The sequence below is a fragment of the Adlercreutzia sp. CNCM I-6207 genome (genome assembly GCF_977072305.1).
This window is the reverse complement of record NZ_CDRVLZ010000001.1, coordinates 1-115343: the sequence shown is the minus strand read 5'-3', so window position 1 is coordinate 115343 and position 115343 is coordinate 1. Positions and strand designations below refer to the sequence as shown.

The following is a 115343-nucleotide window of genomic DNA, read 5'->3' as shown; positions in this document are numbered from 1 at the left end:
CGGGCACGCCCTTTCCGACGCGAACCTCTCCTTCAACCTGCTGTTCACTGCGCAGCCCCACGTATTCGTCAGCGACAAGCACCCCTTGGCCTCGCGCACCGAGGTGACCGTGGAAGATCTGGAGGACTACCCCCGCTACGCCTTCGAGCAGGGGGCAAACAACTCGTTCTTCTACTCCGAGGAGCCCCTGGCCGAGCTGCCCCACACAAAGTGCATCTCCGTGAGCGACCGCGGCACCCTCTCGAACCTGCTCGCTCACCACAACGGCTACACCATTTCCACCGGCGTGCTCTCCAGCGAGATGTACACCGGCATCGCCAGCGTGCCCCTGCAGACCAAAGAGCTCATGCGCGTGGGCTACATCGTTCACAACGAGCGACAGCTGTCGCCTCTGGCCCAAAGTTACATCGAGAAGCTGAGCCTGTTCGTAGAAGGCTACCAAATCGGCCTCGCGGGGTTGTAGCCCAAAGCAGCAGCAGACAGCATCCGCAGCCCCTGTCTCCTTTCGGGCGGGCTAGAAAGCCCGGACGATGGTGCCGCCGCCGAGGACGATGTCGCCTTCATAGAGGACGGCGGCCTGGCCTGGGGCGGCGGCGCGCTGGGGCTCGTCGAAGGTGACGGTCAGCTCGTCGGGGCCGGTCTGCTCGGCGACCGCTGGCACGGGCCGCTGGCGGTAGTGGGTCTTCACCTGCACCTCGCGCGGGCCTTCCAAAACGCCTCCGCTGATGAGATTCACATCGCAGGCCACTACTCCTGAGCTGAGCAGCTCGTCTTTGAAGCCGACGATAAGCTGGTTGGCAAACGCATCTTTCCCCAGCACGTACAGCGGCTCGCGCGCCGCCACACCGATGCCCTTGCGTTGCCCGATGGTGTAGCGGATGAGCCCTGCATGCTCCCCGAGAACACGTCCTTCCCGGTTCACAATCTCGCCCGGTTCAAAAGCAGTAGCAACCGAAGTTTTCTTCGCACCTGTCTCCGTAGGAGCGGACCTTGGTTCGCCCTTGCCCGCGAGTCCTAAGGGCGTGCACAAGGTTTCTCCCTCACAACGACACGCCCGGCACCATGCTTCAATGAATCCCGTGTAGTCGCCGTCGGGAACGAAGCAGATATCCTGGCTCTCGGGCTTTTCCGCTGTGACGAAGCCGTGGGCGCGGGCCAGCTCGCGCACCTCGTCCTTCGTCAGCTCGCCCAGAGGAAACAGCATGTGGGCGAGCGTGTCCTGGGTGAGGTGGTACAGCACGTAGCTTTGATCCTTAGCAGGGTCACTCGCCCGCAGAAGCTGCCAGCACCCGGTCGCCTCGTCCCAGCGGCGCCGGGCGTAGTGTCCCGTGGCCACGTAATCGAGCCCCAGCTGGCGCCGGCGCTTTTGCAGCGCCTCGAATTTCAGGAACCGGTTGCAGGCGATGCAGGGGTTGGGCGTGCGGCCCTCGAGATAGGCCCCGCAGAACGGGTTCACCACCGCCGCATCGAAACGATCGCGCAGATTGAAGGCATCGTGGGGAATGCCGAGACGCCGGCACACTGCCCGCGCATCTTCCACATCGCGCGCCGACCCACACGTCGACCCTTCGCCTTTCCCGGCGTCGCCCAAAACCTCGCCACCGCGTAGCACCATCGTCGCACCGCGCACGTCGTAGCCCGCCTGCTGCAAGAGCAACGCGCACACGGAGCTGTCGACGCCTCCCGACATCGCCGCCATCACGCTGGCCGCCCCGGGCGCCGCGGCCGTTCCTCTGTCATTTCCGAAAGTCATGGGGCGCATCATAGCACAGCATGGAGCATCTCTCTTCTCTCCCTGCTCCATCGCGCTCCGTCCGCGTCTTCGCCTTCCACCTTCCCCTCGCTCACCGCCCTGTGGAGCGCGAGACAGGCATCCCCGCCCGTGCCCACTGCCAATCGTGCTACGCTGGAACCATGCAGGGGTACCGCCCCGACAAAGCGAGCCAAACCCATGGCCACCTCGTCGATGCGGTTGAGAGGGCGCTTGCCCAACCCTTCGAACCTGTCAGCTAACACTGTCGTAGGGAGCATGCTCACCAAGCACAAGGGGCGCTTCCTGCAGGGAGCGTCTTTCTTTTTGGCACGCCCGCAGGCCAGCGCTTCAGCTTCCGGAAAGGAATCGTCATGACCGAACCTTCCACCTGCGCCATCAGCGCACCTGCAGACGCTTGCGCGTCCCGCAGCACCCGAACCGAGGCAGAGCTTCGGGCGCTCATGGCCCGCGCCGTGCACGAGGTGCGCGAGACGAACCCGCTGGCGCCTTCCATCACCAACACCGTGACCCAGAACTTCGTCGCCAACGCCCAGCTGGCCGTCGGCGGCTCGGCGGCCATGGTGTATTTGCCCGACGAGGGCGAATGCGTCGCAGCCCTGGGAGGGGCCGTGTACATTAACCTGGGGACCCTGCTGCCCGTCTACGAGCAAACGGTTCCCGCCACGGCGCGCGCCTGCGCGGGGGCGGGCAAGCCTTGGGTGCTCGATCCGGTGGGCATCGGCATCGGCAGCCTGCGCACCCAGCTCATCGAGGCTGTGCGCGAGAATCCCCCCGCTATCCTGCGCGGCAACGCCTCGGAGATCATCGCCGTGGCTGAGCTGTGGGGACTCGGGGACGACGCGGCCGAAGACGCTTCCGGCGACGGTCCCCGCGGAGTGGACAGTACCGACTCTGTGGACGCCGCCGAGCGCGCCGCCGTGGCGTGCGCCCGCTTCACGGGAGGGGCCGTGGCCGTCTCCGGCACTACCGACCTTGTCACCGACGGCGCCCAGGTGGCGCGCCTTTCCGGCGGATCGCCCCTCATGACCTGCATCACCGGCTCCGGCTGCTCGCTGGGGGGCGTGTGCGCGGTCTACGCCTGCGTGGCCGATCCCTTCGTGGCGGCGCTCGCCGCAACGGCCGCCTACAACCTGGCCGGCCTGCGCGCTGCCGAAACCTACAACGGCTCCGGCAGCTTCCAAGTCGCCTTCCTCGACGCCCTCTACAACCTCACCGCCGAGGAAGTGGCCGAGGCACCTCTGGCGCTTGCCAGCGCATCAGCCGCGTAAGCCGAGAAACAAAAGGAGATTCCTATGAACACGCTTGTTGCCGTTGCCATCGCCCCCTTCGGCGTGGGAGACGAGCTGGCCCCCTACGTGGCGGAGGCCATTCGCGTCATCCGCGACTCCGGGCTGCCCCACCGCACTACCTCTATGTTCACCGAGATCGAGGGCGAATGGGACGAGGTCATGGCCGTCGTGCGCGACGCCACCATGCGCCTCGCCGACCAGGGCATCCGCACCGAGGTAATCCTGAAGGCCGACATCCGCCCGGAGCACAGCGACACCCTGCACACCAAGGTCGAGAAGGTGGAGGCACTGCTGACCGATTAGGGGTTCGTCCACAACTTTCCATCATCTGCATGGAGGCCCTTGCGCTTTCGCGTTGGCCCGCTATGATGCTTCCCGAAATACGACACGAAGCGAAAGAGGTTCCATGCTCCGCAAAATTATTCACATCGACGAGGACAAGTGCACCGGCTGCGGCCTGTGCGTCGACGCGTGCCACGAGGGCGCCATCGCCATGGTCGACGGCAAGGCGCGCCTGGTGCGCGACGACTATTGCGACGGGCTGGGCGACTGCCTGCCGGCCTGCCCCACCGACGCCATCTCCTTCGTCGAGCGGGAAGCCGCTCCCTACGACGAGGCTGCCGTGGCGGCACACCTGGGCGCCCGCAACGGCGGCGCGACGGCTGGCAGCGTTCCGGCCGCGGCCGAGTACCGCAGCGGCTGTCCCGGCTCGGCCGCCCGCACCCTCATCGACGACGCTCCGAAGCCGGCGCCGTCGCCTGCGCACCAGGGCGGATGCCCCGGTTCCCGCAGCCGCTCCCTGAACGGCGCCTCGGCACCGGCCCCCACGCCGGCCGGCCGCGCCGCTGCTCCGGCCGCTGCCGGCGCCACCGACGCGCTTTCCGCCGTGGCCGCCGCTCTGCCGAACCGCTTGGCTCAGTGGCCGTGCCAGATCAAGCTCGTACCGGCGCAGGCCCCCTACTACCAGGGCCGCGGGCTGCTTATCGCCGCCGACTGCACCGCGTTTGCCTGCGCCAGCTTCCACGAGCGCTTCATGAGCGGCAACGTCACCATCATCGGCTGCCCCAAGCTGGACGAGGGCTCCTACACCGACAAGCTCGCCGCCATCATCGCCGCCAACGACATCACCTCGGTCACCGTCGCCCGCATGGAGGTGCCCTGCTGCGGCGGCCTCGAGCGCGCCGCCGCCGAGGCCTGCGCCCAGTCGGGCAAGGACATCCCCTTCGAGGTAATCACCTTCGCCGTCAACGGCGACGTCATCGATTAGCTAAGGTCGCCCCAAACACCCATGGCAACGTCCTCGACCAGGATCGCGTCCGGCCGCCATCGCAACGGCGAAAAACTCGAAACCCGCTGTGACGGCCGGATTAGTCCAGCTCGGCCATAACTGCCTCGGAAACGATCCCGGCCACCTCCGGGATCGTTTCTTCTTTTACGGAGGAAAAGCTCATCACAAAAGCGGGGCGACGCCGACTCGTCCCGCGGTCGTTGAACCGATAGCGGCTCAACGGCGCCAAGCGCACGCCACGAACCGCGGCGCGCCGAGCCACGCGTTCCTCGAAGGCCACGCTGTCTCCTTCGGCGCTTTTCGCGCCTTCGCCCCTTTCGTCGCCTGCGCCGATTCCGACTTCCATGAGAAAGTGCAGCCCGGCGCCCACGTTGGCGAAACGTAGGCAGCTGCCAGCCGGGGACGCCGCAAGCGCCTCCGTCAGCGCACCCAGCAGCCGTCGGTAGCGCGTCCTCTGGCGATTGACATGGCGCTCGTAGTCGCCCGATTCCATGAACCGCGCCAATGTCAGCTGCTCGAGCGCGCCCACCGTGCAGGTATAGAAACCAAGCTTGTCGCGAAACCGCTCGGCCAGCTCTTCGGGCAACACCACGTACCCAATGCGGAAAGCACCTCCGAGCGTCTTCGAGAACGTGTTCGCGTAAATCACGCGGCCAGCCCCATCGAGGGTCGCGAGCGTCGGCACGGGACGTCCCGCCATGCGGAACTCACAGTCGAAGTCATCTTCGATAAGATAGCGCGACCGGGTCTCAAGCATCCCGCCGACTTTCCCACTCCCGCACTCGTCCACCAAGGCGTTTTCCGGATCCCACTTAGCCTCAGAGGGCCGGCTGGGCCCATCACTGACGCGTGGCGCCAGAACGCTCTCTGACTTTTCCGAGGTGCCGTAAGCCCATTCCACCAGCGCGCGCCGACGCGACACCGGCACCGTGATGCCGGTGGGAAACTGGTGCGAAGGGGTGCAATGCAGCACGTCGATGCCAGCGCGCTCAAGAACCTCCAACGACGGTCCCTCCTCGTCGAGGGCGATCGGCCGCACCGCCACATCGTTCGACCGGTAAATACTCGCAAGCCGCGGATAGCCGGGGTCTTCCACACCGTATACCAGGTCGCGGCCGAGCAGCTGCACGAGCAGACCATAAAGCGACTGGGCACCGGAACCGATCACGATCTGGTCGGGATGCACCTCCATGCCGCGAAAGCCCCGCAGATGCGCCGCGATGGCCGCCCGCAACCGAGGCGATCCCTGGGGCCCCGCGGCTTCCAGCACCGTGCGCTCGCTCTCGTCGGCCAGCACGCGCCGCAACGTCCGCGCCCACGCCGCATAGGGAAACACCCCTTCCGGCGCCGTCGCCCCTGTGAAGTCGGCGAGCCATTTGCGCCCGACATCATTCTGGCCGCACCAAGATGCCCCGCATCCGGCCCTGCCGTCCTCGATACCCCCGTTGCTTCGGATTTTCGCCTCATACCCACGGGGGCCTGATTCGCCCCGGAGCCCCAAATGCACCCCCAAAACATCCCCTTCGCCACAAGCTATACAAAAGGACTCGTCTTTTGTGGCAAGTTTTTCGAGGGTTTCGACGTCATCGTTTCCCGAAACCCCCATTTTGGCTACGCCGAGCGCGCTTTTGCCCTCGAAACCGGCTTTGGAAGGCGATTTCACGGTTTCACGCGTCGAAACCCTCGAAAAACTTGCCAAATTCGGGCCGATTTCCTGCACATAGAAGCCGCTGCGGGGCACGGCGCGCACATAGCCCTCGGCCACCAGCTGGTCTAAGGCCCCCTCTACGGTGACGACGCTCACTCCCAAATGCTTCGCGAACGCCCGCTTGGAAGGGAGACGCGCGCCGGCCGCAAGAGCACCCGACTCGATGTCGGCTCGAAGCGCCCGGTAAAGCTGCTCGTACAGGCTCGTCTCCCCTCCGCGATTTAGCACATACGTGAGCATCGCTTTCCCTTCCTCCTCCTGCAGCACGCTTTGAACGAGCTGCTCCTTTACGACCACCTGGTCTTCTGCCAGATCGCCAGCTCGTCGGCTCTTTGCGAAACCGAGGCCACTTCCAACTGACCTTATTAAAACTTCCCAAATTGAATATAACACTAAGCTCAGTTATCCCTTACCCTTCCGCTCATATCTTTTGCGAAAGGAAGGATCCTCATGACCGAAACCGCCCCCGCCGCTAACCAGGCCGGCAACCCCGCTACTCCCATCACCTCTGCTGAGCGCGTAGCCCTCAACCGCCAGCTCGCCCAAATGCTGAAAGGCGGCGTCATCATGGACGTCACCACCCCCGAGCAGGCCCGCATCGCCGAGGCCGCCGGAGCCGCGGCCGTTATGGCGCTCGAGCGCATCCCCGCCGACATCCGCGCGGCCGGCGGCGTTTCCCGCATGAGCGACCCGGCCATGATCAAGGGCATCCAGGCGGCCGTTTCCATCCCCATCATGGCGAAATGCCGCATCGGGCACTTCGCCGAGGCACAGATCCTCCAGGCCATCGACATCGACTACATCGACGAATCCGAAGTGCTCTCGCCGGCTGACGACACCTACCACATCGACAAGACCGTCTTCGCCGTCCCCTTCGTCTGCGGCGCCCGCGACCTCGGCGAGGCCCTGCGCCGCATTGCCGAGGGCGCCACGATGATCCGCACCAAAGGCGAGCCGGGCACCGGCGACGTCGTGCAGGCCGTGCGCCACATGCGCCGGATGAACGCTGAAATCCGCCGCATCCAGAACCTGCGCGACGATGAGCTGTTCGAAGCGGCGAAGGAGCTGCAAGTGCCGGTGGAGCTGCTGCGCGAGGTGCACGAGGCCGGCAAGCTGCCCGTCGTGAACTTCGCCGCCGGCGGCATCGCCACCCCGGCCGACGCGGCCCTTATGATGCAGCTGGGCGCCGAGGGCGTCTTCGTGGGCAGCGGTATCTTCAAGTCGGGCGACCCGGCCCGACGCGCCGAGGCCATCGTAAAGGCCACCACGAACTTCAACGATCCTGAGATGCTCGCCGCCTTGTCCGAAGACCTCGGCGAAGCCATGGTGGGCATCAACGAGCAGGAGATCCAGATCATCATGGAAGAGCGGGGGCAGTAGAACCCATGTCCCCAACCATCGCCGTTCTCGCCCTGCAAGGCGCTTTCATCGAGCACGAGCAGCGCCTGCAATCCCTCGGCTGCACCACCATCGAGCTGCGCCAGGCCGCCGACCTCGCCCGTCCCTTCGACGGCCTGGTGCTCCCCGGCGGCGAGTCCACCGTACAGGCGAAGCTGCTGCATGACCTGGGAATGTTCGAACCGCTGCGCCAACGCATCGCCGAGGGCCTCCCCGCCCTCGGCACCTGCGCCGGCCTCATCCTGCTCGCCGACCATTTCCGCACCCTGCCCGTCACCGTGCGCCGCAACGCCTACGGCCGCCAACTCGGCAGCTTCCACGCCGAGGGTCGCTGGGAAGAAGGGGCGAAGGGGACAGAAGAAGCCGCGGGAGCAACCTGCGTCGCAGACGCGAAGGACTACTCGAGCAACAGCGCCACACTCGCTTCCGAGCCGGTTCCCCTCACCTTCATTCGCGCCCCGCGCATCGAAGCTACCGGCCCCGGCGTCGAGCCCCTCGTCACCCTGAACGACGCACCGGTAGCCGTGCGCCACCGCAACCAGATCGCCGCCGCCTTCCACCCCGAACTCGACGACGACAACCGCCTCTACGAAGCGCTCCTCGCGCCTTTGAAGCGCGCCTACTGAACCAACCGATAGACGGCGCCCGGGCCGCGCGACGGCCCCAGCCGTTCCACAAGAGACTTGTCCATCAGCCGATTGAGCGCGCGGCTGATCGTTGCCTTCGACTTACCCAATGCGTCCATAAGAATCCGCGAGCTCACCGGTGCGGGCGCCTCTTCCAAGAAGTCGACGATGTCGCACTCCACCGTACCCGGCGCCAGCACATGAATGGTATGGAAGCGACCTGTTTCGTCTGACCACTCCGTGACGGATCGCACGATCTTCCCGCCCGCAGCGCCCTCAGGCAGCCGAACGCCACCGCGCCCGCCACCCCCCGCGCGGCCGCCGAACCCGAACCCGAACCGCCCTGCCTCCGCGCCAGCGCCGGCCTTGTATAGCGCCACCTCGAAAGCGGTGATGTGGTCAATGGCTACCGGTTCCGGCATATTCGCCTCGCGCAAGCTGGCCCGAATCTGGAAGTAACCCGTGCCCTTGTTCTCCACCACGCTGCCCACCTCGGCAAACCCCTCGGCATAGGGGGTGGCGCGCAGGATGTTGGCCAGTGCCTGGTTGCGCGGGAAGGAAACGCCAAGCTCGCCCAAACGGTCGACCGTCATAGCCCGGCACAAACCGCCTGGACTCAATATCTCAATGCGGTCGCCGTACATAGTCACCTGAACCTGAGAGGCGCACCCGTCCGGCGAGTAATCGCGGTGCATGAGCGCGTTGGCCACCGCCTCGCGCACGGCCGTCTCGGGATACTCGAGTCTATCGATGCGAAACGCCCCCTCCACCTTCGACGAGACGCGCACGTTGCGTCGCAGCGCCACCATCAGCTCCGATATCATCACGGGGATGGGCCCGACGATCTCGCGAGAATCGAGAAAACGCAGCCCCTCGGCGCTCACATCGGCCTTCGACGTCCCCGGGATCACCGTAAACGAAAGGCAGGCCCGCGGGAAATAACGCTGCGGAAAGCGCCCGAGCGCCATAAGTCCCGCCAATGTGGGTCGCACAATCCCCTCCCCGTCACGAGCCGTCACGCAGAGCGCCTCAAGCAGCTCCTCGTCGCTCATGCCCTTGAACGCTCGCGGCGAATCGGCACGCTGTCGGCGCATGAAGCCCTCCAGAAGCTCTTCGTCAAAGTCGCCCATCGCAGCCCCTTCGACCACTTCGCGATCGTATCGCGGCGGCCGACGCCCCTCCAGCAGGCGGTCCACCTCGTAGGGGCTCAGCCTCCGATCACCATCCCCCACACGCACATAGGAGCCGTCATGCATTGCGCGCGACTTGACGAAGCAGGGCTTAAGCTCGGGCGGCAGTTCGGGCACCGTGGCCACCACCACAGGCGATCCTTCGAACTCGACAATCTCGACTGACGCCCGCACGGGCGGCTCCATCTTCTCGCCGCACATCTGGGCAAGCGCGTCGGCCACAGCACGCGCCTTGAAGCCCGGAACACCTTGGAACCCCGCTCGCTCCGCGAGCCCCAGAATCACCACGCCACCCGACGTGTTCGAAAACGCGCTCAGCGTCTCCGCCATGCTTTTCGGAAGCCCCTGAGAAGCCGCTTTCACCTCTACCCGCTCGGTGTCGGTGCCAAGACGTCGGGCGAGACCAATATAGCTCTCCAGATCGAAATCGTACACGCCCATAGCCCACCCCCGCAAATAGTTTCAAGAAGTCTCATCAGTATGCAACAACTTGAGACTATTTGCAACAACGCTTGTATTTGTTGGTGCGCGCAAACCCAACATTGTGCAAGACCCCTGCTCAGAGAATTCAAATCATGATTTGACTGTAACATCTGCGGGACCGACATCACCGGCAACACCTCCGCCCATGCGAAAGAACACATGAAGGCCGGTGAAGGATCTGGGCATCATAGTGAAATCCGTCAGATAGTCACCGGCTACAACACGGTTAGCCATAAGAAAGAGGGACATTGGGAAACGAGGGTTGTCGGCGGTCGTTGGGAATAGACGTTAGGCAGGGGTCATTAAGGATGCGCTTGATATTGCTGTCAAGCCCTGATAGACGATTTGTCCGTTTATCAGCCACAGTTGCTTAGATGCCGGCAGAGCATGAAACAATTTCTGCCAGTAGGCGTCATTTCGCGATGCGCATCTTTTATATCCAATAGGCTGCATGGGTATCGCTAACCCACACAGCCTATTGGCGCCCAATCTCTCTAACGTACTTATCTGCGACTATTGAATCTTCTGCGACCGACATAGAGCAGCAAAGAAGCCAGTCCTATAGCAGAAGCGCAAAAGAGAATCAGAGCAATACGCACAGGCAAGCCTAAGCTGTCACTTGTTTCTGCCAAAAAGCCTAAAGAGCTAGCAGGCTTATCAGTATCAGTGACGGAGTTCGCGTTATCTGTCTGACCCGAATTGATTTCCTGGTTACCTCCTGATGCCTCAGGTGCATCCGAACCACCGTTATTCCCTTGGCCACCGTTCATGCTTCCGCTATTGCCCTGATTGGTTCCACCGTTGTCTCCGCCTCCCTGCTCGCCACCACCTGACGGATCGCGTCCGTCATCGGTTACGCTCACGGCAAGATTCAATCTCTCGCTGTATTCATCAAAAGGCATCCCCTCTTTATATGCGGCGATTCGATACTTCGTATCTCCCGTAACACTGATAGGTCCGGTGTAAACGCGTCGCGTCCCGTTTGCATCGCAGGGGCAGGTGTCGTCGGTGGTGTAGTAGATGGTCGCTCCTTCGGTGGTGGTTGTCAGGGTTAGCTTCGAACCTTTCGGTACCGTCACGCTGTTCTCTTTTGGAGCCAACGCATCGAACGTGTTCGTTCCGATGGTTGCGGTGGGCCGCACGGGTTGCGCTGCATCAGAAGTGGTGCGAATCGCCAGCTCCTTGGAAAGCGACGTGCCAGTTGCCGCAAGGGTGAGCGCCGTCATTCCGGGAAGGTCACCATAGAGCGAGAACGATGTCTTGCCCTCGGAATCCGTCATGCCAGTTGCGATGCCCTCGCCAGAAGCGTCCAAGGCGCTGATACCGTCGAGCGCCGCGATGCTGGGCGCATCCACCTGTGCCGTCACCGGCTGGTTCGCCACAGGGGTGCCGTCCGAATAGCGCACGTAGGCCACAACTTGGACAGGTTCAGGAGCATCGCTTTGCAAGACGACGGCATTCTCATAGTTCGCAACGAGCTGCGCCGGACGTTTCTCGACGGTGAGCGTCTTCGACCATGACCCGAACAGATCGCCCAACGAACACTCCGTATAGCTCTTCGCACCGTTCAGCTTCACCGAAACACTTGCTCCTTCGGACAAGGGTTCTTGCGGGTAGATGCGCAGGACCTTGGCAAGCGCTCCTCCTCCGTCGGCCTCGCTGGCGTCTTTCGAGTCGACCCATTCAAGACGGGCGCTCTCGCCATCCACGAGGGCGCTCGTTCCTGCTCCCTCATCGGCTTTCATGTATTGGCTGAATTCCAGCTCTATATATTCGGGGCAGGCATTCGCAGCTACAACGCTTGGTGCCTGCGTTGACTTCAAACCTACCTTCAGCCCGGTTCGGATGGGGAGCACCGAAAGCCAGTCCGTCCTTGCTACGTCATACCCTTCTTTGGCGACCCTCACCTGATAGAAGCCGGTTGGCGTATCCCATTGGAAGGCTCCGTCTGCGCCCGTGGTCAGCGTGCCCTCCTGCTCGTAGTCTTCGGCATTCCATTTCCGTGCATTGCGGCCGTTTGCATCGTCTGCAACATAGATGGTCGCCTTGGCACCTTCTACGGGATTACTATCCAGCGCCTCATATACGATGCCCGACGGGTCGATGATCACATTTGACCCGATGCCGTAGAACTTGTCCCAGTCGATGATGTTCCTGACATCGTCGCTGCCATTGTTCTTCTTAGGAACTTCCTTGCAAACGCTCTTCCTGTAAGCGGTTGCCTGCTCATAGGCGTTCTTTGCCTTGTCGAGGTAGTGCGCGCGCAGCAGGTGAATCGAGGTGGATCCTGCATCGATCGCCAACGAGGCCTTGCTCACCACGCCGCCAGCAGTGCTAGCCCCCTCCGTCACTACAGAGCTGCTCCCCATGGTTGCGACAAGGATGATCGTCGATCCCACCGTGTTCCAATAACCGGTCATTACATCGGTGTAGTTATGGTCGTCCTCGTTCTCCATGAGCTCTCGGTACTTCTCGGCCGCATCGCGTTCGGCGTAGAGCGCCTTGAGGCAGTTCTGGCATGCTCCATCGCAAGGGTTGCGCTTCTTGTAATAGAGAATCCATTGGTTTATGGATTCGATGTCGGCTTCAAGGACGCCTAAGGCATCCATGTTGTCTAACCATGAGTCCATGGCGAATCTCAACCCCACACCACTTCCGATGACGCCGACGCCGCCCAGAACCTGATTGACATTCGTGCACTTTGAGATTTCATTGGCCACCTCTTCTGTCTCCTTAGCCCACATCTGGCTCTTCGCCCAGGCTTTCACCATGGGCGTGATCCTCTCAGGCGGAACGTCCTTGAGGATGCGGCGCGCAAGCACGTTGTCGAGCACACTCTTTGCGCCCTCGTCGATCACGCCGCTCACCATGTCAATCCCCATACCAAAACCATCCAACCCGGCGGCTTTGAGTGCATCCACCTTGGCGGAGCGCATATGGTCATCTTTCTCCTTATGTTCTGAGAAATCGACCTTGTAGGTGTTCTGCTTCTTTGCGTTCGGATCCGTAGCTCCTTGGGGTGCGCTTTCCGTCACCAAGCACGAATAGCCCGTGTAGACGCCTTCCGTCTTGCCGTCAGCACTGTTCTTCTGCGAGTCGGTGACGTAGAGCTCGGCTTCGAGGCGGCCGTCTTCCAAGGTCTGGACTTGGACGCCCTTTGCGCTGTCGCCTTCGGAAACCTTGACGACGCCGCCTAGCTTGTCCTGAAGGCAGTTGTCCATCAGGGCCGACGGTGAGCCCGATGCGCTCACCTTGCCGATGCCCGCGCTCGTTCCCATGGCATCCAGGCTGTTTCGTATGGAGCGGTTCGTCAGCTTTCCGCACGCATAGTTGTTGTCTATGGACTCCTTCATCCTGTGGAAGAAATCCTTCACTTCCTTGATCGTTGCGGCATCCTGACCCGCATACCACCCATCTATCTCCGCATCAGTCGGAATCGAGTACTCGCCGATATCCGGGTCTTCTCCCGTGAAGTAGGGGTCGTCGATCGCAGCAATCCAGGTGTCGTCCGCATCTATGGGTGCACGGAGGCTGTCTAGGCTGATATCCGCGCGCTGCGCCTCAATCTCAGCCAGTGAAGCCTGCGCCTCCGCTTCGGTGAGCGTGCCTTCTTTGACACGCTGCTTTATCTCATTTTCGAACGCCTGTAAGGACGCATCTATTCCTTCGCAGGTTTTGCTCAGCTCGCTGCCGCTGGACGACGTGTCTCCGAACAGATTCTCCAAGTAGAGGTATCTGTCCTTGGCTTCCTGTTCGGCGCGCTTCTTGATGCGCTCCTTGAAGTCCTCGTCGTCCACGTTCGACGCATAGGCCAAGGCGAAGTTGTTGAACGTATAGGTCTGCGGGATGAAGAGCTCCTCGGCATCCAATTCGGAGATACTGAAAGACCCCGAGTCGGGATTGTCTGCCAGCAGCTGCAGATAAGTTTCGTCCACGTACTCGCCGACAAAGCGCGTATATTGCTCGTCGCTTGATTTCTTTGTAAGCGGGATGGCGACCGTCCTGTCGTCCTGCATGACCGCATACATCCATAAGGTGTCGCCGGCGTTGATCTCGTTGCCTGCTTTCTTCACGGTGACATCGAACGTCCAGTAAGCGCACGATTTCCGGGCAAGCTGGTGATGGATGGTCAGGCATTTGTCGCTCTCCTTGCCGTCGGCGATGAGATCCTGCGTCCGGCCTTCATTCGTCACCTTAAACGACCAGATCTGTGCCTGGGGTCGGTAGGTGCAGTCCGCATAGGAAGAGAAAGTGGCTCCTTCTGTGGTAGCAGTTGCATCCACCTTCACACGGTCTCCGTAAAGAAGGGAATCCGTTAGGCCTTCCGGCAGGTCGAAGCCTACCGTTGCTTTGCCCTTGCTGTTCGTGGTAACCGATTCGCCGACGTTTTGCCCGTTGATGGAAAGCTGTGCGGTTGCGCCCGGACTTGCATAGACGATGGCGTTATTGCCCTTCTGGCCCACATAGCCGGACGGCACCTCAACGCTCATCCCAAGGGATGCGAACGAAAGATTGCCCGCAGGCACCGTGGCCCCAGAAGCCGAAAGGGAGAATGGCATCGAATATACCCGTTCCTTCGTCGGTGTCAATGCGATGGATATCACCCCGGAGGTGGCACCAGAAGGGATCTTCACGGAAAGAGCGCCTTCTCTCGATGTGCATTCGAGGGTCTCGCCCGTATCCAACGCGGCTGATGCGTCGCTGTAATCGTTTCGGGGAATGTCAAACGTGAGGGTCGCATCCATGGATCGGTCGAATTCGTAGCTGATCTGAAAGATTGCTTCGCAGTCGACGACAACGGAGCTTTGAGGCATCTTCGCAGTGACGGACTTCACGCCGATCGATGCCAGGGCATCCTCCGCCTTGAAATCGGGAACGCTAAGCGCAAGTGCGCTGGTAGCTTCGTCTTCGATGCGAATGTCCTCACTGGCATAGGGAAACGCGAGTCGCTTGATCACGCCTAGGTGAGAGGCGCTTACATTCAGTGAGGGCTTGAATGCCACTATCGTGTAATCGCCTGCCTTCAGTTTGCCGGTATCGAAATGCCAGGCGGGATTCTCTTGGCCGTCAGGCCAATACACTTGCGCATAACCATCCTGGATGCACCGGGCATTGCTTGCAGTGCCGTCGAACACCAGCACGCGGCTCGTCCCTTCGAAGGCGGCGTTGAGCGAGATGGTCGCACTGCCCCAGCGCGGAAGGACGGCGGCGAACTCTCCCGCTTCTTCGTTGAAAGTTGCAGTTGCAGGGGAAAGAGCGAGCGACTCTGCAGGGGTCACTTCAAGGGAAAGCTCGGCGAGGGCGGCAGGATCGTTGGCGAGCGATTCGGACAAGATGAGTTGACCGCGCTGCACCAAGTAATCGTCGGTGGCGCTCTCACCCGTCAGGTTTTTCCCTGGCTTGAGCTCTGCGCCGTTGCGCTTCAACGTAAACGAAAGGCTGTTCCAATTGGATACGGGAGCATATTCGGGATTGCCGCCGGTATCGCTGCTTCCCGTTTTGCATCGCAGGCTTATGGGATAGACCCGCTGAACCGCCAGTTTCGAAAAACCGGTTATCGTGCCCGCGTCCCAATCGCCCGTCATCTGTCCAGCGGGACGCAGCAGCTCCTTGTCGTAATACCCTGGCATCGTTATGGTGATGAGCGTTTCTACAGCAGGTTTTAAGCCTTCTGCCGTGAAGGCGCCGTCATCCGCAACGTTTGCTTGATAGGTGGAATCACCCTGCTGCACGATAACCTTCACGTCGGTTGTCGCGACACCCTCGGGAAGGTCGAGTTTACCCGTGACCTTCACGGTATTGACGTCGTCGTCGAGCCAAACCCAATTGATTCCTTTTCCTTTCTCTAGCTGTGAGAGCTTCCAGGGGTCTGACTCCGTTCCGTCTGTGCGCTTCTTGTAGGCATAGACAGTGGATCCATCATCGCAGGGTGCGTATAAGCTGTCTGCGTCATAGACACCATTGCGCGCGAGGCACACATCCGGGTTGTCGATGCGCAATTTGACGGCACCGCATGAGCAGAATGCCGAGTAGAGGTACTTGAGAGATGACGGCAACACGATAAGCTCCTGCGAGGAAAGCCCTGTGCAGTCGGTAAATGCATCGTAGAGGCACTCTATGCCGCTGCCGTCTGGGGAAGTCTCAAATGCAACGGAGGTAAGGTCACCTTTCCTACCTGCCGTGAAGGCGCCCTCTTCGATCTCCTTGACGAAGCTGGGGAATGTGACACTTTTAAGATGTTGGTAGTTGAATGCAAACATAGGGATATAGACGTCGTAGCTTCCGTCGAGCACAGCTGCTATGTCCATCGATTCAAGGCCGCCGTCCCCATAGAGCATGACCACGTCGCGGGTTTGCCCATCGACCGTATGCTCATAGCCCTTGTTGAGATAGGCATACACTTCGGCATCATGCAGTGGGTCCGGCGCTTGCCAGCCGCAATCGAACGACCAGCCCGGATCGTTCCAGTAGCCGTTGTCCTGCACGAGCGTTCCTACCCACATCTTCTTACCGGAGCAAGAGGCGGACGTCTTCCATAGGAGCGACTTGTCCAACTCGGGGTAGTTTTCGCATTCATAGTTGTCCAGCGTGGCAAGGTTCTGGGCATCCACGCCGCTCGCAAACGGGTTGGGGCCTGGTTCTGTGGACGCTTCTGTGACTGGCTGGCTATCTTCGGCGCCTTCTGCCACATCAGCATCATCCGAAGAGACAGTAGACCGGTCCGAAGCATCCTCATCCGGAACCTCTTCGTCGGAAACGGATGCGCCATCAAGCAATATGTTGCTGGAGACTGAAAGCGCATCATCGGGCACATCGACTTCAGAATCGCTCACAGGGAGCAGTGCCGCCTGAACGTCTTCGCTCGCGACTGCGTCCACCCGACTTGAATCTTCGGCAAATCCGACGATGGGACACATGGTCACAACCAGTGCCAAGGAGAGTGCGACGGCACAAGCTTTTGCAAAAGGAGATTTTGCTGTCTTGCCTTTTCTGGGCATGGCGTTTTCTATCTTTCTCTTGGTGAGGGATCCCGTTCATTCTCCGAAATCGAGGAACGAGGCACAATAGAGTTGCCAGGTTCGGCAATTGCCAAAACGGAAATCGTACGCTAGGGGGCGCATTTCCTGAGTACCATAGTCATTGCAACCTGCAAGCAACGAGAAAGCGCGAAATGAAGTTTCACGAACAACTGAATGCATATATCGAGCAGATCGACTGCATGGCGAAAGAGGTGAGCGAGCAGTCGGGAGTATCCGCCGCCACTCTGAGCCGATATCGTACGGGGTCGAGGCTCCCCGATACGGAATCCGACGCCTTTGAGAATCTCTGCTCTGCGATCGCCGAGCTGGCACGGCAGAAGCAGCTTGGCGATATAACCGCGGAATCAGTGCGTGAGCAGTTCATGCAGTCATCCGACCTTCGCCCCCGCGACGCCGATCGGCTCCTCGAGAACTTCGACCTCCTCCTTGCAACGCTCGATGTGGGCATCAGCAAGCTCTGTCGCCATATAAACTACGATGCCTCGACCGTGTTCCGCTTTCGCAATGGCTCGCGCCGTCCATCGGATCCCGAAAAGTTCGCATCGTCGGTGGCGGAGTACGTGGCGCGAGAATGGGACTCTGCTCGCGATAGAGCCGTGCTGGCGCATCTGCTAGGTTGCACTGAAGAGGAGCTAGCGGAAAGCTCCGTTCGGTACGAAAAGCTGATGGAGTGGCTGTTCGACGATCGCGACCATAGGGATCATCCCGTGTCGGATTTCCTGTTCAAGCTCGACGAGTTCAACCTGAACGACTACATCAAGGCCATCCACTTCGACGAACTGAAAGTTCCTTCCGTGCCGTTCCAAATGCCCACATCGAAGACGTACTTCGGTCTCGACCAGATGATGGAAAGCGAACTTGATTTCCTGAAGGCCACCGTGATCTCCAAATCAACCGAGCCGGTGATCATGTACAGCGACATGCCCATGGGAGAGATGGCGAAGGATCCGGAATTCCCGAAGAAGTGGATGTTCGGCATGGCCATGATGCTGAAAAAGGGGCTTCACCTGAATCAGATCCATGACTTGAACCGGTCCTTCGAGGATATGATGCTGGGACTTGAGAGCTGGATCCCCATGTACATGACGGGCCAGATTTCTCCGTTCTATCTCAAAGAGCCGTCGAATAACGTTTTTCTGCATCTTCTGAAGGTTTCCGGAGCCGCTGCCCTTTGCGGTGAGGCCATTGTGGGCCACCATGCCGAGGGAAGATACTATTTGACCAAATCGAGGAAGGAGTTGGGGTACTATACGGCGCGAGCCCAGGAGCTGCTGAGCGCTGCGCGACCCTTGATGGATATCTACCGCATCGACAACAAGAACGAGTTCAACGCTTTTTTGCAGGTCGATTCAGAAACAATCGGGAAGCGCAGGAGCATCCTCTCTTCGCTGCCGCTCTACACCATCGATGCGTCCCTTCTGGTGGAGATGCTTGCAAGGTCTGGATTCGATGGAGAAGAGGCGGCCGGCATTGCCGATGCCGCCTCTTCGGCTCGTCGGCGCGTCGTGCATATTCTTGAGACTAGCGAGATCCATGTCGAGATACCGCTGCTTACCAGAGAGGAGTTCGAGGTCTATCCGTTGAACCTCGACCTTTCGAACGCATTCTGCGAGAAGGGCGTCGCGTACACGTACGAGCAGTACCTTGCGCACCTGGAGGATACCGACCGTTTCGCAGCGGATCATCCTCGGTATCAGGTAGAGAAAACTTCTTCACAGACGTTCAGGAACCTACAGATCAGCATTCACGAAGGCAGGTGGGCTATGGTGTCGAAAGAGCTTGTACCATCAATACACTTCGTCATACACCACCCAAAACTAAGACGTGCGATAGAGGAGTTTATTCCGCCTGTGGTCGAGAAATAGCCTCTGCCGCTGTTGTCTGAAGCAAATCGCGCAAACTGCTGGCAGGACTGCCATTATATTCATCGACTATGAGGCTATCGTCCTTTCGCCATATGGCCTCAATCTTGCTATTGTTTGCGTCTATATCATCAGAATCAGGAGCCTGGTAATCGGAAAGCCCGCATGACATTAGAACACATCTAATGTCATTACAGTTGCCTTATTCGTTCGAAAGTAATTGGGCTTCGATGCCAGCCTCTCTGCAAGGTGACGTTAGATGTATTCTAATGTCATTCCAAGGCGGAGGAATACTTCCTATGTTGCATCCTGGGCATCCTCTTTGCTTGGAAGGCGCCTTGCGTAATAGCGGAACACCTCGTCGTAATGGTCTTCCACGAACTTTTCCACCAAAATAGATGTCTCTGTTTTAGTAGTAGCTCGGTTCGCTTTGCTGTAATCTTCATTGTCTTGCTGTGTTTCGCCGTGCGACATTCCTGAACCTCACCTCCTATTACGCATAACGCGAAGAGCGCACCCTATGGGCGGCTCTTTTTCGAAAAATTTTTCATTAGGTCGTGAATCCCAAGATTCGATTAGATGTTCTAGGGCTCTTGGAACGGCGCAGGGAGGCACAACATGTCATAACTGATATGACACGGTTAGCCCTGCGAAGAAGGACATTGAGAAATGCTGGTTATCGACGTCCATTGGGAGTGATTTGGAATCCTCTCGCGTATCAATGCGATGTAATAATTGCTCATTATCACGAGCAACTCCGAACTATGAAATATAATTTTCCAGAAATATGAGTAACTCAAGTTTGGTGAATGGCTATAGTGATTTACGAAATTCTCGGAAGCGCTCAACGATGCGCCAGGCAATTTCGCAGTATATCAAGCCCATCAAACACAGTCAGCAGATGCAGATCCTTGAACAATGCAAGACAAAAGCATATAATTGTCTTACTATTAGTAAAGGAGGTCGGTCCTATGGCAACTGCTTCTGTAACGGTGAGAGTCGACGAAGATACCAAGCGCGCCGCAGCTAACATCGTGGAAGATTTCGGCTTCGATCTCTCATCAGTCACGCGCGCGTTCTACCGTCAGATCGTACGCGAGCAGCGCATTCCCCTCACGCTTGAATATCCAACGCCTAATCTCGAGTCTCGCGAGGCAATAAGGGAAACGAAAGAACTCATCGCATCGGGAGATCCGGGCTACGCCACCGTATCAGAAATGTTCGAGGCGATGGGAGCATAGCGGTGCTGAGAGCCAATTACACCCCGCGCTTCCAGAAAGACGTTAAGCGCCTTAAGAAGAAGCACGTAGCGCTAGATCCTCTGAAAGAAGTCGTGGAATTGGTGGTCGCCGATACCCCAGATAGCCGATCAGAACTTGTTCGCCGGCATAATATGCATCGGCTCAAAGGCGAGTGGTCGGGAAGCATGGAATGCCATGTCGCAAACGCTGGCGACTGGTTGCTTGTTTGGGCGCAGACCGACGATCAGGCGTACTTTCAGAGAACCGGTGGCCACGACGATCTGTTCAGTGGATAGGAAGTGCTTTAGGATTGTGCAATCCACCAGGCAATATTGTTTTTCTGAGCTTACTCAGACCCTGTTCTCGCATTTTTCTGAACCGGAATTAACCTCATGTTCACACTTTTCTGAACTTGGAACATTAGCGAGCTAGTGCTATGCTCACTCCCCCTCGCAAACCGGAAAAGCCTCATCGTAGTCGGGGTCGTCCTCGCGGCGCACGAATTCGTAGAGAAGGCGGCGCGTGGCGGGCAGCTCTTTCTTCTTCAGTTGGTGTTCCCACAGCACGAGCACCTTCCAGCCGGCCGCCTCTAGCGCCGCCAGGTTTTGCTCGTCGCGCTCGACGTTGCGGGCGAACTTAGCCTCCCAGTAATCGAGGTTCTTCTTGGGCACCGACAGGCTGCACACGGGACACCGATGCCAGAAGCAGCCGCGGATCTCGATGGCGAGCTTGCGCCCCACGAACGCCACGTCCGGACGCCCGGGCGCTTTCCTCCAATCGCAGCGGTAGCCGGGAAAGCCCATCTCGCGCAGCATGCGGCGCACGAGCACCTCCGGCTTCGTGTCGCGCCGCTTGTTGCCCTGCATCGATTTGTGAGTGGCCGCCGACACAACCCCGAAATCGTAGCGGTTCGTCTTCGATAAGCGCACGCGAGATTCAGCGCCCTCCTCGCCTTCTGCAGAGTCTTCGTCGGCAGCCGCCGCTAAGACTTGCTCCCTCGCCTCGATTGCGCGATCAGTCACGCCGTCGGGAGCATCGCCCGCATCGCCCTGCGCAATCGTCTCTTTCGTTTTCTCTGTTGGCTTTTTCATGGCCGTTATTATAGCGCCTGCGCCTTCCCGCTTGCGGAACCCTGAACACTCCAATTAAGAAAGCGTAAGGTGTGCGTCTTTTTGCAAATGCTGTCACGCGGCGCGCAACCCAAGCGCTACCATGGGAGCCCCCCATCGGCTCGCCAGTCGCAACTGGCGCATTCCAGCGGCAATCACACGTCGCCGGAGCCGGCCGCCCCAAAAGCGAACCGAGCCCCAAGCGACAACGCAGCAGCCGAAGGCAAGCCAAACGAAACACCGAACCCAGGAAGGAGGAGGCCCCATGACGAACGCGCCATTCGCGCTCGACCGTCGCGAGTTCATCGCGCTCGCCGGCGGATTGGCCGCCGTGCTCGTCGTCGGCGACGGTGCCTATTTCTCCTCCCGCAGGTCGGCCGCCCACGCCCAGCCTGTACCTTCCGAATCCGGTACCCTGACCCAACCCGAAACGCCGCTTAACGGCACGATCGCCTCACCCAACACAGAGACAGCAGCGGCCGCCACGACCTCTCCCGAGACCGAGTCAGCAGCCGCGACCAATACCGAAATGCCTCCGACGACGCTTGAAGACCTACCCTGGAACCTGCGCCTCGTGAACCGCGACCATCCCCTCGCCGCCGACTTCGCGCCTAGCAATCTGGCCGAGTTGCCCGACGCAAGCTGGGTGGAGCCCCACGTCAACCACCGAGTGGATGCCCGCATCGTCGAAGATCTCACAGCCATGCTCACGGCTGCCGAAGCCGCCGGCACACATCCCATCATCTGCTCCTCTTTCCGCACCTACGACTACCAGGAGAATCTCTTCGAAAACCGCATCGAGCGAGCCGAGCGCGAGGAGCATCTGGAAGGCACCGAAGCCGAGGAGGCCGCCGCATTCTGGGTTGCCCCACCGGGCGCCAGCGAGCACCAAACCGGTCTCGCCGTCGACATCGTGGACGCTGACTACCTGGAACTGGACGAAGGCCAGGAATCCACGGCCACCCAGCAGTGGCTCATGGCCCACTGCACCGAGTACGGCTTCATCCTGCGCTACCCCACGGACAAAAGCGCCACAACCGGCATCGGCTACGAGCCCTGGCACTACCGCTACGTCGGCAAAGAGGCCGCCTCCGACATAGCGGAAAGCGGTCTCTGCCTCGAAGAGTGGCTCGTCGAAACGTACCACGTCCAGGCCTGAAGCCGCTCCGCTCCTTTTCCGCAACTGCACCCTTCCGCAGCCGCCCTCTCCGAAACCTGCCCTCTCCGAAACCGCGAAACAAAAATGCCGAGCCGTCCCACAAGAAAGGCGGCCCTAAGGCCGCCTTTTGCAAGGAGTGGGTATCGCAAGAACTTACAGCATCCAGGGCTGAACAATCGTGATCGGCACCGCCGCGCTCACGATGAGCAGACGCAGCATGAAGCCGCCGACGAGCACGCCCGCATCCGACAGCGCGCTGATCATCTGGCCCGTGCGCGAGGTCTCGAACTCGTGCTTGGCCAGCCACAGCATCCAGCATTCCAGAATCGTCGGGAGCACCAGGCCCACGATGACGAACAGCAGCCAGAACGCGACGGCCCAATTGCCCGACACCAGCGACATCACGCTCTCCCAGCCGGCGGGGCTCGGGTTGAACGCCGTGATGAACAGCAGCGCAGCAACCAACACGAACTCGATGACGGGCAGCCAGAAGTGGAACTTCTTCATGACGACCACCTCGTTGAACTCATCGGGCGCATAGAACACGCCGACGAGCAGCACCGCGGCCATGCCGGTGGACACGGCGGACACCAGGAACAGAATCGGCAGAAGCGCGCTGTTCCACAGGGGGAATCCCTGGCACACGCCAAGCAGGCAGCCGGTGTAAATGGCGACGCACAGGCCCATGACGAGCCCCACGCAATCGAGCCACATCGGCACCTCGCGCTTCATCAAATCAAGCACCAGCACGATGAGCGCGACGACCACGAACACCGCCAGAAACACCACGCCCCAGGTCATTACCGATCCGAAGTTCGTAAGCAGAAGCGCGAAGCGCAGCGGATGAGCAAAGCCCGCGGCAGCGTCGAACATCAACAAGCACAGACCGATGATAACCACGATCGGCGCGATAAGGCGTCCGACGCGCATGAGGCGCTTGCAATCCGGATGGCGGTAGCGGACGAACACTGCCGTTGCGAACGCGCCGCCGCCCAAGCCGGCCAGGAAGAGGTACCACGCGATGATGGCGCCCCAGATGGGTTCGTAGATCATGTCAATCACCTCACGTAATAGATCTTGGCGCGGGTCAGATCGCCGGCGATGGGGGCCGCACCCGTGCGCGCGATTTCCTTGGAAATCTCGCTATCGGAATCGTCCAGATCCCCGAAGATGCGAGCACCGGTCAGGCAGGCATCGACGCACGAGCACATCTTCGTGCCGTTCTCATAGGAAGAAAGCGTGCAGAAGCGGCACTTGTCCACCTCGCCCGTCTTCGAATTGCGCGTGCGCACCTGATAGGGGCAGGCAGCCATGCAGTACAGACAACCGATGCACCGGCCGTGATCCACTTCGACGATGCCGTCGGAGCCCATGTGCGCGGCTCCGGTGGGGCACACGCTCGCGCACGGCGCGTCCTCGCAGTGCATGCACTGCAGCGGGATGTGTTCCACGGTCACGTTGGGGTACTTGCCCACTTCACGCTCTTCAAAGCGGATGAACGACTCATCGGGAAGCAGGTCGTTCTGGCGCTGGCAAGCCGTGCGGCAGGCATAGCAGCCGATGCACTTCTTGGTATTGATGAGCATTCCGTAGCGTGCCATCATTCACCTACTTTCTGCACGGAAACCAACGTCTCCTGCGTCATGGCCGAGCCATAGGCCGGTTCCATGTGGAAGGGAACGAAGTCCATGAAGTTCAAGCCAACCCCATAGGCCGTGCGCTGATCGGGAGACTTGCAGCCATAGTGCGAGGGCATGTAGATGGCCGTCGGGTTAATGCGCTCGGTCACCTTCACCTTGATGGGGCCCTCGGCCATCGTGTTCGACAGAATGACCTCGTCACCATCCGCGATGCCCAGACGCTCGGCCACCTCAGCGTTGATCCAGATGCGGTCGAGGCCGTAGGACTTCGTGATGTCCATCAAAGGCTCGCAGTTGGCGGTCTGCGTATGCGTGTGGATGGCCTGCTTGCCGCCGATGAGGCGGAACTCGCCGACGGTCTCGTTCGGCATCACCTGGGGCTCGACCCACACCGGGCACGCGGACAATCCAGCCGCCTCGCACGCCTCGCTCGTGAACTGAATCTTGCCCGTCGGGGTCTTCCACTCGGGAACCTTGCCGTAGGCATAGGCCTTCTCGGGGAACGAGATCGTGCCGACCTGGCGCAGCTCATCGAGGCTCGTGCCCACGCTGCGCAGCTGCGCGTCGGCCAGCTCGTCAACGGTGAACGGGAAGTACTGCCCCACGCCGCACGCCTCGGCCAGCTGCGTGAAAATCACGTCCACCGGACGCGTGTTGGGGTGAATCACCTCGAGCACCTGATCGCGCAGGGAAACAACCGGCACGCGTCCGCCCACGAACTCGGGCAGCTCGCGACGCTCCAGGTAGCTGCACTCGGGCAGCACGTAGTCGGCCAGCATCGCGGTTTCCGACATCTGCACGTCGACGACGACCATCAGATCGAGGTTCGCGAAGTCCTCTGCCAGCTGGGCGGGGTTGGAATAGCCGGCCGCCATGTTCGAGTTGTAGAAGAACAGGCCCTTGACCTTGCCCTCCTTCGCCATCTCGGCGACGTAGAGGTTGGTGCCCATGGAAGAGAGCGCCAGCGGGTACTCCTCGGCGCCCCACATCTTCGCCTCGACCTTCGGCACCTCGGGGAACTTCGCCGGATCGAGATCGCCCGCCTTCACGCTGGGGAGGAACAGCGCCCCGCCGGGCTGGTTCCAGCAGCCCAGAAGCGTGTTGAACAGGCAGAGCGCTCGCGCCGTCTCGCCCGAGTTCGCGTACGAGCACCCGAAGGCACCGCGCCAGCTCGGCTCGATGGAGGCCGCAGGGGCCGCCTCGGCGAACTCGAGCGCCAGCCGTTCGATATCGGCAGCGGGAATGCCCGTGATGCCCTCGGCCCATTCCGGCGTGTAGCCCGCAATGGCGCTCGCCCACTCGTCGAATCCGACACTGTTGGCCGCCACGTACTCGGCATCGTAGAGATCGCGATTAATAAGCACGTTGGACATGGCCAAGATGAGCGCCAGGTCGGTGCCAGGGTTGATGGGCACCCACTCGTCAGCGAAAGCGATGCTGTTGTTCAGGCGCGGATCCACCAGCACGATGTGCGCGCCGTTCTCGTGCGCCTGCTGCAGCGCGGCCACCGAGCTGGGCCGGATGGCGTCGGCATAGCTGCGGCCGATGAACATCGTCATCTTCGAGTTGGCCACATCCGATTCGAAGTTGGCCGCCCCGATGGCCTGCGTGAACCCGGACTCCTTGGAGAGGTTGCAGGCGGCGCCGTGCGTGTACACGTTGGGGCTGCCGAGCGCGTTCATGAAGCGCTTCGTGTAGTACTTGCCCGACGGGCGCGGATCCTGCACCATGGCAAGCGCCTCGGGGCCGTACTGCGCGATGATATCGTTCACCTTCTGGCCGATCTCGCTGAGCGCCTGATCCCATCCTATTACTTCGAATTCGCCGTTTTCGTTCTTCTTCATCGGGTCGGTGAGTCGATCGGGCGAATAGGCGATCTGGGAATAGCCGTACCCGCGCGCGCACAACTTGCCCTGCGCGTTCGGATGGGCCTCATCCCCAATGAGCTTCGTGAGCTCGCCGTCTACGACGTAGGCGTAATAACCGCACTTGCTCGAGCAGGAATTGCACAGCGAGTGCACCACTTCGGTTCGCTTATCCGTCTCGGCATCAGCATCGGCTTCGCCGCGAACCGACAAGCTCACAAGGCCCGCGCCGGCGGCCACGGCAGCCACCCCGGCGCTTCCAACTAAAAAGCTGCGCCGTGTTAAAGCGTGTCCTGACATAATGGTCCTTCTCTCTATCGTTTAAGCCTCGACGATGGTGACCGTGGAAACCACGCCCTCGTCGATGGCCTTCTGGGCAATATCCTCCCAATCGATGAACTTGATGGCGCCGTTGGGGCACTGCTCGGCACAGCGACCGCAGGAGATGCACTTGGTCGACGTGCCGGTCTGGGCGTTGATGTGGGGCATGTTCCAAGGGCAGGCGGCAGAGCACATGCCACAGCCGATGCACACGTCCTCGTCGACAACGCGAGCGCCGGTCTCCTCATCGGAGTGGATGGCATGGACGGGGCAGTACTTGGCGCACTGCGGATCGACGCACTGCTTGCAGGAGGCGACCGTGAACTGGCAGTTGCCGAAGATGCCGTCGTTGGTATCGACGCCGGAACCGAAATTGTAGTTGTCCCACACGCGCACGCGGGCGATGGACTGCTGGGTCGCGCCGTCGTTCTTCAGGGTGCACATCATCTCGCAGCGCTGGCAGCCGGAGCAGCGAGCGCGGTCGGTGACGATCATTTTCGTAGGAGTGGTGCGCAGCTCGATGCGGCCCGAGGCAATGGAGGCGGTGGTCACGCCCCAGGAGGCGAGCACGCCGCCGACCACCAGGCCGGCAACGCCGCAACCGGTCATGGCGAGCACGGTGCGACGGGTAAAGAAGGGCTGCTTCTTCTCGGAGGCCGGCGCAGAGCCGGGCTCGGTAGCGGACACCGGGGCCGCGGGCGGCTGCTCGGTGGCCACGGTTTCATTTTTCTGGGTGTCAGACATTTGAACTCCCCCTTGTAACTTCATGCTTGTCTCAGAGAGAACTCAAGATCGCGACGCCACGCAACAGAGGGCATCATAGTCATGAATGAAGAAGCTGTGTACCCTCTTTGAGGGGGATTACCGAACGTTTGATTTCTCCTCACCCGACCGTAGAGGAGCCGTCATGTTTCCGTTGAAAAAGATCCCCTCATTGAGGGGAGGGGGACAAAATTGCCCTCCCTTATACTCGTACGCGACGATTACTCCAGATCGACGACCTAGTACCACGCAACATGAGTACACGAAGAGATTTGGAGCTTCATCATGGCTGATTCAAAATTGGATCCCAACAAGTCCTATGGCTGGACCGGTAAGATCCTCCGCGTCAACCTGACCGACAAAACCGTTTCTGTCTCGCCCACCGACCCTTATAAAGAGTATTTGGGCGGCATGGGAATAGCCAACAAGATCATGTACGACGAAGTGCCCGCCGGCACCGATCCGCTCTCCCCAGAGAACAAGATCGTGTTCGCCGTCGGCCCTCTGACCGCCACCGGTGTCCCCCTGGCGGGCCGCACCACCATCGCCTCTCTTTCCACCTATACCACCGATCATCAAGTTGTTGACGCCCACACCGGCGGCATGATCGGTGCGGCCATCAAGAAGGCCGGCTGGGATGCCATCGTCATCGAGGGCGCTTCCGACGAACCGGTTTACCTGAAGATCGACGATGACGACATTGAGATCAAGCCCGCCGATCAAGTGTGGGGCCAGGGCACCCGCGCCACCACCGAGGCGCTCTCGCGCAAGGAGGGCACCGACTTCTGCGTGGCCACCATCGGCCCTGCCGGCGAGAACCTGCTGCCCTATGCCTGCATCATCAATTCCCGCAACCATTCCGCCGGCGCTGGAGCCGCCGCCGTCATGGGCTCGAAGAAATTGAAGGCGCTCGTCGTGCGCGGTAGCCAGCCCATCTACGTGGCCGACCCGCAAGAGGTGGCCGACCTGTCCGACTACATGCTGCGCGAGATCGTCGGCTCCAACAACAACCACGTCGTACCTTCCACCCAGCAGGAGTGGGCCGAGTATTTCGACAAGGGCAGCCGCTGGACGGCCCAGAAGGGACTGACCTGGGCGCTGGCCGAAGGCGGCCCCATCGACACCGGCGAGCCGAAGCCCGGCGAGATCAACACCGTGGGCTACCGCTGCATGAAAGCCTTCAAAGACGAAGGCCCAGAAGCCGAGAAGTACACCATCAAGATGGACGGCTGCCACAGTTGCCCCATCCATTGCTACTCCGACTTGCGTGTGCCGGCCTCGGCGGCCAACGGCGGCTACGAGATCACGGGCAACACCTGCGTGCCGAACTTCCCGTTCACCAACTACATGATCAAGATTTTAGGCGACAACACTTCCGTTGAAGCCGGCAGTGAAGACGCCCTCATCTGGGATCAGGTATTCGGCTCCACCATGGACGATTTGGGCCTGTGGTGCAACTACGGGCAGATCTACCGCGACATCGCCCACTGCTATGCTACGGGCCTGCTCCAGAAGGTGCTGCCCCCCGAGGAGTACGCGGAAATCAATTGGGAGGGCTTCAAGAATAACGACCCCTCCATGGTGCCGCCCCTTCTGGCGAAGATCGCCGCCAACGACTCGGAGATCGCCTACATCGGCCACGGCCCCATCGTCTGGACCGAGCGTTGGAACGATCCAGACTGGTGGAACACCCCCGCTTCCACGCTCATCAACGTGCGCGGCTGGCCGGTGCACCATGCCCATGAGTGCTTCGGACAGGTGGGCCTGCTCTATAACATGGTCTTCAACCGCGACGACATGATCCACTCTGCCGTGAACTTCCAGGGCTGCGGCTTGCCCTTCGAGCTTAAGCAGCAGATCGCGGCCGAAGTGTGGGGCGACGCGAGCGCCATCGATCCGGACAAGAACTACACCCCCATGAATGAGTATAAAGCGAACTTCGCCTGGTGGTCCATCGTCACCGACGTGCTGCACGACTCGCTCACGCTGTGCAACTGGGTATGGCCCATGACGATGAGCCCCACGAAGGCTCGCGACTATCGCGGCGACCTGGATCTGGAGGCCAAATTCATGAAGGCCGTCACCGGCGAAGACGTGACGACGGAAGACCTGTACAAGATGGGTGCGAAAATCACCACGCTGCAGAGAGCCAACACCGCGCGCGGCATGGTGGGTGCCAACGGGCAAATGGGTACCAATGACTTCCGCAACGTGCACGACGTCGTTACCGAGTGGCCCTTCACCATGGATCCGGACATCGAGGTGTTCACCGAGGGCACCAACAAGATGGACAAAGAGGATTTCCAAACGGCCCTCACCATGATGTACGAATGCTTTGGCTGGGATCCCGAGCTGGGCTGCCCGACGGCCGAGTGCCTGGACTACTACGACATGCCCGACGTGAAGGAAGACCTCGCCGCCCTCGGCCTGCTTCCCGACGCCTAGGGAGATGCGCAGAGCGAAACCAATCTGCGCTGAAGGCTGATCCGTAGGGGGCGACCTCGGTCGCCCCTCCCAAGCGGCATCACCTCACCTGATAGCCGACCCCTTCTAACGCGAGCTCCGAAGGAGCTCCCCCTTCGTGAAAGGAGCCCCCGCAAACCGGTTGCGGGGGCTCCTTTTTTGCACGCACCCGTAGCACGAGGCGTGTTTTTGCCATCAGAGAAGAGCGCCTACGACATTTTTGCCTCTCGGGCTGCGGGTCGTCTTCGCCCGAACAACAAGCCCGATGCCCTGAACAGGTATTTCTTGTTCTTTTGGAAAGTTAGTCGCCTAAAACACCGCAGCCCGACCCACAAAAATGTCCAACTCATCTGAAAAGCGCGACAAAAATACGGGTCGAGCTACGGTTTCGACAGCGCAGCTCACAGACTGAACCGCCGAGGCTTGGGCAGGCAAGTCTTACACGTTGCGAATGCGCTCGACGGCGTCCCACTCGGCGAGGGCCTGGGCGCGGCGAGGAGTCAAATACGTCGTGGAATAGAAGTAGACGTCGCCGTTGGAAGCCTCCACGCGCTCGATGTCGTCGGCGCGACCCTGCGCGCGGGCCTCAGCGAAGGCCGCCTCCACCGCTTCGGCCTTCATGCGAAACGGGTCGTTGGCCAAGCTCTCCCGCGCCATGGGGCGGGGGTAGACCGACGACTCCTCGCGCACGCATTCGATGAAGGTGGCCACGGGGTCGTCCTCAGCGGCGAGGAACGCCCAGCGGGCGTAGGCGTCGGTCATGGCCGAATCGTCGTAGAGGTAGTAGCTCTCGGCACCCATGAGCAGGCGGATGTGCGCGAACTCGGGATGCGGGTCTTCCTCGGGAATCTGGTTGGAAGTCTCCTGGGGCGGGGCTGGCGGGTACCCTGATTCGCTCAAACAGTCCTCGCTCTGCGAAACAGCCCACTGGGCTGTTTCGTTCGCTGCGGAACTCGCTCGGTCAGGGCACCCGCCAGCCCCTCGGACGTCTTCTTCTGTCGCGGAGCTCGCCCGATCGACGCACTCAGCCTCTCCGCTCGGCTTCGCCTTCGCCGATCGCTCCGTCCCAACCTCTGCCGCATCCGCTGAGACGGCTTTGCGTTTGAAGGGGGATGCGCCCACGGGGCGGCCGTTGGAGGAGGAGAAGGCGGACTTCACGTGCTTGTTGGCGGCGCGGCGAGGTGCGCCTCCGGCATCGGGGCCCTCCACGTCGCCCGCATCGCGCGAGCCGTTGGGATCGCCGAATTCCATAAGCGCATCGTAGACGGCCATTTCCAAGTCTTCGGGCATCATCGACGGGGGCACCAGACCGGCAGCCTCCCATTCGCAGGGACACGATAGGAGGCTTTCCCGCGAGGCCGCGCGCACCACGTCAAGCACTGCCAGAATGGCCTCCCGACGCGCCTGCTCGGGGTCGAGGGCGTCATCTGCGACCTCACCATCGGCCGCTGCACCCGCAGTGGCCAGAGCCTCGCCATGGGGCAGCGCGTCGGCGATGTCCTCGCCGGCCGCCTGGGCGCGGGCCAACTCAATCACCGCAGCGCGGATCTCGTCTTCCTCGCGCACGGCTACTCACCGTCCATGGCCGCCACAAACAGGTCGGTGCGCGTATCGCGCAGCGAGCAGTGCTCGCACATCAGGCAGGCGACACTGTAGGAGTCGCAGGGCACCACCGCATCAAGCTCGGCCAGACCGGCCCCCTCCCGTGCGAGGAAGTCGCCGATGAGCGCTCGCACCGCCTCCACGGAGAACGTCAGTGTGTTCGCCTTTCCAGCGGGAACGCCGCCCACGGCCTCCCGCACATCCTCGATCGTGAGAGCCAGCGCCTCGTCGAAGGTGCGCCCCTCGATCATCGAGCAGGTGGCGCTCGCACACCCCGTCATCGCCAGGCATCCGCGCGTCTTGAAGCCGGCGGCCTCGATGACGCGCGTCTCGGGATTGATGCGTCCGAACAAGCGGAACGCCACCTCGCCGCGCTTCGACTTACCGACCATCGCCTGGGCGTTCATCCCCTCGGGGCGACCGCCGTTGTGGTAGTCGGCCACAATGGCCAGAAGCTTGTCCGAGTATCCGGCCACTTCGTCGTCCACTTCGGTTTGGTACACATCGGCCGTGCGCAGCAGCACTTTCTGCTTCGGCTCGTGGTATATGTCGCGACCCTCGCTCATGGGCTCCTCCTCTTCTTCGATTGTCCACCTGCAAGATTACCAGAACCTCCGCTGCGCCCCTCCCCTTTTTCAGGCGATGTCAGATTGCGGAAACGTAACGGCTCCCTCGGCAGATTCGCCGCAGCCAAGATTCCCCGCGCACAAGTCGGAAAAAGAGCTATGATGGGGAATCGCGGGAAAGCCATGATGGAACATGCATCGGGCGAAAGGGGGATTCATGAGCGTTGTCGTGAGCGGACTTCTAAGCCGCGCGAAGGCCTTTTGGCCCATGCTCGCAGGCATCATCTGCGCACGCACGGCTCTCATCGTGGCGTGCTACGGCAGCTACGCCTCCACTGACGACGGCATCTTCACCGACGGCTCCATGTTTGTCACCTGCGCGCTCTTCATCGTAGCGTTGCTCATCTTCTCGCGGTCTCGCCGCGAGCTCGGTGCTACCGCCGTGCAGTGGATCATGGTGGGAAGCATCATCGTCGCCGCCGGAGCCTCCATGGCGCTCTCCCTGCTCGACAGCACCGACCAAACTCTTGCGGCCACGGCTTTCGCCCTCAGCATTGCCAGCACCCTGGCCCTGTCGCTGTGCATGTTCTACTGGCTGCGCTGCCTGCGCGGCACCGACGAAGTGACGGCCGCCCTGTTCGTGTTCTCGGCCTTCTTTATCAGCGTCGGCATCGTTTACCTGCTCTCATTTCTGCCCACCCGGGCGCAGAACATCATCGGCATGGCGCTCATCGTGGCTCAGTTCGCCTTCCTCGGCCCGGCCGGCCTGCGCGCCGAGCACCCCACGGAGCGGCCGCACCGCCGGGCCCGTACCTTCTTCACCTTCGCCCGCAGCAACATCCAGGACTCCCGATTCCTCGCCGCCTGCGCCGTCGGCATGGCGCTTCTGGGATTCGTCGACGGCTTTCTCCGTGGCTACCCCGACGGGCTGCCCATCTCCTTCACCTGGGGCTCGCGACTGGCCTACGCCCTGTGCTCCATGCTGATATGCGCCCTGCTCATGTTCCTCGTCGTGCGCCGCCGCGAGCGCGTCATGACCGTGGACGCGTTTATCACCATGGCACTTCTGGCCTCTCTCAGCCTCGTTCTGTTCGGTGCTTTCCCTTATCGCTGGGAAATCGGAGCCGTGGCCGTCAACACGTTGAACATCGTCATTTGCGCCTACTGCTGGTACGTCATCATCGCCTTCACCAGCTTCGGAACCCGCGACCCCTACGTATACGCCATGGGCGGCTGGGTGATCTGTTTCGGCTCGCGTTCCCTCGCCCGCATGCTGCTGTACTTCACTTACCCGTTGGCCGGCAACGATTTGCTCATCAACTCGCTGCTTGGGGCTCTTGTCCTCATTTCCACCCAAGTGGTTCTCGTGCAGTTCATGCACGCCGAGCGCGGCGAGTCGTCCGCAGAGAACGATCGTCTGGAAGCCGAGAACGAGCGGGTCACGCGCCAAGCCGAAGCCGATGCGGCCGAGTCGGCAGCGGCGCTGGCCAAAGCTGAGCAAACGCTGCAGAGCGTCGTGTTCAACGCCGCGAAGCGCGAGGCTTCCGCCCAGCAAACAGCCTCCGAGGCTCTGAAGGCTGCCGAGGCACGCCAGTGCATCCGCTGCAACGAGGAATGCGCCGCTATCCGGGAGCAGCTTCTCCAGATCGACCCCTCCTCGATCTCTCTCGCCTCCGCCCCTTCGTCTTCCCCCTCGGCGACGATGCCATCGCCTCTCGCCTCTTCAGCCTCGGCCGCCTTGGAGCCATCCCCTATCCCTTCCCCGTTCTCCATGGGCGAGCTGTCCGACTCCATGCGCCGCAACGTTGAGCGCATGGGCGAGCACTTCCTGCTCACCAGCCGCGAGATGGATGTGCTCACCCTTTACGCGCTGGGTCACACACAGAAGAAGGTGGCCGAAGAGCTGTTCATCACCCCCGCCACCGCCCACAGCCACATCAAGCGCATCTACAGCAAGTGCGGCATGCACTCGCGCCAGGAAATCCTCGAGTACCTCAATTCTTACGGAAACTGAGGCCGAACGTTGGAAGAGAAACGACCCCAAGCCCCGAATCGTACCGGCGAGCCGATCGCGCCGCAACGCTCGAGCGCCCCACAGGAAGCCGCTCTCTACCTGCGCTGGCTCGGCATTCTCTGCGCCATCATGGCCGCCTTCTGCCTCGGCGTCTTCGCCATCGGCTACAAAGACCCCAGCGTAGGCCGCGTGGCGACCCTCGCCGGTCTCATCGTCGCCAGCGCCGGCTTCTTCTGGCTCGCCCACCGCAAATCGGGCAAGTAGTTTTACCTCGAGAGATGGCGAAAGGCGTCTAGAGCGTCGCTCCCACTTCCCTGAGCACCTTTAGAATGCGCTGGAAATGATGTCAGCAGAAAACGCACCTCCGAAACAGCTGCCCAGCGCGCTGGCGTGAACTGCGTTAGCGAAGTGAAACTCGATTAAACCTCGTAGCTCTCCTTCAGGGCTTTGAATGCGGGCATCGAGCGTTCGATGGTGTCGCGGGCGATGCAGTAGGACAGCCGCACCCAGCCGCCGACGCCGAAGCTGTCCGAGGGAACGATGAGCAGCTCGTACTCCTTCGCGCGATCCGAGAACGCCTGGGCGTCCTCTTCCAGGGCGCGCACCCACAGGTAGAAGGCGCCGTCCGGCTCCACGTACTCGTAGCCGAGCGCGGAGAGTCCCTCGGTCAGGGCCGTACGGTTCTCCGCGTAGGCGGCCACGTCCGACGGCTCCCCCACGCAGCGGGCCGCCACGCGCTGCAGCAGCACCGGCGCGCACACGTAGCCGAGCGCCCGTCCCGCGCCCGCCACGGCCACCGCCACCGCATCGCCGTCGTCGGCGCTATCCGAAACGTATACCCATCCGATGCGTTCGCCGGGCAGCGAGAGCGCCTTGGAGTAGGAGTAGCACACGATAGTGCGGGCATAAAGCGACGGCACCCAGGGCACTTCGATGCCGTAGGTGATCTCGCGGTAGGGCTCGTCGCTGATGAGGTACAGCGGACGTCCCAGCGCTTCCTCACGCTCGCGCAGCATGACCGCCAGGGCCTCAAGGCTCTCGCGGGTGTACACGGCGCCCACCGGGTTGTTCGGCGTGTTGATAATCACGGCACTCGTCTTCGGCCCGATGGCCGCGCGCAGCGCCTCGATGTCGGGCTGGAAGCTCGGAACCGCCGCCGGCACTTCCACGATGGTACAGCCGGCCGCCTCGATCCAGGTGCGGTACTCGGGGAAGTACGGCGACACCACGACCACCTCGTCGCCAGGTTGGGTCACAGCGGCAATGGATGAAGCCAAGGCCGCCGCGGCACCGGCCGTCAGGTAAAGATGGCCCGGCGTCGCCGTCGTGTCGTAGCGATTGGACAGATACGCCGCGATGGCCTCCTTCACCTCGGGCAGACCCGCCGCGGGCGAATAGGCGTGAAGGGTCACCGGATCCATGTCCAGAAGCTCCAGCATGGTTTCGCGCACCAAATCGGGCGCCGGCACCGAAGGGTTGCCGATCGAGAAATCGAACACGTTCTCGGCGCCGATCTCGGCCTTGCGCGCCATCCCGTAGGCAAACAGCTCGCGGATGGCACTCGGCTCATCGCCCAGCCCGTACATCTTCTCGTTGATCATGGCAGTCCTTTCGCACACTCTCGCCAGCCGCCGCGCGCGGGGACTGGCCCTCATTGGCCCTAAGCCCAGTCGGATTCTCAGTTCCCCCTCAGGATACTACAACGGCGCCCTCCCCCAGGCTCGCTTCCGCCGAGCCGACCACAGCGGCCCCCAGCTGGACGATCTTCTCCTGCAAGCCAGGATGAGCGCGGAACGCGAAGGCGCGTCCTTCCTGTTCTCGCACCAAATACCCCTCGCGCTCCAGCCCCAGAAAATCGGCCCGGGCGGTGCCGTAGGCGATGCGGAAGCTGCGCTGATGCGGCGCGATGCGCAAAAGAGCCCCGGGTTCGCGGCACAGCGCCACCAGGATGGATTTCTGGCGCGCATTGATATGGGACTCGAAGATGCGCTCGATCTGCTCGTTGAGCTGCTCGAGATAGGTGATGGAAACCGCCAGCCGCTCCAGCTCGCGCAGGTACAGACACACATTCAACTCGAAATAGGGCGTGAAATCGAAGCCGAAACCGTAGTCGGTCGACCACGACTCGAACACCGCCTCGTAGCGGGCCGCATCCACCGGCGCCTCCGCCAAGGTCGGATCGAAGCCCTCCGGTATCCAGCTGAGCACGGGAAAACCCCACTTCAACGCCAGGATATTCCGCAAAAGCAGTCCCACGAGCACGTTCAGGCGCGGCAGCACGTTGAAGTAGCGGAAGAACCAGCTGATGTTGAGCAGCCGCAATACGGGACCGAAACGCATGTCGTCCCCTGCGGCACAGGCCCGCTGGCACACCAGATCCATCAGCACCTGGGACTCCGGGGGCGCCAAGCGCGGATCCAACGGCGCGAGCACCCGCTCGGGCAGCTCGGACAAATCCACCCCCTCGGAAAGCTCGTAGTACAGCGTCTCGATGAGCCCGTGGGTCACCGCGCGCCGCGCCAAGCTGTCGCAATCGCTCGAAAGACGAAAGTAGTTGGCCACCAACTGATCGAGAGACGTCAGCGGGGGCGCCCCCGCGAACAGCTCGTGCACCCGCTCCTCGTCCACCGCGATGCCCTCGTCCGCCAGGCCGCGCACCAGCGTGCGCTCGATGAAGCGCGTCACGAACGGCGACCCTTGCATGTCCTTGAGCGATCGCGCCAGCGAGGAGTCCTCCTTCGAGCGCACCTCCAGCATCTCGGTGTTGAACGACAGCGAACTGGTCGTGACCATCCACATGTCGGCCGTGCGCTCCGGATCCTCAGGGATGAACACGGCGGCCTGCTTGCGCACGGCGAGCAGGATGCGCCAGATATCCTCCTTCGAGTAGCCCTCGGGAAGATCGTAGTCGTCCAAGTCGTCGAAGAGCAGAATGCCCACGTCCACCGCCGTGCGCAGCTCGTGGAAAATGGGCAGGCTCATAAAGGCCACCAGCTCATCCACGGAGAGTCGCTTCGGCATCGCCTCCGTCTTTCCCCGCATCGCAGACTTTCCCGCCATCGCGCCGCCTTTCCTTGAGCTTGCCCTCTCGCTCCCATTCTATCAGCTTCGGAATCTCCTATTATCAGAAGTTGATCTTAAAGATAGTTATAATTGAGAATGTTATTATTATTTTGTACCAAAGTTATTATCAGAAATTTAGATATTGATAATTGAAGAGCGGGCCTTTATAGTGAGGTCAGCGAATACGCGAGCGACCAGAGGAGGCCCATTATGGGAGACTGGCCCATCATCATCCGCTAATTCCAGGGCGCAAACCGCCCGAATTCCCTGCGGCTGCCCTCCGCAGGACTCTCTGAGGTGAGAACCCCGCTGCGAAAGCCCTTGAAACGCAGCGGGGTTTCTTGCGTCTTGACACTTGTCAGAGCTTAAAGCCCTCGACAACGTCTATAAGCTCCTGTTGAGAATGAACCCCCAACTTCACGTAGATATTCTTGGTGTGAAAGCGAGCCGTGTTCAGCGATATGACGAGCTTCTCACGAATGACACCCACCGTGCGCCCCTGGGCCAAAAGCGCAAACACCTCTCCCTCCCTCGGCGTGAGTCCATACTCGGCGCCCACCGCTGCGCACTTCTCCTCGATCGAGGCCACCCCAGCAAACATCCCGGACGACATCTCCCTACCAGGTCGTGTCGCTTCCGCACCTTCGCCGCAAGTTCCATCGCGGCGCCCACGCACCTCCATCACGGCCGGAGGTCGCAGAGGCTCCGGCGACCGGATGGCCCCGATAGCCTCGACGAAGCTCACATTCTTCAAAACGATGAAGCAGAACGCCACGAACACCATAGCGCTCGCGAAGCTCGTCCACACGAGCGCCTCCTCGGTCCAGCCGAGCAGCGTCATGGCGCTGTTGCCAAGCACAGCACCGACGCCCACCCCCGACCAGTACAACGCCAGCATGAGCGCCGCCGTGGGCAGCGCCGTCACGCGGTTGCGCCCGGCGATGCTCCCCACGAGCAGGACGAGCAGCAGGTTGAAACAGGAGGCCCCTGCGTCAATGAGCGTGTTCGAAGCCGAGGCGACACCCCCCGACACCACCCGATCGCTCGGCTGCAGAAACATGCCGGCGATGATGAGCAAAGCGCACAGGGCAAACAGGCCGTCGGCGTTGGGCATACGCCCCCGCGCCAGGTACATCACGAGAATCACCGCGAGCGGTATGAAGGCCACCGGCAGGGCCGGCGCGTCGTTGAAGGGGCCGGGCAGTGCTATCACGAGACCTTGGGCGATGCTGAACACGAAGATGGTCACGAACAGCAAATGGCCCGTCGGCAGAAACGACTGGGGATTCGCCACGGCCATCTCGGCCTGCGGCTCAGAACGCGCGGCCTCCTGCAGCGGACGGGCGACAAGCGGCCGCACGCAGAGGAAGAGCACCACGAAGCAGCCGGCGTTGGCCGCCACGGCGGCCGTCGGCCCAAGCGCGCTCGCCCAGGGCTGCAGCAGGTAGGCGCACAGGCACGCCGTCATGGCCACCACGGGCCGCCGCGCCGCCTCCAGCTGCGCGAAGGCCACATAGGCCAGCACGAACAGCCACGCCTCGGCAAGGGAATCCAGCAACGAGCCGACCAGCAGTAGACCGGGGCTCGCCCAGGCGAAGCCGCAGCTGTCCAGCACAAGATAGCCCGTCACCGACACCAGGGCGATGCCGTTGAACAAGCGCGGATGCAGACATCCGGGGCGATGGCGCGCCACGACCACGAGGGCCGCGAGCACCACGACCCCGAACAGGGTCGCCCATTCGCGCACCCACGGATCAATGGACACCAAGCCCGGGTAAATGCTGCCATTGGTAGCCAGGAAGCTGAACAGGGCACAGGCGATGGCCGCGGCCACCCGCACTGAAGCCGCCATTCGGGCGCTCTCGCCCGATCTTGCGGAGGAAACCCCCGCCTCGCCTGCCGGCCGCACCTCGTCTACCATAACACCCCTCTTTGTCGCGCGCGCTAATCTGGCCGGCCCATCCTACCACGGAAGCCCCATCTGCGCCCCGCATTCTGAATGTGGGATGTCCCACCCTGCACCTTTTCCGACGAATTGCGAAAAACCGCCCCGACGATGTGGGGCGCCATCGATGCTTGAGCTCTAAGGTAGTAGCCAGAGAGACATCCACCATGCGGTCGGCGCCCGTCGCGGGACCGGCCCCGAACGAAGGAGGGTTCACCATGACCGATTCATCCGGACTTTCCCGCCGCGGCTTTCTGCAGGCCGGCATGCTGGCCGGGGCCGGGGCGCTTGCCGCCGGGGCGCTTGCCGGCTGCGCGCCGCGCCCCCAGGAAACCCCGCACCCCGAAACCGCCTCGCAAGAGGCCCACACCTACTGGCTCGGCGAAGAACCCGCTGTGGCCGATGCCGACATTGTGGACACCCGCGACACCGACTTCCTCATCATCGGCGCCGGCAACGCCGGTATGATGGCCGCCGGCACCGCGAGCGACCTCGGCCTCGACTTCATTGTAGCCGAGAAGGGCACGAGCGTGGGCGACACCCGCGAGTACGTGGGCGCCATCAACTCCAAGTACGCCCTGGAAGTGGCCGATCCAGTCGATGAGATGAGGGTGCTCAACGAGCTGACGCGCTATGCTTCGGGCCGCGTGGACCAGCGCGTCATCAAGACCTGGCTTCGCGAGGGCAAGGAGATGATCGAGTGGATCACCCCCATCATGGAGGCCAACGGAAAGACCCTCGGCGTCACCCCCATGGAGGCCGATCATCCCGCTGGCGGCACCTACTACTTCGCCCCCACCATCGAGCACTTCTTCAACCCCACTTACGAATACCCCATGCGCAACGACATCCTGGAGTGGCACATCCAGGAGGCCGGGCACGAGATCAGCTACAACTACGACCTCGTGAAGCTCGACCACGACGGCAACCGCGTCACCGGCGCCGTGTTCGCCACGCCCGAGGGCCTCGTGCGCGTAAACGCCGCCAAGGGCACGCTGCTGGCCACCGGCGGCTACGCAGCCAACCCCGAGATGATCCGCGCGAACTTGCCGCTCGTCCCCGCCTGCTGTACCGCCGCTAGCTACTCGCCGCGCTGCGACGGTTACGGCCTGCGGGCAGGACTTTGGGCCGGTGGCATAAAGGACGTGAACGGCGCGCCAGTCATCTTCGATCGCGGCGCCGTGCCCGCCGGCGTGGACTGCGGCTATGTGACCGACGCCGATGGGCGCGAGCACTTCCCCGCCACCCACTACCAGCTTAACATCGGCAGCCAGCCCTTCCTGAAGGTGAACCGCAAGGGCGAGCGCTTCGTGAACGAAAGCCTGCCCTATGACACCCTGTGCAATGCGGCCAGCTACCAGCCCGGCGGCGTATGGTGCCAGATCTTCGACGGCAACGCCGTAGACGACATCCTGCGCTTCGGCACCACGGGCTGCGCCGCCTACACCACCGCCTTCATGCAGATGGGCATGCCGCTCGACGACTTCATCGCCATGGATGGCGGCACAGGTCTCATGCAGAAGGCCGACAGCCTGGACGAGCTGGCCGTGCTGCTCGGCTTTGAAGGCGAAGCGAAACAGCGCCTCATGGACACCATCGCTCACTACAACGACATCGTGGAGTCGGGCGTCGATACCGACTACGGCAAGGAGCCCCACCGCCTCTCGAAGATTATCGAGCCGCCCTTCTACGGCTGCTGGTTCGGGGGTGCGTTGCTTACTACCTTGGACGGCCTGCGCATCAACGAGGACATGCAGGTGCTCACCGCTGACGGCTCGGTGATCGAGGGATTCTATGCCGCCGGCGACGTGTCTGGCTGCTTCTACTCCGACAACTACCCCGAGTACATCGTGGCCTGCGCTTGCGGCCGCACCTGCACCGAGGGCCGTCATGTGGCCCGTCTGCTGGCCGGCGACCTCGCCTAGCCCCTAGCCCACCTGCTGAAAGGAGCGATTACCATGAGCGAAGAGAAGAACCCCACGACGGCCTCGGCCACCGAGCACGACCCCGTTATCGCCGGCACACCCGAGGCCGCCGGCGCCTCCCCTGCCCCCAAGCGCCGTGGACGGCGCACCGCCGTGGTGGCGGCCGTGGTGGCGGCCATCCTCGTGGTGGCTGGGGTCGGCATGTGGGTCTGGCACGAGCAGCCCAGCTTCTGCGGCGCCATCTGCCACACCCCCATGGACAACTACTTGACCACCTACGAATCCGACCTAAACAGCCCCGCCACCGACAAGTGGGGCAACGAGGTGGCCGATCCGCGCACCATGCTCGCCGCCTATCACGGCAAGCTCGGCAACGACTGCATGGACTGCCACGTGCCCACGCTCAGCGAGCAGATCGGCGAGGGCGCAGCCTGGGTCGCCGGCAACTACAACTTCCCGCTCGTCGAGCGTACCGCCAGCGAGCTGACGAAGGCATCGGGCCGCGACGCCGACGAGCTGTGCCTGAACGAGGCCTGCCACAACCTCACCCGCGACGATCTGTATGAGAAGACCGCTGACATGGGCACCTACAACCCCCATTGGGCCCATCACGAAGAGCTGGAATGCACCACCTGTCACAAGGCCCATCGCGCTTCGGTCATGTACTGCACTCAGTGCCACGCCCAGGCCGAGGTGCCTGAAGGGTGGCTCTCCATGAGGGAGTCCAATGAGCTTAGCGGCGTGAAAGCTCCCGTCGCGGATTAGGGGCGAAGCCATCTAAAACAAGCAATTCCGGCACTGCGTTTTATCTGGGGAAATGCTGCATATTCCCAGGTAGAAGAACCGCTTGCGCAGTGCCCGAAAACCGTGTTTTAGCCGCATCGGTTCCCGAAACGCGAGTTTTATTCACGCCGGATCCGGAAAGCACGTCTCAGCGGCACAGCGGCACGGCTGCGCAGCCGCACGGCATCCACGGCCACAAACGAAGGGCCTCCCGCAGGAGGCCCTTCGTTTGTCGCTGCAAGGCAGCACAAGCTTACTTCACGTCGTCCAGCTTCTTGCCGGAATGGTCGTGGGTCATGCACATGGCGATGAACGCGACAACTGCGATGGCCACCATGTACCAGGCCGGCGCGATGGCGTTGCCCGTGAGGTCGATCAACCAGAACGAGATGAACGAGGCCGAGCCGCCGAAGATGGCGTTCGCCAGATTGAACGAGAGGGCAAAGCCGGAGTAGCGCACATCGGTCGGGAACGTCTCGGTGAGATAGCTGGCCAGCGTGCCGTCGTTGATGGTGAGCAGAAGGCACATGAACAGCTCGACGATCAGAATGATCCAGAAATTCATCGTGCCGAGCAGCATGAACGCCGGAACCGTGAACACGATGAAGCCCACGCAGGCGCCGATGAGCATCTTCTTGCGGCCCACCTTGTCGGAGATGCGGCCGGATAGGAAGATGAAGGCGATGTAGACGACGAGCACGATGGTGGTGATGGTCGACGCGTCGCTCGGCGGGTAGTTCAGCGTCGTCTCCAAGTAGTTCGGGAGGTACGTGAGCACCGCATAGAATCCCACGGCATTCAGCACGCAGGCGCCGAACGAGATGAGCAGCACCTTGAGATGCTTGGTGAACAGCGTGCGGATGGGATGCTCCACCTTCTCGCCCATTTCCTTCATGCGCTCCTGCATTTGGGCATATACCGGGGAATCCTCGAGATGGGTACGGATGTAATGGGTGATGTAGCCCAAGGGAAGCGCCAGCCAGAACGGGATGCGCCAGCCCCAATCGACGACGAAGGCCGAGTCGGCTCCCCAGACGGAGAACATGAACGTGGCCAGAAGCGAGCCCACGAGCAGGCCTGTTGCCGTGGAGGCGGGCACCATCGAGCAGTAGAACCCGCGATGATTGTGCGGCGCGTACTCCGCGATGAAGGTGGCAGCGCCAGCGTACTCGCCTGCCGCCGAGAACGACTGCACCATGCGCAGCAGCAGAAGCAGCAGCGGCGCGCCCACGCCGATAACGGCATAGCCGGGCAAGCATCCGATCAGGAACGTAGCGCCGCTCATGAGGAGAATAGATACCGACAGGGCCCACTTGCGACCCTTCTTGTCGCCCATGTTGCCCCAGAAAATCGCGCCGATGGGGCGCACGAGGAACGAGAGCGCGAACACGCCGAACGTGCTCATCACTGCCACCGCGTGGTCTTCCGCGGGGAAGAACACCATGGCGATAACCGTGGCCAGATACGAATAACTTGCGTAGTCGAACCATTCGATGAAGTTACCGAGGAAGGAAGACCCCGTCACCTTGCGCAGGACGGCATGTTTCTCTGCTTCGGTCGCCTCAGCGTACGTCGTTGCCGGCCGTACCGCTTCCTTAGTGCTAGATGCCATGGTAATCACCCAACCCCAAGCGCTCCGTTGTAAAAGTTCCGGTCATGGCTTCTCCTTTCAATAAGGCCCTGACTTAAGCGTTTACCTTACCATAGGAATCAATTTATGCAGGCGGGATTAGCAAAATAGTTAGTCGCACAAATCCGCTTTTTCCATTTTGACCTGGAATCTTGCCGAAAAAGAAGGGAGCTTGATCCAACTTATGACAACGAGGACGCGCAAAAAAGGAGCCCGCACGATGCGGGCTCCTTGCACAGATGCCGTAGGCTGATGCGAAATGCTTACTTCCACATCTCGGGGCGCACGAGGGTGGGATCCTCGACGCGGTTCGGGAAGTAGTCGAGGCACTCGCCCTCGCGGTAGACGTCGGCGGTGGAGCAGTGCAGGCCGCCGCCGAACGGGTAGGCGTCGCGCAGGTCGCAGGGGATGACGTTCATGCCCAGCTTGTCCATCTGCTCCTGCTGGTAGACCTCGGAGGCCTCCACGATGACGGTCTTCGGGTCGAGGACCAGGCAGTTCATGGACAGCCACACGGAGGAGTAGCACAGCGCCGGCGGCTCGGTGTGCGCGGGCTGGGCGGCCTCGACGATCTGCCAGTCGTTGGCCTCGAAGATGGCGCGCTGCGGCTCGGGCAGCGGGCGGTGCGGGTTGTTGATGATCAGGCCCGGGCGCAGCGGCACGAAGGTCGCGTCGATGTGGATCGGGTAGGGGTCGCCGGGGAAGTTCACGGCGTGCACGCGGTACTCGGGGTAGTAGCGCTGGAACCAGTCCATGGCGGCGCGGTTGGTGGTCAGGCCGTGCTGGATGAACAGGTCCTTGCCCATGCGCATCACGTCGGCGGCGTCCCACATCGGCTCGACCTCGGTGGTCACGAAGTCCTTAGCAGCCGTACGCTCGAGACGCTCCTCCAGGGAGATCTTCTCGTCGTAGTAGTTGTGCTTGTAGGAGCGGTCGGTCAGGCGCGGGCGGGGGGCCTGGGTCCACTTGAAGTCGGGATCCTGCTCGAAGTACTCCTCCATGAGCGGCCAGTAGGCGAGATACTCATAGTAGCGGCAGCGGAAGGAGTTGGCGGCGGCCATGATCTCGTTGCCGATGGTCAGCAGGATGTCGCGCGGAGGCATGCAGGTCATCATGGAGTCGTTGCGGAAGTCCGGGGTGCCGATGGCCTGGTTCCACTGCAGAGGCGTCGGGCGGTCGACGACGACGCCGCGGTCCTCGAGGATCTTCACGAGGTTCTCGAGGCACTCGTTGCCGCGAGCCACGGTGTCGGAGGGACGCAGGCCCCACATGCCGCGCATCTCGGAGTCAACCGGCACCTTCTCAGAGGTGGCGGGCTCCTCCGGCGGGATGACGGAGTTGTCGCAGCGGCCGACGATGACGCGCTTCAGCGGATCCCAGTCGTTCCAAGAGCTGACGATCTTTGCCATAACATGTGCTCCTATCTCATAGGCACTCTTCCGTCTCTTTTGAGACTAGGGGCACTATATCATTTTTTGCACGTGCACAAAACCCTTTTACCGAAGAAAGTTTTCAATTTCCCAAAAAATCATTGTCATCTCGTCAATCACTGGGTTAAGGCCTTTTTGTGCAAGTGCTTCGGTCATCAAGAAATAGGGATGCTGCTCTAGCCGAGCGGAGTTGCTGCCGTAGCTGAGCGCGAGACGCTGTTCTTGCCGAGCGGAAGATGCCGCCCTAGCCGAGCGCGACGGCGGAATCCAGCAGCATGCGCGCGATCTCGCGCACGTCGTACCCTTCGGAAATGGCCTTGACCGCTCCCCCGTCCACCAGGGCGACCACTAGCGACGGCGTCAGACTGACACCGGCGCGAACAAGAATGCGGTTCACGGCCGCGTCCAGCGCCTCGCGACCCTTGCGGTAGGCCTCGGTAACGACGGGGGCCTCGGAGGCGGCGATGAGCTGAGCGTAATGGGAGGGCATGGAAACCGTGTCATCGGGAAGGCAGGCCTCCAGCAGAAGGTCGACCAAGCGCTCGCGGCATTCCTCGGGATCGAGGGCGTCAGCCGCCTGGGCCACCTTCTCGGCGCGCGCGATCCACAGTTCAATGTTGTAGCAGCCGGCCTCGTAGAGAAGCTCGGTAACGGAATCGAAGTAGTAACCGACCGAAGAAGAGGCCGCACCGGCCCATTCTGCCACTTTGCGGTAGGTAACGGCCTCGGGACCACGCTCGCGAAGCAGGGCGGCCGCAGCCAGCACCAGCGAGGTTCGCGTAATCTGAGCTTTCAGGGATTTGGGCTTGGACAACGGCTTAGTCATGAGAGACTCGCTTCCTTATTGATTACTTGGCGTGACTCTACCAGAAAATGCCCAACAATGAAACCCCAGATGAGAGTTATTTTCTGGAAATATTTGGAGTGCCATCAAAGTTTCGCTTCATTGTGCAAGTGCACAAGCAAGCGGCAGCCAGGCGACCCTCCCCGATCGCCCGGCTGCCGCAGAAATTGTCGCTTCCCGACTACTGGATCTCGGTCAGCTTCTTCTTGGAGTTGTCGTGGGTCATGCACATGGCGATGAACGCGACTACAGAGATGGCCACCATGTACCAGGCCGGCGCAATGGCGTTGCCCGTCGCCTCGATGAGGGCGATGGAGATAAACGACGCCGAGCCGCCGAAGATGGCGTTGGCGAAGTTAAAGGACAGCGCGAACCCGGAGTAGCGCACCTCGGTGGGGAACGTCTCGGACAGATAGCTCGACAACGTGCCGTCGTTGATGGTGAGCAGAAGGCACATGACGAGCTCCACGATCAGGATGATCGCGAAGTTCTGCGAGTTCAACAGGTAGAACGCCGGCACCGTAAACACGATGAAACCCACGCAGGCGATGATGAGCATCTTCTTGCGGCCCACCTTGTCGGAGATGCGGCCCGAAAGGAAGATGAAGGCGATGTAGGCCACCAGGCAGATCGTCGTGATGAGCGACGAGGAGCCGGCGTCGTAGCCCACGGTGTCCTGCAGGTAGTTGGGCAGGTAGGTGAGCACGGCGTAGAAACCCACGGCGTTCAGCATGCAAGCGCCGAAGGACACGAGCAGAGGCCGCAGGTGCTTGGTGAGCAGAAGCTTGATGGGTTTGTCGTCGGACTCGCCCTTCGCCTCCAGCTTCTCCTGCATCTCCTGGTACACCGGCGAGTCGGACACGCGAGTACGAATGTAGTGCGTGATGAGTCCGAGGGGACCCGCCAGAAGGAACGGGATGCGCCAGCCCCACTCGGTCACGAAGGACGAGTCGTGGCCCCAGGTCATGAACATGAACGTGGCGAGCGCGGAGCCGATGAGCAGGCCCGTGGCCGTCGAGGCGGGCACGAGCGAGCAGTACAGGCCGCGGTGGTTGGACGGCGCGTACTCGGCCAGGAAGGTGGCCGCGCCGGCGTACTCACCGGAAGCCGAGAACGACTGCACCATGCGCAGGCACAGAAGCAGGATCGGCGCCAGGATGCCCACGGCCTCGAAGGTGGGCAGAAGGCCGATCACGAAAGTGGCCGCCGACATCATGAGGATGGAGGTGGCCAGCGCCCACTTGCGGCCCTTCTTGTCGCCCATGTGCCCCCAGAAGAAGGCACCCACCGGACGCATGAGGAAGGACAACGCGAACACGCCGAAGGTCTCCAGCAGCGCCACCGTGGGATCGCCCGGAGGCATGAGCACGAGCGCGATGACCGTCGCGAAGTAGGAATAGGACGCGTAGTCGAACCATTCAATGAAGTTCCCGAGGAAGGAGGAGACCGCCACGCGCCTCAGTGTCGCGTGTTCCTCGCTATCGCGCTGGACTGCAACCACTGTTTCGCTAGACGCCATGGAAATCACCCAGATCCTTTCCGAACCCCTTTTTATTTTGTGTTTTCCGCATCGGGAAACACCCCCTTTAGAAACGAGGGAGGCCCGGCATCCGTGTCTCGCAGATGCGCGAACCTCCCCATCTTCGTGCAAGCTGGCACATCCCGGGGTCGGGAGGTTACACCTCGTGCCAGCCAGCACACGTGCCGCACCTTTTGGGCCGTGCGCGCCCTTAATGCGCCGAGGCCGCGCGAGAGCTTCGCACGGCCCCAGTTACATCCTAGTAGTCGCCCATGTAGTCAACTTGGGCCTTGCTGGCACGCAGCACGAACGCCTTCTCGGCCTTCTTGCCGCCGGCAGCCAGCTTGGAGAGCACCACGCGCTTCAGACGCGGATACGGATTCATGCCATACCACGCGAAGGCGGTGCCCCCGGTGTAGCACTCCACGATGCTGTGCACGGGAAGCGAGGCATCGCGCTCGGCATCGAGCTTGAGGTACTCGGCGATCTCGTCGGCGCACACATCGCGGATTACTTCCACGCTGATCTCGAGGTCGCGGGCCAGCTGCTTGAGCTGGTACTCCACCTCGGCCTCGTCGGCATGGGGGAAATAGGTCACGTCGTAGGTGACGGCAGAGAGCCCGGACGCCTTGGCGAAGGCGATGAACTTCTCCAGCGACACCATCTGCACATGCTCCTCGGTGCGCTCGGCGATGTCGAGCTCAGCGGGGAAGCCGGCCACGCCGTTCTGAGCGAACACAGCCTCCAGCTGCTCTTCGGTCATCGCGGGCTCGAACTCCACCGACGAGGCGATGTGCGTCAGGTTCTTAGTCATCTTCATAAGAAGCCTCTTCCTATACGGCAGTCATTTCTGACGCGCTGCTTACAGACCCTCGATGTCCTCTTGCTCGGCAATGCGGGCGGTGAGGTTCTCGGCGATCTCCTGCTGCTGCTTCGCTTTGCGCTCGGCCACCATGCCCTTGACGGACGGGATGGCGCCACCGGCGATGATCATGAGACCACCGATGATGGTGTTCACGGTCAGCGCCTCGCCGAAGACGACCAGGCCCACGAAGATGGCCACGGGCACCTCCCAGTAGGCGATGGTACCGTAGTCAGCAGCCGGCAGGTTGCGGCCGGCGACCAAGAGAAAGCCCAGAGCGATAGGACCGCAGATGATCCACAGCAGCACCGCACCGATCCAGTTGAAGGTGGTGAAGTGCACGGACAGCGCCCAGTTCTCCATGCCGGGCTGAGAGCCCAGGGAGTTCAGGATGATGGTGATGAGGCCGGCGCCCAGCACGGCGAAGATGAAGTTCCACACGCCGCGGGCCGTGGTGTCGGCGTCCTTGCGGTAGCCGTTGAAGAACATCGACAGGCCGTAGAACAGGCCAGACAGAAGGCCGAAGGCGTCGCCCACGCCCTTCTGCGGGAACTCGGGCGTCGAGGTCTCGAGGCTGAAATCAAGGCCAAAGACCTGACCGCCCACGCCGAAGCCGAGCAGACCCTCGCCGAACAACATGCCGATGAACACGACGAGCAGGCAGATCCACTGCAGGCCGCTCATGGGCTCCTTGCGGAAGATGCGGGCCGCCAACACGCAGATCACCGGGCCGGTGTAGATGAACAGTACGGCATTGGCAACGGTCGTGAGCAGCGTCGAGGTCACGTAGCATGCCAAGGACATACCAATCATCAAACCGCCGAGAGCGATGGCGGGAGTGAGCTTGAGCTCCTTGAAGGTCTTCACCTTGTGGGTGGCGACCATCAGGATGACGAAGAACAGCACGCCCATGCCCATGCGGCCGCAGGCCATGAGAGCGCCAATGGAGTCGCCGGCGTTCAGGCCCATGGTGCCATCGAACATATCCGTTCGCGTGGCCCAGCGGCTGAACAGGGGCACGAGGCCCATGCCGGTTGCAGAGATGAGCATGGCAATGGTACCCCACCCGGTCTTCATCTGATAGCCCTCGGTGGCGTTGGTGTTTTCCTGTGCCATAATCCCTCCTTTTTCTTTCCTCTGAGGTGAGATAGGTTGAATGGAACGTCCCCTCGCCCTTAAGAGAGGCGCCCCGGACACGGAACATGCCCTTAGTTCCGTGAAACAAAGAAAGGGAACAGGCCGCGCCTTTGCGTTGAAACCTGTTCCCCTTTCTTTTCTAACTTGTGCTTCTCAGGCAGCTGCCCTTAGCTGCTGATCGGCGATTCTAGCTCTCAGGCTGCTTTTCGAGCCCAGGAGCCCACGATAAGCGTCGTGCTTACTTCCACATCTCGGGGCGCACGAGGGTGGGATCCTCGACGCGGTTCGGGAAGTAGTCGAGGCACTCGCCCTCGCGGTAGACGTCGGCGGTGGAGCAGTGCAGGCCGCCGCCGAACGGGTAGGCGTCGCGCAGGTCGCAGGGGATGACGTTCATGCCCAGCTTGTCCATCTGCTCCTGCTGATGCACCTCGGAGGCCTCCACGATGACGGTCTTCGGGTCGAGGACCAGGCAGTTCATGGACAGCCACACGGAGGAGTAGCACAGCGCCGGCGGCTCGGTGTGCGCGGGCTGGGCGGCCTCGACGATCTGCCAGTCGTTGGCCTCGAAGATGGCGCGCTGCGGCTCGGGCAGCGGGCGGTGCGGGTTGTTGATGATCAGGCCCGGGCGCAGCGGCACGAAGGTCGCGTCGATGTGGATCGGGTAGGGGTCGCCGGGGAAGTTCACGGCGTGCACGCGGTACTCGGGGTAGTAGCGCTGGAACCAGTCCATGGCGGCGCGGTTGGTGGTCAGGCCGTGCTGGATGAACAGGTCCTTGCCCATGCGCATCACGTCGGCGGCGTCCCACATCGGCTCGACCTCGGTGGTCACGAAGTCCTTGTTGGCGGTGCGCACCAGGCGCTCCTCAAGGGTGATCTTCTCGTCGTAGTAGTTGTGCTTGTAGGAGCGGTCGGTCAGGCGGGGACGGGGGGCCTGGGTCCACTTGAAGTCGGGATCCTGCTCGAAGTACTCCTCCATGAGGGGCCAGTAGGCCAGGTACTCAAAGTAGCGGCAGCGGAAGGAGTTGGCGGCGGCCATGATCTCGTTGCCGATGGTCAGCAGGATGTCGCGCGGAGGCATGCAGGTCATCATGGAGTCGTTGCGGAAGTCCGGCGTGCCGATGGCCTGGTTCCACTGCAGCGGGGTCGGGCGGTCAACGACGACGCCGCGGTCCTCGAGGATCTTCACGAGGTTCTCGAGGCACTCGTTGCCGCGCTCGACGGTCTCCAGCGGACGGAGGCCCCACATGCCGCGCATCTCGGAATCGACGGGCACCTTCTCAGAGGTGGCGGGCTCCTCCGGCGGGATGACGGAGTTGTCGCAGCGGCCGACGATGACGCGCTTCAGCGGATCCCAGTCGTTCCAAGAGCTGACGATTTTAGCCATGGTTCATTCCTTTCTTGAGCACGCCCTAACCGTGCTCGCGACGATGAGGAATAATTACTATCGACAAAACCGATGAGCTGATCGGTCGGCTTTATCGATGGGTTCAATATAGCACCATTTTTGTTCACCTGCAAGAAAAAATTTCCCAGTTGAGCAACTATTTTTTTTGTTGACCTGTTGTGCATACGAGCAGAATAGGAAGAGCGCGTTCTCCACCTTCGCGGAGAACGCGCTCTTTTAATACATTAAGTTAATGTCAAGGGGCGCCTATCGCACTCCCCCTGACAGGTTGCGCATCGGTGCCTAGTCGGCGACGATGACGGTGCCCGTCTCGCCGCGCAGGCCGGCGGCCGCGCACTCGAGCGACGTGATGAGCGCCTTGCCCTCGGGGTAGGCCTCGACGTACTCGATGCAGGCCTCGACCTTCGGGAGCATCGAGCCGGGGGCGAACTGGCCCTGGGCGATGTACTCGCGGGCCTGGGACACGGTCATCTCGGAGATCTGCTCCTGCTCGGGCGTGTTGAAGTTGATGCACACCTTCTCCACGGCGGTCAGGATGATCAGCATGTCGGCACCGAGCTCGGCGGCCATGAGGGCGCTGGAGCGGTCCTTGTCGATGACCGCGGGGGTCCCGACGTAGCCGTTCTCGGTCTCGAAGACCGGCACCCCGCCGCCGCCGGTGGACACGACCACGTAGCCGTCCTCCACCAGGTCGCGCACGGCGTCGAACTCCACGATGCGCTTGGGGATCGGGGAGGCGACCACCTGGCGCCAGCCGCGGCCGGCGTCCTCCTTGACGGTGATGCCCATGGCCTCGGCCTTGGCCTTGGCGGTCTCCTCGTCCATGAACGCGCCCACGGGCTTGGTGGGGTTCTGGAACGCGGGGTCGTCCTCGTCGACGACGGTCTGGGTCACGATGCAGGCGGTCGAGCGCATGATGTCGCGGGACTTCAGGTCGTTCAGGATGGCCTGGGACAGCTGGTAGCCGATGTAGCCCTGGGACATGGCGCCGGCCTCGGGGAAGGGCATGTCCGGGGTCTTGTCGTCGTTGGCCGCCGCGTAGGCGAAGGCGTTGTTGATCATGCCGACCTGCGGGCCGTTGCCGTGGGAGACGACGACGTTGGTGCCGTCCTGGATCATGTCCACGATGTGCTTGGCGGTGTTCCGCACGAGCTCGAGCTGCTCCTGCGGGGTGTTGCCGAGGGCGTTGCCGCCCAGGGCGATGACAGCGGTCTTGCCGTTGCCCTTTTCGTAAGCCATAGATTTCACCTCAATCTTTCGGTGAACCAGCCAATCTCGCTTCTAGGTTGCATGTAAGAGAGACGAGACTGCGGTTCCAAACGGAACATAACATGCAACGGATGTGATTCTAGGTTTCAGGGCGATGACGACGCCGCGCAGAAGCATTCCGTTGTCAAATCGTAGGGGCGGAGCGCTTGTCCCCGCCCACTACTTCCAGCAGGGGCGAGCGCTCTCACTCGCCCCGATAAAGCATGTTCTGGGCAGATTAGCCGCAGAGGGTGGCGTACATGACGGCCTTGATGGTGTGCATGCGGTTCTCGGCCTCATCGAACACCTTGGAAGCGCGGGACTCGAACACCTCGTCCTCGACCTCCATCTCGGTGACGCCGAAGCGCTCGGCGATGTCGGCGCCGATGGTGGTGTTGGTGTCGTGGAAGGCCGGCAGGCAGTGCAGGAAGATGGCGCCCTCGTTGGCCATGGCCATGACTTCCTTGGTCACGCGGAACTTCTCGAGATGCTTGATGCGCTCGGCCCACACCTCGTCGGGCTCGCCCATGGACACCCACACGTCGGTGTAGATGACGTCGGCGCCGGTGCAGGCGTCCTTCACGTCGTCGGTGCACTTCACGGTGCAGCCGTTCTCGGCGGCGATGGCCTCGCAGGTCTTCACGAGCTCGGCGTCGGGCATGTTCTCCTTCGGGCCGCAGGCCACGAAGTTCATGCCGAGCTTGGAGCACACGACCATCAGCGAGCGGGCCACGTTGTTGGCGGCGTCGCCCATGAACACGAGGGTCTTGCCCTTGATGTCGTAGTTGAAGTTCTCCTGCACGGTGAGGATGTCGGCGAGCATCTGGGTGGGATGCCACTCGGTGGTCAGGCCGTTCCACACGGGCACGCCGGCGTTCTCGGCCAGATCCTCCACGTCGGTCTGGGCGAAGCCGCGGAACTCGATGCCGTCGTAGAAGCGGCCGAGCACGCGGGCGGTGTCCTCGATGGACTCCTTCTTGCCCATCTGGGAGGAACCGGGATCAAGGTAGGTCACGCCCATGCCGAGATCCATGGCGCCGACCTCGAAGGCGCAGCGGGTGCGCGTGGAGGTCTTCTGGAACAGCAGCACGATGTTCTTGCCCTCGAGGTAGCGGTGCGGGGTGCCGGTGCGCTTGAGATCCTTGAAGTTCTTGGAGAGCTTCAGCAGGTACTCGATCTCCTCGGTGGAGAAGTCGAGCAGGCGGAGGAACGGACGACCGCTGAGATTGATAGGCATGTTCTGTTTCCTTTCCCTTGAAAGAGACATTTGTATCGCGCGGGGCCCCCGAGAACCGGGGAACCCGCGCCTCTTTTACGGCCCAGCGCTGGCTGGCTAGACTGGGCCGGAAAAGACGGACGAAAGAGCGCTCCTTGGCGGAGCGGGCGCCTTGCGGCTTACAGGGCCTCGCGCCAGGCCGGCATGGACATGCAGCGCGGGCCGCCACGACCGCGGGAGAGCTCGGCCGAGGGCATCTCCAGGCAGTTGATGCCCTGCTTGTACAGCACGTCGTTGGTGACGTTGTTGCGCTGGTACACCACCACGGTGCCGGGGCGCACGCACAGGGTGTTGGAGCCGTCGTTCCACTGCTCGCGCTCGGCCGCGATGCGGTCGCCGCCACCGCAGGGAATGAGCTTCACGGCCTGGCCGACGTACTCGGAGAGCACCTTCTCGAGATCCTCGTTGCGCTCGCGGATCTTCGTGCCACCCTTGCCGTCCGGGGTGATCTCGAACACGGTGAGCGGACCCATGATGCCGGGATGGATGGTGAACTTGTCGTAGTCGATCTGGGTGAACACCGTGTCCAGGTGCATGAAGGCGCGGGAGGACGGGATGTTGAAGGCCAGAATCGTGTCGATGGTCGAGGTCTCGTCATTGAACACGTTGTGGGCGATGGCGTCGATGGCGTCGGGCTCGGTGCGCTGGGAGATGCCGATGGCCAGCACATGCTCGTTGATGTTCAGGATGTCGCCGCCCTCGATGTGGAAGGTGTCGTTGCGATCGTAGTAGGTCGGCGTGCCGGCGAAGTCCGGATGATACTTGAAGATGTAGTCGCCGTAGATGGTCTCGCGGTTGCGCGTCACCGAGTACATGCGGTTGATGGACACGCCGTTGCCGATCATCGCGAACGGATCGCGGGTGAAGTACAGGTTCGGCATCGGGGCGCACACGAGCTTCGTGCGGTCGGACACCATGTCCACGAGCAGGTTGGTGTGCTGCTGCGGCAGCTCCTGCAGGTTGATGCCCGCCATGGTCTTCATGACCATGTCCTTGGTGCCGGCGTACTCGCTATTGATGTAATCCTTGATGATCTGGGTGTACAGGTCGGTGCGGATGCCCGCCTCGTAGATCCACTGGTCGAGGAACTTCTCGCGCAGGGCCGGGTCGGTGTCCAGGGCCTCGGCCATAAGGTCCTCCAGATAGACGACCTCCACGCCCTCCTCGCGCAGAATGCCCGCGAAGGCGTCGTGCTCGGCCTGAGCGACCTCCAAGAACGGGATGTCGTCGAACAGCAGCTCCTCCAGCGTGTTCGGGGTGAGGTTCAAAAGCTCGTTCCCCGGGCGATGAAGGATAACCTTCTTGAGGTTGCCGATCTCGCTCTTGACGTTTACTCCTTGCATGTGACTCTCCAATCCGGCGGTTTTGAGATCCGCCATCATAGTTGAGAAGCTGCGGGCGCGTTTCAGCCCTCAGCCCATCGCGGTCGGCGCGATGGATGCACCCAATGTCTCAGAATCCGAGCCAGGGGGAAGAGGTAAAGCGGTATTAGATGAGGGTTTAACTTGTCATTACCAACCCTCTGCCAACCTTACACCCTTAGTAAACGCCCCTTGCTACGCCTCCTTCGCCCCAGGTCAAGCGTGCGACCCGAAGCTTCTGCATCGGATACCTTCCTCGCGCATCGACGGTGTTTCATTTTCGGCGCCTTAACAGTTACAGCCGAGGTCACAATTCGTCGATGGCCCTAAAGTATCATCATTTTTGTTCACATGCAATAAAAAAGTTCCAATCGTTTAGGGATTCAATCAAATTTCACGAATGCACAAGATAGCGCTGCCATCCTCTTGAGTTCACTCAAGCTTAGAAGACGATCTCTTTTTAATTATTTCACCAGTTAAATTGCGTGTTTCCAAATTGGTTCATCTCTTATGCACTCTTATTGACATTATGATTCAACTTGTCAACTAGCAGAGCATGCATCATCTCAAAGCTCTTGCTTTCATCTTTTTCCAGTCCACAACTACAAATTTCGTAGTGCAGATGAACAATTTTACTTCATGACGTATACTGCATCTGAAAACCAGGCTGCCCTTCACGGGTCGGCCGGCCGCTCCGTCGCTCGCCTTCGGAAGGAGACGTACCATGGCAACTTACTGCCCTGCCGATCGAATCCTCGTTACCACTGCCTTGTTCACGGGTGCTTCCGACGAGCCCGCACCGGGGGCCGTGGCCATCGGGGGCGACCGCATTCTCTGGGCCGGGCCCCTCGAAACCATGCCCGAAGCTCTGCGCGGCGACGCTACTGAAGTCATCGATTACGGCGACGCCCTTATCATGCCGGGCTTTCACGACGCCCACCTTCATTACTTCCATTCCGCGCTGTACCTCTCCCCTCTGGCCGAGCGCTTCGTGGGCGAAAACGAGGCCGATGCCGTGGCGCGGCTGGCGCCTCTGGCTGCCCGGCGTCCTGCCGACTCATGGCTGCTTACCCAAGGCTGGCGCGACTACCTGTGGAATCCCGCCGGCATGCCGAGCCGCGCGTCACTGGATGCGGCCTACCCCACACGTCCCGTGGCCATGTACTCCGGGGACGCCCACACGCTGTGGCTGAACAGCTGCGCGCTGGAACGCCTGGGCATCACGGAGGAGAGCGAGCCGCCCGCCGGTGGCAGCTATGACAAAGATGCCGACGGGCGCCTTACGGGCATCGTGCGCGAGGCAGCGGCCATGGAGCTCATGCCGCGCATCGTGGCGGAGTTCTCGCGCGAGGAGCTGCTGGACGCCTACCGCTCCTTCGAGCGGTACTTGAACGAGCACGGCATCACGGGGGTGTGCGACGTGTCGCTCATGGCCATGCCCGGCCTCGATTTCGTGCGGGACGACCTGTTCGGCGCCTTGGAAGAGGCCGGCGAGCTCACCGTGCGCGTGTCCATGTTCCCCACGCTCTTGGAAGACCGCAGCCGTCTGGCCGCCCTGCAGGCTGCCCACACGGGGCCGCTCCTTTCGGCTCGGGGCTTCAAGCAGTTCTTCGATGGCGTTTCCAGCCAGCACACCGCCTGGGTTCACGACCCCTACACCAACGCTCGCTTCGAGGGCGACTGCGGGCGCCCCACCGTGGGCGCCGAAGTGATGGAGGCGCTCGTGGCCCCGGCCGCGGCCGAAGGGTCGCCCGTGCGCATCCACGCCATCGGCGACGAGGCCATCCACCGCTGCCTCGACATCTTCGAAGCGCACCCCGCCCCCGCCCCCGCCCATCACGCCATCGAGCATTTGGAGAACTTCCAACCCAACGACATCGCGCGACTTGCGCGGGCAGACATCATCGCCAGCGTGCAGCCCCGCCACATCACCCTGGATCCCGGCGGCCCGGAGCGCGATTTGGGGCCCGAGCGCGTCCCTTATATGTGGCCCTTCCGCACGCTTTTGGATTCCGGCGCCACCCTGGCCTTCGGCACCGACTCCCCCGTTACCGATATCGATCCCATCGACGCTGTCTACACCGCCGTCACCCGCCGCGACGCCGATACCCACGAGCCGCTTGGGGGCTGGCTGCCCGAGGAGCGCATCACTCTGGCCGAGGCCCTGCGCGCCTACACCGCCGGCAGCGCCGCCGCCGCCCAGCGCGCCGACGAACTGGGACAGCTGGCCCCGGGCATGTTCGCCGACATAACGGTACTCTCCCCCAACCCCTTCAAGCTGGCTCCCGACGACCTGCAGCAGGCAAAGGTACAAGCCACCTACGTCGCCGGCAAGAAGGCGTACGAGCGATAAGATCACGCCTCTTTAGGCTAAAATGCGCCGATTCCGTATTTTAGCCTAGGCCATCGCCCTCCAGGGCCTTCGAGAGCTGCCAGAGCTCTTCCATTTCCTCCATGGAGAGGTCTTCCACGCGACGGCCCTGGCCGGCGGCGGCGCCTTCCATGAAGGCCCAGCGGGTACGGAACTTGCCGCAGGTGGCGCGCAGGGCCTCCTCGGCCTGGACGCCCATCTTGCGGGCTACGTTCACGAGCGAGAACAGCACGTCGCCCATCTCCAGCTCCACCGCTGCCGCGGCCGCGGGATCGGCCGCGGCATCCACCTTGCCATTGGACGACTTCGGCGCGGCGGCGTAGGCGGCCTTAAGCTCGGCGACCTCCTCGTCCACCTTGGCCCACACGTCGTCCACCGTTTCCCACTCGAAACCGGCCGAGGCCGCCTTCCGCGAGATCTTCTGCGCCTGTTTCAGCGCCGGGAAGCTCTTCGGCACGCCGTCGAGCAGCCCCTGGGGCGCGTCGGCCGCAGCGTCGGCGGACTCCTTCTCGGCCATCTTTATCTGATCCCATACGTCCAGCACCTCGTTGGCGTCGCCTGCCACCACGTCACCGAACACATGGGGATGCCGGCGCACGATCTTCGCGTTCACGTCGCGGCACACGTCGTCGATGGTGAACTCGCCGGCATCCGCGGCAATCTGCGACTGCAGCACCACCTGAAGCAGCACGTCGCCGAGCTCTTCGCGCATGTGCGGCACGTCGTCGGCCTCGATGGCATCCACGGCCTCGTAGGCCTCTTCCACCATGTTGCCGGAGATGCTCTTGTGGGTCTGCTCCTTGTCCCAGGGGCACCCGTCCGGCGAACGCAGCGCCTCGATGGTGGCCACGAACTCGTTGAAGGCGGGGTGCTCGGTCGGCTGCACCTCGGCTACCAGCTTCTCAGTCACAGTATTGCTCCCTTCGATTGCAGGTTTCCGCAGCATTATAGCGCTCCTGCTTTCGCGCGCCCCTCCAACGTCTTCGAGCAGCGCCTTCCCTCCCCTTTTTCGCAGTTTCTCAAGAAGCTTGAGCAGCCGCATTCGAGCTATTTCGTCACCAAATCCCCATTTCGGAGCCTTAAAAGCGCACATTTTTCTGCAAAAACGCGACATTAGCGGGAAAAGGGGTGTACAACCTGCGGTTTTCTATTATGATCGTGTAGCTAAAAACGGAGAAACGCTGGTACCGAAGCCTTCTGGTACCAGCGTTCTTCGAGTGAAGGCCCTGTTAGAAGGGCACCGACTAGAGAAAGAGAAGTGATATGCCCGCACCTACCATGACCCCTGAGCAGCGCGCCGCCGCCCTCGAGAAGGCTCGCGTCGTTCGCGCCAAGCGCTCCGAGATCACCAACAAGCTCGCCATGGGTCTCACCACCCCGGCCGAGGTTCTCGATCAGATCGACGACCCGATCATCGGCCGCATGAAGGTCAAGGCTTTCGTGAACGCCCTGCCCGGCTTCGGCAAGGTGAAGACCGAGAAGCTCATGGAGGAACTGGGCATTCCGGCCGAGCGTCGTCTGCAGGGCCTCGGCTCCAACCAGATGGCCGCCCTGAAGGCCGCCCTTTCCTAAGTCTCAACCGAGGCAATCTTGCAAGCGCCCGCCTATAATAGACGGGCGCTTTTGTTTTGGAAGGAACCGGCATGCCCCTTATCTATGTAGACACATTGGAAGACCCACGGCTCGATGCGTTCGCGCGGCTGACCGAGGCTCAGCTGCGCAGCAAGCTGGAGCCGGAGCGGGCGCTGTTCATCGCCGAGTCGCAGAAGGTGATCGAGCGTGCCTTCGAAGGCGGTATGGAACCGATCTCGCTTCTCATGGAAGAGAAGTGGCTGCCCTCCATGGCGCCGCTTATCGAGCGAATGGAAAAGCGCACGAGCGAGCAGACCAGCGGCGAGGGGCTGCCGGTGTTCATGGCGCCCCATGACGAGCTCGAGCGGCTCACCGGCTTCGAGCTGACGCGCGGCGCCCTGGGGGCCTTCCGACGCCCCGCGCTTCCGCCCGTTGCCGACGTGCTGCGCGAGGCGCGCCTGGTAGCGGTGCTGGAGGACATCACGAACCACACGAACGTGGGGGCCATCTTCCGCAGCGCGGCCGCCCTCGGAGTAGACGCCGTACTCGTCAGCCCCGCCTGCTACGACCCGCTGTACCGCCGGGCCGTGCGCGTTTCCATGGGCACAGTCTTCCAAGTGCCGTGGACCCGCATCGGCGACGCAGACGTACCGAACCGCCCCGGCTGCGGCACCTGGAGCGATGAGGGCATCGCCGAGCTGCACGAGCACGGCTTCACCTGCGCCGCCATGGCGCTCTCCGACGACTCGATGACCCCCGACGAGCTGAACGCGCGCCTGACCGAGCGCGAGGCCGCCGGCGGCGCGCTCGCGAAGCTGGCGCTGCTGTTCGGCACCGAGGGCGAGGGGCTCTCCCCCGCCACCATTGCGCGGTGCGATTACACCGTGCGCATCCCCATGGCCCACGGCGTCGACTCCCTGAACGTGGCCGCTTCCAGCGCCGTGGCCTTCTACGCCTTCCGGCAGCTGAGCCAGCTAGGGAGGTAGGGCACAATGAGATCCTTCAATCCTCGTTCGGCGGCCCCCGTTCAAGACAACACAGGGAAAGCAAGCACCCCCATCGCCCAAAACGATTCGCAGTTGAACAGCGACCCCACCGACCAGAGCGCGACAAACAGGAAGATCGGCAAGGACAGCGCAAGTCTGCAAAAAGTGCCGCGAAGGGTCACCGTGGCTACCTGGGTCGTGCGCCTCTGTTTCGCCTTCGTGTTCGTCGTGAACGTGCAGTGCGCCCTGGGGTTCGCGCTCACACCTGAAGCCTACATGAGCGCCTACGAGCTCGCCGGCGTTCCGGGGCGCGTGGCCACCCAGGGCATCGGCATCGCCTTCCTCATGTGGAACTGCACCTACCCGCCGGTCATCTGGCAACCATGCCGCCATCGCGCCTTGGCCGGCGTCGTGCTGGCTCAGCAAATCGTGGGGCTAGTCGGCGAGTCGCTCATCCGCGCCACCCTGCCCGTCGGCCACGATCTCCTCGCCAGCAGCGTCGACCTGTTCATCACCTTCGACGGGGCGGCCCTGCTCCTGATGAGCGCCTCGTGGGGATTCTTGCTTCTGCTTGAAAGGCGCGTAAAACAATCTGCCCTCCGGCAAAAGACCGAAATTTCGAGTTGTTAGACATTCGGAAAGCGCCTTCGACCCATTTCCTTCGCCTTACCTGCCCAATGCCCGATAAAATCAACGTTATTCGCTAAAATGGAGCCTTGTTCGGATGGTGCGGCGCTAAGGTACTCCGCAAGCCGAACCCTCGACATCTAACAACTCGAAATTCTTGCTCCGAAACCGGGAAAGGATCGCGCGAAGGCGATCCTTTCCAAGAGAGAGGAGGGAGTCTCGAGTTGTTTCAGTTCAGCGGCGCCGAGCATCGACTTCGCTACTTCATCAGCTCGCTCACGGCCTGGGCGAAGGCGAGCGGGTTGTCGGGCATGACGCCTTCCACGAGGAGCGCCTGGTCGAACAGGATGCCGGCGTAGGTGCGCACCTTGTCGTCGTCGCCGGCCTCATGGGCCGCGCGCAGGGCTTCGAACACCGGGTGCTTGGCGTTCATCTCCAGCACGAGGTGCAAATCGGGCAGCCCCTCGGCACCGGGCTGGCTCTTCAGCACCTGCACCATGGCCAGCGACACACCGCCCTCGCTCGTGACCACAGCCGGCGCATCGGTAAGGCGGGTGGAAACAACCACGCGCTCCACCTTTTCGCCCAGCGCCTCGCGCATCACGTCGAAGAGCTCAGCGTTGCTCTCGGTGGCCTCCTCGGCCTCCTTCTTTTCTTCATCGGTGGTAAGTCCCAAGTCCTCGGAGCCCACGTTCTTGATGAAGTAGGGCTGCTTGTTCTCCTCGTCGCCATCCACCGCGTGCTCACCGTAGGTGCCCATGGCCATCATGCAGAACTCGTCCACGTCCTGGTCGCACAGCAGCACGTCGTAGCCCTTGGCCAAAACCGTGGTCACGAGCGGCATGGCGGCCAAACGCTCCAGCGAATCGCCCGCGGCGTAGAAGATGGAATCGGCGCCGGCGGGAGCCGCGGCCAGGTACTCGTCCAGGGTGATCATCTTCTGCTCCTTGGCGGAGTAGAACAGAAGCAGGTCGCCGAGCGTGTCCTTGGCCATCCCGTAGCTCTGGTAGATACCGAACTTCAGCGTGCGGCCGAACTGCTCGAAGAACTTCTCGTAGGCCTCGCGGTCATCGTCGCGCATATTGGCCAGGTCGGCCTTGATCTTCTTCTCGAGGCGGCGGGCGATGGCGCGCAATTGTCCGTTGTGCTGCAGCGTCTCGCGGGAGATGTTCAGCGTGAGGTCGGAGGAGTCAACCACACCGCGCACGAAGCCGAAGTAGTCGGGCAGAAGCTCCTCGCACTTGTCCATGATGAGCACGTTGGAGGAGTACAGGGCAAGCCCGCGCTTGTAGTCCTTCGAATACATATCCCACGGCGCGCGGCTCGGCACGAACATGAGGGCGTCGTAGTTGAGCGACCCTTCCGCGTGCACGGAAATAGTACGGGCCGGGTTTTCGAAGTCGTGGAAGTCGGTCTTGTAGAACTCGTCGTACTCCTCCTGGGAGACCTCGGACTTCTTGCGCTTCCAGATGGGGATCATGGAGTTGATGGTCTCCACCTCGGTGTAGCTCTCCCACGTCGGCGCGGCCGGTTCCTCGCCCTCAGCCGGCTCGGGCGCCTCAACCTTGCGACTCTTCGTCACTTCCATCTTGATGGGATAGCGCACGTAGTTGCTGTAGCGCTTGATGAGCTGGGTGAGCCCGTGCTCGCTGGCGAAGGTGCCGAAGGACTCGTCGGCGGTGTCGTCCTTCAGGTACACGATGACGTCGGTGCCGTGCTCGGCACGCTCGGCCGGCTTGATGTCGTAGCCGTCGATGCCGTCGGATTCCCAGGCCCAGGCCTCGTCGCTTCCGATGGCGCGGGAGACGACGCGCACCTTCTTGCCCACCATGAAGGCGGAGTAGAAGCCGACGCCGAACTGGCCGATGATGTCCACGTCGGTGAGGTCGTCGAGCCCCTTCGCCTCGCCGGGCTCGGAATCGGCAGCGGCCTCGGCCTGGGCGGCCTTGAACTCGAAGGAATCGGAATGGGCGATGGTGCCCAGGTTCTTGTCCAGCTCGTCTTTGGTCATGCCGATGCCGTTGTCGGACACGGTGACGGTGCGCTCGTCGGCGGAAAAGCCCACCGTGATGGCCAAGTCGTCGCGGCCCACGGCCACCTCGGGGTCGGTGAGGCTGCGGAAGTACAGCTTGTCCACGGCATCCGACGCGTTGGAGATGAGCTCGCGCAGGAAAATCTCGCGGTTGGTGTAGATGGAGTTAATCATGAGGTCGAGCAGCTTCTTGCTCTCTGTCTTGAACTTGCGCATAGGTTCTTGTCCTTCTTGCCTAGGGTCGGAAGACGCATAACCGCCTCAGTGTAGGTCGCGCGCCGGCGGTATCTCGCGGTGCGTTCGGTCTGTACGTCAGTCGTTGACCGGCGGCGACAAAAGCGTTAGCAGTCTCCCTTATCGAGTGCCAACACCACATTCTACGCAGAAGGAAACCTAAGTCAATACCTATCAAGTTTTCTTTAAGTTTGGACGAGGGAAGCCTCTCAAAATGAGGTTTCAATTTTGAGAGGAAAGACAAGGGAGCATCCTATCAAAATTGAAACCTCATTTTGATAGTGGCGTTCGCCTCCTACAAGCGCTTCGAGCAAACAGGGGAGATCGCCTTCCGCTCCCTGTGCAACATCGCTATCAGTTCCCCCTAAATCCGGGCCACCAAGTCCTCAGGCGATGGGAGCACGCTGGCGTAGGCCGCAGGCAGTTCATCGCCCAGACGGTACTCACTCACACCAATGGATGTGCCCCCAACCAGCTCTATTTTGCACACAGTGTGTGCAAAATAGCTTCGACAACTATAGCCCCCGTCCTAAAGCTGAACCTCGCCGTAGTCGAGGCTGTGCTCTTCGCGCATGATGTTAAGCCACGCATCCGGGGACACCGCCGGAACCGTTGATCGCGCGAATCCCTTGGCGTCGCGAGTGATGAGATAGTCGGCCCCCACCCTCTCGGCGGCAAGGGCAATCAGGCAATCCTCGAGGTCGTCCCAGCCGAGACGCGCCGCTCTCTCAAGGGAGGCGCCCGTAAGATCTACCGGCTCAATCACCGTGAGAGCTTTCAGAATCGCCGCCTGCAGCCGCGCCGAATCAACATAGCGGCTCAGGACGTAGAAGGCATCGACGACAGACTGGGAAGGAACCCACAGCCGAGCATCACCAAAGAACCCGGCGATGACTACTTTCTGAGCTGAGAGGAAAAACGGCTCCTTGCGGCCCAGGTAGTCGATGAGCACATTGGTATCAAGCAAGAGATTCATAGCGCCCTCGCTTTCCATCCCTCACAAGAGCGCGATAATCGCCATCGGGCGCCTCTCCCCTCCAATCGACATCGAGTGTCGAAGCGGCCAGAAAGGCATCTAACTCCTCCCGGCTCGGCCGAGAAGAAGGAGCAGTCGTCGGCAGCTCCCGTCTCTCAAGAAGATAGTCGAAAGCACTGTTGATAAGATCGGACGTGTTCGCCCCCAGAGAAGCCAGCACGCCCTTCGAGGCATCTTTCTTCGCCTGCGGAACCCGCGCACTCACAAGAACACTTTCTGCCATAACAACCTCCCATCGAATATGTTATACGTATAACATATTCGATGGGAGACGGTCAAGGGCAGAGGGGATCTAATCGCAAGCTCCCTAAGGCCCAGCATCTAGCGCTCGCGGTCGATGAGGTCGATGAGCTCCTGGCGAGAGTGGACGTCGGCTTTCACGTAGATATGGCGAATGTGGGACTTCGCCGTGTTGAAGGAGATGGTGAGGTTCTGGGCGATGTAGTCGATGGAGCGGCCGCGCACGAGAAGATCGAACACGTCGCGCTCCCGGGGCGAGAGCCCGTAGCGCTCGGCCACCGCATCGCAGCGCATCCGGTAGTGACCTGGCCGACGCTCTCCCAGCGCAACATCGCCCGGGCCGCTATCGGGAAGAGCAACGCCAGCCCCGCCGGCTCCTCTAGGCTCTACCGCATCATCTCCGTCGCCTTCGCCGCCATCCGCCGCGTCGCTGCAATTGTGAGCCGTCCCACATCCGACGGAGCCCACTCCTTCTGCAGACACCCCCTCGGCAGACGCCCCCAGTGTTGACAGGCCCTCAGCCGCCATTCCGGCCGCCCTACCCGACGGGCGCTCTTCCGGACGCAGCGCGTCGCCGATCAGGCGGTCGTTCAGCACCAGCATGGAGACTACCAAAAGCGCGAAGACCATGGCCACCGAGATAACCTCCAAGGACAAGCTGCCGTCGCCCTGGCTGCGCACGATTTCCAAACCCGCCAGCCAACCGAAGGTCGTCCCCAAAGCCGAGGCCCCGCGGCCCAAGCCGAACACCAATATCGGGGAAAGCCGCGACGAGTAGGCCACATAGGCCAGCAGACACCAGATCACCAGCACGAAGCAGTTGTAGGCCACCGTAATGAACTGGCTGCCGAAACCCGTTCCGCCCAGGAGGGGTGTCACGAGAATGCCGGCCGCCACGGCAATGATGATGGGATAGTACAGGCGGCTCACATCGAACTGGCGGCGCAGCAGCCCCACCACCACGAACAGCACCCCGGCCACTACCGCAGTGCTGAAGATGATGAGCGCGCCGTCGGCGTTCAGCGAGCTGATGGAGGAATGGGGCACGGAAAACCCGCGCGAGACGCCCACCACGACGGAGAAGACCGCCACGGCCACGAGCAGCCTCACGAAGAACCTCCGCAGGGGAACCGGGCCCTCGGGGCGTCCGCCCTCGCCCTCATCCGACCATTCGGGATTAGTCAGCGTGGAGACCACGGCCAGAACGGGAAGAAGGGCCGTGAACACCATGCCCACCGGATCAGGCAGCCCCACGGCCATGAAGTAGATCATGGCGGCGAACACGAAGGACGCCGCCGTGTACATGGCAGCCTCGCGCGCCGGCGCCTTCGAGTAGACGACGCCGAACCTCAGCACGATGACCGACGTGCCCGCGCCGGTCAGTGCAGCGCTCACGATAAGGTAGAGGTTCGCATCGGCGCCCAGGCTGGACGATGCGTAGGTGCCCACCGTGGCCGCGCCCACCACCACCGCCACCGCAATGAGGAGCAGGTTGCTGCCCACGAGCCGCCGCGTGAGAGGACGCACGAGCGAGAGCAGGACGAGGGCGACGCCCAGGACAAGCGTCGAGACCAGATAGGTGAGGGAAATGGTGTCAGGGGGCAAGTCGGAGGCGGCGGAGGGGAACACGAGCACGTTGCTGTTGTACGACACCCAGATCCACGCGTAGTAAAAGCCGAAGCCCACCAGCTTAAGGGCGGGCCACTGCTCCTCTATGGTCATGCCGAGGCGGGTCGGCGCCAACTCGCTGTTGGACGCGAACGCCTCCTGATTATCACCGAACCGCTTGAGCATGCGCTTCCCCCATAATCGGCGGCCCGCCGTCCCCAAGGCCGCACTGTCAACTGAAGAACGGGCGTCGCCGTCCCATTCGTTCCACGGCTCATATTGTATACCCTCGGCTATTGGCACAACATTCCCCCTGTTCGAATTCTCACGGCGGCTGAATCGGCTCCCTCCGCCCCTCTCCTAGCCCTCAGCGCCCACGGCATCCTCATCGGCCTCTTGCGCCGCCGAGGCGACGGGCAGCCCGGCCTTCTCCGTGCGTGCCAAGAGCGGGAAGCTGATGGCATGGGCCGGGCAGGCGTCCCTGCACTCGCCGCACTTGGTGCACTCCGCCAGGGAAACCGACGCTTCGGGATGATGCAGGTCAATCCCCTCGGGGCACACGTCGGCGCACCGCGAGCAGCTGGCGCCCGAGCAATGCAGGCAGGACTCGGCGGCCACCGTCGGACGGAACGTGCGGTTCAACCGCGCCATGAGGCCCAGCAGGGCGCCCAGGGGGCAGAAGCGGTGGCACCATTTTCGCAAGAGCACGATCTCCGCCACGAGGATGACGGGGAACACCACGAGCGACAGCGTCGCCTCGCTGAACTGGAGCAGGCGCCAAAGGGCGATGAAGGTGGCCACGGAAAGGCCCACGGGGCAGATGAGGCAGAACACCGGGAACCCGAAGGCGGCCGTGGTGAGCACCGTGGCCCCGAGCACCCAGTTGCGCGAGTCGTTGGCCCCGTCGCGCTCGGCCGGCGTCGGCTTGTCGGCCTTCCGCTCCTTGATGCCGAAGACCCGGCGCAGCAAGGGCACGGGACAGCCCCAAGCGCAGAAGGCACGACCCGCCAGGGCCACGAGAACCGCAACGATGACCAGGCCGATCAGCAGCGGCGGCACGATGGTGCGCGAGGCGATGGCAGCCTCAACGGCCCCCAACGGGCAGATGGCGGCGATGTCGCCAATGCCCCAGGCCGACGGCGTTCCCGTGCCCGTATGCACGGCGAGTCCCACGCCGACCAGGCCCAAAAGGCCGACGGCGGCTATAGTGCGCTTCGTCTTCAACTTCATGGGCCTACACCCCCATCTCGCTGCCGTCTTCCACCACCGTGCGCCCGAGCTGGCCGGCTGCCTCGGGAGGCACCACCACGATGCCCCGCCGCGTACCGCCGGCAAAGGTCCCGTACACGAGCGCCGTGCACTCGAACTCGCACTGGCCGCAGCCGTTGCACGCGTCGCCGTCCACCACCGGATGGCCGTCGACGAAGGCCAGCGCGTCGAAGGCGCAGGAGTCCTCGCAGACCGTGCAGCCCTGGAAATAGGACAGGCAGCGGTCCTTCTGCACCACCGCCACGCCCAGCTTCTCGGCCGTCTCGTCGAAGGATCTCAGCGCGCCGGTGGGGCACACCTCGATGCACTTGCCGCAAAAATCGCAGTAGCCCTTGTGGAAGTCGAGCACCGGCGTGCGCGCCCGCAGAAAGCCGTCGCCCACCGAGGCCACGGCCACTGCTCCCGTGGGGCAAGCGCTGCGGCAGCGATCGCACTTGAGGCAGGCGGCCGCAAGGGCGCGCTCGTCCTGGCCGCCCGGCGGACGCAACAGCTCGCCCTCCCCCGCAAAGGCCACGCCGGCCCCGCCCACGCCCGCGCCCACGGCGCAGACCGCTGCCAGGCCGACGAAGCTGCGGCGCGTCATGGCGGTCATGACGCCACCGCGCCTTCCGCGGCGGATGGAGTGCCCTCGCAGGCGCCATCCCAGGCCGGGCGAATCTCATCCACTGCGGCACCGAGGGAGAGCGCCGCGGCGACCTCGTCGAAGAAGGCCGCCTCCGATTCCACGTACCCGCGCGTCATCTGGGCGACGCCGCGGTAGAAATCGGTCTCGGCGAACTCGTCCACGGCCTCGCACAGAGCCGGCAGCCAGTTCTGCTGATGGTGCACGAAGAAGCTGCGGGCCAGCGACACCGCGTCCGCCAGCGACACCGCGTCATCCCCGTCAAGGGCCTCGTTCGCGCGGTCCGCGAGGACTGCGGCGAACTGCAGCTCGAAGCCGAGATGGTCTTCGGGGGTCGTGTTGTCGGCAGGCAGATCGAGGCCGCCCCGCCGGTAGTAGGTCACCGCGCCGTCGCGGGCATCCTGCATGAGGATGCGCTCCTCGCTCGTGAACACCGACTCGTAGGGCGGCGCCAGAATGCGGTCGTAGCTGCCGGCGCCGAGGAACACGCGCGCGTAGTCGACGGCCAGCTCCTGGCGGGTGCCGCCGTGGCGATGGCGAAGATACTCCTTGATGGCGCGCAGCCCCTCGTCGATGGCCGTGCCATCGCCGGCAATCTCGATATGGGCGAATGCCTCGATCTGCTCGTCGGTGAGCTCGTACAGGTACAAGCTGGCAAGGAATCGGCAGAAGGCGGCGCGCGTCTCATTGGCCTCGCGCATTTCCTGGATGGCAGCCCCGTCGAGGGCGATGCGGTTGGTCTGGTCCATAGGGCAACTCCTTGGGAAGGGCCGCCCGGCCGGGAGGGGAAGACCGGGCGGCGGGAACAGTGAGGCTAGATGCTCACACCGAACAGCGACATCAGCGCGATGGACGCGGTCCACATGAGCACGCGGTAGGCGACCGCCCCGATGAACGCGCCGACGACGGCCACGATGGCCAAAGACAGCGCGCCCTCGGTCTTCTTCATGCCGGCCACGCCGCAGGCCGCGGGCACAACGCCGCCGCAGACAACGACGCCGACCCAGAACAAGATCGCGGAGTCCCCGCCCACGATGCCGGCCAGAAGGCCGTAGGCCAGGGAGGTCACCAACGCCGCGGCCGCGCCGACGAGCGTCTCGGTGGCCGCGAAGGACAGGGCAGCGCCCTCTTCCCTACGGGCGGCGCACAGGAGGTACCACAGGGCCGTGCCCGCAGCGAGCGCCGTGCCCAGGTAGCCCAAGGGCAGCGCAACAGTGTTCCAGGCCAGCTGCGAGGACATCATGTAGGAGGAACCGCACGCATAACTGAAGACGGCGGCCATGGCCACGGCGACGACACCGAGGCCCTTGAGCACCCCTTCGGAGGCGCCGCGCCGATACAGCACGAGGAACGCGACGGCAACCACGACGTCGATGCCGAGGAGCACGGCCTCCAGGAAAATGCCCGGAGCCGGGTGCGCCAGCACGGCCATGATGCGATCGACGTGGGACAGATGGGTCGCCGAGGCGATGCCGCCCACGATGATGAGGACGATGCCCGTGACGACCGCCGGCACAACCGTTTTCTTGGCCAGGCCCTTAAAGGCGTCGAGGCCGGCGCAGGCGACAAGCCACGCCCCCGCCCCCGACAGGGCGGTGAACAGAACGAGGGACCATTGAATTTCCATGGGTGCTCCTTACTCGGCCACCGGGTAGGCAGCCGTATGCGGATGATCGGCCGGCGCGATGCGATCCTGCCATTGGCCGATCATGCTCGTCATGATGTAACGGGTCGCAGGGTGGTTGCCCACGTCCTGCAGGGTGTGGATGTCGCCTTCGGAATACTTGGCCAGCTCCTTGGAGGCGTCGGAGTCAGGGTCGTCCAAATCGCCATAGAAGCGGGCGCCGGCCGCGCAGCTCTTCACGCAGGCAGGCAGCTTGTCCTGGGAGGTGAGATGCCCGCACAGCGTGCACTTCTCGGCGCACTTCTCAGCCGCGTTCCACGAGCGCACGCCGTAGGGGCAGGCCATCATGCAGTACTTGCAGCCGATGCACTTCTCCTTGTCCACCAACACGACGTTGTTCCCGTCGCGGTAGCTGGCGCCCGTGGGGCACACCGACACGCACGGGGCGTTCTCGCACTGCTGGCACATGGTCGGCAGCGCGTAGCGGGTCATGTCGGGATACTCCCCCACCGGGCCCACGGTGAACACCTTCGACCAGCGCTCGCCCAAGGCGACGCCATTCTCCATCTTGCATGCCACCTCGCACCCGAAGCATCCGGTGCAGCGGTCCAGGTTCACAACAATGCAATTACGCGCCATAGTCAAACACATCCTCGGTCTTGTCGCTGGGAGCGGGCATCCAGGGCTGGAACTGCTCGGGTTCGATCCACACGCTCTTCAGGATCTCGTCGTCGCTCGGACTTACCTTCACCTGGAAGCCGCGCAGGGTGTAGGTGCCGTACTCGGGGTTGTAGGGCGGGTCGTTCTTGGTGAGCACGTTGATGTTCATCACCTTGTAGGCCTGGGCCGGGTCGTCGGAATCCAGCAGCTCGGGAGCCCAGAAGCGCTCCTGGTACACGACGCCCTTGGCGATGGCGGTGGTGACGCGGGCCTTGCCGTGGGTCTTGCCGCGGCGGCTCTCGATGTTCACCCACTGGCCGTCGGCGATGCCGTACTTCTCGGCGTCCTCGGGGTGGATCCACATCTCCGGCACCGGGTAGATCTCGCGCAGATAGGGAATGTTGCGCAGGGTGCCGTGGTGGTACATGGGCAGTCGGCCCTCGGTGAGCACGAGCGGGTACTCGGTGTCGGTCAGGGGCGACTCGGCCGGCTCCACGTAGTAGCACAGAGGCTCGTAGTCGGCGCTGGCCGGCGGCAGCACGAGCGGCGCCTCCTCGGCGCACTGGGACCACGGGGCACCGGTGCGGCCCAAGATGATGTTGGACTCGCAGTACACTTCCAGCTTCTTCGACGGCGTGCCGAAGCCCTTGGGCTTGCCGGGATTCTCCTCGTCGTCGGCGAGGTAGGTCTGGTAGGTGCGGTACTCCTCGGGCGTGGCCCACTCGATGACGCCCTTCTCGCAGGCCTCGTCCCAGGTCATATCCAGCTTGTTCAGATGCTGCAGCTGCTTTTCGTACTCGTTCTTGTAGAACGGCGTGGTCATGCAGGCCACCTCGTCGAAGGCCTTGGGGCAGTGGGTGTTGCCGAGCTCCGCGCACTTCTGCACGATCTGGGTCCAGATGATGCCCTCTTCCACGGTCTCGAACAAGTGCGTGACCGCCTGGCGCATGACGATGGTGTTCAGCTGCGGAATGGTGAGGTTCGTCTCCAGCCACTCGGTGGTGGGCAGAAGCAGGTCGGCGCAGAGCACCGAGAACGCCGTCGGGTACATGAAGCACTGCACGATGTAGTCGAGGTTCGGCACGATCTCATCGAGGCAGGAGGAGTTGCCGAGCACCACGTGCTTGTTGCCGGAGCGCTCGATCCATATGTGGATCTGGTAGGGGTCGCCGTCCTTCATGGCCTTGAACACCGAGGGGATGTGCGCCATGTCCCAGCACAAGATGCCCTTGTGCTCGATGGTGCCGCAGCGCTTCATGACCTTCTCCTTGGAGAGCAGGCGGGGCGTGTTGCCCAGCTGGTCCTTGCAGGGGGCCGGCGCGAACTTCTGCAGCATGGTGCCGGGCTTCTCCACATTGCCCATGAGGAACTCGAGGTTCAGCGCGCCCAGGGCACACTGCTGGGACTGCACATACTGGTCGATGCACACGCCCTGCATGATGCCGGACTGGCCATTCGGGTCGGTGTAGATCTCAAGGGCGCGCTCGATCTGCTCGGGATCGAGCCAGCAGACCTCGGCGCCCTTCTCAAGCGTCCACTCCTCGCAGGACTCCTTCAGAAGCTGGCCGCCCGTGGCGCACTGCATGCCGTTGACCTCGTAGGTGCCGAACAGCGCCGGGGAGAGTCCCTCGTTCATGGGGAACTCCACGACCACCGGGGCGTTCTTCTCGGGATCCCATACCACGTAGTCGGCATCGGTGCCGGGCAGGCCCGCCTCGGTCGCCTTCAGCGTGAGGCGCGTCTCGGGGTTGATGAGGTAGGGCATGTTCGTCCAGGTGCGGCAGAATTCCGCATCGTACTTCTCGTTCTCGAGGATCCAGCGGGTCCAGGTGAGCAAGAGGGCCGCATCGGTGCCGGGGCGGATGGGCAGCCACACCTCGGCCTTGGCGGCGTCCAGGGTGTAGCGGGGGTCGATGACCACGGTGCGCAGGCCCTCCGGGCGATTGCGCAGCTCGGCCAGGGCGCGGCCGCCGGTGGCCACCGAGGAGTTGGACGGGTCGGTGCCCCAGAGCACGAGCGAGGTCACCGGGCTGTCGGTGTAGTAGTAGTCCCAGCCGTTGGAGTCGGAGAACGACAGGTTGTTGGGCTTGCCGGCGCCGTAGGCCAGAAGCGAGGCGCCCATGCGGGGCAGGTAGCACTGCGAGCAGCCCGGCTCCCACACGTTGGGGGTGTTGATGGCCTCGCCGAAGCGCTTCACGTTCGAGAAGTGCGGGTTTCCGCCGCCGCCCGTGGAAACGGAGATGGCCTCGGAGCCGTACTTGTCGGACACTTCGTTGATCTTGGTCGCGACCTCGGTGAGCGCCTCCTCCCACGAGATGCGCTCCCACTGGTTGCTTCCGCGCTCGCCCACGCGGCGCATGGGGTACTTGTTGCGGTTCGGGTGATAGAGCGCCTGGATGCCGGCGAGGCCCTTGGCGCACACGCCGCCCTGGGACATGGGGCTTTCCGGATTCCCCTCGATCTTCACGACGCGGCCGTCCCGCACATGGGCCAGCACCGCGCAGCTGGCGATGCACGCGCGGCAGGACGTCTTGATGATCTTCACGTCCGACGCCTCGTCGGCATGGGCCGGATCAACTGCCGTGAGGCTGTCGGCCGCACTGATGCCCAGTGCCGTCACCGCTCCCATGGCCGCCGTGGATTTCAGGAATCCGCGACGCGTCATAGTGGCTCGACTCATAAGCCTTCTCCTTCTTTCCTCTTGATTGGCTTGCATGTCCCTGGAACAGGTGGCGTGGCGGCGCTAGGCCAGCAGTGCGCGCATGCGCTGGCCCGCTTCCGTCGTGCGCCAGGCACCGTCCCATGAGATACCGTCTACGGTCTCCAGCTTGGAGATGAAATAGCCGGGATAGATCCGCTTGGGGAAGCTCAGGGCCGGATGTCCCGCCAGGGCCTCCTCTATGGCGGCCTTGGAGGCCCCCGTCTCGCAGAGGGCGAGCACGCGCCCGTAGGCATCGCCGTAGCCGTCGGGCTCGGCGGCCAGAAGCTCGCTGAAACGCTTGGCGGGCTCGAACTCATCCAGGGCCGCGCGGCCCGCTTCAGTGGTATGCAGCAGATAGTCCACGGGCTGATCGGGAAGTTCGGCGACGGGGGAATCAGCCACCGCGACGTCCGCGCCGCCATCGGCGTCCGCGGCATCGGCACCGCCGGCGCTCCCGGCGCCATCGGAGGGCAGGCTGCCGGCATGGGCGCCTTGCTCTTCAGGCACCTCGATGGCCTCCACCGCCCCGCACTTCAACAGCATGGCGTAGAGCGCATGGGGCGTCTGCGTAGTGAGGGCCATGGCCCGCGACCCCGCAAGCGCGTCTTCCGCCTCGCGGAAGGGCCTCTCCTCCAAGGTCTCGCGCAGGCAGCCGAGCAACGCCAGGGTGTTCGCGCGATTGGCCAGAAGGGCCTTGCGCACCGCTTCGTAGTTCTCCATCGTCTCTCCTCGCTCTCTTCGGCGATGGGAGCACTCTACCGAGAAGGGGCGCGGGGCCGAAACGTCCGCAATTGATGAAAAACCCGGGGCTCGTTGGTGAAATGGCTCCAAGAAGGGCCATCACCCATGGTTGGTGATGGCCCTATGAGATGCCCGTTCAGACGGGAAATTGTGGGTGAGGTTATCGCCGGGGACCTATTTCTCCAAAAGGTCGATGGCCTCTACCAGCGAGCGCATGATGTTGCGGCGGGAGAGGGCGCCGACAAGCTTGCCGTCCTGCACCACCGGCACCTTCTTGATGCGCTTGGCGGCGAACAGGGCGCACACCTCGTCTACCGGCGTCGTGGCCTCCACGGAGATCACGCGGCGCGTCGCCACGGCCATGACGTTGAGGCCCATGAGCTCGCGCAGGCGCGTGGCGGCGTCCTCGTCGTCGATGTAGCGGTAGCCATTCAGCAGCGTGGAATCGACGAGCGCGATCTCGGTCTTGCCGAGGTAGCTCGCCACGTCGCCGTCGGACACGAAGCCCACCAAGTCGCCAGTGCCGTTCACCACGGGAAGCCCGCTCGTCTGGTTGGCGTCCATAAGGCGGATGACCTCGGCCATGGTAGCGGTGTCGGCCGCGCACACCGGCTCGCGGTTCATCACGTCGGCTGCCGTGTAGGTGCGCTCAGCATCCCATGACTCACCCAGGGTGCCGTCCACGGTCACGCCGTCGAAACCGGCCGCGTAGTCCACGGGCTCCGCACCGCGCTCGGCCGCCGTCACGGCCGCAGCGCCGGGCATCTTCGCCTTGTCGCGCACAAAGAACAGAATGACGAGCGCCGCTACGCCCATCAAAATGAAGGTGGTCATGAAGGCCATGTGATCGCCGAGGTAGGCCTGCTCGAGCGGGGCGGCGTCGGGAGCCACGGAAGGCGCCAGCGCCGAGATGGACACCAGCACCGCCGTGCCAAGGGAGGCCGCCACCTGGTTCAACGTATTTGACACACCCTGAGCGTGCTGGATGACGCTGTTGTCGAGCGAGTTCACGCCCCAGGTGTTCAGCGGCGTCATAGTGAACTGCAGGCCCACCACGAGCACCGTATAGGTGATCGTCAGGTTGATGAAGCTGCTGTCGATGCCCAGCCGCGCCAAGCCCGACGCCCCCAGCACCGCCACGATAACGCCAGGAATCACCACGCGGCGCACGCCGAAACGGTCGAACAGACGCCCCGACACAAGACCCATGAACGCGCCGATAAGCGCGCCCGGCAGCATGGCCACGCCCGACATAGTTGCGGAGAATCCAAGCACGCCCTGAATGTAGAGCGGCGTGATGACGCCCGTGCCCATAAGCGCCGCCTGCACGATGACGATAATGACGACCGCTGTGGCGTACTTGCGCGTACGCAGAATGCCCACCTGCAGCATAGGCTCGGGCAATGTCAGCTGGCGCCGCACGTACAGGGCGCACAGCACCAACCCCGCCGCGATGAGCCCCGCAGTGACCGCCATGTTATCGGAGGAGGCGAAGGTAGACAGCCCATACAGCACGCAGACGAGCCCTACCGTGGACAGAACCACCGAAAGCTTGTCAAAGGGGGCGCGCGCGAAGTTGCCGTAGTTTCTCAGCACCACCACAGCCAGCACGATCACCACTACCGACAGCACGGTCACGATAGCGAACAGCGCCCGCCAGCCCACCGAATCCACCAAAAGGCCCGCCACCGAAGGGCCCACGGCCGGAGCAAAGCCAATGATGAGCCCGATGACGCCCATGGCCGTGCCGCGCTTCTCGCGGGGGAACACGAGCAGAATCACCGTGAACACCATGGGCATGGACATGCCGGTGCAGGCGGCCTGCAGCACGCGACCGAGCAGCAGCACCCAGAAGTTCGGCGCCACAGCTGCCGCCAAGCTGCCCGCCGTGAACAGCGCGAAAGCCGAGATGAACAGCTGGCGCGTGGAGAAGCGCCCGATAAGATAAGCCGAAAGCGGAATGACGACCGCTTCCACCAGCGAATAGCCGCTCGTCAGCCACTGCACCGTGGTGGCGTCCACTTGCAAGTCGCCCATGATGGCCGGCAGTGCCGGCGACAACAACGTCTGGTTCAGCACGGCCAAAAGCACGCCCACCAGAAGCACGCCCACCATCACCAGTTCTTTTCTTCCAACACCCAATGCCATGCCGCATCTACCTCGCTCTCGCATCTCGTCCGTGAAAAAGTGAATGTTCTGATGCTATGGGTTCAGCGAAAAAAGAAAAGAGGCCACTCGGTAAGCGGCGAGGAGGCTCCTGCCATCTTTGCAATACTGCAAAGATGGCTAATCCCCTAATTCGCGCAGCATATCGAGAAGCTCTTGGCGGCGATGAATGTCCAATTTGGTGTAAATATGCTTAGCGTGAGTACGCACAGTATTCTCGCTGATAACAAGCCGCTCGGCGATGGCCGCCATGGAGTTGCCGCGGGCGATGAGCTCCATCACCTCTGTCTCGCGCATGGAAAGACCGTGGCGTTCCTGCAGTACCAGGCACTGCTTGGAAAGCCGGTCGCGAATGGCACCGGCGTCCTCCGAAGCCGAAGGCCGACGTCGACGACGTTTGGCTGGCGTGGCCGGTTTATCGTCGGCAGTAGATCTTACGCGGGAATCGCCATCCTCCAAAGACTCCGCTGACGCTCTGCCCAGTTCCGCTCCTAAGCCGCAGTTCGCCTTTCGAGTATCCTCGCCAAAGACCGAGCCGCTTCCTCTCCCCACTGACACGGCGGGCACGGCGGCAAGAGAATAGAACTCGATGGGGTCGGCGGTTACGGTGCCTTTCGACACCATCGGCCTGAAAAGGGTTCCCGTAGAGACCAGGAGCGTGATCCCCAGTCCGCAGCTAGAGATAAGCGCCACGAAATACAACCACTGGGAGCCCGCGGGCACCGTCAATTCGCTCGCCCAGCCAAAAAGGAAGCCGACGCTTTGCAAAATATAGACGATAGCCCCAAAGAACCCGTAGATGAACACAGGATTGATACCACGATCGCGGGAGACCTGGGCGCACTGCATCATCATGAGCATCTGCACAAGGGAAAAGACCATGTAGGCGACCGCCGCGAAGGCGTTCAGATACACCAAGCCACAAAACGGCATGAGAAGAAATCCCAGCGTGAGCAGCGGATATACCACGCGGAACACAGAGATGAGGCCGAAGCGAAAGCTCATGCGGTGCCACAGGACTAAAAGCACCGCAGCCGCAATAAACGAACCAAGCATGGACGCGCTGTTGACAAGCGAGCTAATTTCCTCATGTAGCAGAGCGATTCCGCGAATGACGCCGGCTACCAGAGCAAGCGACCCCACGCATAAAGCACTGCGCCAATAGTCGGCCACCACTTGACGGTAGACGCGCGGGTGCTGACGCGGGACGTCCTCGAACATGGGCTGCTCGAAGTTCATCTCGCGCACCGAAAGTGCCACGCACAGACCGCACAGAGGCACGAAGATCAGGGGGACGAGAAAAGCCGTTAGCGCAATGGGCACTAAATACAGGGCAAGGTAGATGAAGGGAGCGATAGCCGTGCCCACAATAAGGCGGAAATTGCCGGTTCTCGCATCGAGGGAAGCAAAATACCGCTGCCAGAGCATGAACATGCCGGCGCACCCGATTCCGAGAAGCACCCCGCCAGCTCCCACAAATGCAATGGCAGCCGATGCCACGTACATGGCCGTAATCAGACAGGCCGACCCAAGGAATAGCAGGACAGCGGAAAGCGAGACGAGCATGCGCCGAGCACCGTAGGGAAAGAAATACGATCCCAGCATACTCGCCAGGAAGGCGCCGCCAAAAGCCACAGCCTGAGTCAAAAAGAACGTGAGAGTCACTTCCACCGTCTGAAACTCAAGGGGAAGAAACGGGAAGATGCCGCCCCATACCGAGGTGGCATTCACCGTGAGGAAACAAGCATAGCCCCAACTTGACGCATGGCCGATTGCGCTGGCACTCTCGGTCGCCATAGCTTGACCTCCTCTCTTATCTCGGTGGCACGCATGGTAGCATAGGAGGACGCGCCTGTTAGGCAAATGACCGCACTTCGGTATCACCCGAAAACGCGCGAACTGGGGCTTTGTCCTTAAATCACACTTGTCGTGTGATTCGGCACTTCCCCTTTTCCGGTACTTTTGAAAGCGGCGAGAAGGCAATTCAACTAGAGGAGGGACTATGACTGAAACCCAATCCACCCTGTCGCGCCGCACCTTCGTCAAAGGCTCGCTCGCGGGCCTGGCTGCCACGGGAGCCGCGGGTACCGCACTCTTCGGATGCGCACCCCAATCTGGCACCGGAGCCGGGGAGGAGCCCATGGCCGCCACCGGAGAGGAGACTGCGCCCGACGAGATCCACTGGAGTCAGTGCAACGTCAACTGCGGCGGCAACTGCGTCTTCCAGTGGCACTCCCGCGATGGCAAAGTGCTCTACATGGAGACCGATAACACAGGAGATACCGACTTGCAGGCCCGCGCCTGTCTACGCGGCCGCTCCATGCGACGCTGGCTCAACAGCCCCGACCGTCTGCTGTACCCCATGAAGCGTGCGGGCAAACGCGGCGAAGGAAAGTTCGAGCAGATTACCTGGGACGAGGCTATCGACACCATCGCCAGCGAGCTGAAACGCGTCATCGACACCTATGGCAATGAGGCCATCTACGTCAACTATGCCACAGGCATGTACTCGAAAACAGGCAACCCCACCGCCCGATTGCTCAACCTGCTCGGCGGCTACCTAAACCGTTCCTATGACTATTCGGCCCACATGATCGAGGCCGTCGCGCCCTACATGTACGGTACGTCGCTCGACGGCTCTTCTCTGACTGAGGCAACCGAGCATTCTGATCTCATCGTCATGTTCGGCAACAGCCCCGCCGAAACTCGCATGGGCGGTGCCAATGCCTCATGGGATTTCGCCCGCCTTCGCGAAGCCATTCAGAACCGCGGCGGCAAAATTATCTCTATCGACCCGCGCATGAACGAGACGGTCTCCGGCCACCCTGACGAATGGCTTCCCATTCGCCCTGGTACCGACGCGGCCCTCTGCGCGGCCATCGCTCATGAATGGATCGTCGAAGGCAAAGTGGACAAGGAATCCCTCGATACTTACTGCCTCGGCTACGACGAGGACACCATGCCCGAATCCGCCAAAGGTCAGAACAAATCCTACAAGGATTACATTATGGGCACTGGCTGGGACATGGTGGAGAAGACGCCCGAGTGGGCCGCCCCCATCACTCAGATTCCTGCCTCCAGCATCCGCGAACTAGCCAACACCATCGCTGCTGCTAAGGCACCCTTCATCACCCAGGGATGGGGCCCCCAGCGCCACACAAATGGCGAGGACGCCTGCCGCTCTATTTACATGCTGCCGCTCCTCCTAGGCAAGTGGGGACTTCCGGGCACCAACAACGGGGAGCGTGAATCCATGGCGCTCACAAGTCTCGTTCCCGGCTTGCCAGCAGGCGAAAACCCCGTCACGCTTTCCATTCCCGCTTATCAGTGGGTTAACGCCGTGGATCACGGCCATACCATGACCGCCACAAATTCCGGTCTTGTCGGAGGCGATGAACTTGGTACCGATATCAAGTTCATCTGGAACTACGCCGGCAACTGTCTGACCAACCAGCATGGCGATATCAACATGACCCATGAGATTCTCGTCGACGAATCGAAATGCGAGTTCATCCTCGTCTGGGACACGGTCATGACCGACTCGGCGAAATACGCTGACATTCTGCTGCCCGATGCCATGCGCTCAGAACAAATGAACCTGCAGACCCAGGGATACACCGAATGGTACGCGGGCGTAGTTCTGGGTACTCCCGCTCAAGAAGCACCCGGCGAGTGTCGCTCGAGCTATGACGTCATGGCCGACATTGCCGATAAGTTCGGCGTGCGTGATGCGTTCACCGAAGGCCGCACTCATGACGAATGGGTAAAGTTCCTCTATGAGCAGGGGGCCGAAGAAGATGGCTCCATGCCGACCTGGGAGGAAATGCTCGAGCAGGGCGTATACAAGCGACCCGTTGAACCCTACATCGCCTTCGAGGCGTTCCGCAACGATCCCTCCGCCAACCCACTGGGCACCCCCTCCGGAAAAATCGAGATCTTCTCCGAAGCGCTGGACGAGATGTCACGTACCTGGGATCTTGAAGAGGGCGAGGTAATTTACCCCATCCCCGTCTTCCAAGCAGGATTTCACGGATACGGTTCCGTCACCGAGGAATTCCCCCTCTACTGCTGCGGTTTCCATCACAAGAGCCGCACCCATTCATCGTTCGGCTTCATCCCCGAGCTTGAAGCCGTGGCCCGTCAGCAGCTGTGGGTAAACCCCGCTGATGCCGAGAGCCGCTCAATTGAAGACGGCGACCTGATTGCCGTGACAAGTCCGGTTGGCGAGATTCGCATCGAGGCGAAGGTGACGCCCCGCGTCATCCCCGGAACTGTAATGATTCCGCAGGGCGCCTGGCACAAGGCCAACATGAATGGCGACAAGGTGGACGAGGGCGGCTGCGTGAACACGCTCACGCAGTACAAACCAACGCCGATGGCCAAGGGCAACGGCACTCACTCCATGATCGTCCAGATTGCGAAGGCCTAAGGGAGGTACGAAGATGACTCAGTACGGATTCTATTTCGACAGCACCCGCTGCACCGGCTGCCGCACCTGCGAGATGGCCTGCAAAGACTACAACGACCTGCCCGCCAACTACGCTTTCCGCCGCGTGTTCGACTACGAGGGTGGCGATTGGAAAGACAACGGTGACGGTACCTTTGAGCCGACGAGCTGGGCCTACCACGTGTCCATGGCCTGCAACCACTGTGCAATGCCGGCCTGCGTGGCCAATTGCCCCCAAGGCGCCTTGGAAAAGGATGCCGATACCGGGCTCGTGTCCCGCGACGAGGAGAAGTGCATTGGCTGCGGCACTTGCGTGAAAAGCTGTCCCTACGAGGTGCCCGTAGTGGACACCGAGACCATGAAATCCGCGAAATGCGACGGCTGCGCCTCCCGCGTGGCCGAGGGCAAGATGCCGATCTGCGTGGACGCCTGTCCGCTTCGGGCCCTCGAGTTCGGGGACATCGAAAAGCTGCGAGCGGCGCACCCCGGCACCGTGGACGGCATTGCCCCCATGGCTCCTCCGGATGCGACGAAGCCCTCTGTGGCCATTCTGGCCTGCCCGGCCGCCAAAGACTGCGGTGACACCACCGGCGCCATCGCGAATCCGAAGGAAGTGGAAAACGCCTAAGGAGCATTCAGGGCCGCCGCGACCCCTCCCTCATAGGCGGCGGCCCGCTTCCGATATGATTGAGGCGTAGCACGGATTCGCCCGATCTACGCCGTTTGAAGGGACTTGGAGACCATGCCGAAGGGATTTTTCTTCGATAACGCGCGCTGCACTGGATGCAGGACCTGCGTCATGGCCTGCAAGGACTACCACGACCATGGGCCCGACGAAGGATTTCGCCGCGTGCTCGACTACGAGGGCGGCGACTGGAACGTAGCAGAGGACGGAACCGTTTCCCAAGACGCCTTCGCCTATCACATTTCTCTGGCCTGCAACCATTGCGCCAGCCCCGCCTGCACCCAGGTATGCCCCACAGGGGCCATGCATCGCGATGAGACGGGGCTTATCTGGCCCGACATCACCAAATGCATCGGTTGCGGCTACTGTACCATGGCCTGCCCCTACCATGCGCCCGTCATCGATAAAGAGCTCAAGCGCTCGAGCAAGTGCGATGGCTGCCGCGAGCGTCTGGCCGCGGGGCAGGCCCCTATCTGCGTGGAGGCCTGCCCCTTGCGCGCCTTGGATTTCGGGGAGAAGGGCGACATCTTCGAGCGCCATGCCGAATGGTGGGACGAGGTGCGCGGCGACATCCTTCCTTTGCCTTCGGAAACGGAGACCGGGCCCAATTTATTCATCCGGCCCTGCCCCGCTGCTGCCCAAGGTCGCAAGGGCGCGCTGGTCAACCGCAAGGAAATCGGCTTATGACAAGCGGCCTCGACAATCTTTCCCTTGCGCTGTTCACCGCCTTGGCCCCTGCAGGCGTCGTAGCTTTCATCATCATGGCTCTGGCGCGCCTATTTGCTATCGACCACGAGCGCGCGGTTCGCATCGACCGCATGATCGCGCTGCCTTTCGCCGTTGCGCTCGTTGGCTTCATCGCCTCGGCAACGCATCTGGGTACGCCGGCCAACGCGCTTCACGTGTTCTCAGGCGTGGGAACCTCTCCGCTTTCCAACGAGGTGCTGGCCGCCGTGATGTTCTTGTTCCTGGCTGGATCCTATTGGATGGTCGCCTTCAAGGTGAACTTTCCCGATGCTGCTGCGAAGCCATGGCTGCTCGTCGCTTGCCTTGCAGGAATCGCCCTGCTAGCGTGCACCTCCCAAGCCTACGCCGTGCGCACCGTGCCCACCTGGAACACACCTTATTCACCGGCGAACCTTTTGCTCACGGGCTTATTCGAGGGGACCGTGCTAAGCCAGCTGTTTCTTGCCGCTGCGAAAGTACCCCTATCACGATGGAGCTTTCTCCTTGTGGGCCTGGGGGCGGCGAGCCTTGCTGCCGGCGTCGTCTCCATGCTCGCCCAGAACGCCTATCTGGCCTCAATCGCCAACAATGAGATATCCGCAGCCTCGCTTGCGCCGGGTTACCCTCTTGTCATCGGCATCTTCGCCCTCGTCGGGGCTGGCGCGCTCCTCCTCGACAGCTGGGCCCTGCGACCCCGAGCAACCGAGTGTGCGCGCCTCATCCTGCGTATCGCCGCCGCCATCCTCGCCTTCGCCGCCGTCTTTGCAACACGCATTGTGTTCTACAATCTGCATATGACCGTCGGATTCTAGCCCGCCGAAATCACTGACTTGCTCAGGAGGCTTTCCTTGACCCCATCCGTAGATGTCCTGAACAGCCTGTCATTTGCAGGCGCCACACTATCTCCCCTGTTTCTGCAGGATCCACGCACTGGTAGCGCAGGAGCGCTTTTCGAAGCATTGAGCTTGCTTAACGCCGACGAGGCTACGGCAGAATGGCCTTTGGCCGACAAAACCGAGGCGCAAGAAGGCCTCGATCTTATCGTTGCGGGGCTGAAAGCGAGCCGCGCCACCGAAGCTGACGGGGCTTTCTGCGCCGAAGACAAGCTTGTGGACGAGTACCGAAGACTGTTCATCGGCCCTGCGCAAAAACCGGCGCCGCCTTGGGGCTCCGTCTATACCGACCGGGAGCAAGTCATCTTCGGGGAAAGCACACTGCGTCTGCGGAGCTGGATGCGCCAACACGGCATCGCTCGCCTCGCAGACGACCGCATGCCTGACGACCATATCGGCCTTATGCTCTCGCTGCTCGCCACTTTGGCTGAAGAACGCCCCGAGCTGGTAGAAGAGTACTTGTCTGAGCATCTTCTCCCTTGGGCCCCCCATTATCTGGGCCTTCTGGAAGTCTGCGCCGAGCATCCTTTCTATAAAGGGCTCGCCCTTCTCACCAAAGCCACGCTGAAGGGAGCGCAGGACGAGCTGTCGCTTGTCGTGATCGAACCTCGCTTTTATCGCTAAGCGTCGACGGGCAATGTTGCCGTACGAAAATGGGGCCGCCAAAGCAGCCCCATGCCACCAACAAAATCTCCTGCACCACGGCGAAAGAGTCCCTACGCTGTGGTCTTCACGGCGCCCTTGTCGCAGCGGTTGCCCCAGGAGTCGATGATGTCCTTGTCGCGGTAGACGCAGATGACCTCGCAGTGGTTGGCGCACTTCTGGCATTCGATCTCGCGGGTCTTGAAGTCGAAGTCGAGCATCGCCTCGAAGTCGAAGATGCCGCTCGCGAACGGGCCCGACTCGGCCCCCACAATCGGCCCCGCATCGGCGGCAAGCAGCGCCACGCCGAAAGCGCCCATGAGGTGCCCGTCCGGATCCACCGCCACGGGCATCCCCAGCTGCTCCTCGAAGGCGTGCACCACCCCGGCGTTCTTGGAAACGCCGCCCTGGAACACCACGGGCGCGGCGATCTTCTTGCCCTTGCCCACGTTGTTCAGGTAGTTCGACGCCACCGCGTTGCAGAGCCCCGCGATGATGTCCTCGCGCGCGTAGCCCACCTGGATCTTGTGCACCAGATCACTCTCAGCGAACACGGTGCAGCGCGCGGCGATGTTGGCCGGCTTGGTGGAAGTGAGCGCGATGTCGCCGAACTCCTCCACCTCCACGCCCAAGCGGTGCGCCTGCGACGACAGAAACGAGCCGGTGCCCGCGGCGCACAAGGTGTTCATGGCGTAGTCCACCGCGATGCCGTCGGACACGCAGATGATCTTGGAATCCTGGCCGCCGATCTCCAGAATGGTGCGCACGTCCGGGTGCAGATGGGTGGTGCCCACGGCATGGGCGGTGATCTCGTTCTTGATCACGGAAGCCCCCAGCATGGCCCCCACGAGACGCCGCGCGCTGCCCGTCGTGCCAGCGCCGACGATATCCACCCCCGCGCCTTCCACCTGGCGCTCCAGCTCGCGCACGACGTTCTTCGACGCCTCGGTCGGGTTGCCCTCGGTCCACAAATACGAACGCGCGATGATGGCGCGGTTCTCGTCGATGATCACGCCCTTCGTGGAAATGGAGCCGATGTCGATGCCGAGATAACCCTTTGTCATTTGCTCTTCTCCTTCTTCATGGAAAGCATGTCGTAGAACGCCTCGAGGCGCGTGTCCAGGCCCGTGTCGGAGGTCTGGGAGTCGTAGGTAAGGTACAGCACGGGCACCGAGTAGTCCTCACTCACCTTCTGCAGCACGGGGATGCAGTCGATCTCCGGCGTGCACCCGGCGCTCTTCGCGTGGATGAGGCCGTCGAAGCCCCCCGCAGCGTACTTCTTCGCCGCCGCCACGGTGAGCGTGGAGGTGGGCCCCATGTCATAGGTCAGGTAGTCTTTCGCCCCCACGCGCAGGTTCGGCTCGTTGTAGCGAAGGTAGCGGTTCGTGAAGTTCAGCATGCGGTGCACTTCCACGCCCATGGCGACGAGCTTGTGGTCGAGCCCTAGGTTGCTGCGCTCGTCGATGGCCGTGAACATCTCGCCGACGATGCCGATGCGGATGGGATCGGCGGGCTTGTCCAGGGGAATGGCGCGGAAGGCGGCCATGGCCTCGCGGTAGGCCTCATTGATGTCGCGCTCGTCCAGGCAGGTGCGCATGGCGTCCATCGCCGACACCCAGGCGGCGTCGAAGGCCCCGCGCTCCACTTCGAAACCGGCGTTGGCCAGGTAGAAGTCGCGCAGGGAGTCCAAATGCTCGATCATCTTCGCCACGGCCTTCAGCTTCACGACACCGTGGGGAACGTCGATGTTCGGGTTCACCGTCTTCAGCACTTCCTTGGCCCAGCCGATGTACCCCAGCTCGATGCCCCGGGCGAAGTTCATCATGATGAACTCGTAGCCCATGTCCCGCAAGATGGACTCCTGCAGCTCGCCGTAATAGCCCAGCCGGCACGGGCCGCCGAACTGGATGAGGATGTCGGCGCCCAAATCGAGCGCCTCGGCGAAATCGCCCAGGATGTGCTTGAAGGGCGTGCACACGTAATCGCTCGAGTTCTGCACGCCCACCTCGCTGGCGGCGCGGGTGGCCTCGGGCAGGGGCAGGTAGTCCACGTCGAGCACCTGCTCGCAGAAGAACTTGAACGCCGGATCGTAGTAGCAGTAGCGGAAGAACGCCGCCTTGGTGTACTTGTGGTGCTTGGCCTTGTGCTTGGCGGCTTTGGCGGCCTTGCGGTCGGCCAGAAGCGTCGGGGCGTGGCGCCGCTCCAGCTCAACAGCCACCGAGGAGCGCACCTGCTCGATGGGGGCCTGGGGCTTACTCATGGACATAGCCTCCCTTCTGCTGGAAGCGCAGGATGTCGACGAAGCTCTCTACGCGAGTCTCCACGCCGGCGGTGCCGGACTGCGCATCGATCATCAGGTTCAGAATGGGCGTGCCCTGGATGCAGCGCATGATGGCATCGTCGGTCATGGAGTCGGGGCCGCAGGGGAAGGCGCTGATGAGCACGATGCCGTCGATGCTGTCCTGGGCCAGGAGTATGGAGCCTATGAGCTCGCGGTTGATGAGCCACGGCATGGTGCCGGAGAACTCGAAGCTCTTCTTGTAGGCGCGCTCGTGATCCATGGCGTCGGCGTAGACGACCGTGGCGCCCATCTCCTCGAGCGAATCGATGACCGCGCCGGAGAGGTACGGATCGTGGGAAATGTAGGGGTGGGCCACCACGAGGATGCCAAGCGGGCGCGCGACCGCATCGTCGCCGGCCGCCGCAGCGGCATCGGCGGCCCGGCGCTCGTCGATCAGACGGCGCAGCGTGCGCTCCTGGGCGGTGGCCAGCGCCTCGTCGTGGGCGCGCTGGGCGTCCCAGGCGGCCTTGAAGGCAGCGCGGGCGTCCTTGGGCGCGACGCCCATGCGGGCGCCCATGTCGCAGAAGGCGCGGCGCACGTCCTTCGCCTTCCGAGCATTTTGCACCTCGCAGGAGATGACGCGCAGCTTGTCGTCGCGGAAGGTGTTGCGCACCATATCGGTGGCCGACTGGAACTTCGTGCAGAACCCGCTGCGGTGGTCGCTCGTCGGATAGCAGGGCACGAAGACGGCGTCGCAGCGGCCCGCAAGGCTTTCCACGTGCCCGATGAACACCTTCGAGGCCAGGCAGCACTCGTCCACGGAAAGACGATCGCCCCCATCGGCGATGGCCTTGTCCGTCGGCTCGCTCACCACCACGGTGCGCCCGATGGATTCGAAGAACGTGGTCCACAGCACGCCGAAGCGATAGAACAGAAGCGCGCGGGGAATGCCCACCACCTGCACATCGGCCCAATCTGTCGTTTGGGGCACGGGCAACCTCCTCAGGTATCGAGGCGCCGGCCGAGCGGCCCGGCGCGAATAAGCAGTACCGGCAATCATAGCACAGCGCCCCTTGAACCTTCGTCCAAGGGGCGCTGTCTGCACATTTCGAAATGCTGTCCGCTATTCCACGTGGATCTCGAGGGCCTTCACGCCCGCCGGCGACCAGGACGTGGCGAACGACTCCTCCAGGGGCCCTTCACATCGGCCTTGCGGCCAATGAGGCTCTTGCCGTTGTCGTCGAGGCCCGAGGTGGCCACGGCGATGGTGGTCAGCCGATACTGGGTGCCGTTCAGATTCATGTCCAGCGGGCGGGTGAGCTTCAGCACCAGCTGCACGCTGCCGTTGGCGTTATCCGTCGTGCCCTTATTGGTGTAGTTGTTGCCGGAGGAAAGACCTGCGGCGTCTTCCACCGTCTGAAGCGTGCCCGACAGCGACACCGAGTCGCCGAACTTGACGTTGCCGATGTTCTCAGGGTCGGTGTTGGCGGGGTCGACCGATGCCGGCGAATCGGCGCCCTCGGCCGGAGCGACGGGAATCTGGTTCGTCTGCGTGTCGATCTGCCCCGCGTCGGCCACCGTGACAAGCCAGCCCTCGGTGTTGGACCAGGCCACGTTCAGCGTCACCGTGGAGGTGCGCAGTTCACTCGTCTTCACGCCGTCGGCCTCGCTTTCCACGGTCTTCGAAAGGTCCACAGTGATAGGGCCGCCGTCGATGGTGAGATCGGAGGTGGTCTTCACGATGGACGCATCAACCATGGCCTCCCCGTAGGTGGGGTCGTTGGTCGCGAGGATGTCGTTCAGGTTGGCCAAGATGTCGTTGGCGTTGGCGCTGGCCAAGGGAACGGCCGATGCCTCTCCCACCACCAAGTCGCCGGGAACCCACGTCTCGCCGGCATCGGAGTACTCGAAGGGCAGCGTCACGGGCACGTTGATCTCGACGCCCTTGTTCTTGAAGGTGGCCGTGGCAGTGGCCTCGCAGGTGACGATCTGGTTGCCCGGCGTGCCCAAGTTCGTGGGCTCGTTCAGCACGATGTCGCTGAACTTCGGGCCGATGAGCGCGTCTTGGGAGACGTAGGCGTACTGCGAGATGTCCGGCGCGTCCATGGCCACCTCGTCGAAGGCGGCGATGACGCGGGCGTCGGACAGCGGCACCCGCTGGGTCTCCTCGGCGACCGGCTGCTTGTTGAAGAAGCCGGAGGTGAACAGATAGGTGAGCACGCCGGCAGCTACGAGCACGCAGATGATAAGACCAACGATGACGGCCGTGCGCTGGCCCTTCTTCACGTCGCGGGGCTGAGCGGCCTCGACGTTGCCGTAATCGTCCCCGGCACTCTGGATGAACGCCGCAGCGGCGGCTTTCGCGGCGGCGGCCTTCTTGGCCTCGGCGGCCGCGCGGGGGGAAAGACCCTCGTCGGGGGCGGAATCGGCCGGAGAGGCGCTGCGCGGATCGAGTTCAGTCATAATTCCTCCTGAGAAAGCAGACCGCCATTATGCGGCCTTAACCTCGCAGTATACTGTATTTGACCCTCTGTCGGCTAGGGCAGCGGGCGAACTATTGGGCCGATTTCCCCAGGTTGCCGGCGATGACGACGCAAATCGCCATGAGCAACAGGTTGAAGATGAGCGACGTGGGAAGCTGACCGCCCGTGGCATAGCACAGCCCCAACCCGAACACCGAGGCGACCACACCGGCCAAAGCGAGGCTGCGAAGGGCCGCCGCGCGCCCCGGATTGCGCGAGGCCGCGCGTCCGAGAACTCCCGCCGCAATGGTAATGCCGTTGGCCACGGCCGCGGTAACGCCGAGCACGAGGGCGGAAAGCGGGAGCCCCGTTGTGGTGGCCGCCCCGTCGGCGAAGGCCCCGTAGATCACCACGCCTCCCACGGCGAGCCCGAACAGGCCGCAGATCATCAGCAGGTACGAGAACATGCGCAGATACCACGAAATGGTGCTTGTCTGTTCGACTGCCACCAGCGCTCCTTTCAGCCTGCTGCCCTGCGGGCAATGTGACGGACGCCCCTCAAGCTTGCGGGCTTGTTGTGGGCTTGCCGCCTGAAGATGGGGGTCATGATACCATAGGCCCATGGATCCGACGGTTCTTCAACAAACCCCCTTGCAGCCCTCGCCCGGCATCGGAGACGGCAGCAAGAGCGAGCGCACTCCCCTGGCGCTTCGCGTGTTCGGCGCCCTGCTCATGGCCGGGGGCGTGGCCGTCGTGCCCGAAGTAATCCACACGCTCGCCCAAATGGGAACCGTCTTCGTCGAGAAAACCTACACCGACGACTCGCTGCTCACCATCATCCTGTACGTCACGCTCGCGCTGTCCGCCTGCTTCTGCGCCCTGGCCTCCGGCGTTCTCGGCTTCCGCCTTCTGCGCGGCAACCGCCGGCGCGCCCGCCTCATCGCCGAGGCCGTGGCCATAGGGCTCGTCGTCGCCTTCTCCGCCGATCTGCTGCTGTTCGGCGTGAACCCGGGCCTGTGGTTCCTCGGAGCCTGCGCCCTCATCCTCATCGCGGCCCACGTCTGGGTGGACCCGTCGCTGTCCGACGAGCGCGAGCTGCAGCGGCGGCTGCGCCTCATGCAGACCCGCGAAGAGGCCGAGGAAGGCACCCTCGGCCTGGACAAGACCGGCCGCGGCTACATCGAACTGGACTTCTTCAACCTGTTCTGGATCTTCGTCATCGCCTCGGTGGCCGGAGTGGTCATCGAGTCCATCTACCACGTGCTCGTGGTCGACTTCGGCCACTACGAGGACCGCGCCGGCCTTTTGTGGGGGCCCTTCTCCCCCATTTACGGCTTCGGCGCCGTGCTCATGACGTTGGCGCTCAACCGCTTCCACAACGCGCCCATCCCCGTGGTGTTCCTCGTCAGCGCCGTCATCGGGGGCGCCTTCGAGTACTTCGTCAGCTGGTTCATGGAATACGCCTTCGGCGCCATCGCCTGGGACTACACTGGCACGTTCCTCAACATCAATGGCCGCACCAACTTCATGTTCATGTGCATGTGGGGCGTCCTCGGCGTGGTGTGGGTGAAGCTCGCTCTGCCGGCGCTTCTGCACACGGTGAACCTCATCCCGTGGCGCTGGCGCTACTCCATCACGGCGCTGTGCGCGGCGCTGATGATCTTCGACGGCGCCATGACGCTCGTGGCCCTCGACTGCTGGTACTCGCGCTTGGCAGGTGCGGCGCCCGACAACGCGCTCGAGCAGTTCTGCGCCGAGCAGTTCGACAACCAGTGGATGGAAAACCGCTTCGAATCGATGAGCATCCACCCCGATGCCGCCCATCGCTCATCCTAGGAGATTTTCGTGACTGAAGACCCGTACGACATCCTCGGCGTTCCCCGCACGGCCACGTCCGACGAGATAAAGAAGGCCTATCGCAAGAAGGCGCGGGAGAACCACCCGGATTTGAACCCGGACGACCCCGAGGCCGAGGAGCGCCTGAAGAAGATCAACGAGGCCTACGACCGCATCACGAACCCGGAGAAGTACGCCCGCGAGGATGCCCGGCGCTACCGGTCGCCCTACAACCCCACCTACACCGGCTACGGCACGCCGGGCGGCAATCCCTTCGGCAGCTCCGGCCCTGGCAATCCCTACGGCGGCGGCTCGGCGCCCGGCGGCGGGTACCAGTACCAGTGGGTGGAAATCAACTGGGAGGACTTGTTCAACACCTGGAACCAGGCCTCCTCGGTGCCGCGGCCGGAGGTATCGACCACCGATTCGGCCGAGCTGCGCCAAGCGGTGCTGTTCATCGACGGCGGCAACTACAAAGCGGCCCTCACGGTGCTCGCGGCCCTGCCCATCAAGGAGCGCACGGCCCGCTGGCACTATCTGGCGGCGCTGGCCAACTACGGCGCCGGCAACACCGTGGCCGCCGTGGACCAGATCCGCACCGCCCGCAAGGCCGATCCCACCAACGGCGACTACCGCCAGGCCGAGGCCGTCATCGGCGCCCGCGCCCGCACCTACCAGCAGGAAAGCGAGAGCCGCGGCTTCGGCGGCTGCGTGGACCCGAGCTCGCTGTGCTGCTGCCTCATGTGCGGGCCGGCCCTCTGCCAACCGTTCCTGTTCTGCCTGTAGTTTATTAGTAGCGCGGAACGTCGAGCGTCGTCCACTCGGGGGCGTAGCGGGCGACCCAGTGGGCCACGCCGCGGATGGCCACGGCCTCGGCGAAGGTTTCAGCCACCGACAGCACCACGTACAGGATGAGCGTGCAGAAAATCATCGGGCCGGCCAGGGCGGCGATGAGCGACATGATCTGCGCGAAGGAGGGATCGGCCGCACCGCCGATGGCGGCGATCGTGGGCGCGGCACCCATGATGCAGAGGAACATGATCGAGAACACCACGATGCTCAGCACGAGCGAGATGCCGATGACAATGGCCATGGGGATGAGCGTCACCGCGAACAGCTGGCCCCAGTTGCGGCGCGCCTTCTCCCAGATGTCCTTCACGTTGAAGCCATCGCCCAGGCTCTGCCCCATGATCATGCGCATCTGCATGATGATGCCGGCCACATAGGTGGCGAGGGAAACGGCGATGGAGACAACCCAGCCGATGAAGGGAATCCAGCCGAAGATGCCGCCGATGATGCCGCCAATCAGGCCCACCACCAGCGTCAGTACGAAGGCGTAGAAGCCGTATTCGAAGTTCTTGCCCGTCACGATTTTTTGGGGCAAGAGGCTGCGGCCGCCGAAGGGCACCTCGCGGGACCAGAACAGAAGGTAGCCGGCCACGACGAAGTTCAGAATCGGCACGCACATGATGAGGCCGAGCACCAACAGCCGGCTCACGTAGTTCGGCGTCGCCTTCACGTCTTCCCAGGCGGCCTTCAGGCAGCTGGTGGCGTAGGCGGGCGCGGGCTGGGTCGGGGGCGTGTAGTTCATCGGATCCATGGGAACCTCCTCTTTCCGGAGTCGAAACGCCTGCACCTTGCGGTACGTGAGACGCCGCGCAAACCAGAGGCGCTCCGACTCGAATGACGTTGGGGCTATTGTGACATCATTTCCCCTCTTGACACCGAATCAGTGGGGAAATTGTCATCTAATTCCGCAAGAATTAAGCAAGCTTGAAGGAGTCCCTGAAGAGCAGACTTCTACATCTCGCGCTTCTCCACCACCGTGTAGGCGGGAAGGATGCTCGCCTTCACTACGCGATAGCAGAGAATGGCCGTAAGCGGCATGCCCAGGCACAGAAGCGTGCCCACCTTGAAGGAGGCCATGGTGCCGAAGGTATCGATGAGGGCGCCGGCCACGGTGGGCCCGAAGGCGGCCCCGCAGGTATAGCCGGCATTGAGCCACGTGATGGCCTCGGTAAGGCGCGCGTCGGGCACGGCGCGCTCGCAAACGCCGTTGGCCACGATGAGCAGAGGCGCGTAGGTGCACGCGCCCAGCAGCGCCACCGCCATCAGCGTGGGCGCCGAATCGATAAGGAACATGGTGCCGAAGGACAGGCCGACGGCGCAGGCGGCCACCACGAGCTGCTTGGGCAGAGGCGCCCGCAGACGCACCATGCCGAACAGAAAGCCCGCCGTCATGGACACCGCCCCCGAGGCCATAAGGACCGCACCGGCGAAATCGGGGCTGTTCAAGTCTTCGGAAAGCGACACCGTGGCCGTGTCGAACAGGCCGAGGAACGACCCGGCGAAGGCGTAGATCACGAACAGCACGCGCACCGCCGAGGAGGTGGCGAGCAGGCTCTTCGAAGGCACGGACGCTGCCGAAGCGACGGCAGCCGCCCCCTCGGCGAGCGCGCCCTTCGAAGCGGCCGCACCGTCTCCCGCCGCGTCGCCGACGGCATCGGCAGCATCGGCAGCGCCGACGACATCGGCGACATCGGCGGCGCTCCCCGCGGCCTCACCCTGCGACCAGCCGGGATACGGCTCGGTGCCCTTCGCCGAGCACAGAAGCACGACCCCGACGGCAAAGGCGACGCCGCCGCACACCATGCCCGCCACCGGCGCGATGGCGGCAGCGAGCGCGATAGAGATGGACGGGCTGAAGATGAACGCCATGTCGTCGAGCACGCTCTCGTAGGAGAACATGGTGCGCAGATCGGGCGCTGTCTCGCCCAAGCGGCCGGAACGGATGAGGTAGGTCCATCGGGCGCGGGCCATGGCCTGGGGGCTCGGGAAGAACCCCACCAGCAACGCTCCCACAAACAGGGGCCATACCGGCCCGTGCAGCGCCACGTTCGCAATCAGAACAACAAGGCCCAGAAGCGACACGGCCGCGGCCTTGGGCACCACGGCCGACTGGCCGCGCTCGTCGATGCGCTTCGACACCCGAGGCGTCACCACGAAGATGGACAACGCAATGAGCGAGGAGGACAGCCCTGCCGTGAGAAAAGAGTAACCCGACAGCGTGATCATCGTGACCACGCCGATGTTCAGCATGCTGCCGAAAAAGCGCATGAGCAAACAGGCGATGTCGAAGGGGTAGGCCTCGCGCACGCGCAGCACTTTCTTGTAGACTCCCGGGCTCACCTTCGCCACGTTTCCACCTCCGCTCCCGCTCATGATGCCGGGCCCATGCCCGGCTTAACGTCTACCGCTCTGTAGGGTAGCACGTCGCCGCAGGTGACGGAAGAGACATGTCTCCAAGAAACCGAGGGCGTCCTTGGGTGCGCCCACAAGCCCGAAGGCATCTTTGGCCCCCGTTGCTGCCCGAAACGCGCAAACGGCCCCGCAGCCAGGGCGGGCTGCGGGGCCTTGAAAAGGCGGCCGCCGGGCAAGCGGCCGATCCGCCGGAACGAGGCGGCAGCTGGCACCTCAGAGGGAGCTGGCCCGAAAGAAGGGGCACGAGCCAGCGTCAACCAACCAGCTACCGAATCTCGTCCAGGGGTATGCCATTATAATCGTGGGCCGTGAAGAACAGGATAACGCCGGCCACCGCACTGATGGCCATCATATAAAAAGCTGGCATGAGCCCGTTGCCCGTGGCGTCGATGAGCGCCGTGGCCACAAACGACGCCGTGCCGCCGAACACCACGTAGGCGATGTTCGAGCCTAAAGCCGCGCCGGTGTAGCGCACTTCCGTGGGAAACATCTCCGCTTGATAGCAAGCGATGTTCGCGTCGTTGAGCGACAGCGTCACGCACATGATCAGCTCGGCGACAATGACAATGGGCAGCGACGCCGTCCCCAGCATGAGGAAACAGGGAATGGAAAGCACAATGAAGGCGACGCATGCGGTGAGCAGCATACGCCGACGCCCCACTTTATCGGACAGCGTACCCGAGCCGAAGATGATGAGCAGATATGCAATGAGCGCGATGTCGGTGGCCAGCTGCGCCTGGGACGCCTCCATTGAGGTGTAGCTCGTCAGGTACGTCGGCAGATAGGTGAGCACCAGATAAAATCCCACCGCGTTCACCATAGTAGCGGCAATGGAGGACAGCAGGCGCTTGCGGTACTTCTTGAACACCAAGTGCGTCGGATGCTCCGCCTCCTTGTTCCCCTCTTCCATCTTCACGAAAGCCGGAGAGTCTTCCAGCTTGGTGCGGATGTAGTGGGCGATGAAGCCGAGCGGGCCAGCCAGAAGAAACGGAATGCGCCAGCCCCACTCAATAATGGCGGCCTCGGGCAGAATCATTTTCAGCACAAGGGCCATCGTGGAGCCCGCCAACAAGCCCGTGGCCGTCGAGGCAGGGACGAGCGAGCAATAGCGGCCGCGCTTCTCAGGCGGGGCATACTCGGCCAGAAACACAGCGGCACCCGAGTACTCGCCGGCCACTGAGAACCCTTGTACGCTGCGCAGCACGAGCAACAGGATGGGAGAGGCCAGGCCAATGGCCTGGTAGGACGGCAGACAGCCGATGAGGAAAGCGGCGCCGGACATGAGCAGAACCGAGATGGCCAGCGACTGCTTGCGACCCTTTTTGTCGCCCATGCTTCCCCAGAACATAGCGCCAAGCGGACGGAAAATGAACGCTAGGGCAAAGATGGCGAAGGCCATCAAGGTCGAGTTCACCTCAGAGCCGGGAAAGAAGACCTGACCGATCGTAATAGCAAAGTACGTATAGGTGGCATAGTCGAACCACTCGATGAAGTTCCCCAGAAACGACGAAGCGGCAACGCGCTTCAAATCGCCATGGGGCTCGTGGGCGACAGGGGCGACCGCGGGCGCGTCATCGTTAGTCCTCATGGAAATCACCCGCTCCGCTGAATTCGTCCTCGATAGCGATGACCATATTGGCCACGGCCACGTCGCGCAGGATGATGCCCTTCTCGCGCGTAGAGGCACCAGGATGAGACAAGCAGCCCGAAGGCGGCGTGTAGTCGGCCACAATAGGCAGCACATCGTAATTGGGAAGCTCGGCGGGCAACCCCGTGTACAGCGCGGGATCGATGCGATCCATGTCCACCAAATCGGGATAGAACAAGAGCATGAGGGACGTCTCCATCACGCCGGCATGCTCCAAATCCCAACCCGTGAAGCCATCGGGATAAAGTTCCTGGATGGTGGCATCGTCAACAAAATCCCAGTAGGACAAAAGCTGAATCTTTACGTCTCTGATGCCTTCGGCCGATGCCTTCTCGAGAGCCAGCTCGGCGCCTTCAAAGATAAACTGGTAGTTCTCGTAATGGCCGTTCATGAACACGATCTTGCGAGCGCCGTCCTCGATGAGGCTATAGCAGATATCGCGGGCCAAAGAGATGATCGTAGTACCCGACAGCGAAGTCGTGCCCGACAGGTGGAACCCGCCGCCACTGCGCTGCTGGGAACGATAGCCGAAATTGATGGCCGAGCACACGATACCCTCGAGCGCGCCGTCCGTATCGGCCGTGAGCGCCTCAGCGGTCGCGCCGGCCATGGCCTTGGTAAGAGCGGCGTCCACGCACATGGCCATATGGCTGCCATGCTGTTCGAGCGCACCAACGGGGATGAAGACGACGGCATCCTTCGCGAGCTTCTCGCGGTAGGTAAAGGCGTCCATCTCTTCCATGAATACAGAGTTTTTCATAGTCACTCCTTGAAAGCAGGGGCCTTCCCTCCCAAAAAGACCCATTTGGCAAGTGCGTAAGCGGAGGGCCGGGCTCTCACTTCCCCAGCCAGACCCTCCGCGAAAACAGGGGACTTAGCGGTCGTCGGCGTCAGGATGGTCCCGATCGTAAGCGTCGGCAGCTTTCTGGGCGCCGTCGGCCATAGCAGCCAGCTTCGGATCCATTCCATCCGGGTTCGCATCGATGAAGCCCGCACCGCCGGCTCCCACTTGGGCCGCCAGGGCCACTTCGCCATCAACAGCGGCATCGTCGACTTCTTTGTTCGCCGCACTGGTGGTGAAGACGATCTGGCTCACGCCGCCGATGACGATGAGCGCACCGCCGATGAGCTGGAAGGCGGTCATGGTCTCGCCGAACAGGCACAGGCCCAGAAGCGACGCCATGATGGTCTCTTGGTAAGAGATGGCAGCCAGCTCGCCGGCCTTCAGGCGCTTGGTGGCATGGGTGAGCAGATAGAACGCGCCGAAGCCGGTGATGAGAGCGGCGGCAATCAGCCACAGCCAGGAATCGAGCGGCATGGTGAACATGTTCCAGGGGTGCGTGATGATCTGGCCAGCGGCGTCGACCTGCGTCACGCCATTCACTTTCTCGGTATAGGACAGCGGCTGCAGGCAGAAGTTGTGCCACAGCAGGAGCACGAGAATGGCCAGCGACGCAAACAAGAAGTTCCACCAGGAGCGCACGTTCGAGTCGCAATCCTCACGATAGCGGGAGAAGAACAGGTAGAGGCCATAGGCGACGCCCGACGCGAATGCGATGGCGTTGCCGAAGGTATAGGTGGGACCGAGGTCGAGCGTCAGACCCTCGGGAGTGACGATGCCCACGATGAACAGCATGCCGACTACCACGGCGATGATGCAAAGAATGCCACGCCAATCAATCTTTTCCTTGAGGAAGATCGCCGCAAGGATCGTCGAGTAAATGGGGCCGGTGTAAATGAGGAACGACGCGTTCGCCAACGTCGTGTACTGGGTGGACAGGCAGTACAGGCCGGAAAGCAGCCCCAAGAAGATGCCCGAAAGCAGCATCATGCCCGAGAATCGCGTGGCCTTCACCTTCTTGAAACCTCCGATGAACAAGAAGATGATCGTGAGCGCAATAAGGCCCGCGAAGTTGCGCCAGAACGACACGAAGTCGCCTGGGGCGTCAATGAAGCGCGTGAACGCTCCGATGCCGCCCATCAAAGATGACGAGCAGAACATCATGATAAATCCGATGAGCTTGTACTTTGCCCTTTCGTTCATAGGAACCCTCTTCCCATTCGATTTCGAAGACGCCTCATTGGAAGCACCTTCCCCTATGAGGAGAATTGTGCGGCCCAGCCGTAGGCGAGCGCAAAGGTCGAGTCGCAAACCCTGTTCCTCGAAACAGAATGTCAGCGGGTTTTTGTTTGAAGCTGAGGACAAATTGGCAATAATGTCACAAAATTGCGACAAGGGGGAAACCGCATCATGGTTCTCTTGACGTTCACCTTCAGTTGTCATCAATACAGCCACAGCGATCAGGTACTATGCGTTTAAGGAGGACATGACCAACCCCCGGATGCATACCCGAAACGAGCAGAAGGCGGCGCTCCTATGATCACTGACCTTACCCTGGGCGAGAACATCTTCAATTCCCCCGATTTGAGCATCAAGATGAAAATTCTTCATGCGGTGAACAAATCTCTCGATCAGATTACCGTGGCCGAGATCTGCCGCAACGCCGGCATCTCGCGACAGACCTTCTACCGGCACTTCGAGAGCAAGTACGACATCCCCTGGTGGTACTCCATCTTCTGCCGCCAGTTCTATTTGAACGAGATCGGCCGCACCATCGATTGGAAAACGGGCTACTACCACCATCTGCGGCTCATCGCCCAGGAGCGCGATTTCTTCCGTGAGTCCATCCAGTATTCGATCAACACGCCCTTCGGGCAGACCATCATGCCGGAAAACCGCAAGGCCGTACTTCTCGACACCTTAGAGAACTACCGCCATGTCGAGGTGAACGACAACCTGCGCTTCATCGTGGAGGTGTTCTCGAAGCTGGAATGCGAGGTCATGAACGACTGGTTCCGCTCCGACGAGCCCACCGATCTTGCGCGCTGGACCGACGATTTGGTGAGCCTCGTGCCCGACCGCCTCTACCGCGCTCTGGAGATACCCTCGACCGATCGGTAGAGTCGCACAAGCCCTTCATCCCGTCTCGCAATGAACCCGCCGAAGCAAACCAGCAGGTTCGCTTCGGCGAACTTGTAGTACCATGGGAACGCGAACGTCAAGGCGCCCGCGGGCGCACACGATAAAGGAGCGAGTCTCAATGTACGACGGTCTTCAGAGCCCGGGGCGCAACGACGAGTGCTGGTGCGGCAGCGGCAAGAAATACAAGAAATGCCACCTCGATTTCGACGAGCGCCTGGAAGAGCTCGCCGAGGCCGGCGAGGAGGTTCCCCCGCGCGATTTGCTGAAGACCCCGGCCGAGATCGAGGGCATCAAGCGCAGCGCCGAGGTGAACATCGGCGTGCTGGATTACGTGGCCGAGCGCATCGCGCCGGGCGTTACCACTGAGCAGATTGACCAGTGGGTGCACGACTACACCGTGGAGCACGGCGCCATTCCCGCTCCCCTCGACTACGAGGGTTTCCCGAAGTCGGTGTGCACCTCGGCCAATGAGGTGGTCTGCCACGGCATCCCCTCCCCTGACGAGGTGCTGCGCGAGGGCGACATCGTCAACATCGACTGCTCCACCATCAAGGACGACTTTTTCTCGGATTCCTCTCGTATGTTCTGCATCGGCGAGGTGTCGCCGGAGGCGGCCGATCTCGTGCGCGTCACGAAAGAGGCCGTGCAGGTGGGGCTGGACGCTATCAAGCCCTGGGGGCATCTGGGAGATATCGGCGCGGCCGTGAATGCCTATGCGCGCGAGCACGGCTACACAGTCGTTCGCGAGTTCGGCGGCCACGGCATCGGCCTGGAGTTCCACGAGGATCCCTTCGTGAGCTTCGTCACGGAAGCAGGCACCGGGCCCATTCTCGTGCCGGGGCTCTGCTTCACCATCGAGCCCATGATCAACGCCGGCGCCCAGGAGATCGACATGGCCGACCCCAACGGCTGGACAGTCCGCACCGCCGATCGCTCGCTGACGGCCCAATGGGAGGTCCAACTCGTCATCACCGAGGACGGTTACGAACTGCTCAGCTGGTAGAGGGATAGCTCACCGGGCACCGTTTCCGAAATGGTGGCGGCAACTTTACGGTCGCCATACGCTTAGCGGCCCGCTCCGATTTCGGGGCGGGCCGCTTCTATGCTGGTTTGCGTTCAATCAAGAACCCTTTCTCTGAGAGGAGCTTTCCCATGACCGAGAACACCAACCAAACCCCTGGCGCCACTGCCGGCTACGGCCCCGAAGGCCGCGAGCTCGAGCGGGAATCCCTCGCCTATGGCGAGCCCGCTCGCACCCCTGGCGATGTTGAGACCGCCGCTGCGGGCGATGCAAGCGAGATGCTCGGCGAGGTGCTGCAATCCCAGGAGCTGAACCCCGACGAGCCCGCCGTCACCAACGAGCCTCCCGTTATGCCGCAGAATCCGGTCGCGACCCATCAAGCTGCCTATCAGGCGACCTACGGGGCGCCCCAGCAGACTGCCGCGCCGCAAGCCCCCACGGCTCCCGCTTGCGCACCAGGAACCCCCGGCGCGCCTACAGCCTCGCCTCACACAGCGGCAGCCGCCACTGCGGCCGCCGTCCAGAAGACGCGCAAGACCATCGACCCCGAGCAAGTTTTCCGCATCTGCGGCATGATCGTCGGCGCCGTCATCATCGTCTTCGGCCTGTGCATGCTCGCCTACTACACGCCCGACGACGTCAGCTCCCTGTTCGACACCTACCAGATGAACGGCTCCGCCGGCTTCGCAAGCGCCGGCGCCACCTCGGCCCAAGTGCTGAAGGCCGGCTTCTCGATGCTACTCATCGGCTTCGGCGCCACCGACATCTGCGCCTTCGGTGCCAAGTACATGAAGGCCAAGAAGCGCGAGCAAAAGTAACAGTTTTCGGTGACGTTTTGCATTTTCTGTGAGGGTTGCTATAATGGTCACCGATTTACGCCGAAGCCCACAAGCTTCGAACGATGAGGGCTCTGTTTTTGGAGGGGACAGAGCCCTTTGTCATATCTAGGGACTCTAAGACAGATTTCGGGTTATAGGACAAAAAGCGTGCCCGCTCCCACTGCTCACTGCCTGTATTTCGGAAATAGACGCGAGTTTCGCGCAACTGAGATTAGGAATCAGGAAATAGATGCGAGTTTCGAGCGCAGTTTTTGGCAATTTGGCTCAAAATGGAGTCGTCCTGGCGCGCGAAACTCTCATCTAATTCCCAAATCGCTTCTCGTTGTCATCCGTCGCGCCCTGCCTGCAGAAAAAAGCCCCTCCAGCAGAGAGGGGCTCCGGTAAAGAGGGGCTCTGGCAGAGAAGGCTCGCCGAAGTCACTACACCGCGAACACCACCGAGCAGATGCTCAGCAGGATGGCGCCGAACACGAGCGTGAACACCATCATGGGCCACACGAACTTGAACCAGTGGGACATCTTCATGTCCAGCATCTGCAGCGTGGCCATCACGAGGCCCGTGGGCGCGATGTAGAGCATGGCGTACTGGCCGAACTGGTAGGCGGCCACGATGATCCAGCGCGGGATACCCACGGTGTCGGCCAGAGGCGCGAAGATGGGCATGGCCAGCACGGCCAGGCCGCTGGAGGAGGGCACCACGAAGCCGAGCACGAAGAAGATGAGCAGCAGGCAGATCACGAACAAAGGGCCGCTCATGCCGGCCACGAGGTTGGAGGCGGCGTTCAGCATGGTGTCGCTGATCATGCCCTCGGTGAGCACGTGGTTCACGCCGCGGGCCAGGCCGATGATGAGGGCCACGGGCACCAGGCTGGAGGCGCCGGATCCGAAGGCATCCACCATCTTCGACTCGCCCACGCCGTCCTTGCCCGTACCGCCGATGAACATCACGAGAATGGCCAGGGTCACGAACTCGGCGGCCATCTGCGGGAACCACCAGCCGAGGTTCATGACGCCGATGATCATGAGCACGAAGGCGGCCACGAAGATGACGAGCACGATCTTCTTGCGCAGGGTGAACTCGTGGGCCGCGGCGGTGTTGTCGTTAAGCTCCCACTGGGCGTTGAACTTGTCGCGGTCCTCGTAGGAGTAGCTGAACTTCGGATCGGCCTGCACCTTCTTGGCGTACCAGTGCAGGTACAGCAGAAACACGATGGCGCCCACCACCAGCGCGAAGGCGCGCACGGCGATGCCCTCGGTGAACACGGTGCCCGCGGCGTTCGAGGCGATGACGGCCGAGAAGGGGTTCACCGTGGAGAAGGTGGTGCCGATGGAGCCGGCCATGAAGATGGCGCCCACGACCACAATGGAGTCGTAGCCGAGCGCGATGAATATGGGCGCGAGAATCGGGTAGAAGGCCACGGCCTCCTCCTCTAGGCCGCACATGGTGCCGCCGAAGATCATGAACACCGACACGCCGAACACCAGCAAAAACTCGCGGCCCTTGGTCTTCTTCGTGAGGGCCGCAAGCCCCGATTCGAAGGCGCCGGTCACCTTCACTACGCCGATAAGGCCGCCCAAGCACAGGATGAACACCATGACGTCGATGCCGTCGATGACGCCCCATACCATGGAGTACGGAATGTCGGCGATGGGCACCGGGTGCGGGTCGAGCCCCTCGTAGGTGCCGGGAATGGACACGGCCTTGGTGATGGCGCCGCTCGTGAACTGGTCGATGTCGATCTTCACGCCGAGGTCGTCCAGCGTCTGCTGCGTGGCGTCCAGCTGCGAGGTCTCGCCGGTGGGGGTGGTCATCTCAAGCTTGCCGCTGTCGGCGTCGTAGAGCAGCTTGGAGTACTGGCCCGCCGGCACGAACCACGTGCAGATGACGGCGATAATGGTCACGATGAACAGGATGGTGAACGCCGAGGGGAAGGAGAACTTGCGTTTCTTCTTCTCCTTTCCCGGTTCCTCGGTTGGGATGGGGCGGGCCTCCATGGTTGTCTCAGCCATGATGATCTCCTATCTGAATCGGGGCGGAGTGCCGAACGCCTCCCCGCGGACCCTCGTCGCCCGGTCCGGCAGACGGGCAGCCGGCCGGGCGGCCCGTCGAAGCGCGGCCCGAGGGCCCGCGGGAGGAAGTACTGGAGCGAGTGTAGGGTCGCCGGGGCTCGCCTGCCTAGGCATAAGGCGGGGATGGCCGCTGCCCGCGCCGGGTATAATTTGGTGATATTGTGGAGACGCCTTTCTAAACGGTAGCTAAACCGCAGGTGAGAAGGCCGTTGGCGGCCCGTTGCCAACGAGGGACCGTTCGTCCGCGACGGCGCCATCCGCGATTCGCTACACTGTGCTCGCTGGCTTGCCCGCGCCCCGCGCGCCCTCCGACGCCCCCATCTTCGAGGAACGCCATGACCCTGCTGTTCTACTACACGCTTCTCATCATGTTCTTCTACACCATCGTGGCGGCCACGAGCCTGTCGGCCTTCTACGTGTCACGGCGGCGCACCTTCCTCTACGCCACCGTGGGCTTCGCGTTCTACTTCTTCGACGTCTCCCTCGTCTTTAAGGACAATTTCATCACCCCCGATGCCGTGTTCGAAGCCGCCTCGTTTTACGATGTGGGACACCCTTATACCTCCATCATCACCGGCGGCGGCGCGTTCCTCTTTCTGTGGCTGGCCGCCTGCCGCTACTGCCGGGAAGAACGCCCCGTTGTTCGCTTTGCGCCCGTGGCACTGTGGGCCGCGCTGTCGCTGGCCGCCTATCAGCTCATCGAGAACCCGCAATGGAGGGAGTTCATCTACTACAACCTGCGCGCTGTGCTGCAGCTGACCTGCTACGGCCTGCTCGCCTGGTGGTACACGCACTCCCCCGACCCCGAGCGGCGCTCCATCATGAAGAGCCACCGCACCGCGTTCTTCTGGGCCATCGGCCTTACCTGCGGCATCATTCTGGAGAACGTGTACGTCCAGCTGATCTTCGACCCCGGCTCCATTCCCCGCGGCATGTGGGTCCTCGCCGAGCGCAGCCCCATGGAGAACCTCCTGTTCATCTGCTACGGCCTGGCGGTTCTGCGGGGCGCGTCGGTGTCCCTGCAGCTGCGAGCCCGCGAACTGCCCGAAGGCGACGATCCGCTGCTCGCGGAGTCCATCGACCGCCTGCTGCCTTTATATAGCCGCACCTACGATCTCTCCAAGCGCGAGGAGGAGGTGCTGCGGCACGCGCTCATGGGGAAGGACAACCAGAACATTGCAAGCGCACTAACGCTTTCCGCCGGCACCGTGAAGGTGCATATGCACAACATCCTGAAGAAGACCGGCCACGCCAACCGCGCCGAGCTGGCCGCCGACTTCTGGGAGCGCTGAGCAAAGGGCTTTCGCGAGGTTTTTGCTACATCTCGAGAACATGACCCCAAAGGGCTACATATTGTGCTAGAATTCCGTTTCGCTAACTAGATATAGTGAACCAGCGAGGCATTAACCGAACCGCAAACGACAAGGAGCCTATCATGGAGAACAAGATGATCGACGGCGTGAAGGTGGCCGTGAACTACGCACAGGCCAGCGATACCCCCGTATCCGACGACGAGATCAAGGCCTACATCAAGCGCGCCTACGACAAGTACCCCCATGGTCAGCTGGAGTCGCTGACGCTGGATGTCGATGGCGAGGACGTGGGCATCCACTACGGGCTCGCACCGGTGAAGTTCGACCGCATCCGCCGCATCACCGGTTACCTGGTGGGTACGCTCGACCGCTTCAACGACGCCAAGCGCGCCGAGGAGCACGACCGCGTCAAGCACGAGGTTCCCGCCTGCTGCAAGTAACCTGGCTTTTTTCGCAGTCTGAAAGCCTACAGCGGCAATCGCCCTTCCAGGGCGCGGCCCAAGGTGACCTCGTCGGCGAATTCCAAGTCGCCGCCGACGGGAAGCCCGCTGGCCGGGCGCGTCACCTTCACGCCCAAGGGCTTGATGAGCCGCGCGAGGTAGGCGGCGGTGGTCTCCCCTTCAATGTTGGGGTTCATGGCGAGCACCACCTCGGTCACGTCCTCGCGACCGAGGCGCGCCATCAGCTCGGCGATGCGCAAGTCGCCGGGGCCGACACCCTCCATGGGTGCCAGCACGCCGCCGAGCACATGGTAGACGCCGTTGAACACGGCCGTGCGCTCGATGGGCGGGATGTCGCGGGGCTCGCTCACCACGCAGATGACCGAGTCGTCGCGCTTGGCACTGGCGCAGATCTCGCACAGGTCGCCCTCGGCATAGTTGAAGCAGCGGGCACAGAAGTGCACGCCCGCCTTCACCTCGCGGATGGCGTCGGCCAGACGCAGCGCCTCGGCCGCGTCGGTGTTCAGGATCCAATAGGCCATGCGCTGGGCCGACTTCGGCCCCACGCCGGGCAAACGCTCCAGCTCATCGAGGAGCTTTTGGATGGAAGGTGCCGCTTGCACGAATGTCGCCTTAGGGCGCGGCTACATCAGGCCAGGGATCTTCATGCCGCCCATGACGGCGTTCATGCGGGCGTTGGCCGCCTCGCTGGCGGCGCGCAGCGCCTCGTTCACGGCGGCGACGACCATGTCCTGCAGCATCTCCACGTCCTCGGGATCCACGGCAGCGGGGTCGATGGTGATGTCGGTGATGGCCATCTCGCCGGTGGCCGTGGCCTTCACCATGCCGCCGCCGGCCGAGGCCTCGAAGGTCATGGCGGCGATCTCCTGCTGGGCCGCGGCAGCATCGCGCTGCATCTTCTGAGCCTGCTTCATCATTTTCTTCATGTCCATGAAAGGGTCTCCTTTGCTGGTTCGCGGGTCGCGCCCGACTGCTAACGTATTCTAGGGCATCTCGCCCAATCTCGCTTAGACGACTTCCTCGAAGTTGACGCCGTCGCCGAAGCCGAAGGCAAGCGAGGCGGCGAGGTCGGGCTCCTCTACGGGATTCGGGGAAGGCCCGGACACGGCATCGGGCTCGGGGGGAAGCGCGGAGGCGGACGGTGCTGCCATCGAAGGGGCCGGCGAGGGGGCAGGAGCGGACGCAGGCGCTTGAGGTGTCGCACCAGACGGCGCCGGCACCTGGGGCGCCTCCTCCCACGGGGGCACTTCGGAAGAGGCTGCGGGAGAGGCATTTGCGGAGACGCTCGGCGCCGGGGAGGTCGCTGCGCCCTGGGGCGAGGCGCCCCGGGAGGCGAAGGGATCCCCGAAAGGGATATCCGCATCGTCGTAGGGGACGTAGTCGTCGTAGGGCGGCCGATCGTCATCGGGCGCGGGGGCCGGCGAGGACGCCGGCGCAGCGGCGGGAGCGGGAACCGCGGGCGCGTTCACGCTAGAAGGCGCGCCGGACATCGGGCTCGCCGAAGCAGTGGAAGAGGCAGCGGACGGGGCAGGTACCGATTGAGAGGCCGGTGCGGGTACGTTAAATGCGGAAGCCGCGGCGGGAGCAGAGGCCATCGGAGCCGAGGCGCCGCCCTTGCGCAGCTCGAAGGGAATGTCCCCGTGGGCTTCGCGGCGCAGAGCCTGGGCGAGCTCGGCCTGCACGTCGGGTTTCTGCACGGCGCGGAAGGCGAAGTCGTTCTCGGCGGGGAACTCGATGAGAAGCGCGCCAGCCGCCGCATCGAAGACCGCCTTGGTGTTCATGAACAGCACGCCGTAGGCCGCCTTGGACTTCTTCAGCGAGGCGAGCACACCGGCCCAGAGACGCTGCAGCGAGGCCATATTCGAGAGGGCGGCGGTGATTTCCGACGATAAGGCGCCCGCAGCGGCCGAAGCGGGCGGTGCGGAAACGGGGGCGGATGCCGTAGACGGCGCGGGGGCAACGGCAGCAGAGGTCGCCGCGGCAGGGGCTGCCGCCGGGACAACCTCTTCCGTAGGGGCAGACCTTGGTCTGCCCTCCGCGAGCGAGGCGGACGGGCTGTCGCACGGCGCTGACCCAGCTGGAGCCGAGGGGCGACCAAGGTCGCCCCCTACGGGGCTCGCTCCAGCAGGGGCAACCGCAGCCGGGTTCGCTCCTGCAGGGGCAACAGCAGCCGGGGCGGTTGCCGCAGACGCAGGGGCAACCGCTGCCGAAACGACCGCCGCCGGAGCAGCGGCAGACACAGGCGCAGGAGCAGCCACCGGCACGCCTGCGGACGCGGGCGCCGCGGCAGCCACGACAGAGGCGCCGGCCAGCTGGCGCTCCAGGGTTTCCACGCGCTCGGCCAGAGCTTCCAACGTCACATCGGCGTCGGGGCGCACCATGCGCGTCAGCGCGATCTCGAAGGTAAGCCGCGGGTTCGTGGACGTCTTCAGCTCGCCGGCTACATCCCCCAAAACACCCAGAAGCCGCGCCAGGCGGTCGACGCCGAACAGCGGCAGCTCCTGGATCAGCTCGCGGCGCGTCGTCTCGGACACGTCGAGCACCACCTCGGGCCCCGCCACAGCCATAACGTACATGTTGCGCATATGCTCGGCCAAATTCGCGACGAACTGGGCCATGTCGGCGCCGGTTTCCACGTACTCGGCCACCCAGCGGAAGCACGCCGCCGCGTCGCGGGCGCCTATCGTCCGCACGATGTCGGCCAAATCCGTGGAGTCCACGGCTCCCAGCATCCGCTCGGCCACTTCCATGGTCACCGCACCGTCGCCGAAGGCGATGAGCTGCTCCAGCGAAGTGAGCGCGTTACGCATGCCGCCCTCGGCCCGATGCGCGATGAGCTCCAGGGCCTCCCCTTCGAACTCCACGTTCTCGGCGGTGCAGATGGCCCCCAAGCGAGACACCATGGCCTCGGTGGAGATGCGGCGGAAATCGAAGCGCTGGCACCGCGAGTGAATGGTCTCGGGCACCTTCTGGGGATCGGTGGTGGCCAGGATGAACACCACGTGACTCGGCGGCTCCTCCAGCGTCTTCAACAACGCGTTGAAGGCGGCCGTCGAGAGCATGTGCACCTCGTCGATGATGTATACCTTGTAGCGCCCGCGCGTCGGCGCGAACTGCACGCGGCCGATGATCTCCTCGCGGACGTTCTCCACGCCGGTGCGGCTCGCGGCGTCCAGCTCGTACACATCGGGGTGCTCGCCGGCAGCGATCATCTCGCAGTCGTCGCAGGTGCCGTCGGGCTCAGCCGTGGGCCCCTTCTCGCACAGAAGCGCCTTGGCCAGAAGGCGCGCCGTGGTGGTCTTGCCGGTGCCGCGCGGGCCCGTGAACAGGTAGGCGTGGCTCACCTTGTCCTGGGCGATGGCGTTTTTGATGGTGCGCTCGATGTGCTCCTGACCAACCACGTCCTCGAAGATCTGCGGTCGGTACTTGCGATAGAGTGCCTCGGCCATGGCCTACTCCCCGCCTTTCTCCTCAGTCTCGGAAGCCGCCTGCGCGTCCTCGGCCGCCACCCGGCGCCGCGCCTCCGCCTTCGCCTCGGCCTCGGCGCGCATCACGCGCTCCTCGGTCAGCTCGCGCTCGTACTCGGCCTCGTTCACGCGCTCGGCCGCCTGGGCTACCGGATCGCCCTCCTTGGCGCGACGACTGTTCAGCGCGGCCTTGATGACACCGATGAACGCCGGCGCCACCGACACGGCCACAATGCCCAGCACGATCACCTCGAAGTGCTCCTGCACAAACGGAATACCGCCGAAGAAGTATCCCACCAGCACGAACAGGCTCACCCAGGAGATGCCGCCGACGGCGTTGAAGAACGTGAACTTCCCGAAGTTCATATGTCCGGTACCAGCGATGAACGGCGCGAAGGTGCGGAAAAACGGCATGAACCGCGTGATGATGATCGTGAGCCCGCCATAGCGCTCGAAGAAGTGGTCGAGCTTGGCCATGCGCTCGGGCGTGAGCGCCTTCACCTTCCCCGAATCGATGATGCGGCTGCCGAACAGGCGCGCGATCCAGTAGTTCGAGGTGTTGCCCAAAATGGCTGCCGCCCAGAACACGATGAGCGTGGCCCACACGTTCAGGCCGCCGCCGTCGGCGGAGAACACGCCCGCTGCGAACAGGAGCGAGTCGCCCGGCAGAAACGGGAAGAACACGAGCCCCGTCTCCACGAACACGATGAGGAACAGCGGCGTGTACACCCACACCGGGCCCAAAGCGATGATCCAGCCGGCGATGAAGCCGCGCGGGTCTTTCAAAAGGTTGATGAAAAAGTCGATGATGCCCACCGAGTCTCCAATCTGCAGAATAATGTCGAAGGCGGCGCGCCGCCGGCCCCATTGTATTTTCAGGGGCCGTGGCAATGCCGCCCTGCGCAAAAGCGCCACGGTAATTTTACGTTGGCACCGCGGCACGCCCTTCGCGCAAAAGTGCCCCGAATAGGTATGGGCGCTCGTCAGCGGTCCCTTATGGCTGCTTCCTCCCGGACCTGACCAGGTTCGGAACATGTCGCCGCCCATACCCATTCGAGGCACTCGAACTCGTAAGGCTTAAGTATAGGGGAAGCGCGCACGACTGGCGACGGCGCTCCCCTCCGGTAACTAAAAGTCCATAGGACGCCCGCTCAAGACCGCCTGAAACCGTCTGCGGGCATTTTCACTACGCGATCCTTGTTAAGATCTTCGTAAGGTCTTCGCAAAAACCGGGGGAATTGCTACTATTCTTTCGACCCTTAAACGTAACTCAAACACATCAGTCCCGAGGATGTCATGGCCCGATCCGATTACAGCCGCTACGACGACGAACCCAGACGCTCCCAAGGCGGCCTCTCTCTTTCCACGGGCCGCTTCGACGGCCGCTCCACGGGTAGCACCCGTTCGTCTTCCCCCTGCGGCAACCGCCCGCGCGGCACCCGGCACAACCCCCTGCGCGACGAGTATCCCTCAAGCCGCGACCGCCGTCGCGAGCCCGAGCCGGGACGCCGGCACTCAGGCGGCGAGCGCTCCCCGCGCGGCGAGCAGTCCCGCGGCAAACAAGCGCCCGCCGGCAATCGCGGCGCCCAAGGACGCTCGCGCAACGGCGCTCCCTCTGGCCGCGGTAGCCACGCCCCTCGCGCAGGCGCCGCGTTCGCCCCCCAGATGCACACGCTCGCCCCGGCCGGCGGTTTCAACCTCGCACGGGCGGCCATGGCGCTCATCGCTATCGCGCTGGCCGTCATCTTCGCCATGGCGCTTTTCCACATCGGTCCTTTCGCATCGGCCGCCGCCAAAGACGGCAGCAAGCATGTCGGCGTCGCCAGCGCCAACGCCGTGGGCGGCAACGCCTCCTACTTCGCGCAGAACGTCGCTACCCAGGTGAGCCTCGCCCGCCCCGTCGAGCCGGAGCTGGCCCAGCTGCCCGCCTACACGCCGACCCGCGACGACCTTACCAACCTCGCCGGGCAGAAGGCCCCCTTCGCCTTCGCCCTCGGCAACGCGACCAACGACGCCGGCGAACAGGCCGCCGCGCCCGTGCTCTCCGACCGTTCCCTCGTGAGCTTGAACAACGCGCTCTCCTACTACGACAACAATGGCTATGAGGCCAGCTACCTCATCATGGATCTGGGCACGGGACGCGGCATTGCCGGCAACGTGGACGTGCCCATCTACGGCGCCAGCTCGTTCAAGGGCCCCTATTGCGCCTATGTGGTGAACAAGGAGTTCCCCAACGACATCGACCGCGCCTCGTCTTCGCGCCTCACTCAGGTGGAAAACACCATTGTCTGGTCGGACAATTCCTCCTACGGCAAGCTGCGCCGCACCTACGGAAACGACGGCATGGAAGCATGGCTGGCCGAGGCCGGCGTCGATACGGCGCTGGTGAACGACACGTACTTCCCCACCTACACGGCACGCCAGTCGGCCCTCATGTGGTTGAAGATCTACGAGTACCTGACGACTGCCGATACCTCGGCAGCCCAGTGGCTCTCCGACACCTTCGGCAAAACCGAAGTCTCATTCCTGCGCAACGGCGCCCTGGGCACCACGAGCGCAGGGCACACCGACTACCTGCCGGAAGAGGGTTCCGGCGGCGAGGAAGGCGTGGAAGACGACGGAAGCGACGAGGAGGGCTCCGAGGAGAGCACGGCCGCCGACGGCTCCGAAGGCGACGGCTCCGTGCTCACCGAAGACGCGGAGGGCGGCCAGACGCTCATTGAAGAGGACAAGACCGTCGCGTCTATCGGCACGAACATCACCGTGCGCAACAAAGCCGGCTGGATCGACGGCCAAGACGACGCCGTGTGCGATTCGGGCATCGTCACGATCAACGGTCGCGACTACCTCATAACCATCATGACCAATGCGCCCGACTCGGCCGCCGGCGAGCAGGCCTTCGCCCACCTCGCCCGCACCCTGCTGGAAATCCGCGGCGACTTGGTGTAGGAGGACCCGTGGCCGACGCTCCCGATAATCCTCTCGCCCCACACACGCGGCCACCCTACTATGCCGGGCAGCCCATCGAGTTCGCCGGCTATGTGGACGACTTCGACCGCACGATCTGCGCCATGGAGTTCTCGCTGGACGACGGCGCCTCCTGGACGGCCTACCCCACCGCCGCCGTGGACAAGAGCCGCGGCGTGAATTGGCGGTTCGTCTACACGCCGGAAACCCCCGGGCGCTATCTTCTGAAGGTGCGGCCCGTGACCGAGGACGGCGAGCCCTCCACCCTGGTAGCCGGCTTCGCCTTCGAGGCGCTGCCCGCCGGGGGCACTTACGGGGATGCGCGCATCCGAGCCGTGGGCGGCTCGTTCAAGGACGCGCGCATCTTCCGCTCGCGGGAGCTCGCGAACCTCACCGGTGAGGAGGCGGCCTTCCTCTCGGGTGCCCTCGGCATCGCCACCATTTACGACTTGCGCACGGCCTCCGAGGTGGCGGCGCACCCGGAGCCCTACATCGTGGGCATGCGCACCGTGGCGCTGGAGCCTTCCACCGAGCACCGCCGCAAGGATTCCAACAAGCGCCTCATCGCCGGCGTCATCGAGCGCTACGGCGAGCCCGAGGAGCGCATGGCCGCGAACTACCGCCGCTACGTGCGCGAGTATCCGCTGGTGGGGCAGGCCCTGCGCTCCATGGCCGCCGAGGGACGCCCCGCGCTCATCCACTGCGTGAACGGCAAGGACCGCACCGGGGTGCTATGCGCCACGCTTTTGCGCGCCACCGGAGCCGACGAGGACGCCATCATGGAGGACTATCTGCGCGTGAACGCCGACCACGCCGACCTCATCGCAGAGGAGGCAGCGCACCTCGACGGGGGCATGACCGACCACGAGCGCGCCATCCTGCTGTCGTTTCTGGAAGCGCGGCCGGCCTACCTGCGCGCCTACTTCGACGAGATCGACCGCCTCTACGGCAGCTTCGCCGCCTACCTGCGCGAGGGCCTGCACCTCACCCCCGAAGCCACCGAAAGCCTCCGCGCCTTGGTGGCCTAGGCCGCGCTTTCGGAAACGCCTGCGCCCTGGAAGCCGATAGCCCAAAGCTCGGGCACGCATTTTCGCTTTTGCCCGCGCAAATGCCAGTTCGACCCAGAAATGGTCGTTCGCGTCTTGCCATAACGGGGTCGAACTGGCATTTCCTTACCATTTCACCCCTTAACTGGCATCGCGCCGTGCCATAACGGGGTCGAAGTGGCATTTGCCTCGCCTGAAACGAAAGCGTCCCGACCCCATGGCCTTCTCGCGCAAAAGGCGCCCGCCCGAAGGGGCAGGCGCCTTGCAAGCTCTATTGCGTTCGACCGCGCTGCGCGCTTACAGGATGCGTAGGCTCACATCCTTCAGCTGGCGGCCGGTGACGGCACTCGGAGCGCCGGTCATGGGGTCGCTCGCGCTGCTCGTCTTCGGGAAGGCGATGACATCGCGGATGGAGTCCTTGCGGGCCAGAAGCATCACGAGACGATCCAAGCCCAGGGCGATGCCGCCGTGCGGCGGGGCGCCCAGCTCCAGCGCGCGAATGAGGTGGCCGAACTTCTCGTCGATCTCCTCATCGGTCAGTCCCACGACGCGCAGGATGCGGCGCTGCTCCTCGGCGTTGTGGATGCGGATGGTGCCGCCGCCCACCTCGAAGCCGTCCATGACCAAGTCGTAGGAGTAGCTGCCACAGGCCAGCGGATCGCTCTCGATCTTGCCCAGATCCTCCTTCAGCACATGGGTGAAGGGATGGTGCTCGGCAGCGTACTTCTTCTCGTCCTCGTCATAGCGGAACATGGGGAAGTTCACGACCCACAGCAGCGCGTGGCCCTCGCGGGGGATGTTCATGGCGTCGGCCATGTGCAGGCGCAGGGCGGAGAGCACCGCGTTGGCGATCTCGGGCTTATCGGCCGCGAACAGCAAAAGATCGCCGGGCTCTACTTCCATCTCGGCCTTCAGGGCCGCCCACTCCTCGTCGGTGAAGAACTTCTTGATGGGGCTCTTCTCCTGGCCATCGGTGGTGAACGCCACCCAGGCCATGCCCTTGGCGCCGTTGGCCTCGGCGATGCTGGCGAGCTTCTCCACCTCGCCGCGGGACCAGTCGCCGGCACCCTTGACGTTGATGGCCTTCACCACACCGCCGGACTGAGCCACGCTCGCGAACACCTTGAAGCCGGTATCCTTCACAATGTCGGTGATGTCGTGGAGCAGCATGCCGAAGCGCACGTCGGGGCGGTCGCAGCCGTAGTCGCGCATGGCGTCGGCATACTGCATCTTCTGCAGCGGGAAGGTCACGTCAGTCACGCCCACGGCCTTCAAGGTCTCGGCCATGACGCCTTCCATCATGTCGCACACATCGTCGCCCTCGACGAAGGACATCTCGATATCTACCTGGGTGAACTCGGGCTGGCGATCGGCGCGCAGGTCCTCGTCGCGGAAGCACCGGGCGATCTGGTAGTAGCGTTCCACGCCGGCGCACATGAGCATCTGCTTGAACTGCTGGGGGCTCTGGGGCAGGGCGTAGAACTTGCCCGGGTTCGGCCGCGACGGCACGATGTAGTCGCGGGCGCCCTCGGGCGTGGAGTTCGCCAGAATCGGGGTCTCGATCTCCAGGAAACCGCGCTCGTCCAGGGCCCGGCGCATGGCCTGGGTCACCGTGTGGCGCAGCTTCAGGTTGGCGAGCATCTCGGGACGGCGGATGTCCAGATAGCGCCACTTCATGCGCGTGATCTCATCGGTCTCGATGCCATCCTCAATGGAGAAGGGCGGCGTCACCGACGTGTTCAGCACCTGTACCGCATTGGCCAAAACTTCGATCTCGCCCGTGATCATGTTCGGGTTGATAGCCTCCGGTGCACGCTCGCGCACGCGCCCGGACACCTTCAGCACATACTCGCGGCCCAAGTGCTCGGCCGCATGGAAGTCCTCCTCGCTCACGCAATCGGGATCGACCACCACCTGGGTGTAGCCGTCGCGGTCACGCAGGTCGATGAAGATGAGGCCGCCGTGGTCGCGAGTGTGCCACGCCCAACCGCACAAAGTCACCTCTTGGTTCACATCAGTCGCACGCAGCTGCCCGCAGGTGGCGGTGTGCATGCAATATTCGTTGCGGAAGTCTTCCATAGTCGTTTCGTTGCTCCTAGGGGTCAAAAATCACGTGCCCGTAATCGTACCGCATTGCAGGCGCGCAAGCTAGCTTTCAGCGCGTTCAGCAACGGAAAAGCGCACAGACGGCAGCAAAAAGCCCCCGTCGCTCTCGCGCAGCGACGGGGGCTGAGCAATGCACGATCGGTTCTTATCCTTTGATCAGATCGCGCAGCACGTACTGGAGGATGCCGCCATTCTCGTAGTAGCGGCCCTCCGTGGGCGTGTCGATGCGCACGGTGGCATCGAAGGTCACGGCGCTTCCATCGGGCTTCTTGGCCGTCACCTTCACGACAGCCGGGCTCGGCAGCCCCGCCGAGAAGTCGATGGGCGCCACCGTGATGGTCTCGGAGCCGTCGAGACCCAGCGTCTCCGCGTTTTGCCCCTCGATGAACTGCAGCGGCAGGATGCCCATGCCGATGAGGTTGGAGCGGTGAATGCGCTCGAAGCTCGCGGCGATGGCCACGCGCACGCCGAGCAGCATCGGGCCCTTGGCCGCCCAGTCTCGGGACGAGCCACTTCCGTACATCTTGCCCGCGAGCACCGCCGCCGGCGTGTCGGATGCGGCGTAGTTCTCGGCGGCATAATACAGAGGCGTGATCTCGCCGGTGGTAAAGTCGCGGGTCCAGCCGCCCTTGCGTCCATCGGCCAACTTGTTCTGCAGCTTCACGTTAGCGAAGGTACCGCGCATCATCACCTCGTGGTTGCCGCGGCGGCTGCCGTAGGTGTTGAAGTCGGCCGGGGCCACGCCATAGGCCTCCAGGTACTCGGCCGCCGGCATGTCCGGCGCGATGGCACCGGCCGGCGAGATATGATCGGTCGTGATGAAGTCGCCGAAGTTGCCGAGCACGCGGGCGCCCTCGATGGCATCCTGGCCCGCAACCTCGCGGGTCATGCCGTCGAAATAGGGCGGGCGGCGCACGTAGGTAGAGCCGTCGTCCCAAGCGAAGGTATCGCTCGGCTCGGCCCCCAGGGCCTGCCACGCGGCGTCGCCCTCAAACATGTCTGCGGCGCCCTGCTCGTACAAGTCGGCCGTCACAAACTCGTCCACAAGAGCGGCCACCTCATCGGCGGCGGGCACGATGTCGGCATAGAACACGGGATTGCCCTCAGCGTCCGCGCCAAGGGGATCCTTCTCCAGATCGATGTCCATGGTGCCGGCGATGGCGTAGGCGATGACATTGGCCGGCTGCATCAGGTAGTTCTGCGACACGTCCGGTGAAATGCGGCCCTCGAAGTTGCGGTTGCCCGACAGAACGCTGGCCAGCTCGATGTCGTCGGCCACGGCATGCATGGCCTCGGAGAGGGGACCCGAGTTGCCAATGCAGCTCATGCAACCGAAACCGCAGGTATAGAAGCCCAGCTGGCGCAAGGGCTCAGTAAGCCCCGCCCGCTCGAGCAGAAGCTCGGTGGCGCGGCTACCGGGAGCCAAGATGGTCTTCACCCAGGGTGCCGGCGCAAGCCCGCGCTCGGCGGCGTTGCGCGCCATGAGGCCCGTGGCCAGCATCATGGCCTGGTCGGTGGCCGTGGTGCAGCTCGTCACGGCGGCGATGGCAATGGCTCCGTGGGTCAGCTCGTAGTCCTCGCCGTCAACTTCCACATGCACCGTCGCATCGTCGAGGCCGCGCTCGGCGCAGATGGCGCGGAAGCGCTCGCCGGCCTTGGCGAGCGGAATGCGATCGTGGGGGCGCGAGGGGCCCGCCAGAGAAGGTTGAACTGTGGAAAGATCGAGCTCGATCACCTCGGCATAGGTGCGCGGCGCCGCCTCGGGATCATTCCAGTAGCCCTGGGCCTTCGCGTAGGCTTCAACCAGAGCCACCTGCTCGGCGCTGCGGCCCGTGAGGCGCAGGTAGTCCAGGGTGCGGTCGTCCACCGGGAACAGCGTGCAGGTGCAGCCGTACTCCGGGGTCATGTTCGAGATGCAGGCGCGCTGGGTGGCGGAAAGCGCCGCCACGCCGGGGCCGAAGCATTCCACAAAGCAGCCCACCACACCGCGCTCGCGCAGCATTTGTGCGAACGTCAGCGACACGTCCATGGCCGACACGCCTTCGGACAAGTCGCCCGTCAGCTTCACGCCAATGACGCGGGGCACAAGCGTCGTGATGGGTTGGCCCAGCGCGGCCGCCTCCGCCTCGATGCCGCCCACGCCCCAGCCGAGCACACCGATGCCGTTGGCCGTGGGCGTATGGGAGTCGGTGCCCACAAGCGTGTCGAAGTACACCACGGGCGTGCCATCGGCGCCGGTAAGGCCGGCGGGAGATTCCATGACCACGCTGGCGAACTTCTCGATGTTCAGCTGGTGGCAGATGCCCTGTCCCGGCGGCACGATGCGCACGTTCTCGAAGGACTCCTGGGCCCACTTCAAAAAGTCGTAGCGCTCGCCGTTGCGCTTGAACTCCAGCTTCATGTTCTCATCCATGCAGCCGTCGCACCCGGCCACATCCGCGATGACCGAATGGTCGATGACCAAATCGCACGGTACCTGCGGGTTGATCTTCTTCGGATCGCCGCCCAGATCGGCGCAGGCCTCGCGCATGACGGCGAAATCGACAAACACCGGCACACCCGTGAAGTCCTGGAACAACACGCGCGCCGGCGAGAACTCCACTTCCTCGCCCGTCTGGCCCGCCAAGCCAGCAGTTACGATGCGCTCGGCCATGGCCTGGGCCTCTTCGGGCGTGCGCCCGCAGCGCAGCGCATTCTCCAAAAGCACGGTAAGGGAGTAAGGCAGCTGCGCCGCCCCCTCTATCTCGCTCACCGGGTAATAGGTGTAGGCCCCATTGCCCACCTTCAAAGAAGCTTCAAAGCTCATGTATCAATCTCCTTGGAACTAAGCTACATTCTCGATGATCTGAGCGGCACGGCGCTTGAGCATGCCCTTGCCGTTCTCGGCATCGAAGCGCATACGATCGGCCAGGGCGCTTTTCACAGACCCGTCCAGCTTCCCCTGGGAGAAGTCGATGACCGCCAGAAGCATATCCTGGAATTCCAAATCGCCGTGATAGCACTGGATGCCCTCGTCGATGAGAGGCCATACTTTTTCCGAGCGTTTCTCGGTCGTCGCACCCAGCTTGCACAGAAAGCGCATGGCGGCCAAACGCAAAGGACCGCTGTCCTCGTCGAACAGGGCCGCCTCGGCGCCGGGGATGGCCTTGTCGCAGGGCCGAGAGTCGAAGGGCACGACGTAAGTCAGCGCATCAAGACATTCCCAACGCGTCTGAGCCTCAGAGCGCTCCAATGCGTCGACGAGATCGGACGCGAAAGGCACGAGTATTTCAGGATTCTCAGCAGCCACGCCTGCAATGACCTTCGCTGCCTGCTGGCGGCCGCGGCGGCTCCCATCGGAAAGAGCCTCCACCAACTCCTTCAGCTTCGCCGAATCCTTCAGCGCCTCCTCAACGCGCTTCTTATCTTCAGGGGTCTCTGAACTCAAGGGAAACCTCCCTTTCCTGACGAGCCCTTCGGCTCTGTCATCGACGCCAGTTTTCCAGAAAACATTATACGCGTCCTTATATTTTCAAAGAAAGAAGCCGTTCCCATTTCACGGTTAAGGGCGCACAAAAACAAAAAGACGCCCGCATGGGCGTCCAAATAATAATATAGTTTTGTCGCACAGGTTCGCCCGAGGAAGTCGGCGAGGGTCCGACGGGCGCCCGGAATTGCCCCGCCTCGGGGCCAAGCGGCCTCCGCGCCGCGCCGAGCCCCAAACAAGGGGCGAGGCCGGGCGCCTGTCGGAGCCGCGGCATCGGCAGGTCCGGCCGTCCCGTCAGGGCGGCCGGAACGCAGAAAAGCGCCCCCTGCGAGCGGAACGACCTGTCCTCCCGCGGCCTGGCGCCGCAGTACTTTCGGCGAGGTGGGGCTTAACTGCCGAGTTCGGAA

The 115343-nt window shown here is 62.8% G+C and carries 88 protein-coding genes, 1 other RNA gene, 1 pseudogene and 1 riboswitch (1 of these 91 running past the window's edge); of the genes and pseudogenes, 33 read left to right on the top strand and 57 right to left on the bottom strand.

Annotated elements, in window-relative coordinates; all coding sequences use genetic code 11:
* Positions 1-463, top strand: partial view of a LysR family transcriptional regulator gene (locus tag ACW4QM_RS00450; protein ID WP_114548675.1) — the 3' end only. It extends 464 nt beyond the left edge of the window; the window shows 463 of its 927 coding nt (coding positions 465-927); its start codon lies beyond the left edge, outside the window; it ends in the stop codon at positions 461-463.
* Positions 464-514: 51 nt separating this feature from the next.
* On the opposite strand, the gene ACW4QM_RS00445 is transcribed toward ACW4QM_RS00450, so the two are convergent.
* Entirely contained in the window at positions 515-1753 is a 1239-nt protein-coding gene (locus ACW4QM_RS00445; protein ID WP_114548710.1) for an MnmA/TRMU family protein, read from the bottom strand.
* Between the two features lie 155 nt (positions 1754-1908).
* Positions 1909-2044, top strand: a riboswitch (TPP riboswitch).
* A gap of 80 nt (positions 2045-2124) precedes the next feature.
* On the opposite strand from ACW4QM_RS00445, the gene thiM reads away from it, so the two are divergent.
* The 3 genes from thiM (at position 2125) to ACW4QM_RS00430 (ending at position 4330) form a co-directional block, all read left to right on the top strand.
* Positions 2125-3042 (top strand): hydroxyethylthiazole kinase, encoded by a 918-nt coding sequence (thiM, locus tag ACW4QM_RS00440; RefSeq protein ID WP_206604141.1) that lies wholly within the window; start codon positions 2125-2127, stop codon positions 3040-3042.
* 24 nt (positions 3043-3066) lie between these two features.
* Positions 3067-3366 carry an MTH1187 family thiamine-binding protein gene (locus ACW4QM_RS00435; RefSeq protein ID WP_114548674.1) on the top strand — a complete coding sequence of 100 codons (300 nt, stop codon included), beginning with the start codon at positions 3067-3069 and terminating at the stop codon, positions 3364-3366.
* A 103-nt stretch (positions 3367-3469) separates the two neighbouring features.
* Positions 3470-4330: an ATP-binding protein gene (locus ACW4QM_RS00430; protein WP_455798084.1), complete on the top strand. Its 861-nt coding sequence runs from the start codon at positions 3470-3472 to the stop codon at positions 4328-4330.
* 100 nt (positions 4331-4430) lie between these two features.
* On the opposite strand, the gene ACW4QM_RS00425 is transcribed toward ACW4QM_RS00430, so the two are convergent.
* A complete protein-coding gene (locus tag ACW4QM_RS00425) occupies positions 4431-6299 on the bottom strand; it encodes an aminotransferase-like domain-containing protein (RefSeq protein WP_206604140.1) in 1869 nt (622 codons plus the stop codon).
* Positions 6300-6509: 210 nt separating this feature from the next.
* Here ACW4QM_RS00425 and pdxS point away from each other — a divergent pair, with 210 nt between their 5' ends.
* Together pdxS and pdxT are read left to right on the top strand one after the other, a co-directional pair.
* Positions 6510-7439 (top strand): pyridoxal 5'-phosphate synthase lyase subunit PdxS, encoded by a 930-nt coding sequence (pdxS, locus tag ACW4QM_RS00420; RefSeq protein ID WP_114548672.1) that lies wholly within the window; start codon positions 6510-6512, stop codon positions 7437-7439.
* Between the two features lie 5 nt (positions 7440-7444).
* Positions 7445-8083 carry a pyridoxal 5'-phosphate synthase glutaminase subunit PdxT gene (pdxT, locus tag ACW4QM_RS00415; RefSeq protein WP_114548671.1) on the top strand — a complete coding sequence of 213 codons (639 nt, stop codon included), beginning with the start codon at positions 7445-7447 and terminating at the stop codon, positions 8081-8083.
* On the opposite strand, the gene ACW4QM_RS00410 is transcribed toward pdxT, so the two are convergent.
* Positions 8077-9714, bottom strand: a complete 1638-nt coding sequence (locus ACW4QM_RS00410; protein ID WP_114539315.1) for an ATP-binding protein — start codon at positions 9712-9714, stop codon at positions 8077-8079. The genes pdxT and ACW4QM_RS00410 overlap by 7 nt on opposite strands.
* Positions 9715-10259: 545 nt before the next feature.
* Entirely contained in the window at positions 10260-16754 is a 6495-nt protein-coding gene (locus ACW4QM_RS00405; RefSeq protein ID WP_302147995.1) for a chitobiase/beta-hexosaminidase C-terminal domain-containing protein, read from the bottom strand.
* 173 nt (positions 16755-16927) lie between these two features.
* Between ACW4QM_RS00405 and ACW4QM_RS00400 the strand changes: the two genes are divergently transcribed.
* From ACW4QM_RS00400 to ACW4QM_RS00390, 3 genes are all read left to right on the top strand, one after another.
* Positions 16928-18661, top strand: coding sequence for a hypothetical protein (locus tag ACW4QM_RS00400; RefSeq protein WP_302147993.1), 1734 nt, complete (start codon positions 16928-16930; stop codon positions 18659-18661).
* Between the two features lie 968 nt (positions 18662-19629).
* Positions 19630-19899, top strand: coding sequence for a type II toxin-antitoxin system RelB/DinJ family antitoxin (locus ACW4QM_RS00395; protein ID WP_114548668.1), 270 nt, complete (start codon positions 19630-19632; stop codon positions 19897-19899).
* Between the two features lie 2 nt (positions 19900-19901).
* A complete protein-coding gene (locus ACW4QM_RS00390) occupies positions 19902-20195 on the top strand; it encodes a type II toxin-antitoxin system RelE/ParE family toxin (protein ID WP_114548667.1) in 294 nt (97 codons plus the stop codon).
* 144 nt (positions 20196-20339) lie between these two features.
* Here ACW4QM_RS00390 and ACW4QM_RS00385 read toward each other — a convergent pair whose 3' ends face one another.
* Positions 20340-20921 (bottom strand): very short patch repair endonuclease, encoded by a 582-nt coding sequence (locus ACW4QM_RS00385; protein ID WP_237974669.1) that lies wholly within the window; start codon positions 20919-20921, stop codon positions 20340-20342.
* Between the two features lie 190 nt (positions 20922-21111).
* Here ACW4QM_RS00385 and ACW4QM_RS00380 point away from each other — a divergent pair.
* A pseudogene (locus ACW4QM_RS00380) lies at positions 21112-22090 on the top strand (M15 family metallopeptidase); the annotation flags it as partial.
* Between the two features lie 230 nt (positions 22091-22320).
* Here ACW4QM_RS00380 and nrfD read toward each other — a convergent pair.
* From nrfD to ACW4QM_RS00360, 4 genes are read right to left on the bottom strand one after another with little or no spacing between them, the layout of a single operon-like run.
* Positions 22321-23220 (bottom strand): NrfD/PsrC family molybdoenzyme membrane anchor subunit, encoded by a 900-nt coding sequence (gene nrfD / locus ACW4QM_RS00375; RefSeq protein WP_451918305.1) that lies wholly within the window; start codon positions 23218-23220, stop codon positions 22321-22323.
* A gap of 5 nt (positions 23221-23225) precedes the next feature.
* Positions 23226-23768 carry a 4Fe-4S dicluster domain-containing protein gene (locus ACW4QM_RS00370; protein ID WP_041714836.1) on the bottom strand — a complete coding sequence of 181 codons (543 nt, stop codon included), beginning with the start codon at positions 23766-23768 and terminating at the stop codon, positions 23226-23228.
* Complete coding sequence (locus tag ACW4QM_RS00365; RefSeq protein ID WP_114548664.1) at positions 23768-25972, bottom strand: molybdopterin-containing oxidoreductase family protein; 2205 nt, start codon at positions 25970-25972, stop codon at positions 23768-23770. The genes ACW4QM_RS00370 and ACW4QM_RS00365 overlap by 1 nt, the downstream gene beginning before the upstream one ends.
* A 21-nt stretch (positions 25973-25993) precedes the next feature.
* Complete coding sequence (locus ACW4QM_RS00360) at positions 25994-26737, bottom strand: 4Fe-4S binding protein (protein ID WP_114548663.1); 744 nt, start codon at positions 26735-26737, stop codon at positions 25994-25996.
* A gap of 303 nt (positions 26738-27040) precedes the next feature.
* Here ACW4QM_RS00360 and ACW4QM_RS00355 point away from each other — a divergent pair, with 303 nt between their 5' ends.
* Positions 27041-29200, top strand: a complete 2160-nt coding sequence (locus ACW4QM_RS00355) for an aldehyde ferredoxin oxidoreductase (protein WP_022739251.1) — start codon at positions 27041-27043, stop codon at positions 29198-29200.
* Positions 29201-29656: 456 nt separating this feature from the next.
* Here the strand turns inward: ACW4QM_RS00355 and ACW4QM_RS00350 are convergent, their stop codons facing one another.
* Complete coding sequence (locus ACW4QM_RS00350; RefSeq protein WP_256156614.1) at positions 29657-30784, bottom strand: hypothetical protein; 1128 nt, start codon at positions 30782-30784, stop codon at positions 29657-29659.
* Positions 30785-30786: 2 nt separating this feature from the next.
* Complete coding sequence (locus ACW4QM_RS00345; RefSeq protein WP_114548661.1) at positions 30787-31386, bottom strand: iron-sulfur cluster assembly scaffold protein; 600 nt, start codon at positions 31384-31386, stop codon at positions 30787-30789.
* A 217-nt stretch (positions 31387-31603) separates the two neighbouring features.
* Between ACW4QM_RS00345 and ACW4QM_RS00340 the strand changes: the two genes are divergently transcribed.
* Positions 31604-33400: a LuxR C-terminal-related transcriptional regulator gene (locus ACW4QM_RS00340; RefSeq protein ID WP_302223462.1), complete on the top strand. Its 1797-nt coding sequence runs from the start codon at positions 31604-31606 to the stop codon at positions 33398-33400.
* Between the two features lie 9 nt (positions 33401-33409).
* Complete coding sequence (locus ACW4QM_RS00335) at positions 33410-33664, top strand: hypothetical protein (RefSeq protein ID WP_302223464.1); 255 nt, start codon at positions 33410-33412, stop codon at positions 33662-33664.
* A gap of 155 nt (positions 33665-33819) precedes the next feature.
* Here the strand turns inward: ACW4QM_RS00335 and ACW4QM_RS00330 are convergent, their stop codons facing one another.
* The 3 genes from ACW4QM_RS00330 to ACW4QM_RS00320 form a co-directional block, all read right to left on the bottom strand.
* Positions 33820-35001: a pyridoxal phosphate-dependent aminotransferase gene (locus ACW4QM_RS00330; protein WP_302223465.1), complete on the bottom strand. Its 1182-nt coding sequence runs from the start codon at positions 34999-35001 to the stop codon at positions 33820-33822.
* Between the two features lie 88 nt (positions 35002-35089).
* Positions 35090-36460, bottom strand: a complete 1371-nt coding sequence (locus tag ACW4QM_RS00325) for a hypothetical protein (protein WP_288219973.1) — start codon at positions 36458-36460, stop codon at positions 35090-35092.
* 361 nt (positions 36461-36821) lie between these two features.
* Positions 36822-38315, bottom strand: a complete 1494-nt coding sequence (locus ACW4QM_RS00320) for a helix-turn-helix transcriptional regulator (RefSeq protein WP_302223467.1) — start codon at positions 38313-38315, stop codon at positions 36822-36824.
* Between the two features lie 311 nt (positions 38316-38626).
* On the opposite strand from ACW4QM_RS00320, the gene ACW4QM_RS00315 reads away from it, so the two are divergent.
* Together ACW4QM_RS00315 and cgr1 are read left to right on the top strand one after the other, a co-directional pair.
* Entirely contained in the window at positions 38627-40333 is a 1707-nt protein-coding gene (locus tag ACW4QM_RS00315; protein ID WP_302223470.1) for an FAD-binding protein, read from the top strand.
* Positions 40334-40366: 33 nt separating this feature from the next.
* Positions 40367-41098, top strand: a complete 732-nt coding sequence (cgr1, locus tag ACW4QM_RS00310; RefSeq protein ID WP_302223471.1) for a cytochrome c-type protein Cgr1 — start codon at positions 40367-40369, stop codon at positions 41096-41098.
* 271 nt (positions 41099-41369) lie between these two features.
* On the opposite strand, the gene ACW4QM_RS00305 is transcribed toward cgr1, so the two are convergent.
* The 10 genes from ACW4QM_RS00305 to arcA all read right to left on the bottom strand — a co-directional run bounded on the left by ACW4QM_RS00305 (position 41370) and on the right by arcA (position 53810).
* Positions 41370-42728, bottom strand: coding sequence for an MFS transporter (locus ACW4QM_RS00305; RefSeq protein WP_302223472.1), 1359 nt, complete (start codon positions 42726-42728; stop codon positions 41370-41372).
* 281 nt (positions 42729-43009) lie between these two features.
* Positions 43010-44155, bottom strand: a complete 1146-nt coding sequence (locus tag ACW4QM_RS00300; protein WP_114539333.1) for a serine/threonine protein kinase — start codon at positions 44153-44155, stop codon at positions 43010-43012.
* Between the two features lie 265 nt (positions 44156-44420).
* A complete protein-coding gene (locus tag ACW4QM_RS00295) occupies positions 44421-45002 on the bottom strand; it encodes a TetR/AcrR family transcriptional regulator (RefSeq protein ID WP_455798083.1) in 582 nt (193 codons plus the stop codon).
* 199 nt (positions 45003-45201) lie between these two features.
* A complete protein-coding gene (locus tag ACW4QM_RS00290; RefSeq protein ID WP_302012177.1) occupies positions 45202-46539 on the bottom strand; it encodes an MFS transporter in 1338 nt (445 codons plus the stop codon).
* A 259-nt stretch (positions 46540-46798) separates the two neighbouring features.
* Positions 46799-47359, bottom strand: coding sequence for a hypothetical protein (locus ACW4QM_RS00285; RefSeq protein ID WP_302012175.1), 561 nt, complete (start codon positions 47357-47359; stop codon positions 46799-46801).
* A gap of 42 nt (positions 47360-47401) precedes the next feature.
* Positions 47402-48517, bottom strand: coding sequence for a DMT family transporter (locus tag ACW4QM_RS00280; protein WP_114548655.1), 1116 nt, complete (start codon positions 48515-48517; stop codon positions 47402-47404).
* A gap of 259 nt (positions 48518-48776) precedes the next feature.
* Positions 48777-49922 carry an amidinotransferase gene (locus ACW4QM_RS00275; RefSeq protein WP_022739237.1) on the bottom strand — a complete coding sequence of 382 codons (1146 nt, stop codon included), beginning with the start codon at positions 49920-49922 and terminating at the stop codon, positions 48777-48779.
* A 303-nt stretch (positions 49923-50225) separates the two neighbouring features.
* Positions 50226-51182, bottom strand: coding sequence for a carbamate kinase (arcC, locus tag ACW4QM_RS00270; RefSeq protein WP_417179580.1), 957 nt, complete (start codon positions 51180-51182; stop codon positions 50226-50228).
* A 247-nt stretch (positions 51183-51429) separates the two neighbouring features.
* Entirely contained in the window at positions 51430-52428 is a 999-nt protein-coding gene (gene argF, locus ACW4QM_RS00265) for an ornithine carbamoyltransferase (protein ID WP_114548652.1), read from the bottom strand.
* Positions 52429-52586: 158 nt separating this feature from the next.
* Positions 52587-53810, bottom strand: a complete 1224-nt coding sequence (gene arcA, locus ACW4QM_RS00260; protein ID WP_455798082.1) for an arginine deiminase — start codon at positions 53808-53810, stop codon at positions 52587-52589.
* A gap of 742 nt (positions 53811-54552) precedes the next feature.
* Between arcA and ACW4QM_RS00255 the strand changes: the two genes are divergently transcribed.
* Positions 54553-56181 (top strand): amidohydrolase, encoded by a 1629-nt coding sequence (locus ACW4QM_RS00255; protein ID WP_455798081.1) that lies wholly within the window; start codon positions 54553-54555, stop codon positions 56179-56181.
* A gap of 40 nt (positions 56182-56221) precedes the next feature.
* Here ACW4QM_RS00255 and mazG read toward each other — a convergent pair whose 3' ends face one another.
* The gene (gene mazG / locus ACW4QM_RS00250; protein WP_443613278.1) at positions 56222-57109 is read right to left on the bottom strand and encodes a nucleoside triphosphate pyrophosphohydrolase; all 888 of its coding nucleotides are present in this window, start codon (positions 57107-57109) and stop codon (positions 56222-56224) included.
* Positions 57110-57462: 353 nt separating this feature from the next.
* Here mazG and mihF point away from each other — a divergent pair, with 353 nt between their 5' ends.
* From mihF to ACW4QM_RS00235, 3 genes are all read left to right on the top strand, one after another.
* A complete protein-coding gene (mihF, locus tag ACW4QM_RS00245; RefSeq protein WP_022739229.1) occupies positions 57463-57771 on the top strand; it encodes an integration host factor, actinobacterial type in 309 nt (102 codons plus the stop codon).
* Between the two features lie 71 nt (positions 57772-57842).
* Entirely contained in the window at positions 57843-58757 is a 915-nt protein-coding gene (locus ACW4QM_RS00240) for a TrmH family RNA methyltransferase (protein WP_455798080.1), read from the top strand.
* Between the two features lie 183 nt (positions 58758-58940).
* Positions 58941-59387, top strand: a complete 447-nt coding sequence (locus tag ACW4QM_RS00235) for a hypothetical protein (protein ID WP_302223591.1) — start codon at positions 58941-58943, stop codon at positions 59385-59387.
* A gap of 256 nt (positions 59388-59643) precedes the next feature.
* On the opposite strand, the gene htpG is transcribed toward ACW4QM_RS00235, so the two are convergent.
* From htpG to ACW4QM_RS00170, 13 genes are all read right to left on the bottom strand, one after another.
* Positions 59644-61632 carry a molecular chaperone HtpG gene (gene htpG / locus ACW4QM_RS00230; RefSeq protein WP_302012164.1) on the bottom strand — a complete coding sequence of 663 codons (1989 nt, stop codon included), beginning with the start codon at positions 61630-61632 and terminating at the stop codon, positions 59644-59646.
* 547 nt (positions 61633-62179) lie between these two features.
* Complete coding sequence (locus ACW4QM_RS00225) at positions 62180-62626, bottom strand: type II toxin-antitoxin system VapC family toxin (protein ID WP_418994568.1); 447 nt, start codon at positions 62624-62626, stop codon at positions 62180-62182.
* Positions 62610-62909 carry a hypothetical protein gene (locus ACW4QM_RS00220; RefSeq protein WP_144079455.1) on the bottom strand — a complete coding sequence of 100 codons (300 nt, stop codon included), beginning with the start codon at positions 62907-62909 and terminating at the stop codon, positions 62610-62612. The genes ACW4QM_RS00225 and ACW4QM_RS00220 overlap by 17 nt, the downstream gene beginning before the upstream one ends.
* 98 nt (positions 62910-63007) lie before the next feature.
* Complete coding sequence (locus tag ACW4QM_RS00215; protein ID WP_455798079.1) at positions 63008-64720, bottom strand: helix-turn-helix transcriptional regulator; 1713 nt, start codon at positions 64718-64720, stop codon at positions 63008-63010.
* Positions 64721-64894: 174 nt separating this feature from the next.
* Entirely contained in the window at positions 64895-65764 is an 870-nt protein-coding gene (locus ACW4QM_RS00210) for a 4Fe-4S binding protein (protein WP_022739216.1), read from the bottom strand.
* Between the two features lie 4 nt (positions 65765-65768).
* Positions 65769-66395, bottom strand: coding sequence for a 4Fe-4S dicluster domain-containing protein (locus tag ACW4QM_RS00205; protein ID WP_022739212.1), 627 nt, complete (start codon positions 66393-66395; stop codon positions 65769-65771).
* Positions 66392-67174, bottom strand: a complete 783-nt coding sequence (locus ACW4QM_RS00200; protein WP_114548969.1) for a TorD/DmsD family molecular chaperone — start codon at positions 67172-67174, stop codon at positions 66392-66394. Before ACW4QM_RS00200 ends, ACW4QM_RS00205 begins: the two co-directional genes overlap by 4 nt.
* Positions 67175-67239: 65 nt before the next feature.
* Entirely contained in the window at positions 67240-68052 is an 813-nt protein-coding gene (locus ACW4QM_RS00195; RefSeq protein ID WP_022739206.1) for a DmsC/YnfH family molybdoenzyme membrane anchor subunit, read from the bottom strand.
* 9 nt (positions 68053-68061) lie between these two features.
* Positions 68062-68688, bottom strand: coding sequence for a 4Fe-4S dicluster domain-containing protein (locus tag ACW4QM_RS00190; protein WP_022739203.1), 627 nt, complete (start codon positions 68686-68688; stop codon positions 68062-68064).
* Entirely contained in the window at positions 68678-71389 is a 2712-nt protein-coding gene (locus ACW4QM_RS00185; RefSeq protein ID WP_455798078.1) for a molybdopterin-dependent oxidoreductase, read from the bottom strand. The genes ACW4QM_RS00190 and ACW4QM_RS00185 overlap by 11 nt, the downstream gene beginning before the upstream one ends.
* A gap of 63 nt (positions 71390-71452) precedes the next feature.
* Positions 71453-72130: a hypothetical protein gene (locus ACW4QM_RS00180; RefSeq protein WP_455798077.1), complete on the bottom strand. Its 678-nt coding sequence runs from the start codon at positions 72128-72130 to the stop codon at positions 71453-71455.
* Positions 72131-72325: 195 nt separating this feature from the next.
* Positions 72326-74299, bottom strand: a complete 1974-nt coding sequence (locus ACW4QM_RS00175; protein ID WP_455798076.1) for an MDR family MFS transporter — start codon at positions 74297-74299, stop codon at positions 72326-72328.
* Positions 74300-74437: 138 nt separating this feature from the next.
* Positions 74438-76114: a LuxR family transcriptional regulator gene (locus tag ACW4QM_RS00170; RefSeq protein WP_022739179.1), complete on the bottom strand. Its 1677-nt coding sequence runs from the start codon at positions 76112-76114 to the stop codon at positions 74438-74440.
* A 205-nt stretch (positions 76115-76319) separates the two neighbouring features.
* Between ACW4QM_RS00170 and ACW4QM_RS00165 the strand changes: the two genes are divergently transcribed.
* From ACW4QM_RS00165 to dmsD, 5 genes are all read left to right on the top strand, one after another.
* Positions 76320-78746 (top strand): DMSO/selenate family reductase complex A subunit, encoded by a 2427-nt coding sequence (locus ACW4QM_RS00165; RefSeq protein WP_302223595.1) that lies wholly within the window; start codon positions 76320-76322, stop codon positions 78744-78746.
* Between the two features lie 13 nt (positions 78747-78759).
* On the top strand, positions 78760-79392 hold the full coding sequence (locus ACW4QM_RS00160; RefSeq protein WP_022739171.1) for a DMSO/selenate family reductase complex B subunit: 633 nt from the start codon (positions 78760-78762) through the stop codon (positions 79390-79392).
* Positions 79393-79506: 114 nt separating this feature from the next.
* Entirely contained in the window at positions 79507-80136 is a 630-nt protein-coding gene (locus tag ACW4QM_RS00155) for a 4Fe-4S dicluster domain-containing protein (protein WP_022739168.1), read from the top strand.
* A complete protein-coding gene (locus tag ACW4QM_RS00150) occupies positions 80133-80987 on the top strand; it encodes a dimethyl sulfoxide reductase anchor subunit family protein (RefSeq protein ID WP_227070583.1) in 855 nt (284 codons plus the stop codon). The genes ACW4QM_RS00155 and ACW4QM_RS00150 overlap by 4 nt, the downstream gene beginning before the upstream one ends.
* Before the next feature lie 36 nt (positions 80988-81023).
* A complete protein-coding gene (dmsD, locus tag ACW4QM_RS00145) occupies positions 81024-81692 on the top strand; it encodes a Tat proofreading chaperone DmsD (RefSeq protein ID WP_227070582.1) in 669 nt (222 codons plus the stop codon).
* A gap of 92 nt (positions 81693-81784) precedes the next feature.
* On the opposite strand, the gene ACW4QM_RS00140 is transcribed toward dmsD, so the two are convergent.
* The 5 genes from ACW4QM_RS00140 to ACW4QM_RS00120 all read right to left on the bottom strand — a co-directional run bounded on the left by ACW4QM_RS00140 (position 81785) and on the right by ACW4QM_RS00120 (position 86962).
* Complete coding sequence (locus tag ACW4QM_RS00140; protein ID WP_227070581.1) at positions 81785-82774, bottom strand: acyl-CoA dehydratase activase; 990 nt, start codon at positions 82772-82774, stop codon at positions 81785-81787.
* Positions 82771-83970: a hypothetical protein gene (locus ACW4QM_RS00135; RefSeq protein WP_227081076.1), complete on the bottom strand. Its 1200-nt coding sequence runs from the start codon at positions 83968-83970 to the stop codon at positions 82771-82773. The genes ACW4QM_RS00140 and ACW4QM_RS00135 overlap by 4 nt, the downstream gene beginning before the upstream one ends.
* Positions 83963-84982 (bottom strand): acyl-CoA dehydratase activase-related protein, encoded by a 1020-nt coding sequence (locus ACW4QM_RS00130; protein WP_227070579.1) that lies wholly within the window; start codon positions 84980-84982, stop codon positions 83963-83965. The genes ACW4QM_RS00135 and ACW4QM_RS00130 overlap by 8 nt, the downstream gene beginning before the upstream one ends.
* A 158-nt stretch (positions 84983-85140) precedes the next feature.
* Positions 85141-86454 carry a hypothetical protein gene (locus ACW4QM_RS00125; protein ID WP_455798075.1) on the bottom strand — a complete coding sequence of 438 codons (1314 nt, stop codon included), beginning with the start codon at positions 86452-86454 and terminating at the stop codon, positions 85141-85143.
* A 91-nt stretch (positions 86455-86545) separates the two neighbouring features.
* Positions 86546-86962 carry a hypothetical protein gene (locus tag ACW4QM_RS00120; protein ID WP_227070577.1) on the bottom strand — a complete coding sequence of 139 codons (417 nt, stop codon included), beginning with the start codon at positions 86960-86962 and terminating at the stop codon, positions 86546-86548.
* A gap of 112 nt (positions 86963-87074) precedes the next feature.
* On the opposite strand from ACW4QM_RS00120, the gene ACW4QM_RS00115 reads away from it, so the two are divergent.
* Both ACW4QM_RS00115 and ACW4QM_RS00110 read left to right on the top strand, forming a co-directional pair.
* Positions 87075-88289, top strand: coding sequence for a putative ABC transporter permease (locus ACW4QM_RS00115; RefSeq protein WP_302404993.1), 1215 nt, complete (start codon positions 87075-87077; stop codon positions 88287-88289).
* A 9-nt stretch (positions 88290-88298) separates the two neighbouring features.
* Positions 88299-89075, top strand: a complete 777-nt coding sequence (locus tag ACW4QM_RS00110) for a DnaJ domain-containing protein (protein ID WP_302404994.1) — start codon at positions 88299-88301, stop codon at positions 89073-89075.
* Positions 89076-89079: 4 nt separating this feature from the next.
* Here ACW4QM_RS00110 and ACW4QM_RS00105 read toward each other — a convergent pair whose 3' ends face one another.
* The 5 genes from ACW4QM_RS00105 to ACW4QM_RS00085 form a co-directional block, all read right to left on the bottom strand.
* Complete coding sequence (locus ACW4QM_RS00105; RefSeq protein ID WP_302404995.1) at positions 89080-89889, bottom strand: DUF4013 domain-containing protein; 810 nt, start codon at positions 89887-89889, stop codon at positions 89080-89082.
* Between the two features lie 200 nt (positions 89890-90089).
* On the bottom strand, positions 90090-91487 hold the full coding sequence (locus ACW4QM_RS00100) for an MFS transporter (protein ID WP_455798074.1): 1398 nt from the start codon (positions 91485-91487) through the stop codon (positions 90090-90092).
* 328 nt (positions 91488-91815) lie between these two features.
* A complete protein-coding gene (locus ACW4QM_RS00095) occupies positions 91816-93138 on the bottom strand; it encodes an MFS transporter (RefSeq protein WP_418994555.1) in 1323 nt (440 codons plus the stop codon).
* Complete coding sequence (locus tag ACW4QM_RS00090; protein WP_114540156.1) at positions 93128-93958, bottom strand: creatininase; 831 nt, start codon at positions 93956-93958, stop codon at positions 93128-93130. The genes ACW4QM_RS00095 and ACW4QM_RS00090 overlap by 11 nt, the downstream gene beginning before the upstream one ends.
* Positions 93959-94072: 114 nt before the next feature.
* A complete protein-coding gene (locus ACW4QM_RS00085) occupies positions 94073-95242 on the bottom strand; it encodes a DMT family transporter (RefSeq protein WP_455798073.1) in 1170 nt (389 codons plus the stop codon).
* 333 nt (positions 95243-95575) lie between these two features.
* Between ACW4QM_RS00085 and ACW4QM_RS00080 the strand changes: the two genes are divergently transcribed.
* The 3 genes from ACW4QM_RS00080 (at position 95576) to ACW4QM_RS00070 (ending at position 98020) form a co-directional block, all read left to right on the top strand.
* Positions 95576-96160, top strand: a complete 585-nt coding sequence (locus tag ACW4QM_RS00080) for a TetR/AcrR family transcriptional regulator (protein WP_452039910.1) — start codon at positions 95576-95578, stop codon at positions 96158-96160.
* 139 nt (positions 96161-96299) lie between these two features.
* Positions 96300-97184 (top strand): methionyl aminopeptidase, encoded by an 885-nt coding sequence (locus tag ACW4QM_RS00075; RefSeq protein ID WP_455798072.1) that lies wholly within the window; start codon positions 96300-96302, stop codon positions 97182-97184.
* A 149-nt stretch (positions 97185-97333) separates the two neighbouring features.
* Positions 97334-98020: a hypothetical protein gene (locus tag ACW4QM_RS00070; protein ID WP_455798071.1), complete on the top strand. Its 687-nt coding sequence runs from the start codon at positions 97334-97336 to the stop codon at positions 98018-98020.
* A 440-nt stretch (positions 98021-98460) separates the two neighbouring features.
* Here the strand turns inward: ACW4QM_RS00070 and ACW4QM_RS00065 are convergent, their stop codons facing one another.
* A complete protein-coding gene (locus ACW4QM_RS00065) occupies positions 98461-100050 on the bottom strand; it encodes a YfcC family protein (protein WP_161127908.1) in 1590 nt (529 codons plus the stop codon).
* Between the two features lie 395 nt (positions 100051-100445).
* Here ACW4QM_RS00065 and ACW4QM_RS00060 point away from each other — a divergent pair, with 395 nt between their 5' ends.
* A complete protein-coding gene (locus tag ACW4QM_RS00060; RefSeq protein ID WP_302012633.1) occupies positions 100446-101402 on the top strand; it encodes a response regulator transcription factor in 957 nt (318 codons plus the stop codon).
* A gap of 143 nt (positions 101403-101545) precedes the next feature.
* Entirely contained in the window at positions 101546-101863 is a 318-nt protein-coding gene (nrdD, locus tag ACW4QM_RS00055; protein ID WP_114548947.1) for an anaerobic ribonucleoside-triphosphate reductase, read from the top strand.
* 26 nt (positions 101864-101889) lie between these two features.
* On the opposite strand, the gene recR is transcribed toward nrdD, so the two are convergent.
* The 5 genes from recR to ffs all read right to left on the bottom strand — a co-directional run bounded on the left by recR (position 101890) and on the right by ffs (position 106406).
* On the bottom strand, positions 101890-102486 hold the full coding sequence (gene recR / locus ACW4QM_RS00050; RefSeq protein WP_302012632.1) for a recombination mediator RecR: 597 nt from the start codon (positions 102484-102486) through the stop codon (positions 101890-101892).
* Positions 102487-102507: 21 nt separating this feature from the next.
* Entirely contained in the window at positions 102508-102816 is a 309-nt protein-coding gene (locus ACW4QM_RS00045) for a YbaB/EbfC family nucleoid-associated protein (RefSeq protein ID WP_022739071.1), read from the bottom strand.
* 75 nt (positions 102817-102891) lie between these two features.
* On the bottom strand, positions 102892-105333 hold the full coding sequence (gene dnaX, locus ACW4QM_RS00040; protein ID WP_452041108.1) for a DNA polymerase III subunit gamma/tau: 2442 nt from the start codon (positions 105331-105333) through the stop codon (positions 102892-102894).
* Positions 105334-105336: 3 nt separating this feature from the next.
* Complete coding sequence (locus ACW4QM_RS00035; RefSeq protein ID WP_022739063.1) at positions 105337-106167, bottom strand: VTT domain-containing protein; 831 nt, start codon at positions 106165-106167, stop codon at positions 105337-105339.
* A 145-nt stretch (positions 106168-106312) separates the two neighbouring features.
* An RNA gene (gene ffs, locus ACW4QM_RS00030) (signal recognition particle sRNA small type) lies at positions 106313-106406 on the bottom strand.
* A 241-nt stretch (positions 106407-106647) separates the two neighbouring features.
* Between ffs and ACW4QM_RS00025 the strand changes: the two genes are divergently transcribed.
* Positions 106648-108300 (top strand): hypothetical protein, encoded by a 1653-nt coding sequence (locus ACW4QM_RS00025; protein ID WP_455798070.1) that lies wholly within the window; start codon positions 106648-106650, stop codon positions 108298-108300.
* Between the two features lie 8 nt (positions 108301-108308).
* A complete protein-coding gene (locus ACW4QM_RS00020) occupies positions 108309-109346 on the top strand; it encodes a tyrosine-protein phosphatase (protein WP_455798069.1) in 1038 nt (345 codons plus the stop codon).
* Between the two features lie 315 nt (positions 109347-109661).
* Here the strand turns inward: ACW4QM_RS00020 and aspS are convergent, their stop codons facing one another.
* The 3 genes from aspS to ACW4QM_RS00005 all read right to left on the bottom strand — a co-directional run bounded on the left by aspS (position 109662) and on the right by ACW4QM_RS00005 (position 114897).
* Positions 109662-111443, bottom strand: coding sequence for an aspartate--tRNA ligase (gene aspS / locus ACW4QM_RS00015; protein ID WP_302223619.1), 1782 nt, complete (start codon positions 111441-111443; stop codon positions 109662-109664).
* A gap of 172 nt (positions 111444-111615) precedes the next feature.
* Positions 111616-114276, bottom strand: a complete 2661-nt coding sequence (acnA, locus tag ACW4QM_RS00010; RefSeq protein WP_455798068.1) for an aconitate hydratase AcnA — start codon at positions 114274-114276, stop codon at positions 111616-111618.
* An 18-nt stretch (positions 114277-114294) separates the two neighbouring features.
* On the bottom strand, positions 114295-114897 hold the full coding sequence (locus ACW4QM_RS00005) for a hypothetical protein (protein ID WP_455798067.1): 603 nt from the start codon (positions 114895-114897) through the stop codon (positions 114295-114297).
* Between the last annotated feature and the right edge of the window lie 446 nt (positions 114898-115343).

Excerpts from the sequence above, each read along its gene's own strand:
- pdxS (WP_114548672.1), top strand. The coding sequence starts at position 6,510 with ATGACCGAAACCGCCCCCGCCGCTAACCAGGCCGGCAACCCCGCTACT.
- ACW4QM_RS00045 (WP_022739071.1), bottom strand. The coding sequence starts at position 102,816 with ATGGACATGAAGAAAATGATGAAGCAGGCTCAGAAGATGCAGCGCGAT.
- ACW4QM_RS00360 (WP_114548663.1), bottom strand. The coding sequence starts at position 26,737 with ATGTCTGACACCCAGAAAAATGAAACCGTGGCCACCGAGCAGCCGCCC.
- ACW4QM_RS00090 (WP_114540156.1), bottom strand. The coding sequence starts at position 93,958 with ATGAAAAACTCTGTATTCATGGAAGAGATGGACGCCTTTACCTACCGC.
- ACW4QM_RS00065 (WP_161127908.1), bottom strand. The coding sequence starts at position 100,050 with ATGGCTGAGACAACCATGGAGGCCCGCCCCATCCCAACCGAGGAACCG.
- aspS (WP_302223619.1), bottom strand. The coding sequence starts at position 111,443 with ATGGAAGACTTCCGCAACGAATATTGCATGCACACCGCCACCTGCGGG.
- thiM (WP_206604141.1), top strand. The coding sequence starts at position 2,125 with ATGACCGAACCTTCCACCTGCGCCATCAGCGCACCTGCAGACGCTTGC.
- cgr1 (WP_302223471.1), top strand. The coding sequence starts at position 40,367 with ATGAGCGAAGAGAAGAACCCCACGACGGCCTCGGCCACCGAGCACGAC.
- ACW4QM_RS00315 (WP_302223470.1), top strand. The coding sequence starts at position 38,627 with ATGACCGATTCATCCGGACTTTCCCGCCGCGGCTTTCTGCAGGCCGGC.
- ACW4QM_RS00215 (WP_455798079.1), bottom strand. The coding sequence starts at position 64,720 with ATGCTCAAGCGGTTCGGTGATAATCAGGAGGCGTTCGCGTCCAACAGC.
- ACW4QM_RS00220 (WP_144079455.1), bottom strand. The coding sequence starts at position 62,909 with ATGGCAGAAAGTGTTCTTGTGAGTGCGCGGGTTCCGCAGGCGAAGAAA.
- ACW4QM_RS00085 (WP_455798073.1), bottom strand. The coding sequence starts at position 95,242 with ATGAACGAAAGGGCAAAGTACAAGCTCATCGGATTTATCATGATGTTC.
- ACW4QM_RS00185 (WP_455798078.1), bottom strand. The coding sequence starts at position 71,389 with ATGAGTCGAGCCACTATGACGCGTCGCGGATTCCTGAAATCCACGGCG.
- ACW4QM_RS00255 (WP_455798081.1), top strand. The coding sequence starts at position 54,553 with ATGGCAACTTACTGCCCTGCCGATCGAATCCTCGTTACCACTGCCTTG.
- ACW4QM_RS00160 (WP_022739171.1), top strand. The coding sequence starts at position 78,760 with ATGACTCAGTACGGATTCTATTTCGACAGCACCCGCTGCACCGGCTGC.
- ACW4QM_RS00170 (WP_022739179.1), bottom strand. The coding sequence starts at position 76,114 with ATGGCGACCGAGAGTGCCAGCGCAATCGGCCATGCGTCAAGTTGGGGC.
- ACW4QM_RS00180 (WP_455798077.1), bottom strand. The coding sequence starts at position 72,130 with ATGGAGAACTACGAAGCGGTGCGCAAGGCCCTTCTGGCCAATCGCGCG.
- ACW4QM_RS00280 (WP_114548655.1), bottom strand. The coding sequence starts at position 48,517 with ATGGCACAGGAAAACACCAACGCCACCGAGGGCTATCAGATGAAGACC.
- ACW4QM_RS00405 (WP_302147995.1), bottom strand. The coding sequence starts at position 16,754 with ATGCCCAGAAAAGGCAAGACAGCAAAATCTCCTTTTGCAAAAGCTTGT.
- ACW4QM_RS00075 (WP_455798072.1), top strand. The coding sequence starts at position 96,300 with ATGTACGACGGTCTTCAGAGCCCGGGGCGCAACGACGAGTGCTGGTGC.
- ACW4QM_RS00410 (WP_114539315.1), bottom strand. The coding sequence starts at position 9,714 with ATGGGCGTGTACGATTTCGATCTGGAGAGCTATATTGGTCTCGCCCGA.
- ACW4QM_RS00240 (WP_455798080.1), top strand. The coding sequence starts at position 57,843 with ATGCCCCTTATCTATGTAGACACATTGGAAGACCCACGGCTCGATGCG.
- ACW4QM_RS00370 (WP_041714836.1), bottom strand. The coding sequence starts at position 23,768 with ATGGCACGCTACGGAATGCTCATCAATACCAAGAAGTGCATCGGCTGC.
- ACW4QM_RS00070 (WP_455798071.1), top strand. The coding sequence starts at position 97,334 with ATGACCGAGAACACCAACCAAACCCCTGGCGCCACTGCCGGCTACGGC.
- ACW4QM_RS00025 (WP_455798070.1), top strand. The coding sequence starts at position 106,648 with ATGGCCCGATCCGATTACAGCCGCTACGACGACGAACCCAGACGCTCC.
- ACW4QM_RS00355 (WP_022739251.1), top strand. The coding sequence starts at position 27,041 with ATGGCTGATTCAAAATTGGATCCCAACAAGTCCTATGGCTGGACCGGT.
- ACW4QM_RS00365 (WP_114548664.1), bottom strand. The coding sequence starts at position 25,972 with ATGTCAGGACACGCTTTAACACGGCGCAGCTTTTTAGTTGGAAGCGCC.
- ACW4QM_RS00395 (WP_114548668.1), top strand. The coding sequence starts at position 19,630 with ATGGCAACTGCTTCTGTAACGGTGAGAGTCGACGAAGATACCAAGCGC.
- ACW4QM_RS00140 (WP_227070581.1), bottom strand. The coding sequence starts at position 82,774 with ATGACAAAGGGTTATCTCGGCATCGACATCGGCTCCATTTCCACGAAG.
- ACW4QM_RS00400 (WP_302147993.1), top strand. The coding sequence starts at position 16,928 with ATGAAGTTTCACGAACAACTGAATGCATATATCGAGCAGATCGACTGC.
- ACW4QM_RS00320 (WP_302223467.1), bottom strand. The coding sequence starts at position 38,315 with ATGGCGGCTTCAGTGCGGGTGGCCGCGGCCATCGCCTGTGCCCTGTTC.
- nrfD (WP_451918305.1), bottom strand. The coding sequence starts at position 23,220 with ATGATCTACGAACCCATCTGGGGCGCCATCATCGCGTGGTACCTCTTC.
- ACW4QM_RS00105 (WP_302404995.1), bottom strand. The coding sequence starts at position 89,889 with ATGGATCCGATGAACTACACGCCCCCGACCCAGCCCGCGCCCGCCTAC.
- ACW4QM_RS00190 (WP_022739203.1), bottom strand. The coding sequence starts at position 68,688 with ATGGCGCGTAATTGCATTGTTGTGAACCTGGACCGCTGCACCGGATGC.
- ACW4QM_RS00330 (WP_302223465.1), bottom strand. The coding sequence starts at position 35,001 with ATGATCAACGAGAAGATGTACGGGCTGGGCGATGAGCCGAGTGCCATC.
- ACW4QM_RS00080 (WP_452039910.1), top strand. The coding sequence starts at position 95,576 with ATGATCACTGACCTTACCCTGGGCGAGAACATCTTCAATTCCCCCGAT.
- ACW4QM_RS00165 (WP_302223595.1), top strand. The coding sequence starts at position 76,320 with ATGACTGAAACCCAATCCACCCTGTCGCGCCGCACCTTCGTCAAAGGC.
- dnaX (WP_452041108.1), bottom strand. The coding sequence starts at position 105,333 with ATGGCCGAGGCACTCTATCGCAAGTACCGACCGCAGATCTTCGAGGAC.
- ACW4QM_RS00305 (WP_302223472.1), bottom strand. The coding sequence starts at position 42,728 with ATGGCATCTAGCACTAAGGAAGCGGTACGGCCGGCAACGACGTACGCT.
- ACW4QM_RS00345 (WP_114548661.1), bottom strand. The coding sequence starts at position 31,386 with ATGAGCGAGGGTCGCGACATATACCACGAGCCGAAGCAGAAAGTGCTG.
- acnA (WP_455798068.1), bottom strand. The coding sequence starts at position 114,276 with ATGAGCTTTGAAGCTTCTTTGAAGGTGGGCAATGGGGCCTACACCTAT.
- mihF (WP_022739229.1), top strand. The coding sequence starts at position 57,463 with ATGCCCGCACCTACCATGACCCCTGAGCAGCGCGCCGCCGCCCTCGAG.
- ACW4QM_RS00435 (WP_114548674.1), top strand. The coding sequence starts at position 3,067 with ATGAACACGCTTGTTGCCGTTGCCATCGCCCCCTTCGGCGTGGGAGAC.
- nrdD (WP_114548947.1), top strand. The coding sequence starts at position 101,546 with ATGGAGAACAAGATGATCGACGGCGTGAAGGTGGCCGTGAACTACGCA.
- ACW4QM_RS00155 (WP_022739168.1), top strand. The coding sequence starts at position 79,507 with ATGCCGAAGGGATTTTTCTTCGATAACGCGCGCTGCACTGGATGCAGG.
- ACW4QM_RS00425 (WP_206604140.1), bottom strand. The coding sequence starts at position 6,299 with ATGCTCACGTATGTGCTAAATCGCGGAGGGGAGACGAGCCTGTACGAG.
- ACW4QM_RS00095 (WP_418994555.1), bottom strand. The coding sequence starts at position 93,138 with ATGAGGACTAACGATGACGCGCCCGCGGTCGCCCCTGTCGCCCACGAG.
- pdxT (WP_114548671.1), top strand. The coding sequence starts at position 7,445 with ATGTCCCCAACCATCGCCGTTCTCGCCCTGCAAGGCGCTTTCATCGAG.
- ACW4QM_RS00300 (WP_114539333.1), bottom strand. The coding sequence starts at position 44,155 with ATGGCAAAGATCGTCAGCTCTTGGAACGACTGGGATCCGCTGAAGCGC.
- ACW4QM_RS00325 (WP_288219973.1), bottom strand. The coding sequence starts at position 36,460 with ATGGCGGGAAAGTCTGCGATGCGGGGAAAGACGGAGGCGATGCCGAAG.
- ACW4QM_RS00430 (WP_455798084.1), top strand. The coding sequence starts at position 3,470 with ATGCTCCGCAAAATTATTCACATCGACGAGGACAAGTGCACCGGCTGC.
- ACW4QM_RS00340 (WP_302223462.1), top strand. The coding sequence starts at position 31,604 with ATGAGCGTTGTCGTGAGCGGACTTCTAAGCCGCGCGAAGGCCTTTTGG.
- ACW4QM_RS00150 (WP_227070583.1), top strand. The coding sequence starts at position 80,133 with ATGACAAGCGGCCTCGACAATCTTTCCCTTGCGCTGTTCACCGCCTTG.
- ACW4QM_RS00200 (WP_114548969.1), bottom strand. The coding sequence starts at position 67,174 with ATGGACCAGACCAACCGCATCGCCCTCGACGGGGCTGCCATCCAGGAA.
- ACW4QM_RS00275 (WP_022739237.1), bottom strand. The coding sequence starts at position 49,922 with ATGGCTAAAATCGTCAGCTCTTGGAACGACTGGGATCCGCTGAAGCGC.
- ACW4QM_RS00290 (WP_302012177.1), bottom strand. The coding sequence starts at position 46,539 with ATGGCGTCTAGCGAAACAGTGGTTGCAGTCCAGCGCGATAGCGAGGAA.
- ACW4QM_RS00225 (WP_418994568.1), bottom strand. The coding sequence starts at position 62,626 with ATGAATCTCTTGCTTGATACCAATGTGCTCATCGACTACCTGGGCCGC.
- ACW4QM_RS00135 (WP_227081076.1), bottom strand. The coding sequence starts at position 83,970 with ATGAGTAAGCCCCAGGCCCCCATCGAGCAGGTGCGCTCCTCGGTGGCT.
- ACW4QM_RS00210 (WP_022739216.1), bottom strand. The coding sequence starts at position 65,764 with ATGAAGTTGAAGACGAAGCGCACTATAGCCGCCGTCGGCCTTTTGGGC.
- htpG (WP_302012164.1), bottom strand. The coding sequence starts at position 61,632 with ATGCGCAAGTTCAAGACAGAGAGCAAGAAGCTGCTCGACCTCATGATT.
- arcC (WP_417179580.1), bottom strand. The coding sequence starts at position 51,182 with ATGGCTTACGAAAAGGGCAACGGCAAGACCGCTGTCATCGCCCTGGGC.
- ACW4QM_RS00205 (WP_022739212.1), bottom strand. The coding sequence starts at position 66,395 with ATGACCGCCATGACGCGCCGCAGCTTCGTCGGCCTGGCAGCGGTCTGC.
- ACW4QM_RS00125 (WP_455798075.1), bottom strand. The coding sequence starts at position 86,454 with ATGACTGAACTCGATCCGCGCAGCGCCTCTCCGGCCGATTCCGCCCCC.
- ACW4QM_RS00115 (WP_302404993.1), top strand. The coding sequence starts at position 87,075 with ATGGATCCGACGGTTCTTCAACAAACCCCCTTGCAGCCCTCGCCCGGC.
- argF (WP_114548652.1), bottom strand. The coding sequence starts at position 52,428 with ATGCCTATCAATCTCAGCGGTCGTCCGTTCCTCCGCCTGCTCGACTTC.
- ACW4QM_RS00285 (WP_302012175.1), bottom strand. The coding sequence starts at position 47,359 with ATGAAGATGACTAAGAACCTGACGCACATCGCCTCGTCGGTGGAGTTC.
- ACW4QM_RS00295 (WP_455798083.1), bottom strand. The coding sequence starts at position 45,002 with ATGACTAAGCCGTTGTCCAAGCCCAAATCCCTGAAAGCTCAGATTACG.
- arcA (WP_455798082.1), bottom strand. The coding sequence starts at position 53,810 with ATGCAAGGAGTAAACGTCAAGAGCGAGATCGGCAACCTCAAGAAGGTT.
- ACW4QM_RS00445 (WP_114548710.1), bottom strand. The coding sequence starts at position 1,753 with ATGACTTTCGGAAATGACAGAGGAACGGCCGCGGCGCCCGGGGCGGCC.
- ACW4QM_RS00195 (WP_022739206.1), bottom strand. The coding sequence starts at position 68,052 with ATGGAAATTCAATGGTCCCTCGTTCTGTTCACCGCCCTGTCGGGGGCG.
- ACW4QM_RS00060 (WP_302012633.1), top strand. The coding sequence starts at position 100,446 with ATGACCCTGCTGTTCTACTACACGCTTCTCATCATGTTCTTCTACACC.
- ACW4QM_RS00175 (WP_455798076.1), bottom strand. The coding sequence starts at position 74,299 with ATGGCATTGGGTGTTGGAAGAAAAGAACTGGTGATGGTGGGCGTGCTT.